Genomic DNA, 114,698 nt, shown 5'->3' with positions numbered 1-114,698 from the left:
CGGCGCGCTGATGGCTCTGCTCTTCGTTCCGGTGTCGTCTGCGGCAGCCGCAGAACACCAGATCACGATTGCCGGGATGAAGTTCATCCCGGCGTCGATGGCGTTGAAAGCGGGTGACGTGGTCATCTGGAAGAATGATGATATGTTTCGGCATACGGCCACCGCACGCAGCGGCAGTTTTGACGTCGACCTGCCGCCGAAGACAGAAAAGCGCGTGACGATAACCACGGCCGGGGCAGTCGATTACTTTTGCCGCTTCCATCCCGCGATGAAGGGAAAGCTGGAGGTCGAACCGTGACGGTTGATTTTCGCAGCAGACGAGCGGAGAGATGTCCATGACCGGGACGTCCGCAAGGATCGAGCAGCGGCGCGCGGACTTCGCCGCTGTTTCCGACACCGATCTTGTAGATCTTGCTAGAGCGGATGAGGAGGCGGCCATCCGCGCCCTCATTCAACGTCACAATCGCCGCTTGTTCCGGGTGGCGCGGGCGATCGTCCACAATGATGCCGAGGCGGAGGATGTCGTCCAGGCGACCTATGTACAGGCATTCACCCATCTGGCCGCCTTTCGCAGAGAGGCGCAGTTTTCGACCTGGTTGACGCGGATCGCGGTCAACGAAGCGCTTGGTCGCGTTCGCCGCCGCAGAACCACCGCGGGGCTTGAGGAACTTGAGATGGAACGCAACGGTTCGGGCGGCGGTGAGGTCTTGCGGTTTCCGACGTCTCCCTGGTCAAGCGATCCGGAGACCGAGCTTTCGCGCAGCCAGGCTCGGTTCCTGCTGGAGCGTGCGGTCGATAACCTGCCTGCCGAGTTTCGGGCAGTCTTTATCTTGCGGGATGTGGAGGGGATGAGCACGCACGAGACGGCGGCGCACCTCAATCTCCGTAGCGTGACGGTCAAGACGCGGCTGCATCGGGCGCGCAAGCTGATGCGCACGTCCATCGAACGGCAGCTTGCGGGATCGCTTTCCGCCCTGTTTCCCTTCGACGGCGCGCGTTGCGCGTCGATGGCGGACCGGGTGGTGGAGGCTCTGAATGCGGAGAGGGCGGGCGCGGAGCATTGAGCCGCGAGCGTCTCTCCGCGGGCTCTGCTCGGTTACAATATTCTCGCCGATCCCGGTTGTGACTCTTCTCGACATCGCGTGAAGGGCAAGGCAAACTCGGCCGTACGGTGCGGGGAGCGCATCGCAGGTAGTGCACGCTGCTCCCTCCCACTAAGTGCCGGTGCAGCCGAGGAGTGTCGCATGCGTCAACGCCCGACGATCCGCTTTGCCCTTGCCAGCCTCGCGGGCCTGCTGGCGGTCTATTTGCTCGTCAGCTATTTCCTCTTGCCAGAGATATGGATCTTCCGCGATTCCCGCCGCATCGGTAGCCTGAGCAGCATGGTTACGACGACCGCCGATGACATTCCCGGCGATCCGATCAATGTCGGCCTCGTTGGCTCCAAGGAGGAGGTGATCCGCGCCTTCGCCGCGGCCGGCTGGGATCCGGCCGACAAGATCACCTTGCGCTCGTCGGTCGACATCGGCTTGAGTGTGGTGCTCGATCGCCCCGACCTTGATGCGCCGGTCAGTCCGCTCTTCTTCGAGGGGCGAAAGCAGGACCTTGCCTTCGAAAAGCCGGTGGGACGCAGTGCCGACGAACGCAACCATGTACGCTTCTGGCTGACCGAGCGCACCGGCACCGATGGTCGACCGCTCTGGCTGGGGTCGGCAAGCTTTGATCGCGGGGTCGGCCTGAGCCACGACACCGGCCAGATCACCCACCACATCGGGCCGGATGTCGACGCGGAGCGCAACCTCGTCATCGACGACTTGCGCGTGGCCGGTCAGATCACCTCGACATACGACATTGCCGGCATCGGCGCGACCAAAAGCGGCCGCAACGGTGGGGGCGATCCCTACTTCACAGATGGAAAGGCACTTGTCGGCGTTTTACTGTCCCCACCCGGTCAATAACGCGTTTTGGTCCGCCAATGCCGAGGGATGGGCTGGAGATGGCGAAGCGTTGCCGACGGAACGTGTTGCCCGTCCCGGGTCCACCGCCGAGCTGATTTCGCTCATCAGTTTCCGCCGCAGGGCCGAAACGTAGTCGTTCGCGGTATCCGGCTCGATCACAAAGGCACCATCGCCGCCGATCACGAAATCGTTGAAATAGTCGGTCAGAGGGTAGGGCACGCCATAGTGGATCTGCGGAAGGACTATCGCGTTGATCGTGTAGCCGCGGGCAAGCGCCCGTGCACGACTTGACCAGAGCGGTGCGCCATCATTGTTCGTTCCGTTTGCCGAAATATCTATGATCCTGGCCAGGGCGGCGCCCTCATACCTGTCCAGCAGGTCGCTTCCGGAGTCGATAGCATCGGATATGGAGGTCGCGCAGTATCCGGAGCAGTCGTCGCCGTCGCTTGCAAACCGGCGTATCGCGCCTGCGACTGCCAGGGCGTCTTCCATGCCGCATACACGCTTCCAGGGCAGCACCGATCTTCCCTGGCCGCGGCTCGCCCACTCCAGGTAGGTGACGGCTATGCAGCCGTTCGGGCCCCGCGAAATGGCCGCAATGACCGCCGGCTCGGCAATCGCCATCGCATGTCCATCGCGTTGCAGCTTTGCAGTGGCACGGTCGACGGAGGCCGAGATGTCGACGGCAAACACAATCGCGGCGTCGACGTCCGCGGCATGGGCCGGAACCCAGAAGATGACCACGAAAAGGAGCCATAGGAACAGCGTGGGCACGGCGTCCCCCATCCGCGTTCGCAAGGCTTCAATATACGCGCTTGCAGGGGGAGGGCCAAGCGTGGAGAACTTGACGCCTGGCCCGACGAATCTCTGCCGGTTGCCGCTCAGCAGCGGGTTTTGGGTGGATTGAGGGCCGGAGGAATTCCGGCCCGCGGCGCTCAGTCGTTGATGACCAACAGATCGGTGGCCGTGAACCGCAGCGTGACGGTTTCGCCGACAGCCGGCGGGACGAGGCCGGGGCTGTTGAACATGTCGAAGGAGATGACACTGGTGCCGACCCGCATGCGGGTGCGCACGACCGAGCCGAGGAAATTGCTGCTGACGACTTCCCCGGTCAGGGCCGTGTCGCCCTTGGCCCCCTCCGCGATCGAGCCGGCTTCGGGGCGCAGTGCCAGCGAGATCGTGTCGCCGGCCTTGACCGGGCCGAGCGGCTCGCGCAGCGTCACGCCCTGATCGCCGATCGCGACGCGGTTGGTGGCCGGATCGATCACCTTTGCCTCGATAAGGTTCAACGTTCCGACGAAGGAGGCGACGAAACGGGTCGTCGGGCGGTTGTAGATTTCCGCCGGCGTGCCGATCTGGTCGGCGCAGCCGGCATTCATCACGACGATGCGGTCGGAGATCGACAGCGCCTCTTCCTGGTCGTGGGTGACGAAAACCGTGGTGATGCCAAGCTGTTGCTGTATCATGCGGATTTCCTCGCGCAGCGACACACGGATCTTGGCGTCGAGGGCCGAAAGCGGCTCGTCAAGCAGCAGTACCTGCGGCTTCGGCGCAAGCGCGCGCGCGAGCGCCACGCGCTGTTGCTGGCCGCCGGAGAGCTGGTAGGGGAAGCGGTCCGCGAGGTGCTCAAGCTTGATGAGGCCGAGCATTTCCTTCACGCGCCCGTCGATCTCGTCCTTGGGACGACCGGCGACCTTGAGGCCGAAGGCGACGTTGTCGGACACGTTCATATTCGGAAAGAGCGCATAGGCCTGGAACACCATGCCGATGTTGCGCTGGTTCGGCTTCAGCCCGGACTGGTTCTTGCCGGCGACGGTAATCGTCCCGCCGCTTGGCGTCTCAAAGCCGGCAATCATGCGCAGAACCGTCGTCTTTCCGCAGCCCGACGGACCGAGGAACGAGACGAACTCGCCCTTTTCGATGTTCATGTTGAAATCGCTGACGACCTGCACCTGTCCGAAGGACTTCTGGATGTGGCTGAGAGAAAGAAACGTCATATGGAGGATGTCCTCAGGCTTTCACGGGCGCGGTTTTCTGGAAACGGGTGACGAGCTGGATCAGCGCAAGGCAGCCCCAGGTAATACCGAATGCAATCACCGAAAGCGCAAACGGCTCATAGGGCTTGTTGGCGCCGATGCGCTGCAGATATGGACCGAATGCGGGCCGGTCGAGGAGGGCGGCCAAAGTGAACTCGCCGATGACGATCGCGAAGGTCAGGAAGGCTCCGGACAGCACGGCAGGAAGCACATTCGGCAGGATGATACGGCCGAGAATGGTCGCCCAGCCTGCGCCGAGGATCTGCGCCGCTTCGGTGAGCGTCGCGACATCGATGGTGCGCAGACCGGTGTCGACGGCGCGATACATGTAGGGCAGGGCGAGAATGGTGTAGCCGAAGGCCAGCAGCACGTTGGTGCCGAACACCGAGCCGGTGAGCGGCAGCCAGCTCGACGTGTTGTAAAGGCGGATATAGCCGAACACGATCACGATTGCCGGGATGACCAGCGGCATCAGCGTCAGGAACTCGACGTAAGGCCGTGCCCAGGGCATTTTCAACCGCACCCAGAATGCGGTCGGCACGACGATCAGGATGCCGATGACGATGGTCACCAGTGCCATGACGACGGAGAAGGAGAACGTCGCCTGGAACTGCGGATCGGCCAGCACGCGGACATAGGCGTCGAAGCTGTAGACCCCGCGTCGAGCCCTCAGCGAGAACTCGAACAGGCCGCTGAGGGGTACGAAAAAGTAGAGCAGGCCGAAGATCAGTGCCGCCCAGCCGGCGATGCGTGCCCAGAGACTCATTTCAGCCACCTCTCAGCGCGCACGCGGAGCCAGATGTAGAGGACATTGGCGACAGCCGTGATGACGATCATGCCGAAGGCCATGGCGTAGCCGAGATTCGGGTTGCCCAGCACGTCGCCGCGAATCTGGGCAAACAGTTGGATCGGCACAATGTTGAGACTGGAGCCGGTGAGCGCGATGGCTGTGGCGACGGCGCCGAAGGCGTTGGCGAACAAAAGCGCGAACGTGCCGAGCAGTGAAGGGAACAGGATCGGCAGCGCGACCATGCGCCAGTATTGCAGGGAACTTGCGCCAAGGATCGAGGCGGCCTCGCGCCATTCGCGGCGAAGCCCCTCCAGCGCCGGCGCGATGATCAGGATCATCAGCGGTATCTGGAAAAACAGGTAGGTGACCGTCAGGCCCCAGAAGCTGAGGATGTTGAAGCCAAGATCCCGCTGCAGCACGATGCCGAAATTCTGGCGCAGGAAGACGGTGACAAGGCCAACCGGACCGAAGGTGGCAAGAAAGGCGAAGGCCAGTGGTACGCCGGCGAAATTCGACGCGACTCCGGAAAAGGTGAGGAGCGGCGATTTGATCCAGCGCGGGACCGCGCCGAAGACGACGGAGGCCGCCATCGCAAAGCCGATCAGGCTGCCGAGCGCGGCCGAAGCCACGGAAATCTTGATGGAGATCCAGTAGCTCGACGGGATGGTCCCGGTGTTCAGGTCGATGATGTTCTGCAGCGTGAAGGAGCCGTCGCGCGTCTGGAATGCGCCGATGACGATATGCATCGTCGGCAGCACCAGGAACATCACAACGAAGATCACGAAGGGCATCAGGCCCAACCATGTAAGCGGAAATCGCTGGCGTAGCGTGTCGAGGGCTCGGTTCATCGTCCTGGATCGTTAGGGAAGCGCCTTCTTCGATATTGACCAAAGTAAGGCAGCGGTTTGGGAAATGGCAAGCCCCGACCCGGTGTTCGGGCCGGGGCTTGCGTCACAGCTTCACCTTACTGGACGTTTGCGCCGACGACGCCGTCCCAACCACCGGTGACGGCAGCCTTGTTGGCGTTCTGCTCGTCGACGGACGGGAAGACGGCCGCCTCATAGCTTGCTGCCGGCGGCAGCGCGTCGATCAGCGCCTGCGGGATCTTGCCGGCCTTGGCCATGGCGTTGAAGCGAGCCGGGTGGCAGTAGCCCTTCAGCCACAGGTTCTGGCCGTCGTCCGAGTAGAGGTGTTCCATCCACAGCTTGGCAGCGTTCGGATGCGGAGCGTAGGCGGAGATGCCCTGGACGTAGACGCCGGCCAACACGCCGGTCTTCGGAACGACGACTTCGACCGGCGGGTTGCCCTTCAGTTCGTCGCGCCAGGCCAGTGCGTTGTAGTCCCAGGCGATCGCAATCGGGGTCGCGCCCTGGGCAATGGTGCCGGCCTTGGCGATGACCGGAACGAAGTTGCCGGCCTTGTTGAGTTCGGCGAAGTAATCGAGGCCAGCCTTGCCGGCTTCCTCGCCGGGCTTGGCGCCCTTGGACAGGCCGGCGGCGAGCACGCCGAGGATGGCCTGGTTCGAGGCGCGCGGGTCGCCGGCGAGGGCGACCTGGCCCGCATATTCCGGCTTGAGAAGGTCAGCCCAGTCGGTCGGCGTGTTCGGGACGAGGTCCTTGTTCACGATGAACGACAGAACGCCGTAGTAGTCGCCGTACCAGTAGCCCTCGGGGTCCTTGATGCTGTCCGGAATTTCGTCCCAGGTGGAGACCTTGTAAGGCTGCAGCAGGCCTTCGGTCTTGGTTTGCGGACCGAAGGAGAGGCCGACGTCGATGACGTCAGGAGCCTGCGGGCCCTTGTTGTCCTTGTTGGCCTTGATGGCTTCGACTTCGTCGGCCGAGCCGGCATCCGGGTTCAGTTCGTTGACCTGAATCTCCGGATACTTCGCCTTGAAGCTGGAGATCACTTCACCGTAGTTGCACCAGCTGGCGGGCAGGGCGATCGTGGTCAGCATGCCTTCCTTCTTGGCGGCTTCGATCAGTTCGGCACTCGGCTCGGCAGCGGCAATGGCCGTGGAGGCCACCAGTATGGCAGTGGAGAGCGAGAGCAGTCTGCGGGTACGTGACATCACGGGTGTTCTCCTTTTGTGTGTCAGTCAGCTTCGGCGAAGCTGATACTGGTGCGGCATGAAGCTTATGTGACAGTTTTTAAATGCTTTTTCCGGCTTCGCCGGCTATTGATTGACTTACGACAGTTTCATCTCGGCTTTCGGAACAACCGACTGGCCTCGAACAGTTCCTCCAAGGATTTTATCCGTTCGCGTGTTTCTCCCCAGTTTGCGCTCTGTGTTGCCTCGATCAGTGCTTCGACCACGAACAGCGTTACCACGGAGGAATCCCACGCGGACGGTGCCTCAATGTGGATACGAAAGACCCGAGCAGCCAGTTTGGCGATGGGCGACGCCCATTGGTCGGTGAACAGGACGATCTCGACGCCGCGGCCGCGGGCGATGCGGGCGAAGGTCTCCATCTCCTGCTCGTAGCGGCGGATGTCGAAGATGACGATGACGTCGCCGGCCTTCATGTTCACAACGTAGTGCGGCCAGGCACTCGGATTGGAGGCCAACTGGGTAACGTTGGGCCGAATCACCTGCAGGTGGGTAAAGAGATAGTCGGCGAGCGCCTTGGTGATGCGTCCCCCGACGACATAGATATTGCGCTTGCGATCGGCGATCAGCGCGGCCGCGCCATCGAATTCCTCGATTTCGATCTGCGACAACGTCTGGCGCAGGTTGTTCATGATCGCGTCGGCAAAACGATTGAGGATATGCGTTCCCGGGGCATTGGCGGCCCAACGGTCGTGCTTGGCGATGGGGCTCGAGAGCGTCGCTTCAAGTTCATGATGCAGGTGTGCCTGGAAGTCCGGGAAGCCACGATAGCCGAGCTTCTGGACCATACGGGCGACGGTGGGCGTCGAAACGCCGGCATTCTCCGCGACAGTCGTGATGCTGCCGAGGCCGGAGACGGGGTAGTTGTCGAGAAGCGATGCCGCCAACTGCTTTTCGGCGCGCGTCAACGCGTCGAAATGGGCGTTGATCACGTCCGACACCGTCATGGATGCCTGATTCAACGTCAATTCATTCCCCTGTCTGCCGCTCTCTGTCGGCTTCGAACAAAATTAAACATCGCTGTCACATTTGAAGTCAAATGATTTTTTGAAGAGGTTTCTTCATTGCCCACTTGACAGAGGGTGTTTGGTGAAGAATTCTCTTCAAACAATAAAGAACGGCCGGTCGAGGGGATCAGCCAAATGGGAATTCTGACTGGAGAGGAGGGCGACCCTGTCGCCCTGGAGAATGCTGCTGCGCGTGGACGGGTCATCCTCGTCTGTGAACACGCGTCGCGCTTGCTCCCCAAAGCGCTCGGCACGCTCGGCCTGTCCGAGGAAGCGCTCGCAAGCCACATCGCCTGGGATCCGGGGGCGCTGGCCGTTGCCCGGCTGATGGCGCAACAGCTCGACGCGACACTGGTGTTCCAGCGCTTTTCGCGCCTTGTCTACGACTGCAATCGTCCGCCGGAATCACCGGCCGCCATGCCGGAGAAGAGCGAGATCTTCGACGTTCCCGGCAATGCCGGCCTCGACCAGGCGGCACGCGACGCTCGCACCGAAGCACTTTACCTGCCGTTCCGCGAGGCGCTTTCGCGTCTGGTGAAAAGCCGGATCGCAGAGGATCGGGCGCCGGTCATCGTGACGGTCCATAGTTTCACGCCGGTATATTTCGGCAAGCCGCGCGCCGTGGAGATCGGCGTCCTGCACGATAGCGACAGCCGGCTGGCCGACGCCATGCTTGCCGCGGCGGGCCGGGCGGGCGGGCGCTACGACATCCGTCGCAACGAGCCCTACGGGCCGGCGGACGGCGTAACGCATACGCTGAAGGAGCACGGTCTCGCCAATGACATCGCCAATGTGATGATCGAGGTGCGAAACGACCTGATCAAGGACGAGGCCGGCGAACGCGCCGTCGCCGACTATCTTGCAGGTCTGCTTGTCGAGGGACTGTCGTCGCCGGAGTTGCGCTGAGCGGATTTCCGGGCGCGACGGCAGAAGGGAAGGGGAGGGATGTCTTTGTTGCGATATGGACGGGGCGGCCTGGCTAGCGATGTGGCTGTCGTGAACGGAGACACGCGCCATGCCTGAGATCATCAAGCATTACGTGCGCATCGTCGATACGGTGAACCGGAGGATCGGTATCTTCGCGATGTACCTGATCTTCCCGATGGGTTTGATCCTGCTCTACTCGACCGTGATGCGCGTCGCCTTCGGCTACCCGATCAATTGGGTCATGGAGATGTCGCAGTTCATGCTGTCGGCCTACTACCTGCTCGGTGGTGCTTACTCCATGCAATTGGACGCGCATGTGCGCATGGATCTCTTCTACGGAATGATGAAGCCGAAAACGCGGGCGATCACCGATTCATTCACAATCCTGTTCGTCATTTTCTACCTGATCGTGCTGTTCTGGGGCGGCGTTTCCTCGACGGAATATTCGATCACCTACAATCAGAAGAACTACACGGCCTGGGCTCCGGTCCTGTGGCCCGTCAAGGTCATCATGACGCTCGGCATCTTCCTGATGCTGCTCCAGACCATTGCCCAGTTCTTCAAAGATGTCGCTGAAGCGCGCGGAAAGCCGATCGCATGAGCTCCGAATTCATCACCATCTTCATGTTCGCCTCCATGCTCGTGCTGATGGGCACGGGACAGCGCGTCTACGGCGTCATCGGCGCGGTGGGGGCCGCCGCGGCGCTGTGGCTTTGGGGAAATGGGTCTTTCGAGCTTCCCTTCAATGCAGCCTTCCAGGTCCTCAACTGGTATCCGCTGATCACCGTGCCGTTCTTCGTCTTCATGGGCTACATGCTCTCGGAGTCCGGCATCGCCAACAATCTCTACCGGATGTTCCACGTCTGGTTCGGGTCGGTCCGCGGCGGGTTGGCGATCGGCACGATGGGGCTGATGATCGTCATCTCGATGGTGAACGGCCTGTCGGTCGCCGGCATGGCGATCGGTGCGACCGTGGCGCTGCCGGAACTGCTGCGGCGCGGCTACGACAAGGTGATGATCACCGGTGTCATCCAGGGCGGGTCGTCGCTCGGCATCATGGGGCCGCCGAGCGTGGTGCTTATCCTCTACGCGATGATCGCGCGCCAGCCGGTGCTGCAGCTGTGGCTGGCCGGTATCGGCCCGTTCATCCTGATGGCGATCATCTTCACCGCCTACATCTACATCCGCTGCCGCCTGCAGCCGGAACTGGGCCCGGCGCTGCCTCCGGAGGAACGCGCCCAGTTCACGTTGCGAGAAAAGCTCGTGCTGCTGCGCGAAGGGCTGCTGCCGTTCGGCCTGTTCGCCGCCATCATGGGACTGTTCCTGACCGGCACGACCAGTCTTGTCGAGACCTCGATGGTCGGCGCGCTTCTGGCCCTGCTGGCCGCGTGGGCAACGGGACGACTGAGCGCAAAGGTGGTCGAAAAGACGACGCGCAACACGCTGGCGGTCTCGGCGATGTTTCTCTGGATCATCCTGGGTGCCCTGTGCTTCAGCGCCGTCTATGACGGGCTCGGCGCCATCAAGGCAATCGAGAACCTGCTCTTGCACACCTGGGATCTCAGCCCCTGGGGCGTCCTGGGGATGATGCTGTTCTCCTTCATCATCCTCGGCATGTTCCTCGACGACACCGCCATGCTGGTCATCGTCGCGCCGCTCTACATCCCGCTGGTGAAGCTGCTCGGGTTCGATCTGATCTGGTTCGGCATCCTCTACACGATCACCTGCCAGATCGCCTACATCGTGCCGCCCTTCGGCTACAACCTGTTCCTGATGCGGGCGATGGCGCCGCCGGAGATCACCATTGTCGACATCTACAAATCCATCATCCCGTTCTTTCTTCTGATGGTGTTGAGCATGATCATCATCATGGTGTTTCCGGACATCGCGATGTGGTTGCCGGAGGTCTATTCCGGGAAGAGGTAAACGTTCACTGCTTGGGGAGGAACCATGGAGCGAGGCGTGCAACGAGTAGGGGACGGGGAGGGCGCTGACCGCGCTCAGCCCGCCGCCGCAACCGAGTTGATTCAATTTACTTCGAGGGGGAATTTGAAATGACCGATACCAAAACCATGAACAAGCGCGAATTCCTGCGGAAGTCCGTCCTGACGGGCGCCGGCGCCGTCGGTGCGACCACGCTTGCCGCGCCCTATGTCAAAGCGCAAAGCCCGATCAAGTGGCGGCTCCAGACTTATGCCGGTCCGGCGTTGGCCGACCACGTCGTCAAGCCGGCGATCGATGCCTTCAACAAGGCCGCAAACGGCGAGATGGTCATCGAACTCTATACCGCCGACCAGCTCGTGCCGCAGGGCGAATTGTTCCGCGCCGTGCAGGCCGGCACGCTCGATGCCGCGCAGAGTGACGACGATTCCATGGCCTCGCCGGTCGATGTGTCGGTGTTTGGCGCCTATTTCCCGTTTGCCTCGCGCTACAGCCTCGACGTGCCGGTTCTGTGGAACTGGTACGGCCTGAAGGAGATCTGGGAGGAGGCCTATAACGAGGTTCCCGGCGTGACCTGGCTCAGTGCCGGCGCATGGGACCCTTGCAACTTCGCCACCACCAAGCCGATCCGCAGCCTTGAGGATCTGAAGGGGCTGCGTGTCTACACGTTCCCGACCGGCGGCCAGTTCATTTCGCGCCTCGGCGTCGTCCCGGTGACGCTGCCGTGGGAAGACATCGAAGTGGCACTGCAGACCGGCGAGATCGACGGCATCGCCTGGTGCGGCGCGACCGAGATCTACAGTGTCGGCTGGGCGGAGGTCACCAAGTACTACCTCACCAACAACATCTCCGGCGCCTGGTCAGGCTCGTTCTTCGCCAACACCGAAAAGTGGAATGCGGTTCCCGATCATCTGAAGGAGATCTTCAGGCTGACGATGGACTCCTCGCACTACTATCGCCAGCACTGGTACTGGTGGGGCGAGGCGCATTACCGCACGACCGGCGGCAAGCTGGAGCTCACCACGATCCCCGAGGCCGAGTGGAAGACCGTCGAGGACATGGCGCTTTCCTTCTGGGACGAGATCGCCGCCAAGAGCCCGCGCAACGCCAAGGTGGTGGAGATCCTGAAGAAGTACCAGGACACCATGCGCGGCGCAGGCGCTCCGTACCGCTACGGCTGAGTCGGGCCGGACCGAAAGCTTAAGGCCGGCCGCTTCGGCGGCCGGCTTCCGAGAAGAACGGACCGGGCGATACCGCCCGGTGCGGCACGAAAGCACAACGCCAGGACCGCCCGATGACCGTGACCTATAGCTTTGATGAGTTGAAGAAGGATGTGGCCGAGGGCCGCATCGATACCGTTCTAGTATGTCTCGTCGACATGCAGGGGCGCCTGATGGGCAAGCGCTTCCACGCCCAGTATTTCGTCGATGGTGGCCATGAGGAAACGCACAGCTGCAACTACCTGCTGGCGACCGACATTGAGATGGAAACCGTTCCCGGCTACCGCTCGACGAGCTGGGAGGCGGGCTACGGCGACTATACGATGAAGCCGGACCTTGCGACGCTGTGCAGGCTGCCCTGGCTCGACGGCACGGCGCTCGTACTCTGCGACGTGCTCGACCACCGCACCCACAACGACGTGCCCCACTCGCCGCGCGCGGTTCTGAAGAGGCAGGTGAAACGGCTCGAGGCGCTGGGCTTCAAGCCCTTCATGGCGAGCGAACTCGAATTCTACCTGTTCGACCAGACCTACGACGATGCCCGCGTGGGCGGCTATCGCGATCTCATCCCGGCCGGGGGCTACAACGAGGACTATCACATCTTCCAGACGACCAAGGAGGAGGATGTCATGCGGGCGCTGCGCAACGGCCTGCAGGGCGCCGGCATTCCGGTCGAGAACTCCAAGGGTGAGGCCTCGCCCGGCCAGGAGGAGATCAACGTCCGTTATGCCGAGGCCCTGACGATGGCCGATCGGCATTCGATCATCAAGAACGCCTGCAAGGAAATCGCCTGGCAGCGCGGCAAGTCCGTGACCTTCCTCGCCAAGTGGAACTACAACGCTGCCGGTTCCTCCTCGCATATCCATCAGTCGCTGTGGAGCGCGGACGGCAAGGAGCCGAAATTCTTCGACAGGGACGCCAAGTACGGCATGTCGGACCTGATGCGAATGTATGTGGCGGGCCAGTTGGCCTATGCGAGCGAGATCACCTATTTCCTTGCGCCCTACATCAACTCCTACAAGCGCTTCGTCGCCGGCACCTTCGCGCCCACCAAGGCGATCTGGAGCAAGGACAACCGCACGGCCGGCTATCGCCTGTGCGGTGAGGGCACCAAGGGCATTCGTATCGAGTGCCGCGTCGGCGGTTCGGACCTCAACCCCTATCTTGCCATGGCAGCGCTGCTTGCGGCCGGCATCGCCGGCATCGAGCAGAAGCTGGAACTGGAAGCGCCCTTCGAGGGAGACGCCTATGGCGGCAAGGGCATCCGCGAGGTTCCGAAGACGCTGCGCGAGGCGACCGAATTCATGACGACATCGAAGATGCTGCGCGAGGCCTTCGGCGAGGACGTCGTCGACCACTATACCCGCACAGCCCGCTGGGAGCAGGAGGAGTACGACCGGCGTGTGACGGATTGGGAGGTGGCGCGCGGCTTCGAGCGGGCCTAACAATTCTGTGGCTGACACTCGCTCTGGCCGTTTCCGCAAGCGCGGAGGTCAGGGCGGCTGTCGTTTGCCGGCGGGCCTGAACGAATGTGGGTTCTCCTTGCACAACGCCAGATGATGGCGAATGGTGGCGTCGCAAGATGCCGAGACTGAATTTTTGATGCAACTGACAGGAAGACGATCATGACCGTGATCAAATGCATTTCACCCGTCGACGGTTCGGTCTATGCCGAGCGCCCGGCGATGCCGCTGGAGGCGGCGAAAGAGGTAGTCGCACGCGCGCGCAAGGCGCAGAAGGCCTGGGCGAAGCGGCCGCTGGAAGACCGCGTCCAACTCGTGCTGAAGGGCGTCGCCCGGCTGAACGAGATGAAGGACGACGTCGTCCCGGAACTGGCCTGGCAGATGGGCCGGCCTGTCCGCTACGGTGGCGAATTCAAGGGCTTCAACGAACGCTCGAACTACGTGGCCGAGATCGCCGGCTCGTCACTCGCGCCGATCGTGATCGAGGAAAGCGCCAGCTTCGAGCGCCGCATCGAGCGCGAGCCGCACGGCGTCGTCTTCGTTATCGCGCCGTGGAACTATCCCTACATGACCGCGATCAACACGATCGCTCCAGCGCTGATGGCGGGCAATACCGTCATCATCAAGCACGCGGCGCAGACGCTGCTCGTCGGTGAGCGGATGGTGCGCGCCTTCGTCGAGGCGGGCGTGCCGGGCGATGTCTTCCAGAACATCTTCCTCGACCACGACACGACTTCGGCATTGCTCGCGGCCAAGAGCTTCGACTTCGTCAACTTCACCGGCTCGGTCCAGGGCGGGCGGGCGATCGAGCAGGCGGCCGCCGGTACCTTCACTCCGCTCGGCCTAGAACTCGGCGGCAAGGATCCCGGCTATGTGATGGAGGACGCCGATCTCGACGCCGCCGTCGATACGCTGATGGACGGCGCCACCTACAATTCCGGCCAGTGCTGCTGCGGCATCGAGCGCATCTATGTGCATGAATCGCTCTACGACGCGTTCGTCGAGAAGTCGGTCGCCTGGGTGTCGAACTACAAGCTCGGCAACCCGCTCGACCCGGAAACGACGCTCGGCCCGATGGCGAACAAGCGCTTTGCCGCTGTCGTTCGCGATCAGGTCGCCGATGCTGTTGCGCGCGGCGCGAAGGCGCTGGTCGATCCGAAGCTGTTCCCGCAGGACGACGGCGGCGCCTATCTCGCCCCGCAGGTGCTCGTCAACGTCGACCACTCGATGCCCTTCATGAAGGAAGAAACCTTCGGCCCGGCCGTCGGCATCATGAAGGTCAGAAACGACGCCGAAGCGCTCGAACTGATGAACGACTGCCAGTACGGCCTCACGGTCTCGCTCTGGACGAAGGACGCCGAGCGCGCCGCCCGCCTCGGCCGCGACCTGGAAACCGGCACGGTGTTCATGAACCGCGCCGACTACCTCGATCCGGCGCTCTGCTGGACCGGTGTGAAGGAGACTGGCCGCGGCGGCTCGCTCTCGGTCATCGGCTTCCACAACCTCACCCGCCCGAAGTCCTACCACCTCAGGAAAGCACTCGCATGACCATCACCGCCAACTGGAGCTACCCGACCGCCATCAAGTTCGGGGCAGGGCGCATCAAGGAACTTGCTGATCACTGCAAGGCGGTCGGCATGAAGAAGCCGCTGCTGGTGACCGACCGCGGCCTTGCGCCGATGGCGATCACCCAGAACGCCCTCGACATCCTGGCGTCCGCCGGGCTCGGGCGGGCGATCTTCGCCGACGTCGATCCGAACCCGAACGACAAGAACCTCGAAGCCGGCGTGAAGGCATTCAAGGACGGCGGTCATGACGGGGTCGTCGCCTTCGGCGGCGGTTCGGGTCTCGACCTCGGCAAGGCGGTCGCCTTCATGGCCGGGCAGACCCGCCCCGTCTGGGACTTCGAGGACATCGGCGACTGGTGGACCCGTGCCAACTCCGACGGGATCGCCCCGATCGTCGCCGTGCCGACGACGGCCGGCACTGGCTCGGAAGTCGGCCGTGCCTCGGTCATCACCAATTCCGAGACGCACACCAAGAAGGTGATCTTCCATCCAAAGTTCCTGCCGTCGGTGACGATCTGCGATCCGGAACTGACGGTCGGCATGCCGAAGGTGATTACCGCCGGTACCGGCATGGATGCCTTCGCCCACTGCCTGGAGGCCTACTGCTCGCCGTTCTACCATCCGATGAGCCAGGGGATCGCGTTGGAAGGCATGCGGCTGGTCAAGGAGTTCCTGCCGCGCGCCTACAAGGATGGAACCGACATCGAGGCCCGCGCCAACATGATGTCGGGCGCCGCTATGGGCGCCGTCGCCTTCCAGAAGGGCCTCGGCGCAATCCACTCGCTGTCGCATCCCGTAGGCGCCCTCTACAACACCCACCATGGCATGACCAATGCGGTGGTGATGCCGCCGGTGCTGCGCTTCAATCGTCCGGCCATCGAAGGCAGGATCGCAGCCGCCGCCGCCTATCTTGGCATCGCCGGCGGTTTCGATGGTTTTTACGAGTACGTGCTTTCGCTTCGCTCCGAACTCGGCGTGCCGGACAAGCTGTCGGCACTCGGCGTCGGGACGGACCGGATTGACGAAATGAGCGAAATGGCGATCGTCGATCCAACCGCGGGCGGCAACCCGGTCGAACTGACGCTCGACGCGGCGAAAAGGCTCTTTGCCGAGTGCATCTGAGCCAGGCGTCTGGATCATGGAGCCCGGCATCGCGATGCCGGGCTTTTTTGTAAGCAAGTGCCCGACCATGTGCACATGCTGAGATCGATCCCGCCGAAACTCGGGTCAGAATTTCGGATCGTCAGGCGCTCGCGGGGGGCGCGATTGCGACGCAACGCGCAACAGCCTGCGGAATTTCGGGCATTCCATGTGGTTTTCCGCCGGGCACTCAGCCGCATGGCGAAGCGCGTTTCTGAGCGTAGCCAGCTTGCGTATCTGAAGATCGAGCTTGTCGGCACGGGCGCGTAGGGCTGTGCGCGGCAGATCGAGAACTCCATCCTTGCCGAACATATTCTTCATCTCGCCGAGGCTGAACCCTGCGGTCTTGCCAAGCGATATCAAGGCAAGCTGGGTCAGCGTCTCGCTCCCGAATTGGCGCCGCAGCCCGTGCCGTGCCTGCGATTCGATCAGTCCGACCTCTTCGTAGTAGCGCAGCGTTGAGGGCGGTACGCCGCTGCGTTCCGACAGCACGCCGATATCGAGAAGTTTCATCCTTGACCTCAAGTCGACTTGAAGTGGCACTGTAGCTGGGACTCGATAAAGCGACAAGAGGACGTCCCATGAATGCCACGATCCGAACCAAGTCAAAACCATCCGTGCTCGCAGCACTTGCAGGGGCGATGCTGCTTGCCTCGCTCGGCGTCAGCATCGCCACGGTGGCGCTTCCAACGCTGACGAGAGAATTCTCCGCGCCGCTCGCGACCGTGCAGTGGATCGTCCTCGCCTATCTCATCGCGGTGACCGTGACGATCGTGCTGGCGGGGCGGCTTGGAGACCTGTTCGGGCAACGCCGCGTGCTGATCGCCGGGCTGGCCCTGTTTGCAGTCGCCTCCGTTCTGTGCGCTGCAGCCCCCACGCTTGGACTGCTGATTGCAGGCCGCGCGATGCAGGGCATTGGCGGTGCCATCCTGATGGCGCTACCGCTTTCGCTCATTCGCGAAACGATCTCAAGGGAACGCACCGGCTCGGCGATGGGGCTGCTTGGCACGATGTCGGCGATCGGAACCGCCCTCGGCCCTTCCCTTGGAGGCGTACTGATCGCCAGCTCCGGCTGGCGAGCGGCCTTCGTTGCGCTGGCCGGCGCCGGCTTTTTGGTGCTCGGCATTGCGTTGCGGGCTATCCCGCCGACACCTGTTCCAGTGCGCCATGTGGATGGACGGATGGACTGGCCCGGCGCCGCCTTGCTCGCAGTAACCTTGATCCTTTATGGGCTCGCCACCGCCGGCGGAACCGCAGCAGTGATCCCAGGCGCCGGTATGCTCTTGCCCGCCGCAATCCTCGGGCTCGCGCTCTTCGTTTTCGTCGAGATCCGCTCGGCTTCACCGCTGGTGCCCGTCTCGGTCCTGCTTGAACGAGCAACCGGGTCGGCGCTTGCGATGAACATTCTGGTCAGCACCGTCATGATGGCGACATTGGTGGTGGGCCCGTTCTTTCTGTCTTTCAGTCTCGGCTTGAATGAGGCCGTAGTCGGCCTCGTCATGGCGATCGGGCCTGTGACGGCAGCGTTGTCTGGTGTTCTGGCGGGACGCGTCACGGATCGGTTCGGCGCACGCTCCGTCCTGGCTGCCGGCCTCGTGGAGATGACCGTCGGCCTCGTCTGCCTGGCTGTCCTGCCGAGGCTCCTGGGTGTCGCGGGATTTGCGGCCGCCCTGATCGTCCTGACCCCAGGCTTTCAGTTGTTCCTGACGGCGAACAACACCGCCGTGATGGTCGCGGTACGGGACGACCAGCGCGGCCTGCTGTCCGGATTGCTGGGTCTGTCGCGAAACCTGGGCTTTATGACGGGGGCCTCGGTGATGGCCACATTGTTCGCGGCCGCGGTCGGGTCAAGCGACATCGTCGCGACGGCTCCGGACGTCATCGCAAACGCGTTCACGACGACGTTCCTGTCCGCCTCCGGCTTGACCTTGCTGGCGCTGATCGTTGCAATCGTCGGTCAGCCGGCGGCCGCGGAGGCCTAAAGCGTGTCGCGATCTTTCAGATTCGCGGCCACGCTTTAGATCCTTGTTTTATTGCGTGTCTTTGTCCCGAAACTGGTTCCCACTTTCGGGACACATACTTTAGCACGCCATTGGCCGGCCGCCCCAACTCACCCCGTCACGCCGCCCGGACATAGCCCTGGGCGGACGCTGCCGCCGCGCGCCCGCTCGTGCGGAAGCTGCTGAGCTGGGCCGCGATCGAGGCGGCTTCCTGCGTCAGCGCCTGGCTTGCGGCATTGGCCTGCTCGACCATGGAGGCGTTCTGCTGCGTGATCTGGTCCATTGCATTGATCGCCTGATTGACGGCCTGCAGGCCGGTCGCCTGCTCGGCCGTGCTCGCCCGGATCGCCGAGAAGACCGAACTCACCTCGACCACCTGGCTGACGATCTGCCGCAGCGTGTCGGCGACCTCGTTGACTGATCGCACGCCGTCTTCGACCTGGCCGTGCGACTTGGCAATGAGCCCCTGGATATCCTTCGCGGCATCGGCGCAACGCTGCGCCAGCGCGCGAACTTCGGAGGCAACGACAGCAAAGCCCCGGCCAGCTTCGCCCGCGCGGGCGGCCTCGATCCCGGCATTCAGCGCCAGCAGGTTGGTCTGGAAGGCGATTTCATCGATGACTTCGATGATGCTGGCGATGCTCGCCGAGGACTGCTGGATTTCCTGCATGGCGGTGATGGCCTGCTCGACCACCTCACCGCTGCGCTCGGCATTGCCGCGGGCGGCGGAAACGAGAGCATTTGCATCGTCCGCGCTCTTTGCGGTCTGGCGCACGGTGGTCGTGACCTCTTCGACTGCGGCCGCAGTCTCTTCGAGGTTGGCAGCCTGGCGCTCCGTGCGCTTTGCAAGATCGTCCGATGCCGCGGCGATCTCCTGGACGCTGATGTGAATCGAACCGGCACCGGCGTTGATGTTGCCGATCGCCTGAGAGAGAGCGACGGCCGCCTGGTTGAAGTCGTCCCGAAGCGTCTCGTAGGCTTCCGGCAACGCGCCTTCGATCCGTGCTGTGAGATCTCCGGCTGCGATGCGCTTCAATGCGGCACCGAAACTGTCGCTGACGATCTTGCGTTCCTCGGCAACAACCTGGGCCTGCACTTCCTTCTGCTTCGCCACATCGGACGCATCCATATAGACGGAGATCGACAGATCCATGTCGAGGAAGACAGCCTTGATCAGGCTGGACAGCTTTGCCGCCGCCGCCTCGGGCGAAACGTCCGAGCGGGAGAAGAAACCGGATTTCGGCCACATCTCCTTCAGCGCCGCGGTCAGCAGATGCTCGACGACCAGTGCGTAGCCGCCGACATACCAGCGGGGTTCCAGGCCGATGCGGGCATGGACCTTGCCGATCGTGAGCACCTTGTTCGCATAGTCCGAATTGAAATCGCCGTTGGCGATGTTACCCCAGTGGCCGAGCTGGGCTCCTTTGGCATGCGCGATGTGGCTATCGCTGGAGAACAGATGGCTGATTTCGGGGCTCTTGCGCACGACAGCGTAGAACCGGTCGAGCGCTGGGCCCAGCTCCTTTTCCAGGAATGGCTTGAGGGTGCGCAGTTCTTTGCGGGCGCTCGCGTCGAGGCCCAGATAGTCCAGACGCCGCTCGAGATCGTGGTTGTTGCTGGAAACGGAGGTAGCTGCGCTCATAGGGTATTTCCATGCCATTCGGTGTTTCGGAACGAAGCCCATTTTCGGAAACACCGCCCGCTCCGGCGGGAGCGATGAGCGGCCTTCGCGCCGTTCATGGCACAGCTCGGAGAAACAATCCCCGGCCTGAAATTGGCTTTCGTCACCACCAGTAAACCGGGTTGGTAAACGCTTGGTTATGGGAAGCGATGCAATCTGTATTTAAGAAAATGCAGTTATGCCGCGCTAAAGTTGCGCTTTGTCATTTCCATCGGCCATCGCGGCAAAACCTCCGCCGGGGTTCTTCCCCGAGCGGAGGCTATAATCCTGCGGACGAAGCTGCGGTCTTGATTTTCAGCAAATACTCACGCGGCGCGCGTGAGGCGGTGGACGAGCCGGGAACTCGTGCGCCGTGCAGGAACGCGACGGAGGACCTCTTCTGCCAGAAGACGCGCATTCTCACGTGCCTTGTCGAGGTTGGAGACCCGCAGCGGATCCATGGTCCGCAGCGTGCCGCCACAGTCGAAGATGTCACGGAAGGCGGCGCGCTCGGCGATGGTCGTGTCGAGAACGGCCACGCCGCGTTCGGTGAGAAGCTGCTTGATCGCCACCATGGCCCGGGTGGTGACGACGGCGCTCATGCGGGTCAGGACGACGGAGTGGTCAATGCGCACCCCGGCCCGCTGGTCCAACTGCTGCAAAAGTTCAAGGATCTGCGCGCCACCATGCGCGTCCATCGCGCACCCCTGAATTGGAATCATGACATGGTCGGACAGACCGATCGCGGTCGCGACCAGCGCGTCGCGCGCGCCGGCGAGGTCGACGATGAAATAGTCCGTGTTGTCGCGGTTCTCGCGGATATGTGTCTGCAGCGACCCCATGGAGACTTCCGAAATCACATTGAGGTTGCGCTGCCTGCCCGACAGTTCGTGCCAACGAGTGATCCAGCGCTGCGGATCGGCGTCGAGAATGGTGACGCGGTGGCCCTGCGCGGCCAGTTCGGTGGCGAGGATGAGCGCTGCGGTGGTCTTTCCTGCTCCACCCTTGGCGTTGGCAAATGTGATTACCGGCATTTCGAATTCCTTATGTCCGTAACACGAGCCCCCATCGCCCTTTCACGGACGCGAAGCGGGATGGCGCCCGGTTAACCAATCCTTTCAGAAGATGGTTAATGAATTGCAAAGATGCGTTCGCAGCTTGGCGGGAGAGATAGACCGAAGACGCAGCTGGCGATCAGAGCGCAAGTCATGGCCTCCACCAGAGGTGGATGTCCGAAACGCGGCGCTTGAACCGCTTGGAGCGGTTTTTCAAGCCATAGCCAACCTTTGAGACGAAGGATTCCACGCGCCCAAAAGTATCGCCGCTTGCGGACATACTTGTTGGCCACGAGCGAGCGAATGCGACAGGCGGTCCTCAGATCGGGGGGGCCGCCATGTCGGTGACGCTTGCGTGGGATTTGAAAAGGAGCCAACCCAAATCGGGCCGGCGTAACTCGGTCCGCCGGCGGGGATCAGTCGACGAATTCGACGGTGACGCCCTGCGAGGTCATCTTCGCCAGTTCGGTTGCATCCCAGTTCGTCAAACGGATGCAACCGTGGCTCTGGGTCTTGCCGATCTTGGAGGGCTCGGGCGTGCCGTGAATGCCGTAGGTCGGCTTGGAGAGTGCAATCCAGATCGTTCCGACGGGGCCGTTCGGACCCGGCTGCAGGGTCAGGACCTTGTTGTTCTCGCCCTGCTGGAAGTTGATCTTCGGATTGTAGGTGTAGTTCGGATTGAAAGCGATGCGTTCCACCGTCACCGTGCCGGACGGGGAGGGGGTGTCGGCCGAGCCGATGCTGGCCGGATAGGCGGCGATCAGCGCGCCCGTCTCATCGTAGGCGAGCAACTGCTTGCGTGCCTTGTCGGCGAGGATCTTCGCGACCTTCGCCTTCTTCGGCTGGCCGACATTGATCACCTTCACGAGCGTGCCGGGTATGGTGAAGTCGACGCCGGGGTTCATTTCCTTCAGATAGGCTTCGTCCATGTGGAAACGCTCTGCGAGCATCTCCACGGTCGAGGTGTAGGACAGCGCCGGTAGCGCAGCCTTGTGGGCGTAGTCCTCCGGGATCGACGCGACGTAGGGGCCGGCCGCATCCGCGGCGGTAATCTCGTAGGTCGTGAACGGCATGCCGCCGTTCAGATGAAGCTGCTCAAGGATCCAGTCCGTATCGTTTGGATCCAATGTCTGGCCAGTCGCCAGCTGCCAGGCTTCGATCGCCTTGGTGACGTTGGAGCCCTTCCTGCCGTCGATGACGCCGGGTGAGAAACCCTCGCGGTCAAGGAATACCTGCAGTGCGGTCACTTCCGCGGAGGTCTTCTTGCCGATCGGCGTGGCAGTCGGGAAGCGCGGGCCCGGGACCATCTCGGAGTTCATCGAACCGTCCGGGAGGGACGCCATGTCTTCGCCGCCCCAGCTGTCCGGCAGTTGTTCGCTGTCGGAATAACCATCGCCCGGCAACGGCGCGGGCAATTCTGCGCGATCGACCGCACCCGGCTCCCGGCTGCGGAAATCCGGAACCGAGCCGGTCGTCAGATCGTCGCCATATTCGTCCGGAGCAGGCGGGAAATAATCGCGTGATGTTTCCGGATAACCCTCCACCGGCCGATAGCGGTCACGGCGATAGTCGCGTGTGCCGTAGCGCGCGAAATAGCGCTCGGCTGGCATGACCGTGGCGATGAGGTTGCCCCAGGAATCGATGTAGACCTGCCGGCCCTGGCGGTCACGCGCCGCGCGCACGCTGCCATCGGCGGGAATGTAGTCCAGGAGATCGCCCTCCGGCGTCACAAGCACTGCCCGTTCGCGCCGCAGGCCATAGACATCCTGCGCGGCGGCGGGCACCGCAACGAGAAGCGTCGCTAGAGTGATCAGGGAAATGCTTGTTTTGAAAACGGAATTCACGGAATCTACCTGTGGTCAAAGCTGTTCCCGGGACGTGGCACCGAATTTCGACGTTAATATGGAAAAGGTGAAACGAGGGTTAATCGACTACTAACAATCGTATCACGTAACCGTGCCGACGTCCGATTCCGGTGAAAAAGGCGTTGGGGGCAGAAATACAACGTCGCCCAGTTATACCGGGTTCCCTGGGAGAGAATGACGTGGCTGCGTGGGCGCTGCTCCCCAAGAGAGAATCAGCGGCAACGTGTTCGCGGACACTGCGGAGCGGTCGGTAATTAGGCGCAGCCGCCGGATAAGCCGTGCAAACGATCCGAACGTCAGGACGTCGCAACCCGCACCTTGTGACGCTCGCCGATCTCGACCAGTTCGGATGGCGCAGGCGCACTATAGACGTCGTGGCCGGTGAACGTGTCCGGATAGAAACGGGAGCCGGCCGGCGGTGACGGCGCGACGTCCTCGAGTGGCATTTCGTCGGCCACTTCCATGAAGGGGTCGGGAATCGCACTGATCAGGCGGCGGGTATAGGGGTGCGTCGGGTTGGTGAAAATCCTGTCCCACAATCCAAGCTCGACGATCTGCCCGAAGAACATCACGCCGACGCGATCGCTCATGTGCTCCACCACGCTGAGATCATGGCTGATCATGATGTAGGAAAGCGACAGCTCTTCCTTCAACTCCAACAGCAGATTGATGATCTGGGCGCGGATCGAGACGTCGAGCGCGGACACGGGCTCATCGAGCACGATGATCTTCGGATTGAGCACAAGCGCGCGGGCAATGCCGATGCGCTGGCGCTGACCGCCGGAAAATTCGTGCGGCAAACGCTTCGCCTGTTCCGGCTTAAGCCCGACGTGGCGCAGGATTTCCTCGATGCGTCCGTCAAGCTCACTCCTGTTTGTCACTCCGTGCAATTTCAGCGGAGCGGCGAGCGACGTGTAGATCGTCTGCCGTGGGTTGAGCGAGGCATAGGGGTCCTGGAACACCATCTGCGCCATGCGGGCGCGCTCCAGCCGCGACGGCGGGTTCCTGCCGGTGATCTCCTGGCCTTCGAAATAGATGGCGCCGGTCGTCGGTTTCTGCAGGCCGACGATGGAGAGGGCAAGCGTCGACTTCCCGCACCCGGATTCACCGACAATCGACAGGCACTCGCCTTTCTTCAGCGTCAGATTGAGGTTGTTCACCGCGTGCAGCACCTGCCGGCCACCGAAAAGACCGTTGCTTGCCGGAAAGTGGACGCTGAGGTTGTCGATGCGCAGAAGCGGTTCGGCGGAACTATTCATGGTGATGGCACCTGACAAAACCGTGGTGATCCAAGGGCGTCTGGTCGGGCTTCTGCGCGACGCAGATTTCGCTGGCGCGACCGCAGCGCGGCTCGAAACGGCAGCCGACCGGGAACGCCGTGATCGGCGGCACGATACCCTCGATCTCTTGGAGGCGCTTGCGTTCGTGCAGTTCGCGGGTGCCGAGGCGGGGCAGGGAGTTGAGCAGGCCCTTGGTGTAGGGGTGGCGCGGTTGCCGGAAGATGTCCGAGACGGGGCGCTCCTCGACGAGGTTGCCGGCATACATGATGCCGACCCGCTGGCACATCTTGGCGATGACACCCAGGTCATGGCTGATCATCAGAACCGCAGTGCCACGGGCAGTGCAAAGCTCCTGGATCAATTTGAGGATTTCCGCCTGGACCGTCACGTCGAGCGCCGTCGTGGGCTCGTCGGCGATCAGAAGGTCTGGATCGCAGGCGAGCGCAATCGCGATCATCACGCGCTGGCGCATGCCGCCGGATAGCTGATGCGGATAGGCCTTCGCACGCTTGTCCGGTGCCGGTACGTGGACGCTGGCAAGAGCCTCCACCGCCTTCTTGTCGGCCTCCGCCCAGGTGGCACCCTGATGCAGCACAAACATTTCGGCGATCTGCCGGCCGACCGGGGACAGCGGGTTCAGCGCCGTCATCGGCTCCTGGAAGATCATCGCGATGCGGCTGCCGCGCAGCCGGCGCATGGCGCGCTTTGGCAAGGTGCGCAGGTCCTGGCCGTCGAACCGGATGACGCCGCTGGAGACGGCCAGTGGCGCCTTCAAAAGGCCTATCATCGACAGCGCGGTGATGCTCTTGCCGCAGCCGCTTTCGCCGACCAGGCCGAAGGTCTCGCCGCGCCCGATCGAAAAGGAGACGTTTTCCACGACGTTCAGCCGCCGTCTTCCGGCCAGCATGTCGATGTTGAGGTCGCTGACCTCAAGAAGCGGGGTACTGGTCATGCGCGACGCGTCCTCATGTGGGGATCAAGGATGTCGCGAAGGCCGTCGCCGAGCAAGTTGAGCCCGAGCACGGTCACGAAGATCGCTATGCCCGGAAAGATCGCCGCCCATGGCGCCAGAACGATCAGATTGCGCGCATCGGTCAGCATGCCGCCCCAGCTCGGCAACGGCGGGCGAATGCCGAGGCCCAGATAGGAGAGCGCTGCTTCCGCGAGGATGGCGTCGCCCATGCCGAGCGTGCCAATGACGAGAATCGGCCCGATCATGTTCGGCACGATCTGCGTCACCATGAGGCGCACGTCGCTGTAGCCGAGCGTCTTGGCCGCCTGCACGTAGCCCTGCTTCTTCAAGGACAGCGCCGAACTGCGGGCGATGCGGCAGGTCCACGACCAGTTGGTCAGGCCGAGTGCGATCAACAGGCTGCCAAGCCCAGGTCCCAGGATGGCCATGATCGCAAGTGCGAAGATCAGCGACGGAATCGCCAACATCAGGTTGGTGAGGCCGGAGACGAAATCGTCCCACCAGCCGCCGAAATAGCCGGCCGAGACGCCGAGTGCCAGGCCGATCGTGGTGTTGATCAGCTGGGAGCCGATGCCGACGGTGAGCGAGACACGGGCGCCATGGAGGACGCGGCTAAAAATGTCGCGGCCCTGCGCGTCCGTTCCGAACCAGAAGGTTGCATCGGGTGGCAGTTCTGCGTTCATCAGATCGGCGTCGGCAATCGGATCGAATTGGGCCAGCCAAGGCGCAAAGATCGCGGCGGTGATGATGATCAGACAGAGCAGTGCCCCTATGGCGAGATTGAAGCGCAATCGCATGTTTCTACTCGTGGCTGATGCGGGGATCGATGATGGCGTAGAGGATGTCGACCGCCGTGTTGATGAAGAGGAACCACAGGACGATCACCAGGATGCACCCCTGGACGACCGGGATGTCGCGCAAGGCGACGCTGTCGATCAGAAGCGACCCCATGCCCGGCCAGGAAAACAGCTTCTCGATCACCACCGCCTGACCCATCATCGAGCCGAACTGCAGGCCGATTGTGGTGATGATCAGCACCAGGGCATTGCGCAAGACATGCCCTTGGACAAGGCGGAAACTGCTCACGCCCTTGGAGCGGGCGGTGCGTACATAGTCGGCGCTCATCACCTCGAGAACGGCAGCGCGGGTGGTGCGGGCGAGAAGCGCCAGCGGGGCGACGCCGAGCGTCAGCGCCGGCAGGATCAGGTTGCGCAGGCCGCCGTCGCCATAGCCGAAACTCGGCAGCCAGCCGAGCGTCAGCGCGAACAGATACATGAAGAGAAGGCCCAGCCAGAACTGCGGCAGCGACAGTCCGGAAATCGCGCTGATCATGGTCAGGCTGTCGAACAGGCTGCCAGGCCTCAGGGCAGCGATGAAACCGAGCGGTACGCCGACGACAACCGCCACCAGCATGGCTGCGAAGGCCAGTTTCAGGGTCGCCCACATGCGTTCGTTAATCATCGTAATGACCGGCTGGCGGGTGCGGAAGGACGTGTCGAGATCGAACTGCGCCAGCTTCCAGATATACTTGCCGAACCGGACATGGACCGGTTGGTCGAGACCGAATTCCTGGTTCATCTTTTCGACCAGCTTGGGGTCGTTGGCGCCGCGGCCATCGGCAATCATGCTGGAGGCGATGCTGCCGGGCACGACACTGAAGATCACAAAGATCAGCAGAGATACCGCGACGATGGTCGGGATCATCTGCAGAAGGCGGCGCAGGGCGAAACGTAGCACCGGGGATTCTCCTCCGCCTGCGATGCAGCAGGGCGGCTGTCCGGCGAGCCGGAAAGCCCTGTCCTTGCATCGGGGGGTTTCATGGACACCGATAGCGGTGCCTGGACCGGTTGCGCTCCGGAGGAATCACGACGGTGCAGGCACCGGATGCCGGAGCGCATTGCACCGGCATCCGATTTATCAGCCTTGCTTACCGGGCCGGTACGGTGTCGTCGACCCAGAGCTGTTCATAAGCCTGGATCGCCATTTCCTGCGAGTTGGGCTGCACGCCATGCAGCCACGGCTGATAGGCCATGACCGCCTTGTTGTAGTTGAAGAACCACACAGGCGCTTCTTCCTGCAGCAGATTGTTGGCCTGGCGCAGCAGGTCGTTCTTTTCGTCTTCAGTCTTGGCGCTGGTCGCCGCTTCGAACAGCTTGTCGAAGTCGGCGTTGTTGAACTTCTCATAGTTGCACGAGGACTGCGGCGTCTTGGAGTAGAAGCAGCGCAGCGCCGTCAGCGAGTCCGGCCCGCTCTCCGACGACCACATGAAGGCCTGGAAATCGCCGCCCGGCACCGCCTCGGAAAGAACCGAACTCTCCACCGGCTTGGCCTTGACCTTGATACCGACCTTTTCGAGCATCGGAATGATCGCCTCGACAATGGTCAGGCCCCAGCTTTCGTTCTGGGTGGCGGTCAGCTCGAACTCGAAGCCATCGGCATAGCCGGCTTCTGCCAGCAGTGCCTTGGCCTTTTCCGGGTCATAGGGGTAAGGCTTGGCGTCCTTGTCATAGGCGGGCGACGATGTCGGCAGCCAGCCGGAGGCGCGATAAGCCTTTTCCTTCGCCAAACGCTTGATGATCAGGTCGGAATCGATCGCATAGTTGATCGCCTGGCGCACGCGCTTGTCCTGGAACGGCTTGAAATCGGCGCTCAAGCCGACATAGCGGGTGTAGACTTCCGCGACTTCCATGATGTTCTTCGACAGTTCCGGATCGGCCTTGTAGGCGACATATTGCGCCGGGCCGAGAACCGAGACGTCGACTTCCTTGCTGCGGAACGCCACGTCGCGGGCAGCCGCATCCTCCATGATCATGATATTGACCTTGTCGGCGTGGGGCTTGCCCTTGTCGTAGTACTTGTCGTTCTTTACCACGGTAAGGCGAGATCCCGGCACGTACTCGGAGAATTTGTAGGGGCCGAGGCCGACCGGCTGGGTGAAGTAACCGTCCTTTTCCGCCGCGCCGACGGGGTAGATCGCGGTGTAGTTGGGCATGAACTGGAAGCCCGGGTTGATCGGTGCGGACAGCGTGATTGCCAGCGTGAAATCGTCGATCTTCTTCAGACCGGAAATTTCCTTGGCCTTGCCTTCATTGTATTCGTCGGCGCCCGCGATGACTCTGATGTACTGCGCCGCTGGATAGGGCTTCGCCGGATCCATGATGCGGGTATAGCTGTAGATGATGTCGTCGGCAGTCATCTGCTTGCCGTCGTGGAAGAATGCGTCCTGACGCAGCTTGTAGGTGTAAGTCAGCTTGTCGTCCGACACCGAAACGTCGGTCGCCAGCGACAGCTCAGGTTTGTTCTCGTTGGCGTTCCACTGGTAAAGCGAGCGGTGTATGGCCTTGGCCCAGAACTCGTCCTGAACCTGCGCCGAGGCATGGATGTCCAGCGACGAGAAGCTGGAGCCATAGGGCGCCACGAAGTTGATCGTCCCGCCCGCACGCGGCTCTTCGGCCGAGGCGATCGAAGCGACACCTGAAAGCAAGGCTGTTGCCAGCGCTGCCACCAATGCAATTCTCTTCATGTTTTAGTTCCCTCTCGTTTTAATTGGAATGGTGTCGGTCTTTTATCGTTATCAGTACCTGTCGTTATTGCTGCGCTTCTCTGGCAAACACCACCTCGCCGCCCCGGATGGTGAGGTTGCACTGGGTGTCGTTCAGAATTTCTTCCGGCGTGGCGGTCAGCATATTGCGGGAGAACACCGCGATATCGGCGACCTGTCCGGGGACCAGCTTGCCCTTGACGTTTTCGAGCTTCTGCGAAAACGCGCCGTATTCCGTGTAGACCTGTAGCGCCTCTTCGATCGTCACCTGCTCGCGGGCATCCATCACAGTACCCTTGCCGGTCTTGCGCGTCAGCATGCTGTAGATGTTCGGGAACGGATTGGGGTGGCAGACCGGCGAATCGCTGCCCGTCGCCGGCTTGAACCCCAGCTCTTTCCAGGTTTTCAACGGATAACTGGGAATCGCCCGTTCCTCGCCGAGCACCTTGATGTAGGCGTCGCCGAAATCATAGATGAACACCTGCTGCGGGCAGGGATAGATCCCAGCCTTGACCATGCGCTGGTGCTGGGCATCGGTAGAGAAGCCGCAATGCTCGATGCGGTGGCGCCGATCGGCATCCGGCATCGCCGCCAGCGCCTTCTCGTAAGCGGTGATCAACTGCTCGATGGCCGCGTCGCCGATCGCATGGCAGGCGAGCTGGTAACCTTTGCCATGGGCATCGAGCACCAGGGCCTCGAGTTCCGCGTCGGAAAGGATCTGCACGCCGGTGGTGTTGTCGTCGCCGAGATAGGGCTTTGTCATCCACGCGGTGCGGCCGCCTGCCGAGCCGTCGAGGAAAAGCTTGACCGCCCCGATGGTCAGCATGTCGTCGCCGACGCCGGAAACAAGACCCGCCTCATGGCATTGCGGCACGATGGAAACACCGGGATCGCCAAGCAGCACCAGCCAGGCCCGCACGGGCAGCTTGCCGCGCAGCTTGGCAAGATTGTAGGCCCGGATCTCGTCGAAGCCCGACAGCATGCCGACGGCCGCGTCCATGACGCTGGTGATGCCGTAGGACAGCAGCATGTTGCCGGCGGCGTCGATCGCGTCGATCATCTCTTCGGTCGTCGCCTTCGGTATCGCCGCGCGCACGAGCCCTTGTGCGGTCTCCGCCACCATGCCGGTCAGCACGCCATTCTTCTGCTCGAGCAACCCGCCTTCCGGCACCGTCGTCGCCTCATCTATGCCAGCGAGATTGAATGCAGCCGTGTTGAAGATCGACACGTGGCCGCAGGCGCGTGTCACCATCACCGGGTGTTCCGGCGCGACTGCGTCCAGTTCGGATTTGTGAGGATGGCGACCAACGTCGAGCTTGGTCTGGTCGTAGCCCCGCGCCCGGATCCAGGTGCCCGGCGGCGTCTGTGCCGCCTGTTCCTTGATCGCCTGCAACAGGCTGTCGAGCGTCGGCGCGGCTGCCGGCGTCGCATCGATCCAGTTGAGTGTCAGGCCTATGGAGATGAGGTGGAGGTGGGCGTCGTTCAGGCCGGGGGTGGCAAACTGGCCCTGCAGGTCGATGAGTTTTGTGCGTTCGCCCTTCAGCGACAGGACCTCGTCGTTCGAGCCAGCGGCGAGAACCTTGTTCCCCCAGATCGCCAACGCCTCGGTCGTGCCGTCGTCGAGGCCACGCCAGATGACACCGTTATACAGAATCGTGTCTGCCTGAATCTGCGAACTCTCTGCCACGCGCTGAACCCCCTCCCAAGAGCACATTATTTCAGCGAGCCTTCCATCAAAAACAGGGGCAATCAAGTGTTTGCCTATGCAATCTTTTCCGTTTCCTATGCAATTTTTTCATAACGCCGGCGGCCTTACGGGTGCGCCGCCAAAATCGATTCCGCTTCCGTCGAGCGTGCGCTAGCATGCGCGCAAACCGAATCCGGGAGACCCCATGACCCTCGCCTTGACCGCAGAAAACGGCGTGCATAGCTTCGATATCGCACTCGACTCCCAGTCCGCACTCGACCTGCGCGAGGCCATCTTTCGCGGCATCAATCTCGCCCCCGGCTCTGCCATTCCGTCGGATGGCGATCCGCGCATCGATCGGGCGCTGCCGGGGTTCATGTTCACGTGCGGTCCCGACCACATACGCCACCCGGAGGCGGTCGAGGGCGCGGCAGACGGCCGGCGCTATCCGCTGCACGGATCGCTGTCCTCCCACCCGGCCAAGGACATCTTTTTTGAGGAAGATGAGAGCGAGGTCGTTTGCTCGGCGCGCGTGCCGGTCGGCCTTGCCAACGGCGAGACGGCGGAACTGCAGCGACGCTGGCGGGCCGATCGCCAGACCGGCCTGATCATCCTCGAGGACGACGTCACCAATACCGGCACCCGCCCGTGGCCGCCGGTGGCGATGTACCATGTCAATTTCAACACCCGCCTGTTCGACGAGACCACGCGCCTGACCGGGGCGATGCTGGAAGGCGGAAGCCTGCCGTGGCGGTTCGACGAGGGGGACATGCGCATCTTCTGCGTCTCTGCCGCCGAAACCGCGGAGGATGGTTGGGCCGATATCGCGATCGGTCCGATTGCCTCGCTCGGCGGCCGCAGCCTGCACCTGCGCTTCCGCGTCAACACGCTGCCGTATCTGCAGGTGTGGCGGAACCAGTCCGCGGGGTGTCATGTGATGGGGCTGGAGCCGGTGTCGCATCGGTTGGCGGGACGGAGCGAACTCATCGCATCCGGCGAGATGACGGACTTCATGCCCGGCGAGACGGTGGCCTACGGCCTGTCGTTCGAGTTGCGATAATCTCTAACGAGATGGCGTACGGCGCCGATTGACGCCCGGTTCGGGCGCGCCTACATCGAAGCCACACATTTTCACGAAGGGCACGCATCATGGATATCCGCGCGATCAATGACGAATACTCGGTTTCCGGCCAGATCACCGTCGAGGATCTGGACGAGATCAAGGCGCTGGGCTTCAAGTCGATCGTCTGTAATAGGCCGGACCATGAGGCGCCCGACCAGCCGGAGTTCGCGACCATCGCGGCACGGGCAAAGGAACTGGGCATCGACATGGCCCATGTGCCGGTGGGGTCGATGGGGGTGACGGCCGACGCCGTGCGCGACATGGTCGACGCGTTGGACGAACTTCCGCGGCCGATGCTCGGCTATTGCCGCTCCGGCGCCCGCTCGACGAACATCTACGCCCAGACGCAGCATATCCGCGGCTGAGATCGGCAAGACGCGAGAGCAAACACCGCGCGTGCCGAGATGGTCACGCGGCGTTCATACTGGCTGACGTCCCCACTTTGCCCTTTTCCTAGGGCAGCGGCCCGTCATGCCGGACTTGATCCGGCATCTAGCGCGCTCAAGTCTTTGACAAATAATGGCTCTTTCGTGCCACAGACGCGCCGCAGCTAGATCCCGGATCAGGTCCGGGGTGACGAAGCGTGGAGCTTCGCGAGTAGCCTGAATGCCGCACGTCCGATCTGAAGGACATGCGGCATTTTCTTTGGGCGCTTACCGACCGTCCCTGATCTGGGAGAGCGTGCGGGCCGGGGTGATCGCTTCCGGATCGAGCTTGACCTCGATGATCGACGGTTTGCCGCTCGCCCGCGCCCGCAGGAAGGCGGCAGCGAACTCCTCGGTCCTGGTGACCGTTTCACCATGGCCGCCAAACGATATGGCGTATGCCGCAAAATCCGGATTGGTCAGGTCGGTGGCGCTGACGCGGCCCGGGTAGTCCCGTTCCTGGTGCATGCGGATCGTGCCGTAGATGCCGTTGTTGACCACCACGGTGATGATCGGAAGACGATAACGCACGGCTGTCGCGAACTCCTGCCCGTGCATGAGGAAGCAGCCGTCACCGGCAAAGCAGATGACCTCCCGCTGCGGGAACAGCTGCTTGGCGGCCACCGCCGCCGGCAGACCGTAGCCCATCGAGCCCGAGGTCGGCGCCGCTTGCGTGGCAAAGCGCCGGAACCGGTGGAACCGGTGCACCCAGGTGGCGTAGTTGCCGGCACCATTGGTGAAGATCGCATCCGCCGGCACGTTCTCTTCGAGCCAGCTCATGATCGGCCCCATCTGCACGTCACCGGGGCCGGAGGCCGGCGGTGTCGACCAGGCGAGATAGGACGCGTGCATGGCCTTCGTCCGCTCCGCCCAGCGCGGCGGGGAGGCGGGGGCGAGATCGGCGAGGCTGGCGACGAAGTCCGAAGCGCTGGCGCAGATCGCAAGCTCCGGCCGGTAGACGCGCCCGAGTTCGGAGGCATCGGGATGGACATGCACCAGCGTCTGCTTCGGGTAGGGGCTGTCGAGCAGCGTGTAGCCCGAGGACGGCATCTCCGAATAGCGGCCACCGAGCATGAGGACGAGATCCGCCTCGCGGATCTCCTTGCCGAGCGCCGGGTTGACGCCGATGCCGGAGTCGCCCGCATAGTTCGGGTGCAGGTGGTCGAACAGCATCTGCCGGCGGAACGAGCAGGCGACCGGCAGCGCCCAGCGCTCGGCAAAGGCGGCGATGCCGGCGACGCTCTCCTCGTTCCAGCGCGTGCCGCCGAGGACGACGACCGGCCGCTCGGCCTTTTCCAGCAGCGACTGCAACTGGGCGATCTGCTTCGGGCCTGGATGGGCCTCGACCGGCGTATAGGGGATTGCAACCGGCGCCTCGACCGTCTCGGTCAGTATATCCTCCGGCAGGGCCAGCACCACGGGCCCCGGCCGTCCCGAGGTCGCGACTGCGAAGGCGCGGGTGACGAACTCAGGGATGCGCTTCGGATCGTCGATCTCGGCCACCCACTTGGCGACCTCGGTGAAGGCGCGGCGGTACTCGATCTCCTGGAAGGCCTCGCGCTCGCGGGCTTCGCGCTGGACCTGGCCGATGAACAGGATCATCGGGATCGAATCCTGCCTGGCGATGTGCAGGCCGGCAGAGGCGTTGGTGGCGCCGGGGCCGCGCGTGACCATGCAGATGCCGGGCTCGCCGGTCAGCCGGCCCCAGCAGTCGGCCATCATGGCCGCGCCGCCTTCCTGGCGGCAGACGAGCACGTCGATGTCGGTGTCATGCAGGGCATCGAGCACCGCGAGGTAGCTTTCGCCGGGCACGCAGGAGATGCGGCGGACGCCATTGGCGACGAGGGCATCGACGATCAGTTGTCCACCGGTTCTCATGGTTTTTCCCTGTGTGCTCATTGCGGTGTTTGTCATGCGGATTTCCTCCCGGCTTCCAGTTTCTGGAGTTCGGCCAAAATCTCGTCGGTGTGTTCGCCGAGCCGCGGGCTCGGGCGTTCATAGGCAAGCGGCGTTTCGGAAAAGACGATCGGCGTGCGCACGCTCGGGATGCGGTTGCCGTCGCGATCCGGCAGGTCCAGTCGCATTCCACGCGCCTTGATCTGCGGGTCGTCGAAGGTTTCCGCGATCGAGTTGATCGGGCCGGCAGGTACGCCGTTCTCTTCGCATGCGGCCAGAAGATCGGACTTCTTCCAGTTGCGGCTGCGCTCAAGGATCAGCGGACGAAGCTCCGCGCGGAACTTGACGCGCGACTTGTTGGTGGCGAAACGCTCGTCGGAGGCGAGATCGGCCATGCCGAGCAACGCGCAGAACCGCTGGAACTGGCCGTCGTTGCCGACTGCGAGGATCATGTGGCCATCCGCGGTTTCGATCACCTCGTAAGGGGTGATGTTCGGATGGGCGTTGCCCAGGCGGGTGGGAGCGGTGCCGGAAACCAGATAGTTCATGTTCTGGTTCGCCATGACGGCCGACTGCACGTCGAGCAGAGCCATGTCGATCTGCTGGCCCTTGCCCGTCTTCATCACATGGATGAGCGCAGCCTGGATGGCCGTTACCGCGTAGATGCCGGTGAAAATATCGGCAATCGCCACGCCCGCCTTCATCGGCTCGCCATCCGGCGCACCGGTCACCGACATGAAGCCCGACATGCCCTGGACGATGTAGTCGTAGCCGGCACGGGCGGCATAGGGGCCGTCCTGGCCGAATCCGGTGATGGAGCAATAGACGAGTTTCGGATTTTCCGGTGCGAGGCTTTTATAGTCGAGGCCGTATTTCTCAAGCCCGCCGACCTTGAAGTTCTCGATCACGACATCGGCCGTGCGCACCAGCCGGTGGACGATCTCCTGGCCTTCTTTCGTCCGAAAGTCGACGGTGATCGAGCGCTTGTTGCGGTTGGTGGAGTGGTAGTAGGCGGCGGACAGGTTCTCGCCGTCCTTGCCGGTCACGAAGGGAGGCCCCCAGGCGCGGGTGTCGTCGCCGCCTTCGGGATTCTCGACCTTGATCACGTCCGCGCCGAGGTCGGCGAGCATCTGTCCGGCCCAGGGACCGGCGAGCACGCGAGCGAGCTCGATGACCCGGATCCCGGCAAGCGGCAAGTTCTTCTTGTCCATCATATCCTCCATGCCGACACCGTTCGTCGTCAACGGCAATCTATCCTCGGCAATGGGTGCTGGATAACAAAAAGGCGCATCGCGAGATAGCATCAACCGGGCATGGGTTGATGCGCGTCCGGACTTAATCGCGTTGCGGTCGGATCAGACGAGCGGCGGCATCGCGGGAATGGTCGGACGCTTTCGCAACTGGTGCTCGCGCCAGATCACATAGAGACCGGAGCCGATGATGATCGAGATGCCACCCCATTTCAGCGGATCGGGCAGGTGGCCGAACACCCACCAGCCGAGAATGGTGGCGGAAACGATCTCCAGATATTGCAGCGGCGCCAGCACCGAGGCCGGGGCGCTGCGATAGGCATAGGCGCCGAAAATGCCGGAGATGGTGGCGGCGATGCCGGCGCAGATGATGAACAGCGTGGAAATGCCGTGCGGCATGACCGGCGTGAACGCGGTCCAGTCAAAATGGTTGCCGACCAGAAGTGCGATCCCGGCAAAGGCCGCGCCCCAGAGGCCGGTATGCAACTGCATCGACCAGGGGTCCTCGCTCTGCGCTGCCAGCCGCGTGATCAGATAGAACACGGCAAGGCCGAACGCGGACACGACCGGCAGCAATGCGAACAGTCCGACCTCCTGCATGCTTGGCTGGATCACGAGCAGGGCGCCGAGGAAGCCCACCGCACAGGCTGTATAACGCCGCCAGCCGATCGTTTCCTTCAGGAAGATCGCCCCGAGGATCGTCAGGATGATCGGCTCGACGAAGAAAATCGCCAGTGCGTCTGCAATCTCCATCACAGCAAGAGCCATGACGAAACTAATCATCACGGTCGCGGCCATCAGGCCGCGAAGCGCATGCAGGGCCGATTTCTTCCAGGTCAGGTCGAGCAGAGTGCCGCGCCAGAGAACGACCGGGAGAAGCGTCAGCGCCTGGAACATAAAGCGGCAAAGGGTGATGACGGCCGCCGGAACCTCCGCCACTGCGAGCTTGGAGAAGAGATCGATGACCGGTGCTATAAGGACCGAAATGACCATCAGGACGAGTCCCAGCCGCACCTCCTGATGGAGCGTGGAGGGAGAAGTCGATGCATGTACGGTCATTTGGATCTACCGGTTCGGCGTTCAGTCTGCGCAATCCTTTGGCACCAGTTGCAAAAATCCGCAATCGGCATTTCTCGCAGGTCCTGCCGTTCCAGCAGCGTTTCATGGCGCAAACCGCGGTGGACGAGGCAGGTCACGTCGGAAAGCCCCGCCGTTGTCAGCCGGTCCCCGAGCCAGGTGACGGCGCGGCCGAAATCGGTCGCCGGGTCTTCGTTGCCACCCACGAGATGGATCGGCAGTCGGCTCGGCAGGCGCGCGATCGCATCCGTCTTCGCGGCCGCAAACGTCATGGCGAATACGTCGAGCCAGAGCGACACGCTGGCGTCGAAACCGCAGAGCGGGTCGGCGATGTACCTGTCGACTTCCGCTGCATCGTGCGAGAGCCAGTCGAAGTCGGTTCGACGTGGTAAAACTTTCTTCGCCCACGCAGCGAAGGTGAGTTTCGGCAAGATCTCGCTCGGCACGTCCGATCCCTTCAGCATCCGCTCGGCCAGCAGAACGGCTTGCGCAGCGCGACCGGCGAAGCCCGGGTTCAGATTGCAATTCCAGACCGCGAGACCGTCGATCCTTTGCGGGTGCGTTTCTGCAAACAGCAGCGCGAAAAGTCCCCCCATCGAATGTCCGAAGAGGATGATCGGCAATCCCGGATGGGCGGCGACGGCCAGCTCGCGTATCGCGGCCATGTCGTCCAGCGCCAAATGTAGTCCGTGTCGATGGGCGAAGCGGCCAATCGGCGCGTCCGGCGCGGTTGTATCACCGTGCCCGCGATGGTCATGGGCATAGACGTGGAAGCCCTCCGCCGCCAGGCGTTCTGCGAAGGCCTGGTAGCGGCGCGAATGCTCGGCAAGCCCATGGCTGATCAGGACCACGCCCTTGTCGTGACCGCGCGATGGTTCGTGGCGATAGGCGAGCCGTGCGCCCGTCGGGCTTTGCAGATGCCGGGATGTGCAGAACATGTCGCTCCGGGACGTCATGGCGAGACTGGTGATGCTGGCATGAAATTGATTTTCCACCGAAATGCAAATTGCGCTTCGTGCGGGTGCAGGGTTGTCAAAATTTTAAGTTGCAATTTTCCCGCAAATGTTGGTTAATGTTTATGGTTTGTTCTTGTTTGCGGAGGTGTCATGACAAGGCCCGGATCCACATGCATGCAAATGACGGCAATGTTCCTCTTTCTGGCGGTGGCGGCACCAGCGGCCGCGGTGACGCTACAGGGCAAGCCCGAGGACGATGGTGGAAAGTCCAAGACCGCTCATGTTCTGGCACTGACCTGGCAGCCGGGTTTCTGCCTGACGAAGCCGAAGGCTGCAGAATGCGCCCTGCCTCCGAAGGGCGCTGAGGAGGCGACACGCCTGTCGCTGCACGGGTTGTGGCGGGTCAAGAAGAGCTACTGCGGTATCGATGCCGACCTGAAAAAGCTCTACCGCTCCAGCAAATGGACGGATCTGCCCAAGTTGGCACTTTCCGAGACTACGGCGATACGGCTTGCCGCTGCCATGCCCGGTGTCGCCTCCGGGCTCGACCGCCATCAGTGGATGATGAACGGCACCTGCCATGCGGCGACGGCGGAGGACTACTATGCGCGATCCTTGGAGTTGCTGGACACCGTCAACGGCTCCGCGGTGGGCGTGTTTTTCCAAACGAAGGCGGGGAAGGCGGTGACGATCGCCGAGCTCGCTGCCGCCTTTGATGCCGCATTCGGCGCCGGAACGGGCGAGCGGGTGCAACTGCGCTGCCGTACGGTCGGCGACGAGAAGATCGTTACCGGGCTGACCATCGGGCTGAATTCGGGCGAGGGGGAACTCGCCGGGCTCATTCGGGGCGCTTCGGCCACCAAGTCCAGATGCGCCGGCGGACTGCTGGTTCGGGCGGGTGGTGACTGATCAGTTGAGCCGGGCGATGAGGGTGCTGCGCCCGGGCGTGTCTGCTTCCTACGCGACAGGGTGACCGTTGCTGCCCGGTCTCTTGGGCTGCAACGAGACAATTCCCGCTGTCTTGGTGTCGCTGCATTGCCGCTGCCGGGGAATTCGCCTACATAGCGGGCAAATTTTTCTTTGAATGCGGAGCAGGCGCGCAATGGCACGACAGTTCATCTATCACATGGCAGGGCTCAACAAGGCCTACGGCAACAAGAAGGTTCTGGAGAACATCCACCTTTCCTTCTACCCGGACGCGAAGATCGGTATTCTCGGCCCGAACGGCGCCGGTAAGTCGACCGTGCTGCGGATCATGGCCGGTCTCGACACGGAATTTACCGGCGAAGCCTGGGTGGCGGAGGGAGCAACCGTCGGCTACCTGCCGCAGGAGCCGCAGCTCGATCCGGCGAAGAACGTGCTGGAGAACGTGATGGAGGGTGTCGCCGGCAAGAAGGCGATCCTCGACCGCTACAACGAGCTGATGATGAACTATTCGGACGAGACGGCCGAAGAGGGCGCCAAGCTCCAGGACATCATCGACAGCCAGAACCTCTGGGACCTCGAAAGCCAGGTCGAGATGGCGATGGACGCGTTGCGCTGCCCGCCGGGCGATGCCGACGTCGCCAATCTGTCCGGCGGTGAGAAGCGCCGCATCGCGCTCTGCAAGCTGCTGCTGTCGCAGCCTGACCTGCTGCTGCTCGACGAGCCGACCAACCATCTCGACGCCGAGACGATCGCGTGGCTGGAAAAGCACCTGCGCGAATATCCCGGTGCCGTGCTGATGATCACCCACGACCGCTACTTCCTCGACAACGTCACCGGCTGGATCCTCGAGCTCGACCGCGGCCGCGGCATCCCCTACGAGGGCAACTACTCGGCCTACCTCCAGGCCAAGGCCAAGCGCATGCAGCAGGAAGGTCGTGAAGAGGCGACGCGCCAGAAGGCGATCTCCCGCGAACAGGAGTGGATCGCTTCCAGCCCCAAGGCCCGACAGGCGAAGTCGAAGGCCCGTATTCGCGCCTACGACGAGCTGGTCAAGGCGGCGGAGGATCGTCGTCCCGGCGACGCGCAGATCGTGATCCCGGTCGGTGAACGTCTCGGCAACGTCGTGATCGAGGCCGAGAACCTGACCAAGTCGTATGGCGACCGCGTGCTGATCGAGAACCTTACCTTCAAGCTGCCGCCCGGCGGGATCGTCGGCGTCATCGGTCCGAACGGTGCCGGCAAGACGACGCTGTTCCGGATGATCACCGGCCAGGAAGCGCCCGATAGCGGCGAGATTCGCGTCGGTGATACGGTAGACCTCGGCTACGTCGACCAGAGCCGTGATGCGCTCGCTGGCGACAAGACCGTCTGGGAAGAAATCTCCGGCGGCAACGACATCATCAAGCTTGGCAAGCACGAGGTGAATTCGCGCGCCTATTGCGGCGCCTTCAACTTCAAGGGCGGCGACCAGCAGCAGAAGGTCGGCACGCTCTCGGGCGGCCAGCGCAACCGCGTCCACCTCGCCAAGATGCTGAAGGCCGGCGGCAACGTCATCCTGCTCGACGAGCCGACCAACGACCTCGACACCGAAACGCTGGCGGCTCTTGAGGACGCACTCGAAAACTTCGCCGGTTGCGCGGTCATCATCAGCCACGACCGCATGTTCCTCGACCGGCTTGCGACGCACATCCTCGCCTTTGAGGGCGACAGCCATGTGGAATGGTTCGAGGGCAACTTCGAGGACTACGAGCAGGACAAGATCCGCCGCCTCGGCCCGGATTCGGTCAACCCGAAGCGCGTCACCTACAAGCGCCTGACCCGCTGAGGAACAAAGGGCAGGCGACGCGGTCCGCCCAGCGGCCGCTTGCTCTGCGGGGATCTCCACCAAGCCGCCACGCTGGACACAGCGTGGCGGCTTGTCATTACGGGCGCGGTTCGATCGGGCCGCCTCGACGCGGTGCACTCCGGCAACTGGCCGACTGATTGTGCGGCACCGACCGGACGTGGCGACGTCGTATTCGGGCGGCCTCCCTTCGGAGATTGCGCGCCCGGCAGGCAAGCAGTCTGTTTGTGTGATCTGGTAGATCTGCGGACGCACACGGCCCGGCTCCCACGTGCCCGGCCGCATCGCCTTACTTCCAGCTTCGAAGCGAGCCCGGAGATTGCGGCTTGCATTTGCGCAACTCATGACATAAACATATCTTTATGTCTTGATTGGATTGAGGGCGGGAATGGTGAAGCTCGGCTTGGACGACACTGTAGAGGTTTTGAAGACGGCGGGCGAGTCGACCCGCCTGCGCCTCCTGGCCCTTCTCTCCCGCGGCGATCTGACGGTCACCGATCTCACCGATATCCTCGGCCAGTCGCAGCCGCGTATCTCGCGGCATCTGAAGCTTCTCGCCGAGGCGGCGCTGATCGAACGATACCAGGAGGGCGCCTGGGCCTATTTCCGGCTCAGGCACGATGGTGCCGCCGTCTCGCTGGCGCGCCTGCTGCTCGACCGGATCGACGGGAGCGACCCGGTCCTGTCCAGGGATGCGGAACGGCTTGCGGTGCTGAAGAAGGCGCGCGCGGAAAAGGCGCAAGCCTATTTCAGCCGGAACGCCGCCGAATGGGACGAACTGCGTCGCCTTCATGTGAGCGATGCGGAGGTCGAGGCAGCGCTCCTCGGACTGATAGGCGAGCAGCCGGTCGATGCGTTTCTCGACCTTGGCACCGGCACCGGCCGTATCCTGCAGTTGTTCGAGGGGCTTTATCGGCGCGGCGTCGGCGTCGATGCCAGCCGCGATATGCTCGCGGTCGCCCGCGCCAATCTGGACCGCGCCGGCATCACCAAGGCCTCGATCCGGCACGGCGACATCTTCAATCTGCCTTTGGAGCGCGACGAGTTCGACGTGGTGACCATTCATCAGGTCCTTCATTTTCTTGACGAGCCCGACGCGGCGATCGCCGAAGCCGCACGCATGCTCCGGCCCGGCGGACGGCTGGTGATCATCGATCTTGCGCCGCACGAAATAGAGCATTTGCGGGACGAGCACGCCCATCTGCGACTGGGGTTTTCCCACCAGATCGTCGAGGACTGGCTAGAGCAGGCGGGCCTGGCACTCGAAAAGACGATCGATCTCACCCCCGCCGAGGGCGGTCCGCAAGCGCTGACGGTCACGATATGGCTGGCGCGCGACCAGCGACCCGCAGAGGGCGCCGATGGCGCCGAACCGCTGATCGCCATTGGCGGGAGGAGTTGACATGACGATTGGCCAAACCGCGCGCCAACGCCACACCCCCACGCTGTCCTTCGAGTTTTTTCCGCCCAGGACCGAAGAGGCCGAACGCCAGATCTGGGAGACGATCGACGCTTTGACCGCTTATGCACCGAGTTTCGTCTCGGTCACCTACGGGGCCGGCGGATCCACGCGCGCGCCGACGCTCGCCACCGTGGCGCGCATCATCAGCGACACGCCGCTTTCGGCGGCGGCGCACCTGACCTGCGTCGGCGCGACGAAGGAGGAGGTGCATTCCGTCATTGACGAGTTCCAGGCGGTTGGCGTCCGCCATTTCGTGGCCTTGCGCGGCGACCCGGCCAGCGGCATCGGTGCCGCCTACCAGCCCCATCCGGGAGGCTATGCCAACGCCGCCGAACTGGCCGCTGGACTGCGCGCGATCGGCGATTTCGAGGTGTCGGTCTCTGCCTATCCGGAAAAACACCCCGAAAGCTTCGACGTGGCGGCTGACATCGATATGCTGAAGCGCAAGGTCGATGCGGGTGCGACCCGGGCACTGACGCAGTTCTTCTTCGACAACATCCACTACGAGCGCTACCTTGAGCGGGTCCGTGCTGCCGGGATTCGCATCCCGATCGTGCCGGGCATCCTGCCCGTCCACAATCTGGCCCAGGTGCAGAAGTTTGCGGGGCTATGCGGCGCAACGGTTCCGCAATGGCTTGCCGATCGTCTCGCTCCGCTGGACGGCCAGCCCGAAGAGCGTGCCAGGGTTGCCGCGGACCTGGCGGCCCGTCAGGTCGAGGGGCTGATCGCGCTCGGCGTCGACGAATTCCATTTCTATACGATGAACCGGTCGACGCTCGTGTCGTCGGTGCTTGACCAGGTCGGGTTCGAACGGCGGGAAAATACGGTGCGAACGTCGGCGGCAGGCGCTGCTGCGTGAGCGGCAGAACGGCGCGGCCGCATTCCGATGCGGCTTCCATGCCCGTGTTGCTCGGCAGGCCACGTAAAAAACGCATGACCTTGCGGGGTCATGCGTTTCGTGAAGTAATCAGGAATAACTTCTCTGCGTTTTTGTCCTTTGGACGACGCTGTCGCTCAGATGAAAATCATGCCGGCGACGAAGAGGAACGCTGCACTGATCATCAGAACATTCAAGGAATGTGTGAGTCCCATGGCTTACCTCCTTGCGTTGCGTGGCCATAATAAGGCGTAAAAATCCCGCTTGAAAAGTTGTTTATGTGTTGCGCTGCGGCATCATAGCGCTCGCCACAATTTCTCCACAGGCCTAAATGGTTGTTCTTTCATCTGAATTTCCGATTACGGAAAGTTCACAAAAGTTTCGCGAACGTTAACGTGCGTGAGGTGTTTTCAGGCCGCTTTGGGCGAATCGTCCGGCACAATGATGCTTTCCATCCAGCGATGCTGCGCGAGAAGGAGCTTATCTTGCGCTCCACGCCATGCGTCACATTCGAGTTTTGGCGATATGCGCTAAACGCGCGAAGGGCGGAGGTGCTTCAAGACCCGGCCGTCGAGGATGACGAGACCCAAAAGCACCAGAACGATGCCGGTCGCGCCCGAGGGCGACAGTTGTTCGCCGAGAAAGAGCATTCCGGCGACGATTGCGCTCGGCGGAACGAGCAGGGTGACGAGCGATGTATTGGTGGCACCGGCGGCCGCCATGATCCTGAAAAAGAGAATGTAGGCATAGGCGGTGGAAACGAGCGCCAGGGCCAGGACACACAGCACGACGTTCATCGGCGGCATCGGCAGGGTCCAGGGGTGATCGACAAGGAGGGCCAACGGCAGGAGAACGGCGGTGGCCGCGGTCAACTGACCGGCCGCAGTCACAGGTGCGGCGACGCCGCGGAACCGCTTGCCGTAGGTTGCGGCGAGGCCATAGGACATCGCGGCCGCCAGCGGCAGCAGCAGCGCCCACAGCGGCGGCCCCGAGGTCTCGCCGGTGAAGGGGGCAATGGCGCGCGGACCGACCAAAATGGCCGTCCCGACAAGCCCGACCAGGCAGCCCATGACCTTGGCGGGCGTCATCTTCTCGTCGGCGGTCAACCGGTTGGCGATGAGAATGGTGAAGATCGGCGTCGTTGCGTTCAGGATCGCCGCAAGCCCCGCGCCGATCTGGGTCTGGCCGGTGAAAATGAAGATGTGCGGGATGACATTGTTGATCAGTCCCATGACGAGGAATTCGCGCCACCGCTGCCGCAGGGCCGGATACAGGCCGAAGCGCCCGGCAAGATAGAGATGGATCGCAAGTGCCGCGATGCCGATCCGCAAGAGCACGAGCGTGATCGGCGGTATGTGCTGGACGGCGACGCGGGCGAAGAAGAACGAGCCACCCCAGATCAGGCCCAGCAGGAACAGCATGGCCCAGGTTTTAGGCGTCATCGTATAGCCCGGATTGAGGCTTGCGTGCTGGTTCATGATGCCGTCACCTTCTGCTGCCGTGCTGTGCCTGTATCAGAGGACACGATGTCGTTTCGCCGTAGGGCGGTTTCGTTCTGATATCCGAGGTAGCCTTCCGGGCGCTGCCCTGCCACCCGATTCCGGCATGGAACGGGGCGGTCGGCGCGATCATGTTTGAAGCCGCCGCACAAAGCCAGCCTTTCGCGGCGCTCCCCATCCCCACAGTAAAAAAAAAGCGCCGCGGAAATGCCGCGGCGCCGTATGCGATGGCGCGTGCCGTAACCGGTCAGGCCGGTCTGTCGCTGGAATCAGAGCGCGCCGAGCAGGGCGGGGGTCGCCCAGCCGTCGGCGGGCATGCCGAGGCGCAGCTGTTCCTTCTGAATCGCCGTGCGCGTGCCGACACCGAGAATACCGTCGATCTTGCCGACGTCGTGGCCGAGTTCGGCAAGGCGCGTCTGCAACGCCTTCATGCTGCCGTCATCCAGGCCTTGCTCCGGCTGGCCCTTCTCATAGGGGGGAGTGCCGGCGAGGCGGGTGGCGAAGTAGGCCGCCGACGTCGTGTAGATGAACGACTGGTTCCATTCGAGGTAAACGTCGAAGTTCGGATAGGTGATGAAGGCTGGGCCCTTGCGTCCCTGCGGCAGCACCAGCGACGAGGCGAGGTTTGCAAAGCGGGTGTCGCCGTCGCGCGGCGTCACACCCAAGGCAAACCAGTCGCCGGCGGTCATGCCGGGCTGCAAGCCGGTTTTCTCCCAAGGGAGGTTTTCCGGGAGCGAGACTTCCTGGATCCACGGCTGGCCCTTGGTGAAGCCGAGATGCTGAATGAACTTCGCCGCCGTCAGGATTGCATCCGGGGCGCTCTGCTTGACGTTGACATGGCCGTCGCCGTCGCCGTCGATACCAAAGGCGATGATGTCCTTGGGCAGCATCTGCACCTGGCCGATTTCTCCTGCCCATGCGCCCGTCGTCGCTGCTGGGTCGAGGTCTCCGTGCTGCACCATCTCGATCGCCGCGATCAACTGCGGACGAAACAGTTCCGGACGGCGGCAATCATGCGCCAGCGTCACCAATGCGTTGCGCGTGTTGAAATCGCCCTGGACGGCGCCGAAATCCGTTTCCATTGCCCAGAAGGCGGCAATGACCGGAGCCGGTACGCCGAATTCATGTTCGGCGCGCTGGAAGACATCCGACAGCTCCTGCAGCTTCTTGCGGCCGATGTCGAGGCGCGACTGGCTTACCGTGCGCTTGGAGAATTCCAAAAACGTTTGCCGGAAGACGCCCTGCGCGCGATCGCGCGAGAGCACCTTCTCGTCCAGGCTCGCGCCCGCGAGCGCACGATCGACCACATCGGCCGGTACGCCCTTTCCGACGGCTTCGGTCTTTACGCCCTGCAGGAAGGCGTTGAAATCGCCGCCACAGGCCACAGGGGCAGGCTCGGCCGGATTGTTGTTCTGTTGCGCAAGAGCAGTGCCGGAAAGAAACAGCGCCAGGAGGGCGCTGATCGGCAGAATTCTCGATTGCATCGCGGGGGTCCTTTCATTGGGTTGCCCCGGCTTCTCAGAATAATGTGACGGAAGCAAGAAGGAAAAGGGCGGCGCCTCGTCGCCGCCTGATCAAATCTTTCGTGAAGCCACGACTGCCCGCGACGGTTGTCGTCTCTACTTTGCGACCTCGGCGACCCATCTGTCCCAATTCTTGGTCGAGCCGGCAAAGACGTTGATGTCGGTATCGCCGCTGATGCCGGGAACGACGCCGGTGCTGGTGTATTGCCAGAAGGTCCACTTGCGGCCGTAGACATTCTCGGGATGGTCCGCGACCGAGCGCAGCCAGAGATGATAGTTGCCGAAATAACCGACCATGTTCTGGCGATGGAAATCGACGGTCGTATAGATAATCGGCCGCTTGCCGTAGTGGGATTCGATCCGGTCGAGGAAGCGTTGCAGATCTGCGCGCACGACCTCGGGCGGCGGGCGCTTGCGGCAGGTCGGCGAGGCCGGGTTCCATTCGGCATCGAGCACCGGTGGCAGCAATGCGGCGCTCTTCGGGACGTTTCTGATGAACCAGTCCGCCTGGTCGTCGGGCGTCGAGCAGAAATAGTAGAAGTGGTATGGTGCGTGCGCGACGCCGGCGGTCTTTGCGCCGCGCCAGTAGTCGTCGAAGCGTTGATCGATCCGGTCCGTGCCTTCGGTCGCCTTGATGAAAGCGAACGAAACACCCGAGTCCTTCACGGTCGGCCAGTCGATGTCGCCGTTCCACTTGGAGATGTCGATGCCGTGAACCTGGTGGGCATGCGGGGTGCGCGAGCCGAAATCCTGGGGATCCTTGTCCTTGAAGCGCGGCTGCGTCGATGTGGCGGAAACGAGATCGTAGTCGGTCACCGAACACGATGCCGTGAGAAGGGCAAGCGGCAGGAGAGCCACAATGAACCGGCGCATGAATGTCCTAGCTATAGAATTTCCGGGATACTGCCTGTCATGCGAGATTCGGTAAAGGGGCCGCGCGCTTGCTGCGCGAGGCCCCTCTCATTCGATTGTGGCAAATTTCCAGTGGCTGGGTGCAGTGGCCGGCACTGAGGTCCGCCGGCCGGCCACCGCAAGGTCAGAACTTCCAGCCGACGCCGAGCATGAGCGAGTTGCTGCTCAGGTCGGTGTTGACGCCCATCAGGTTCTTGTCGCCGTAATCGGTGTAGCGATATTCGGCGCGGCCGATCAGGTTGTCGGTGAAGGCGTGTTCGAGGCCCGCGCCGATCGTCCAGCCGTTGAAGGTCTTCTTATCGCTATCGCCAGTCTCGCGATCGCGCAGTTCGGCGTTAGTGAAGGCATAGCCGCCGGTCCCGTACACCAGGGTGCGATCAAAGGCGTAGCCAACGCGGGCGCGCAGCGATCCGCTCCAGTTCGTCTCGAGCTCCATTGGGATGCCGCCGAGATCGAACTTGTCGCTGTTCCAGTCGTACTTCACGTCGCCTTCAAGGCCCATGACCCACGAACCCATCTGGTAGTTGTAGCCGGTGTAGCCGCCCAGCGCCCAGCCATCCAAGCCCGGGCTGGCGGACACGCCGCCGTCATCCGTATCGGCTTCGGTCCAGTCGTAGCCGGTCATGGCACCGACATAGAAGCCGTTCCAGTCATAGATACCTGAGACTTCGGTGATCACTGGCGCCACCGGAGCCTCGACCGGGGCGAGATCGGCCGCCCGGACCGACGTTGCCGCAGTAGCGAATACGAGCGCGGCAGCACCGATGTAGAGTGATTTCATGGTTGTCTTCCTTCTGCTTCGAACCATGCAAACGCAGCCCCAAGCGTCAGCAAACGAGATACACAACCCCTCTCAGTCGAGGGGTCCCACAGAAAGGAGCGCAAAATCGGGCAGGCAGACAGGTTGGGGCAGAAGGCGGGTCAGGCTGGCATTTTTGCAACACCGATCCAGGCGTAGCCGCCATAAGGCGTCGCCGTCTGCAGCGTTGCGCCTCTTCGCTCCGCTGCACTGCGTATCACCTCGAACAGGTCGGCGCGTGGCTGGACGTGAAAGCGTTCGAGCCAGCCCCGCAAAAGGCGGCGGAAGAGGCGCGGCAGGCGCTCCTGCTGGCCGAAGTCGATGACATGCAGCGACCCGCCGGTATTCAGAGCGGCGAGGGAGCATTCGATGGCGCGTTCCCATGCGGGGATCATCGATAGGGCATAGGAAATGACGATGTGATCGAATCCGGTTTCGCCGAAGTCTCCGGCTGAGAAACTCGCGGCATCGGCGACATGCAGTCGCGGCGCGTTGGCCCCCTTGCGAGCAAATCGCCTGTGCGCCGTTTCCAGCATCTCTTTCGAGATATCGAGACCAAAAAAGCGGGTATGCGGGTACAGGCGCGCCATGTGCTCGATATTGCGTCCGGTGCCGCAGCCGACTTCCAGGATCGACTGTCCCGCCTCTGCCGGGATCTGCTTAAGCAGCCGGTCGCGCCCGAACAGATAGTATTTGCGCGTCAGGTCGTAGAGGTGGCGCTGATAGCGATACTGTCGGTCCATCCGCTCAGCATGGCTGGTATCGGCAGGTAGCGGGTGCAGTTCGAAGTCCGCTGACATCAGGCCCGCTTCCTGTAGATGTGGAAGCCTCCGTAGATGGCCGAACGGTCCCGCATGCCGAGTTCGATCGAGCGTTCGCGCTCATAGGTCCACAGATCGAGAAGGGCGGGGGAGAGCTTGCCGTCGAGGATGCTCCGTTCCGCCGCTGTCCGGAAGATGACGATCGCGCCTTGTGTCGCGGTTCGGGAAATCTCGCTCCAGAGCGCGTTGATCTGGCTTTCGTTCATCCAGTCCTGGGCATCGAGCAGCACGAAGCGATCGACGGAGCCTGCCGGCTTGCCGGCCAGAAGCTCGGTGAAACTTGCGTGGTGGACGCGAACCCGGCCGGCATTGGCGCGAATTGCGGCATAGTGAGCGGCCCGCAGATAGTCCGGCGGCATGCCTTCGTGCTTCTCCGGATAGCGCCGCGCAAATGCCTGCCAGGCGAAATAGTTGTCATTCAGCGGAAAGTGGCAGGTCAGCTTCTCAAGGCGCCGCTTCAGAACCGGCGCAAGTGAGTTGTCATCGCTGAGGCTCGCCAGTTCGTCAAACTGTTGCGGCGGGATGCCGAGCCCGAACAGGGACGCCTTTCGCGACGTCATCCAGCGAATCAGCGGGCGATCGAAGAGGGGAGCGATGCGGGTCTCGAAGAAGTGACGTTGTTCGCGCAGCGAACGAGCCTCGACGAACTCCCGCGGATTGAGACCGTGGAGCCGCGCGACGATGTGGCCAAGCAGTATGAAGCGGCCGAGCAGGCCGGTGCGATAGATGTTGCGGCTGAAGACGTCGACGCGGCGCCGGCCGAAAGCGCCACGCCCATTCCAGTAGTCACGCGTCTGCGCATCGAGCATCGGTTCGATGAACAGGCTGTAGGCTTCGCGGTTGGTTGTGGCGTGGTTTCCGCCGAAAAAGCGGCTAACGTCGGCATGCGACGGCAGGTGCCGGAAGGCTGCCAGCTTCAGCCGGTTCAGGGCGACATGGTGTGGGTTGAGATCGACGACGTCGATCGCTTCCGGGGCGCGGGAAAGATAGGCGAGCATGTTGCAGCCACCCGAACCAATCGTCACGACGCGGTGTCCGGCGGACACCTCCATTGCTTCGATGTCGACGGCCGGATCTTCCCAGATCTGCGGATAGACGAGGCCGGAGAACAGCAATCCGAAAAGGCGTTCGGACAGCCCCTCCAGTGTGCCGGCACGATGTTGAAGCAGCGCCGCCTTCAGCTTCTTGTTGCGCCCGTATCCCGCGTTTCTGGCCAGTTCGCTCATGACACATCCCGTTCGGTGGATCTGCGGCAGCGATATCTGCCGTCGGCTACAGTTTGATGACTGTCGCCAGCGGCATGCGGCAGCAAGCGCTCGCGTTCCACCGCAATATTTCTGTCACGGCATGGGGCTTTTCTTGCGGGCCAATTCCTGATTGTCTGCGAGCGAACGAGGGTAGGCAATGGCACGATATCGGCGGGCTGCGGCGAAGGCACTGTTCGGCGGCTGCGTGTTTCTGGTCGTCACGGGCAGTTGGCTGATCGTGCGGCCGCCGGAACTGCTGCGGGTAGGATCGTCCTATGCGGCCAAGATCGTCTGCTCCAATGTCTTCATTGCGCGGCGCAATGCCGCCGCCGTGCTCGATGAAGACGTGCAGGCGCCCGGCCATCCGCTGCTGCGGCTGATGCGCCAGTCCGTCGACTACTCGGATATGACGGTCACGGCGTCGCTGCTCGGGCTGTTCGCGCCGGGATATGCGGCCTACCGCGAAGGCTTCGGCTGCACGTCGGTTCCGGATGGCGATTTCCTGACGGCTCGGGAGGTGGTGGCCGAGGTGCCTCTTCCGAAAATCGCGGCCGGACCCGCCGATCAGCCATGGCCGGCGGGTGAGCATGGCGGTAGCGATCCCCGCTTCGCAAACATTCTGGACGATCCGGCCCTGCTCGGTCCGGGCGTTCGAGGTGTGGTGGTGATCCATGACGGCCAGCTCGTGGGCGAACGCTATGGCGACGGCTTCTCCGCGGACATGCCGCTGCTCGGCTGGTCGCTGACCAAGACGGTCAATGCGGCGCTCGTCGGCCGTCTGATCCTGCAAGGGCGGCTGTCGCCTGCACAGGCTCTTCTCTTCCCTGAGTGGCAGGCCGACGCGCGCGGAAAGATCACCGTGGCCGACCTGCTGGCCATGCAAAGCGGTCTGGTCTTCGGCGAGGACTATGGCGACGTCACGGATGTGACGAGGATGCTCTTTTTGGAGCCGAACATGGCCCGTTTTGCCGCCTCGTTTCGGCTCGCGGCCAATCCGGGGGAAAAGTTCAGCTATTCCAGCGGTACCGCGGTCCTGCTCTCCCATGTCTTCATGAACGCGGTGGGGGATCGGTGGCGGGCGCTGTCCTTTCCGACCACGGCCCTATTCGCGCCGCTCGGCATGCGCAGCGCCGTGATGGAAACGGACGAGACGGGCATCTTTGCCGGTTCGTCCTACATGTATGCGACGGCGCGCGACTGGGCGCGCTTTGCCCAACTGTTGCTCAATGACGGCCAATGGAATGGGGAGCGGTTGCTGCCGGAGGGATACGTGGCTGCGATGGGAACGCCGACGCCCGCCTCTGACGGGGCTTACAGTCATGCGCAAAGCTGGATCCACGGGCCCGGCGACGTGCCGAATGCGCAGTACGGATTGCCGGAGGACACGTTCTGGATGCTCGGCCATGACGGCCAGTCGATCGCGGTGATCCGGTCCAGAAAACTCGCCGTCGTCCGCCTGGGGCTGACGCCCTCCGCTCTCGGTTATCGTTCGCAGGAACTGGTGGAACGGATCGTCGACGCACTCGACCGTGGGACGTGATCCCGCCTATTTCAGGCCGGTTTCTTCGAGAAGGCCCTTGCGCTTGGCGGTGTAGTAGTAGCCGCTGGCATAGAGGCGAACCGCGCCGTCGTGCTGGTTCTCAGCCACCATCCAGGCGCCGCGGAGATATTTTGCGCCGTACTTGATGTTCGTCTCGGCGTCAAAAAGACCGTCCGGCGCGCCGGTATATCCCATGCCCTTGGCCGTGTTGTAACGGATCTGCATGAGGCCGTAATTGCCCCGGCTGTAAGCCTTGGGATTGTAGCGGCTCTCGCGCTTGATCACGCGATGCAGCAGTCCTTCCGGGATCTCGTAAAGGGCTGCGTACTTGGTGATGAGAGCATCAATCGGCGTTCCGGATTTCTCGAAGGCTTGCGAAGCCTGGGGAACGCCCGGCTTGGCCTGGGTCGCCGCAAAGGCCACCGGCTGCAAAGTCGGCTTCGCCATCGGGATGATCTGGTGCGAAGCGACCAACTGTTCGAGCCCCTCCGGTTCGCCGGTGTCGAAGCCGGGCTCCATCACCGCCGCCTCGAACGAGGCCGGCATGAATTTCTGGGAGGAGGGGGTCGCGCTGGTCGGAACCGGAACTGCCGAAGCGACTGCAGCCGTTTCGGTTGCCGCGTCGGGTGCGGCCGAAGCAATCGCCAGTTCTGCGTTGCTTGCGCGGGTCGCTTCGATGGCTGCCGTCAGTGTCTGCGCGCCATCATTTTCCGTTGCCGGATCTACAATCGGTGCCGGCAGGGCATAGGCGGTCATTTCCGTGCCGGGCTTGGCGATCGGCATCACCGTCTGCGCCGAAGCCATTTCCTCGACAGGGGTCTCGATCACACTGGCGCATCCGCCCAATACCAGCAGGGCCGTGGCGCACCCTGCCGACAAAAAACGTTTTGCAGGGATTGGGAATCTGTCCGCCATCAGTCGCTCTCGTTCTGCCTTGAGGCTCGGAAACGGAGCGTTTCCGGCGTGGATGCAAATCAACGGCGCTTCGACCGTGCTTCGTCAAATAGCCGATCGGGCGGCCTCGGGCAACCCGAGACGCCGCGCCAAGTGTCACGCCGCCGCCCGTCGAAGCCCGGCGGTCAGCAGGCCTGCGCCGATCAGTAGCGATCCGCCGACGCGGTTGACCACCTTCTGGACGCTGGGTTTGCGGATCGTGCCGCGCGCCGCCGACGCCATGAGCGCATAGGCCGTGGCGTTCGCTGTGGCGAGCACGAGGAACGTAATCTCGAAGATCACCATCTGCGGCAGGACCGGCCGCGACAGGTCGAGAAACTGCGGCAGGAAGGCGACGAAGAAGACGATGCTCTTGGGGTTCAGCGCGGTCACGACGTACGCATGCGCAAAGATTCGGTACGGTTGCTCTTCCGTCGCCGTCCCGTTCTCCGTGCCGTCCGTTCCGGCGATCGGCGCACGCCACAGCTTGATGCCGAGCCAGACGAGATAGGCCGCGCCGACCCACTTCAGAACGGTAAAGATCGCAGCCGAGGTTGCCAGCAGGGCGCCGAGACCGAGCATGGAGGCGGTCATCGCGGTGAAATCGCCGAGGGCGACGCCGGCAACGGTCGCCCCGGTGGTCCTGCGGCCGTGTCCCAGTGCATAGGAGATGACGAGCAGGATGGTCGGTCCGGGGATCGCCAGCATGATTGAGGAGGCCGCCGCAAAGGCGAGCCAGTGCTCGAAGGACATGAAAAAAGCTCCCCTGAACGTTGGTAGAGGGGAGCAAGCCATCTGCGCGAGATCGCGTCAAGATGCAATCTTCGGCCCGTGGGGGCTGAGTGTCCTCAGCCGGCCGGCGTCCACTTCTGGCCGATGGCGTCCATCATCTCGCCGAACCATTTTGTGCTGGTATCGAAGTGCTTGCCGCCCTTGATGCGCGGGAACTCGATCGTGCGCAGCTTGCCGTTCTGGCCTTCGTCATGGCCGGTCACGCCCGACACCTTGTTGAGGGCGCTTTCGACGGCGAGGTCGACCATGCTCTGGATCAGGCGCAGGTCGTCGCGGTTGGCGGGGGCGGAGCGGGCATAGTAGCCGGATTTCTGCACCATCGCGCGCTCGGCGCCGAGAAGGGCGGCAAACTGCTTGGAGAACCAGTTGCCGACATTGATCGTGTCGATCTTCACGTGGCCGAACGCATCGCGCTTGACCGTCTCGCCGGCCGCTTCACGCTCCGCGACGATCGCGTCCAGGCAGGCGCCTTCGGACACGAACAGGGTGACGAAACCGTTCTTCTCCATCTCCTTCTTCAGGCGCTCGGCTTCGGCCTGCAGGTCGAAGGCCATTTCCGGCAGGTACAGGCCGTCGATGTTCTTCAATTGCGCATCCATCATGAAGCCCTCGACATATTCATTGCCGGCGGACTTCTGCAGGTAGGCGCGCGCGGTCGCGGCCGTGAGCCAGCCGCAATGGCGGCCCATCACCTCGTGCACGACCAGCGTCTTCGGGGCGGCGCTCTGTTCGTTGGAGACGTTGTCGAAGAAGCCGGCGCCGACTTCGGCTGCCGTCCAGGCGCCGAGCGATTGACGGATCGGCACGACGTCGTTGTCGACCGTTTTCGGGAGGCCGACCACCGTGAGGTTGTAGCCGTTGGCGCCCAGATAGGCCGCCAGATCGGCCGCGGTCGTGTTGGTGTCGTCGCCGCCGATCGTGTGCAGGATGGTCACGCCGTCGCTGGCGAGCCGCTCGGCTGCGACACGCAGGGGGTTTTCGCCTTCCTTGACGAGGCCCCGCTTGACGCAGTCGGCGGTGTTCGTCAGCTTGACGCGGCTGTTGCCGATCGGCGAGCCGCCATAGCGATGAAGCAGGTGGGCCTTTTCGCGCATCTGCGGCGTGATTGCGATGCTGTCGCTCAACAGTACACCCTGATATCCCGACCGATAGGCGATCAGCTCGATTTCCGGTGCGATGTCGGTGTAACGCTCGATGAGCCCGCCCACTGCCGATGAGAGACAGGGCGCCAGGCCCCCTGCGGTGAGCATTGCAACTTTTTGTTTGGCCATGATACCTCCTCGCCGAACGATCAGGTCGGTCGGCGGATGTCTACTCCAGATTCCGCAACAGGGGAATCACCGATCAGTACATAGCCGCTTTCGGTGACGGATTGTACGGCCCGATCAGGCCCGGCCAGTCTCGGGGATCGCTGCCGCCGCCGTTCGGGAGATCTTTGCCTTGCGGCCGAGCCAGACGACGAAGGCGACGGCGAGTGCAAAACCGACGGTCGAGATTCCGACCGCCTCGCCCAGCAGGAGCGCAGAAATCGCAAGCGTGACAAATGTCTGGAACAACTGGACCTGCGCAACCCGCGCTATCCCGCCGAGAGCGAGGCCCACGTTCCAGAAAATGAACCCGCCGAACATCGACAGCAGGCCGAGATAGAGGATCGCGCCGTACTGCGCGGGCCCCGGCACGTAAATGCCGGAGTCGGCAACGAGCAGCGTCCCGGCAAGCGTGAAGGGCGCACAAAGAACGAGCGCCCAGCCGATGACTTCCCAACCCGGCAGTTCACGCGCCAGCTTCCCGGAGAGCACGTAGGATAGCGCGGCCGCGACCGCGGCGAGGAACAGCCAAAAGTCTCCGGGGCCGAGATGAAAGCTGTTTTCACCCAGCGAGAAAATCGCAACGAGGGCCGCGCCGGCGATTCCGCACAGCCAGAACATAGCCCCCGGACGCTCTCCATCGATGATTGCGGCGAAGATCGAGGTCAGGAGCGGAAGAATGCCGAGCACGACACCGCCATGGCTCGCAGGGATCGTCTGCAGAGCGATCGAGGAGAAGATCGGAAAGCCGAAGACAGCGCAGACACCGACACCGGCAAGGGTCGGCAGATGTTTGCGCGGCAGCGGCCGTTTCAGGACAAGGAGGGCCACGCCGGCCGCCGAGGCCGCGATCAAGGCCCGACTGAAAGTGATGAACAGAGGGCTGAAGCCTTCGAGTGCCAGGCGGGTCATCGGCAGCGTGGCGCCGAAGATCGTCACTGCGACAAGACCCAGCAACATGCCTGCGGCTTGATTGGACAGATAGCGCACGTTGCGGTCACCTCACTCGTAATCGAATGCCCTGCTCACACTCGCCGGCGCGATCGTCAAATTCATTGTGCTGATCGTGCGATCAAGAATTGGAATGCATCCACTTGATGAGGGCCATCAAAATTTCGTGAATCAGGTAGCGGCCGCGTGGCCCCGGCTTGCTTTCGCCATCAATGTCTGCTCAAGATCACTGTATGTTCTCACACATGGGCAGTTGCTTGATGTCTTCCATCTGGGACCGACTGGTTGGTATGGTCGCGGAGGCGGCCAGCAATGCGCTTTCGGGCGTTGTCGAGGCGGTGCGTACATTGTTCGAGGGCGACCCCGAGACCCGCAGGGAAGTCGCGTTTTCCGTCGCCATGATCGCGCTTTCGGCCAAGATGGCGAAGGCCGACGGGGTCGTCACGACCGCCGAGGTCGACGCCTTCAGGGACATCTTCAAATTTCCCTCCGACCAGGCGGCCAACGTCGCGCGCCTCTATAATCTCGCCCGCCAGGACGTCGCCGGGTATGAGGCCTATGCCGAAAAGATGGCCGCGCTTTGTGTCTCTTGCGAGCGTAACTGCCCGATCCTTGAGGATATCATCGACGGCCTGTTCCACATTGCCAAGGCGGACGGACTGATCCACGAGCGTGAAATGGCGTTTCTGTCGCGGATCGCCGAAATCTTCGGCATGGCGGACGAGCGATTTGAGCAGATTACCGAGCGGCATCTGCATGTCGGCGGGCGTGATCCCTACAAGGTCCTCGGCGTCTCGCCTCAGGACGACTTCCCGACCATTCGCAAACGCTACCGTGTCCTGGCCTCGGAACATCATCCCGATAGTTTGATGGCGCGGGGCGTTCCCGCCGAGTTCCAGCGGATCGCGAACGACCGAATGGCCGCCCTCAATGCTGCCTATGCGGCGATCGAGAAAGACCGCCAGGCGGCATGACGGCGTTTATTCCCGACTTTCCCGGTGCCACGGTCGTGCCGTCTCCCAATCACGGCGAACGCGCCGACGGACGGCGTCCGGATATGATCGTCCTCCACTATACCGGCATGGACAGTGCGGACGGCGCTCTCGCCTGGCTGTGTTCGGAACAAAGCCAGGTCTCCAGCCATTATTTCGTGCATGAGGACGGGCGGGTGTTGCAGCTTGTCCCCGAGGAGCGCCGCGCCTGGCACGCGGGTAAGAGCCAATGGAAGGGCGAGGCGGACATCAACTCGGCCTCGATCGGCATCGAAATCGTCAATCCGGGGCACCCGGGCGGATTGCCCGATTACCCGGAAGCGCAGGTCGCGGCCGTTGCCGAACTGTGTCGGAACTGTGTCGAAAGGTGGGGGGTGGTCCCCGAAAGGGTCCTGGCGCACAGCGATGTCGCCCCCATCCGCAAGGTCGATCCGGGTGAAAATTTCCCTTGGGCGCGGCTGCATGCGGCAGGCATCGGCCATTGGGTCGAGCCCGCGCCGATCTCCGGAGGCCGCTTCTTCCAGCGCGGTGACCAGGGCCCCCCCGTCGAGGCGTTGCAGGCGATGCTTGCGCTTTACGGTTATGCTACCGGAATCACGGGCGTTTTCGACGCCCCCACCGAGGGCGACGTCGCCGCCTTCCAGCGCCATTTTCGGCCCGAACGGGTCGATGGAATCGCTGATTTCTCGACGATCGACACGCTGCACCGGCTGTTGACGGCCTTGCCGAAACGTCGTGACCAGTCTGCCTGATTCTCACGATATATTTCATTCTGTAACGCAAGTTTAGCTTTTCGCCACATCCTGACCGGATTGGGATTGTCTTTTCCCGCTGCCTTCGATCCGGTCGGTCACAGGTTGCTCCCAACGACCTTCCGACGAGACGGATCGAGGTTCAGGCGTTCGCCGGCGGGAGGTAGGCCTCTTCCGCGACTGTCCTGGGTCCGCTGTTCTGAAGAGCCTTGGACCGCTTCACGATGTTTGGATCACTGCGCGGGGTTTCGGTCGATGGGCCGGTTCCCCAAGGCCTAGCCGTGCGCCCATATGGACGGAGACATTAGAACACATGACGAATTCGTTTATGGCCGCGGGGGCGGCTTGCCTTATTGCCCTTCTGACCCAGACGGTATCGGCCAAGGCCGATGATCTCCCCGGCGTCACTGTCAGCAAGCCCCTAAAGACCGTGACCCGGACCACCGGCTACCCGTTGATGGGGGCGCCGGCCAGCTACTCCACGCTGATCAAGACCTATGCGCGGCAATACGGCGTGCCGGTCGACCTTGCTCATGCCGTTGTCCGCGTGGAAAGCAACTTCAATCCAAGAGCGCGTGGCAGCGCGGGTGAGATTGGCCTGATGCAGATCAAGCCGGCGACGGCCCGCATGATGGGTTACCAGGGCCACGCCACGGGCCTCTACGACCCGGAAACGAACATCAAATTCGGAATGAAGTACCTCGCCGTGGCGCACGATCTCAGCGGTGGCACGACCTGTGGCACAATCCTGAAGTACAATGCCGGCCATGGCGCCAAGCGCATGAACCCAGTGTCGAAGCGCTACTGCGGCAAGGTCCAGAGCCTGCTCGACTAGCACATGCTGGGGGGCATCCGTTGCGGAGTAGCCCCCACGCGATGTTGCTCGACTTGTCCGTGCTGGCGATTTTTCTGGTCATCGCAGTTCCCTTTCGCTAAGGAACGCGAGCCAGTTGGCCGGGCAGCCGCGCCCCGCTACGGCCGAAAGGCTGCGGGGGGAGGAAAGTCCGGGCTCCACGGAAACACGGTGCCGGATAACGTCCGGCGGGGGCGACCCTAGGGAAAGTGCCACAGAAAGCAAACCGCCTTCTCTGGAAGGTAAGGGTGAAAGGGTGGGGTAAGAGCCCACCGCGGCCATGGCAACATGGACGGCACGGTAAACCCCACCGGGAGCAAGACCGAATAGGGATGACGCGGACGGCGCAAGCCTTCCAGCCCGTTTCCGGGCCGGTCATCCGGGTGGGTTGCAAGAGGCCGGGCGCAAGTCCGGTCCCAGATGAATGGCTGCCACGTTCCGGCGTTAGTCGGAGCCATACAGAACCCGGCTTACAGGCCAACTGGCGTATTCTCTCCGCGCATGATCCCATAGCGCGCATTCCGATCTGCACGGCAGCGCCGCCGGCAAACCGGCCGTTCCAGCCCAGCTTACGATCCCGAATTTCTATTGAATCCAGCGCTTTGACAGGGCGGGCCGTAACCATTCGTTAAACTTAACGGCTCATAAACATTTGATGGTCTCACTCCGGGAACCCGCCTGTTCCCATTGACGCCCAAATGGTCCCATGGTATCCCATCAACATACCGCACAGGGGCGAATGATCGCCCGTTCATCGCAAAGTGCAGAGGTGCTCCGGCAGGGGCTGGCGCGGCGTGATGCCGTCGTACCAGGCGCGATTCGTGTGGTTGAGTTCTGTGTGGATTTTCCGGTGCTTGCTGTTTTGGTGCCGGTCAGGGAAGCGGCTGTCAGGCGTCATGAACCGGTTCCTGTCGAATGCGACAAACAGGATCGATGCGAAGGGGAGGGTCTCGGTGCCTTCAGCCTTCCGGGCGGTCCTTGCGCAGCGCGACGTCCGGGAGCTCTATTGCTTCCAGGATTTTGTTTTCCCGGCGATCAGCGTCGGTGGTCCGGATCTGCTCGATCGCTTCGAGCGGCAGATAGCCACCGAGGATCCGTTTTCGCCGGAAGCGAACGAGATGTCGCTCCTGATTCACGGGGGCGGGGTCTTCATGCGGCTCGATTCCGAGGGGCGGTTGATGGTCACGGATTTCATTCGCGACTACACCGGCATCACGACGGATGTCACCTTCGTCGGTCGGGCCGATCATTTTCAGCTTTGGGCGCCGCAAACGTTCGAGGCAATGCAGGCGGCGGCCCGGACGGAGCGCAGATTGCGAGGTCCGGGCTCGAAGTAAGATGGAGAAGCGGGATGTCGACGGAAATTGGCGGAGGCAAGCCTGATGCCGATGGCGGACCGATCCGGCACATCCCGGTTCTTCTGAACGAGGTGATCGAAGCGCTCCAGCCGCAGTCCGGTCAGGTCATCCTTGATGGCACATTCGGTGCCGGTGGCTATACTTCCGCCATCCTGGGCACGGGGGCTTCGGTGATCGCGCTGGACCGCGATCCGAGCGCGATCGAGGCCGGGCAGGCACTCGTCGCTGCATCCGGTGGCCGTCTGTCACTGATCCATTCGCAATTCTCCGAGCTTGCTCGCCATGCGCCTCCCGGCGGGCTCGATGGGGTCGTGCTCGATATCGGCGTATCGTCCATGCAGCTCGACGAAGCCGAGCGGGGGTTTTCGTTCCAGAAAAGCGGTCCGCTCGATATGCGCATGTCTAGCGCCGGTGTTTCCGCCGCCGACGTCGTCAACCGGGCAAAGGTCTCCGACCTCATCCGCATCTTCGGCTTCCTCGGCGAGGAGAAGCAGGCGGGCCGGATTGCACGCGCGATCGAGAAGCGCCGGGCGGAACAGCCTTTCGCCAGCACCCGTGACCTTGCCGGACTGATCGAGGTTGTCACGCCCCGCAAGGCGAAGGACAAGATCCATCCGGCGACGCGCGTCTTCCAGGCACTGCGTATCTTCGTCAACGACGAACTGGGAGAATTGGCACGGGCGCTGTTTGCCGCCGAGCGCGTGCTCAAGCCGGGCGGGCGTCTCGTCGTCGTCAGTTTCCACTCGCTCGAGGACCGGATCGTCAAGAAATTCTTCCAGGATCGTTCCGGCCGCACGACGGGCTCGCGTCATCTGCCGGAGCTAATCAAGAAAGACGTAATCTTCGCGCCAGTTGGCAAGTCCATGATCGCCGCCAGTGAAGAGGAAGCGGCGGCCAATCCGCGTGCCCGTTCCGCGAAGCTGCGGGCCGGCGAACGCACGGTGGCGCCGGCCGGAGCGGATGACCTGTCCATTTTCGAGCTGCCCGAGCTTGCAAGTCTTGAGAAGATTGGAGGCTGATGGATGTTCCGTACCTTTGATGCCATCCTCGTCGTCGTCATGACCGCCGCCGCGACCGTGACCTACACCATCAAGCACAAGGCTGAGAACAAGCTCGAGGAAGTCCGCAAGCTCGACGCCGAGATCCGGCTCGAGGAGCACACGATCGATCTCCTGCGGGCCGATTGGGCGCTTCTCACCCAGCCGGCCCGTCTCAACCGCCTGGTGAAGGTCTACGATCAGGATCTTCAGCTGTTGCCGACGGAATCGACCCAACTCGCACAGCCGGTGGAACTGCCGATGCGCACTGCCGAGCTTCCTGCCATCGAGGAAGAGGACGGGGCAGGCAAGAATGTCGCCAAGGCAAAGGACGGCGTGAAGGGGACTGACAAGATGGCAACTGGTTCGGTGGCGCGCTGATGTCGTTTCTCTCCCGCATTATGGATGTGAAGAGCAAGGCTCACTTCTCGCATGGCGGCGCCGGGCGCCCGGCGGACCGGCCGGATGCCACGGCCTTCCAGGGGCATCGCAAGCGCAGTGGCAAGCAGGCACGCAGCCGAGTCGCCGTTCTCATGGCATGTTTCGGGCTGGCCTATTGCGTGGTTGGCGGACGTCTTGTCCAATATGGCGTGACCATGTCGGAATCGGTTTCCAGCATTGGTCCCGCCGACAATCTGCTCGCTTCACGCCCCGACATCGTCGACCGCAATGGCGAGATCTTGGCAACCGATATCCGCACCGTTTCGCTCTATGCCGAGCCGCACAAGATCGTGGATGCGGACGAGGCGCTCGAAATGCTCCAGACGGTGCTGCCTGACCTGGATCCGAAGGGAACCTACAAGAAACTCACCGCCAACTCGCGCTTCCAGTGGCTGCAGCGGCAGCTGACGCCGAAGCAGCAAAGCCGCATCCTGGCGCTCGGCATACCCGGTGTCGGCTTTCGTCCCGAAAAGCGCCGCTTCTATCCGAGCGGCTCAGCCGCCGCCCACATCGTCGGCTACGTCAACATCGACAACCGCGGCATTGCCGGCATGGAGCGCTACATCGACAACCAGGGCCTTGCGGATCTTGCAGCGATCGGCATGACCAGCGACGCGAAGATGGAGCCGGTGCGGCTTTCGATCGATTTGCGCGTGCAATCGATGCTGCACGATGTGATCGTGGCTTCGATGGCGAAATACCAGGCGGAGGCCGCCGGCGCCGTTGTGCTTGACGTGCACACGGGCGAAATTCTGGCCATGGCGTCGGTCCCGGACTATGACCCGAACAACCCCGCCGAGAGCGCCAAGGACGGCTGGCTCAACCGCATGTCGGACGGCACGTTCGAAATGGGCTCGACCTTCAAGACCTTCACGACGGCAATGGCGCTCGATTCAGGCAAGGTCACGCTGAAGGACAGCTTCGATGCCCGCTTCCCGATCCGGATCGGCGGCTTCACCATCAAGGATTTCCACGGCAAGCACCGCGTCCTGACGGTGCCGGAGATCTTCCAGTATTCGTCGAATATCGGCACGGCCAAGATGGCCGATATCGTCGGCATTCCTGCCCACAAGGAGTTCCTCACCCGACTCGGCCTGTTGTCGAAAATGCAGACCGAGTTGCCGGAGGTGAAGACGCCGAGCCAGCCGCGCGAGTGGAAGAAGATCAATTCGATCACAATTTCCTTTGGCCACGGCGTCTCGACGACACCGCTGCAGACGGCGGTCGCCGGCGCCACGCTGATGAACGGTGGCAAGTATCTGCCGCCCACGTTCCTGCCGCGCAGCCGGGAGGAAGCCGACGCCATGGCCCAGGCGGTGGTCAAGCAGAGCACAAGCGACGATATGCGCTACCTGATGCGCGTGAACGCGATGATCGGCTCGGGCAAGCGGGCGCTGGTGCCGGGTTTCAACGTCGGCGGCAAGACAGGGACGGCGGACAAGGTCGTCAACGGCCGCTACGCCAAGAATGGGCTTAACTTCAACGCCTTCCTTTCCGCCTTTCCCATTGATGATCCGCAATACATGGTGCTGAGCTTCATCGACGCGCCGAAGACAGGTGAGGGCGGCGGCCGGACTGCAGGCCTCAATGCGGCACCGATGGTCGGCGAGATCATCCGCCGAAGCGCCCCACTTCTCGGTGTAAAGCCGAAATTCGGGGAGGACGGCTCTGCCTTGCTCGTGTCTTATTGAGCGCAGAATGAACGGGAAGAGCCGATTCGCGGACGATTCGGTGTAACTCGACAAAAACAGAGCTGCAGATGAAGATCACAGACCTTGCCGGCCCCGAAGTTTCAAACCTGGGTAACGCCTCCGCAATCGAGGTGGGTGGCATTTCGGCGGACAGCCGCACGGTCAAAAAGGGTGATCTTTTCGTCGCCGTAAACGGTTCGAAGAACGACGGCACGGCCTATGTCGCCGATGCGATCGCGCGCGGCGCCGCCGCCGTCGTCGTCGGGCGAGAAGCGCATGTCGAGGCGAGCGTGCCGGTGATCGCCGTGGACGAACCGCGCCGCTTCCTGGCGCTGGCCTCCGCGCGTTTCTTTGCCCGTCAGCCGGAGACCATGGTCGCCGTCACAGGTACGGCCGGCAAGACCTCGGTTGCCTCTTTCACGCGGCAGATCTGGGCACATGCGGGCCACGCGGCAGCCATGATCGGCACGACGGGCGTCACGGCTCCGGGCCGCGAGGACTACGGCTCGCTGACCACGCCCGATCCTGTTTCGCTGCACAAGCTGCTGGCCGAACTGGCCGATGCCGGCGTCACCCATGCGGCGATGGAGGCTTCCAGCCACGGCCTCGACCAGGCGCGCCTCGATGGCGTCCAGCTGTCTGCTGCGGCCTTCACCAATCTCGGCCGCGACCACATGGACTACCACCCGACCGTCGAGCACTACATGGCCGCCAAGATGCGCCTGTTCGACACGCTGCTGCCGAGGGGCGCGCCGGCTGTCATCTTTGCCGACGACGAGTGGTCGGGCGCCGCCATCAAGGCGGCAGAGGATGCGGGCATGGACGTTCGCACGGTCGGTCGCAAGGGAGGCTACCTGACGCTCAAGCGGGTTGAGCATTTCCGTCACAAGCAGATGGCGGAGGTTCACGTCGGCGACGACATCTACGAGGTGCACATCCCGCTTGCGGGCGATTTCCAGATCGCCAACGCGCTGGTTGCCGCAGGCCTTGCAATGTCCACCGGCGTTTCGGCGAAGGACGCGATGGCGGCGCTCGGTCATCTGGTCGGCGCTTCCGGTCGGCTCGAACTCGTCGGCCACGCCAAGAACGGCGCGCTCGCCTATGTGGACTACGCCCACAAGCCCGACGCACTGGAGAACGTCCTGTCCTCAGTTCGCCCCTTTACGTCCGGCCGCGTCATCGTGGTGTTCGGCTGCGGCGGCGATCGCGACAAGGGCAAGCGGGCGATCATGGGCGAGATCGCCACGAGGCTTGCCGACGTGGTCATCGTCACCGACGACAATCCGCGCTCGGAGGTTCCCGAAGTGATCCGGTCCGAGATCATGGCGGCCACCAAGGGGGCGACGGAAATCGGCGACCGGGCCGCGGCAATCCGTGCCGCCGTCGCGATGCTGTCGGCGGGGGATACATTGATCGTCGCCGGCAAGGGGCATGAAGAGGGGCAGACGATCGGTAGTGTCACGCTGCCGTTCTCCGACCACGCGGAAGTCCGCAAAGCCCTGGAGGAACTCGACCTTTGACGATGCTCTGGACAATCGGGGACCTGATCGCGGCAACCAACGGCCGCCCCATCGGGAGCATGCCGGCGGGGATCACCGGCATTTCGATCGACAGTCGCTCGATCAGTCCCGGCGAAGCCTTCTTTGCCATCAAGGGCGACCGGGTGGACGGCCATGATTTCGCGAGCCTCGCCTTTGCCAATGGGGCCGCGCTTCTCGTCGTGAGCGAAGGCAAGCTGCCGGCGCTCGGGCGCCTCACCGCACCGATGCTGGTCGTCCATGACGTGCTGCAGGCCCTCGTCGATCTGGGGTGTGCGGCCCGCGACCGAAGTGCAGCGAAAGTCATCGCGGTGACCGGTTCGGTCGGCAAGACGACGACGAAGGAAATGCTGCGGCACGCGCTTTCGGCCTGCGGCAGCGTGCACGCCTCGGCGGCGTCCTTCAACAATCACTGGGGCGTGCCGCTGACGTTGGCACGGATGCCGGAGAACACGGCCTACGGCGTGTTCGAAATCGGCATGAACCACCCTGACGAAATCCGGCCGCTGGTGAAGATGGTTCGTCCGCATGTGGCGCTCGTCACCACGATCGCCGCCGCTCACCTCGGCAACTTTGCGAGCCTCGACGAGATTGCGATGGCAAAGGCGGAAATCTTCGATGGGCTGGCGCCAGGGGGGCACGCGCTCCTCAACCGCGACAATGAGCAATTCGCCGTGCTGGAGCAAGCGGCCAAGGCCGCCGGCGTCGAGCACATCCATTCCTTCGGCGCCGATGCGAAGGCGGAATTCCGCCTGATCGAATTTGTGCCCGGTCCGCAGGGCAGCGTGTTGTGGGCGTCGGTCGGCGGGCAGACGCTCGAAATTCCCATGGGAGCGCCCGGCCGCCACATCGCGGAGAACGCGGTTGCCGTCCTTGGCGTCGCCCATCTCGTCGGGGCCGACATCGAGAGGGTGATGGACGCGCTCGCCACGATGCAGCCGGAGAAGGGGCGCGGGCGTCGCTATCGGCTGGCAATCGATGGCGGATATTTCACGCTGATCGACGAGAGCTACAACGCCAATCCCGCCTCGATGCGGGCAGCGATCGCGCTGTTGCGCGATACGGTACCGGGCGAGGGCGGCCGCCGCATCGCCGTGCTTGGTGACATGCTTGAAATGGGCGAATTCTCCGCGCAGGTGCACGCAGATCTCACCACACCGCTTGCCGAGGCGGGAATCGAGGACGTGTGGATCGGCGGCCCGGAGATGGTGGCGCTGCGCGATGCGCTGTCCGATGCGGCGGGCGTCGAATACCGGCCTGACGCGGATGGTATGCAGGAATTCGTGCTTCAGGCGGTGCGGCCAGGGGACGTGATCGTAGTGAAATCCTCGAAATCCACGGGTTTCAGTCGAATCGTCACCGCATTGCTTGACAAGTACGAGCCATTCTCCGACACGGAGCGCGCCGAATGAGGCGCCGGCTGCCCATCGGGCACCCGGCACTTTGACGTTTGCATTTGCGCATGATCCCGGATGCGAACCGCATCGGGACACATGTGCGAGGGGCACGCCGGGCATGTTCGCCCGTGCACTCCATTCTTCGAATCTGGTGCGGTCACGCTCCGATAGGGACCATTTCCGTCGGCCAAGACCCCCGCAAAGCCCTTGGGGAAAGGTCTAGAATGCTGCTTTGGCTTGTCGAACTGGCGGAAGAGATCCAGGTCTTCAACCTGTTCCGCTACATCACGTTCCGCACCGGTGCAGCGCTGTTCACCTCCGCCGCCATCGTCTTTCTGTTCGGTCCGGCGATCATCGCGTCGTTGCGCGTACGCCAGGGCAAGGGCCAGCCGATCCGCGCCGACGGGCCGCAGACCCACTTCAAGAAGGCCGGCACGCCGACCATGGGCGGCATCATGATTCTTGCCGGCATCGTCGGCAGCGCGCTGCTCTGGGCCGATCTCTCCAACATCTATGTTGTCGCGACGCTGCTGGTGACACTCGGTTTCGGGGCGATTGGCTTCTACGACGACTACCTGAAGGTGACGAAGCAGACGGACAAGGGATTTTCCGGCAAGGCGCGTCTCGGCCTGGAATTCATCATTGCCGGGATCGCCACCTTCTTCATGATGCGGGCGGCCCTTTCCGTGGGTACTCCCGGCTCGACGCTCGGTTCCTCGGTCGCCTTCCCCTTCGCCAAGGACCTGCTGCTCAATCTCGGCATCTTCTTCGTCCTGTTCGGCGGCTTCGTCATCGTTGCGGCGGGCAACGCCGTCAATCTCACCGATGGCCTTGACGGCCTTGCCACGGTCCCGGTGATGATCTCCGCCGCCTCCTTCGGCATCATCGCCTACCTGGCTGGCAACGCGGTCTTTGCGAACTACCTGCAGATCCACTTCGTTCCCGGCACCGGCGAACTGGCGGTCATCCTCGGCGCCGTTATCGGCGCCGGCCTCGGCTTCCTCTGGTTCAATGCGCCGCCGGCTGCAATCTTCATGGGCGATACCGGCTCGCTGGCCCTAGGCGGCCTGATCGGCTCCGTCGCCGTTGCGACCAAACACGAGATCGTCATGGCGATCATCGGCGGTCTGTTCGTGATGGAAACGCTGTCGGTGATCATCCAGGTGGGCTCGTTCAAGCTCACCGGCAAGCGCGTGTTCCTGATGGCGCCGATCCACCACCATTTCGAGAAGAAGGGCTGGACGGAGAGCCAGGTGGTGATCCGCTTCTGGATCATCGCCGTGATCCTCGCGCTCGTCGGTCTTTCGACCCTGAAGCTGCGGTGACCCGATGATCCCGGTCACGACCTTCAAGGACAGAAACGTCGCGCTCTTCGGGCTCGGGGGCTCGGGGCTGGCGACGGCCGAGGCGCTCGTCGCCGGTGGTGCGAAGGTCATGGCCTGGGACGACAATCCCGACAGCGTTGCCAAAGCCAGCGATGCGGGCATTGCGACCGGCGACCTGCGTCAGATCGACTGGAATTCGATTTCTGCCTTCGTTCTGTCCCCCGGCGTGCCTCTGACCCATCCGAAGCCGCATTGGAGCGTGGATCTGGCGCGTGCGGCCGGCGTCGAGATCATCGGCGACGTCGAGCTGTTCGTGCGCGAGCGTCGCGCCCATGCGCCCGATTGCCCGTTCATCGCCATCACCGGCACCAACGGCAAGTCGACGACGACCGCCCTGATCGCCCATATCCTCAGATCGAGCGGGCGAGATACGCAGCTCGGCGGCAACATCGGCACGGCCGTCCTGACCCTCGATCCGCCGAAGGCCGGCCGGTTCTTCGTGGTCGAATGCTCGTCGTACCAGATCGATCTCGCACCCACGATCAATCCGACGGCGGGCCTTCTCCTTAACCTCACTCCGGATCACCTCGACCGGCACGGCACCATGCAACATTATGCCGACGTCAAGGAGCGATTGGTGGCCGGTAGCGAGACGGCCGTCATTGCCGTCGACGACACCTACACCACGCTGATCGCCGATCGGGTCGAGCGCTCCGGCACAAAGGTGGTCCGTGTTTCGCGCCGCCAACCGCTGGCGGACGGCCTCTACGCGGAAGACGCGCACATCCGGATCGCACAGGGTGGCACTTCACGCGGAATCGCCGACCTTTCCGCAATCCAGACACTGCGCGGCAGCCACAATGCACAGAACGCGGCAGCGGCGATTGCCGCCTGTCTTGCCGTCGGCGTCAGCGAGGACGAAATCCGCGCTGGCCTCGCCTCGTTCCCCGGGCTCAAGCACCGCATGCAGCCGGTCGGCCGCAAGGGCGACGTCGTCTTCGTCAACGATTCCAAGGCAACGAACGCGGAGGCGGCCGCCCCGGCCTTGTCGAGCTACGACCGGATATACTGGATCGCAGGCGGGCTGCCGAAGGAGGGGGGCATCACCGGCCTCTCCGGCTTCTTTCCAAAGATCGCCAAGGCCTATCTGATCGGCGAGGCCGCCGCCGCCTTCGCCGCAACGCTCGGCGACCAGGTCGCCTACGAGATTTCCGGCACGCTGGAGCGCGCCGTGCTGCATGCGGCGGCGGATGCGGCGAGGGACGGAGCGGGGCCGGTCGCGGTCCTGCTGTCACCGGCTTGCGCAAGCTTCGACCAGTACAAGAATTTCGAAGTCAGGGGCGATGCCTTTGTCGGCCATGTCGCGGCGCTTCCCGGCGTGACCATGCTGATCGAGGCAAACGGTTAGGGGGATTGCCATGGTTAGTCGTGCCGAGCGTGGTCCGGTGGCCGATTGGTTCTGGACAATAGACAGGTTGTTTCTCGCCGCCTTCATCCTCTTGATGGGAATCGGCTTCATGCTGTCCTTCGCCGCAAGCCCTGCGGTGGCGGAACGCCTCAACCTCGACAGCTTCCACTTCGTCAAGCGCCATGCCCTGTTCTTGCTTCCGGCAATCGCGACGATGGTGGCCATCTCGTTTCTAACGCCCCGGCAGGTGCGGCGAACCGCGGCGATCCTGCTTGTGGTGTCGTTGGCGATGATGGTGCTGGCACTGTTCATCGGCGTCGAGGTGAAGGGCGCGCGGCGTTGGATCTCGATCGGCAGCCTGTCGATCCAGCCGTCGGAGTTCATGAAGCCCGCCTTCGTCGTGATCTGTGCCTGGCTTTTCTCCGAATACGCGCGCCAGCCGGAAATCCCCGGCAACCTCTTCGCCATTCTGATGTTCGGGATCGTTGCCGCTCTCCTTGTGGCGCAGCCGGACCTTGGTCAGACGGTCCTGACCACGGCGGTCTGGGGCGGCATGTTCTTCATGGCCGGCATGCCGTGGATCTGGATCATTCTGCTCGGCGGCGTTGCGATCGGGGGATTCGTCTCCGCCTACTATCTCTTCGACCACGTCTCCGGCCGTATCGATCGGTTCCTCACCGGCGAAGGCGACACGTTCCAGGTTGATACCGCCCGCGAGGCGATCATCCGTGGTGACTGGTTCGGAAAGGGCCCGGGCGAGGGTATCGTCAAGCGCATCATTCCGGACAGCCATACCGACTTCATCTTCTCGGTCGCAGCAGAAGAGTTCGGCATCGTCTTCTGCATGGTCATCGTCGCGGTCTTCGCCTTCGTCGTGATGCGCGGCTTGAACCATGCGTTCAAAGAGCGCAACGATTTCACCCGTTTCGCCGTCGCCGGGCTGGTGCTCCTGATCGGCATCCAGTCTATGATCAACATCGGCGTGAACCTCGAACTGCTGCCGGCCAAAGGGATGACCCTGCCGCTCATCTCCTATGGCGGCTCGTCGATGGTCGCAATCTGCGTCACGGCGGGCTTCATCCTTGCCTTGACGCGTCACCGGCCGGAAAAGCGTGCCGCCGAGCGAAGCCTCTTCCGCTCCGGCATGCTTTCTCCCGCGGAGTAATATCGAATGAGCAAAGGCATCATCCTGCTCGCCGCCGGGGGCACCGGCGGCCATCTTTTTCCGGCCGAGGCGCTGGCGCATGAATTGAAGGCGAATGGCTGGTCCGTGCATCTCGTCACCGACAGTCGCGCCGAGCGCTTTGCCGGCAAATTCCCGGCCGACGAGATCCACGTCGTGCCGTCGGCGACGATCGGCTCGAAAAATCCGTTGAAGGTCGTCTCGTCGTTGTGGACGCTGTGGACGGGTCTGCGGGCGGCGCGGCGGCTGCTGACGCGGCTCCGACCCAGCGCCGTCGTCGGGTTCGGCGGCTATCCTACCTTGCCGCCATTGCTGGCCGCCACCGGCATGCGCATACCGTCGATGATCCACGAGCAGAACGCTGTGATGGGGCGCGCCAACAAGGCGCTTGCCGCCCGCGTGCAGGCGATTGCCGGCGGGTTCCTGCCGGACGGCGAGGGCGCGTATGCGGCAAAGACGGTCACGACCGGCAATCCGGTCCGCCCGGCCGTGCTCGCGGCGGCCGAAGTGCCCTATCAGCTGGCGAAACCGGACGGCGAATTCCGCCTCATTGTCTTCGGCGGCAGCCAGGGGGCGCAGTTCTTTTCCAAAGCCGTTCCGCAGGCTGTCTGCCGGCTCAGCGAAGCCAAGCGGGCACGCCTGCGCATAACCCAGCAGGCCCGGCCCGAGGATCGTGAAGGTGTCGAGGCCATTTACGAGAGGCTCGCAATCGCCGCAGACGTTTCGCCCTTTTTCACCGACATGGCGGACCGCCTCGCGAACGCGCATCTTGTCGTCAGCCGTTCCGGCGCCTCGACTGTTTCGGAGCTGTCCGTCATTGGCCGGCCGGCCGTGCTGGTGCCCTATCCCTATGCCCTCGATCACGATCAGGCGGCGAATGCTGCAGCACTCGCCGCCAACGGCGGGGCGCAGGTCATCACCCAGTCCGAGCTTTCTCCCGAGAAGCTTGCGCTGATCATCACCGATGCGATGAAGCATCCGGATCGGATGGCCGAGATGGCGGAGAGCGCCCGAAAGACGGGCAAGCCGGATGCTGCACGCTTGCTCGCCGCCATGGTGGAAGCTATTGCGGGCGGCAAGACGATAGCGGAATTCAAAGGAGAACGCGCATGAAGATGCCGAAGAGCATAGGGCTCGTTCATTTCATCGGAATCGGCGGCATCGGCATGAGCGGCATTGCCGAGGTGCTGCACAATCTCGGCCACCGTGTACAGGGCTCCGACCAGTCCGACAGCGCCAATGTCCAGCGGTTGCACGAGAAGGGCATCACGGTCCACGTTGGCCACAAGGCCGAGAACCTTGGTGACGCCGAGGTGGTGGTCGTTTCGACGGCGATCAAGAAGGACAATCCGGAGCTCATCGCGGCGCGGGAAAAGCTGCTTCCGGTCGTCCGCCGGGCCGAGATGCTGGCCGAACTGATGCGATTCCGCAATGCGATCGCGATCGGCGGCACGCATGGCAAGACGACGACCACATCGATGGTCGCGGCGTTGCTTGAGGCTGGCGGGCTGGACCCGACCGTCATCAACGGCGGCATCATCAACGCCTACGGCACTAATGCGCGCATGGGCGAGGGCGAGTGGATGGTGGTGGAAGCCGACGAATCCGACGGCACGTTCCTCAAGCTGCCGGCCGACGTCGCCGTGGTGACGAACATCGATCCGGAGCATCTGGATCACTACGGCAGTTTCGACGCGGTGCGCGAGGCATTTCGCCAGTTCGTCGAGAACGTGCCGTTCTACGGCTTCGGCGTCCTGTGCCTGGATCATCCGGAAGTGCAGGCGATGGTCAGCCGCATCGAGGACCGCAAGGTCATCACCTACGGCGAGAACCCGCAGGCCGACGTGCGCTTCGGCAATGTGCGGATGGACGGAGCGACATCGGTCTTCGACGTCGCGATCCGCCGGCGCCGGACCGGCCAGGTGATCGAACTGAAGGATCTTCGCCTGCCCATGCCCGGCCGCCACAACGTTTCCAATGCCACCGCCGCGGTCGCTGTTGCGCAACGGCTCGGGATCTCGCCGGAAGACATTGCGCGCGGCATCGCCTCGTTCAGTGGCGTCAAGCGACGCTTTACGCTCACGGGGACGTGGAACGGCGTCAGCGTCTACGACGACTATGGCCACCATCCGGTCGAGATCAGGGCGGTCCTGAAGGCCGCGCGCGAGGCCTGCCAGGGCCGAATCATCGCGGTTCATCAGCCCCATCGTTACTCGCGCGTCCACAGTCTGTTCGAGGAGTTCGCTGGCTGCTTTAACGATGCAGACACGATCATGATCGCGCCGATCTATGCGGCGGGTGAGGAACCGATCGAGGGCAGCGACGCAGAAACCCTGGTTTCCCGGATCAAGGCGAGCGGACACCGCGACGCCCGCTATCTGGAGGGGCCGGAGAACCTGGCCTCCACCATTGGCACCATTGCTAAGCCTGGCGACTTTGTGGTTCTCTTGGGAGCAGGTAGCATCACCCATTGGGCTGGAGCGCTGCCAAAGGAACTCGCAGGCATTTCGGGAATGATGGCATGAAACAGGTGAATGGCGAAAAGTTGCTGGCGTCTCTCGGCGACGGCATCAAGGACGTGCGCGGGCGGCTGACGCCGGATGCGCCGATGGACCGCGTCACATGGTTTCGGGCCGGCGGACTGGCCGAACTGATGTTCCAGCCGCACGACACCGAGGACCTCGTCACCTTTCTGAAGCTGTTGCCGGACGACGTGTCGCTGACGGTGGTCGGAGTCGGCTCGAATCTTCTCGTGCGCGACGGAGGGATTCCCGGCGTCGTCATCCGTCTTTCGGCCAAGGGCTTCGGCGATCTCGAACTGGTCGGCGACAACCGGATCAAGGCGGGCGCGATCTGCCCGGACAAGAACATTGCCGCAATGGCGCTCGACAACGGCATCGCCGGCTTCGAGTTCTTCTACGGCATTCCCGGATCGATCGGCGGGGCGCTGCGGATGAACGCCGGCGCCAACGGCGGCGAGACGAAGGATCTCGTCGTCGAAGTGCACGCCGTCGATCGCAAGGGCAACGCATACGTGCTGTCGAATGCCGACATGGGCTACAGCTATCGCCATTCGAAAGCGCCCGACGGCCTGATCTTCACCCATGCGATCTTCCAGGGCCATGCCGGCGACAAGGCGCAGATCCGCGAGAAGATGGATGCCGTGCGCCAGCACCGCGAGACGGTGCAGCCGATCCGTGAAAAGACCGGCGGCTCGACCTTCAAGAACCCCGAAGGCCACTCGGCCTGGAAGCTGATCGACGAGGCCGGTTGCCGCGGGCTGATGATCGGGGGCGCGCAGATGTCGCCGATGCACTGCAACTTCATGATCAACACCGGACAGGCGACCGGATACGAGCTCGAGTATCTGGGCGAAACCGTCCGCAGCCGCGTGCTCGAGCATTCCGGCATCATGCTGCAATGGGAGATCAGGCGCATCGGCAACTTCATGCCGGGCTACGAGATCAAGGAATTCCTCGGCAAGGCGACTGCCTGAGTCGGCAGAGGTTCAAAGAAAAGGGCCGCGTCGGATATCCGAGCGGCCCTTTTTTCGTTCAGATGGCGCGGTCAACTGTTAACCGGAGACCTCGTCTTCCGAAGAAAGCAGCAGGCAGACGAGCGTGATCACTGCGGCCGCCGCCAGATAGTAGCCGACGTAGTTCAGGCTGTAGGTCGTCGCAAGCCAGGTCGCGATGTAGGGTGCGAGCGAAGCGCCGAAGATGCTGGCGAGGTTGAACGTCATCGACGCACCCGTGTAACGCACCGAGGTCGGGAAGGGGGCTGCGAGCGCCGCACCGATCGGGCCGTAGGTCATGCCCATCAGGCCGAGGCCGATGATCGAGCAGGCGAAGGCGCCGGCGAGGCCACCGGCGAGCATCGGCCCCATGAAGATGCCGAAGATGCCGATACCGATCGTCGTCAGCACGAGCATCAATCGACGGCCATAACGGTCGGAGAGGATGCCCGAGACCGGAATCATCAGGCCGAAGAAGACGACGCCGGTCATCTGGATGACAAGGAACTGCTCGCGCGAATAGCCGAGCTTGGCCGTGCCCCAGGAGAGCGCAAAGACGGTCATCAGGTAAAACAGCACGAAGGTGGCGAGCGCGACGAAGGTGCCGAGCATCAGGCTGCGCTTGTGCGACTTCAGGATCTGGGTGATCGGCACCTGCACGCGCTCGTGCTTGTCTATCGCCTTCTGGAACTCCGGCGTCTCGGTGATCTTCAGCCGGACATAGAGGCCGATGACGACGAGCAGCACGCTGAGGATGAACGGCAGGCGCCAGCCCCAGGCGAGGAAGTCCTCGTTGCTGAGCGTCTCTCCGAGAACCAGGAAGGTGCCGGCGGAGAGGATGAAGCCGATCGGCGCGCCGAGCTGCGGGAACATCGCATACCAGGTGCGCTTGCCGGGCGGAGCATTCTCCGTGGCGAGCAGTACGGCACCACCCCACTCGCCGCCGAGGCCCAGTCCCTGGCCGAAGCGGCACAGCGCCAAGAGCAGCGGCGCCCAGACGCCGATCGTCGCATATGTCGGCAGCAGGCCGATCGCGACGGTGGAGACGCCCATCGTCATCAGGGCGGCGACGAGCGTCGCCTTGCGGCCGACCTTGTCGCCGAAGTGCCCGAACACCACGGCGCCGAACGGGCGCGCGAAGAAGGCGATCGAGAAGGTGGCGAAGGATTGCAGCATCGCCGAGGTCGGATCGGCGGACGGGAAGAAAAGGTGCGGGAAGACGATCACCGCGGCGGTTGCGTAGACGTAGAAATCGAAGAATTCGATGGTCGTCCCGACCAGACTTGCAAAGAGGACACGCGCCGGGGAGTTCACGGCGGAGGTAGTCGAATGCGTTGCGGTCGGTGACACCGTCATGGAAGTGTCACTCATTTTTTTCTTATACCTGTTGTTGTTGGATTGTCTTGCCGTCTTGGGAGGCAGCGGGGCTGTCTTACGGTATCGGATCCGGCGTTGGAACAACAAAAATGCTAAATTAGCCGGATTTCGGTATTTTTTGCGACATTTGCAATCTGTCCGCGACATTCTCTGAAAGGTCGCCAACAGGGGAGTGCCGATCCCACCATTTGTTAGCACCCCGCGTCGGCGGCAAAGAGTTCGGCGTGCTCTTGTGCGGGCACTCGCCCGGCGAGGCCGCCCGGTGCGTCGAAGGCTCGCGGCGGCATCGAGCAACGACCCATTTCCTGCGGGCAGGTGAGGATACCGTGACAATCTCGGCGGGTCTTGCCGATAGCCGTGCCGACCGTGCATTCGAAGATCTTTCTTCGCACGCCGACCGGGCGCTCGACACATCGACGAGCGCCCAATCCAATCCACGCCGTCAGTAACAGACAGTATCCTCGGTCTCTGCGCTTCTGATCATTTCATTCAGTGGCAAGGAAAGCTTGCATCGCGGGCAACTCTCTGATTCTAGGGCGATATTCGATGGAGGGCTGTGATTCGTGATGCGGCCGCCACTGTTTGCGGCGCATGTCGGTTAACGAAAGTAAACGCTTCATTAACCATAATGCAGCTTTAGTTACATCGTCTCGAATGTCCGAGTCGGTTCCTTGAAGGATCAGGTCCGCACAAGCGAGTTCGGTCAGTGTGCGAGAGAGTCCGGGGGTACAGATGAGCAAGCATGTAGCCATGCTAATGGGCGGAGTTTCCTCCGAAAGGCCCGTAAGCCTTTCGTCCGGCAACGCCTGTGCGGATGCGCTCGAAGCCGTCGGCTACCGCGTAACCCGTGTTGATGTGGGCTATGATGTCGCGACGGTGCTTTCGGACCTGAAGCCGGATGTGGCTTTCAATGCCCTGCATGGCCCGTTCGGCGAGGATGGTACGATCCAGGGCGTCCTCGAGTTTCTCAGGATTCCCTATACGCATTCCGGCGTGCTTGCTTCTGCGCTGGCAATGGACAAGGCGCAGGCGAAGATCGTCGCCAAGGCGGCCGGCATGCCCGTTGCTGAAGCGAAGGTGATGGATCGCTTTGAATTCACCTCCAGGCACCCGATGAAGCCGCCCTATGTAGTCAAGCCGGTACGCGAGGGCTCCAGCTTCGGCGTCGTCATCGTCAAGGAAGATCAGGCGCATCCGCCGCAGGTCATCACCTCCGATGACTGGCGTTATGGCGACCGGGTCATGGTCGAGCGCTACGTCTACGGTCGGGAATTGACGTGCGGGGTCATGGGCGACGTTGCCCTTGGTGTCACCGAGGTGGTGCCGCAGGGACACGGCTTCTACGATTATGACGCGAAATACGCGCAAGGGGGCTCAAGGCACGTCCTTCCTGCGCAAATTTCACCAAATATTTACCAAAAAATACAAACACTAGCACTCAAGGCGCATCAGGCGATCGGCTGTCGCGGCGTCAGCAGATCGGACTTCCGATATGACGACCGCTTCTCCGAGAACGGCGAGATTGTGTGGCTGGAGGTCAACACCCAGCCCGGCATGACGCCGACGTCGCTGGTGCCCGAGATGGCCGTCCATGCCGGTCATTCCTTTGGTGAATTCTTGAGTTGGATGGTGGAGGACGCGTCGTGCTTGCGTTGATCGGCAGAAAGAGGAGCAAGGCGGCTCGGCAGGGCGCGGCGGGTCTCGTCGATGCTGATTCCGGGCGCGTATTGCCGCGTCCGCTGCGCAGGATCGTGCGGTTCACCGTCAGCCTCGCCGTCGGGCGCGTGCCGATAGCGCGCCATACGGGCACGGTTGCCGCGATCGCTTTCCTGGCGGCGACCGGTTTCTACGGGATGTCGCTTGGCGGCCACACGCAGGATTTCACCCAGGCGACGACGGCGGCGGCGGGCTTTGCCATCGACGACGTGAAGGTTTCCGGTGCGCGCGAAACGTCGGAAATCGAAATTCTCGCGCATCTCGGTCTCGATGGCACCACCTCGCTTGTGGCGGTGGACGTCGAGGACGTGCGCGGCAAGCTTGCGCAGCTTCCGTGGGTGGAGCAGGTCTCCGTCCGAAAGGTCTATCCAGGCACGATCGAGGTCGCGCTCAAGGAACGCGAGGCGTTCGCGATCTGGCAGCACGGCGACGATCTTTCGCTGATCGAGAAGAATGGCAGCGTCATCGCGCCGCTCCGCGACAACAAGTTCTCGGCCTTGCCGCTGTTCGTCGGACGCGATGCCGAGACGGCTGCGGCGAGCTTCGACAAGCAGTTCGACAACTGGCCGGAAATCAAGGCGCGCGTAAAGGCATACGTTCGCGTGGCCGGCCGTCGGTGGGACCTCCGTCTCGACAACGGCATTGTCGTCAAGCTGCCGGAAACCAACATCGCCCGGGCTATGGACGTGTTGTCCAGGTTCGACGCCGAGCATGGGCTCCTGGAGCGCGACATCGCCGCCGTCGACCTGCGGCTCGAGGACCGCACCACGATACAGTTGACCGAAGGGGCCGCCGCCCGCCGCAAGGTGGTGCTGGAGCAGCGCACCAAGGAACTCAAGAAGGTGACCGATCGCTCATGAGTATCTTCGGCTCCTCCCATTTCGGCCTGCCGCGTTTGAAGCCGCTCAATTCCAAGCGGTCGCACGTCGTTTCGGTGCTCGACATCGGCTCGACCAAGGTCGTCTGCATGATCGGCAAGCTGACGCCGCGGCCGGAAAGCGAAATCCTTCCCGGCAGGACGCACTCGATCGAGGTCATCGGCATCGGACACCACCGCTCGCGGGGCGTCAAAAACGGGGTGATCGCGGATCTGGACGCGGCTGAAAGCGTTGTTCGCCTTGCCGTCGATGCCGCCGAGCGCATGGCGGGCCTGACGATCGACAGCCTGATCGTCAACGTCTCCGCGGGTCGGCTGCAAAGCGACATCTATACCGGCACGATCGATCTCGGTGGCCAGGAAGTGGAAGCGGCGGACCTGCGCAAGGTTCTGGCTGCGGCCGGCCAGCGCTCGCTGCGCCAGGACCGCGCCATCCTGCATTCCCTGCCGACCGGTTTCTCCCTCGACGGCGAGCGCGGCATCCGTGATCCGCTCTCGATGTACGGCGATGTGCTGGGCGTCGACATGCATGTGCTGACGGCCGAGCGGACCGCGCTGAAGAACCTCGAACTCTGCGTCAACCGTGCCCACCTCTCGGTCGAGGGCATGGTGGCCACGCCCTACGCGAGCGGCCTGTCGGCACTCGTGGACGACGAGGTCGAACTCGGTTGCGCCTGCATCGACATGGGCGGCGGAACAACGACGATTTCCGTCTTCGCCGAAGGCAAGCTCGTCCATGCGGACGCCGTCGCGCTTGGCGGCCATCACGTAACGACCGACATTGCCCGCGGTCTGTCGACCCGCATCGAGGATGCCGAGCGGCTGAAGGTCGTGCATGGCTCTGCGCTGCCGAATGCCTCTGACGAGCGCGACATCGTGCCAGTGCCTCCGCTTGGCGAAGACGACCGGGACCAGCCGACGCATGTGCCGCGCGCGCTGCTTTCTCGCATTGTCTGTGCCCGGATCGAGGAGACGCTCGAACTGATTCGCGACCGCATCCAGCGCTCCGGCTTCTCGCCGATCGTGGGCAAGCGGATCGTGCTGACGGGCGGCGCAAGCCAGCTGACGGGGTTGCCGGAAGCCGCGCGCCGGATTCTTGCGCGCAACGTTCGCGTCGGGCGTCCGCTTGGCGTGTCTGGCTTGCCGGCCGCCGCCAAGGGGGCAGCGTTCTCCACAGCGGTGGGGCTGATGATCTATCCGCAGGTTGCGGAGCTGGAAACGCATGCGACGCAAGGCGGCATGCTTGCGTCGCTTGCAGGCGGTAACAGCCGCATCGCCCGGATGGGGCAGTGGCTGAAGGAGAGTTTCTGACGGGTTTGCCGCGAGTGCGTGCGTAGCGGGAAAAACGGAATCGAGTTTTTGGGATATTGGCCGGTGTGGCGATGCAGGCCAGAACAGACAAAAGGAACAGGTACAATGACGATCAAGCTGCAGAAGCCCGACATCACTGAGCTGAAGCCCCGCATCACCGTCTTTGGTGTTGGCGGCGGCGGTGGCAATGCGGTCAACAACATGATCACCGCAGGGCTGCAGGGCGTCGATTTCGTCGTCGCCAACACGGACGCCCAGGCATTGACCATGACGAAGGCCGAGCGGATCATCCAGATGGGCGCCCAGGTCACCGAGGGTCTCGGCGCCGGTTCGCAGCCCGAGGTCGGCCGTGCGGCCGCCGAGGAGTGCATCGACGAGATCATCGACCATCTGAACGGCACCCACATGTGCTTCGTGACCGCCGGCATGGGCGGCGGAACGGGCACCGGTGCTGCTCCGATCGTCGCCCAGGCCGCCCGCAATAAGGGCATCCTGACCGTCGGCGTCGTCACCAAGCCGTTCCACTTCGAAGGCGGTCGCCGCATGCGGCTGGCCGAGCAGGGCATCCAGGAACTGCAGAAGTCGGTCGACACGCTGATCGTCATCCCGAACCAGAACCTGTTCCGCATCGCCAACGACAAGACGACGTTTGCCGATGCCTTCGCGATGGCCGACCAGGTCCTCTACTCGGGCGTCGCCTGCATCACCGACCTGATGGTCAAGGAAGGCCTGATCAACCTCGACTTCGCCGACGTCCGCTCGGTCATGCGCGAGATGGGTCGTGCGATGATGGGCACGGGCGAGGCTTCCGGCGAGGGCCGCGCAATGGCGGCCGCCGAAGCTGCGATCGCCAACCCGCTGCTCGACGAAACCTCGATGAAGGGCGCCCAGGGCCTGCTGATCTCGATCACCGGCGGCCGCGACCTGACCCTGTTCGAAGTCGACGAGGCGGCGACCCGCATCCGCGAGGAAGTCGATCCGGACGCCAACATCATTCTCGGCGCGACCTTCGACGAGGAACTGGAGGGGCTGATCCGCGTCTCCGTCGTTGCGACCGGCATCGATCGCGCCGCCGCGGAAATGTCTGGCAAGAACGCCGATTTTCGTGGCGCAAGCAAGCCGCTGATCCGTCCGTCCGCTGCCGTTCCGGTTCAGCCTCAGGTGTCGCAGCCGGTTGCACCGGCTCCGGTGATGAGCCAGCCGGCCGCACCGCAGCCTGTCGCCGCCCAGCCGCTCCGCACTGCCGATCCGATCTCCGAGACGATCCTGGCGGCGGAACTCGGCCTCGAGCGCGAACTGGCTCTGCCGGAGGCAAGGGCGGCTGCAACTCCGCAGGAGGAATTCCGGCCGCAGAGCCGCCTCTTTGCCGCAGCACCGGCCACAGAGGCCCCGGTCGCCGCACGCCCGGCGCCGATCCCGCAGCCGCAGTTCCAGCAGCCGGTCGCCGCAGTGCCGGTCGCCCCGCGCGCAGAGCCGGCCGCACCGGTCATCCGCCAGGAGCCGGTCGCGACTCGCATGCCGCGAATCGAGGACTTCCCACCCGTCGTCCAGGCAGAGGTTGAGCACCGCAGCCAGCCGGCGCAGGTTCAGGCCGAGGAACGCGGACCGATGGGCCTGCTGAGACGCCTTACCTCGTCGCTCTCCCGCCGTGAGGAAGAGGAGCCGCAGGCCGCGGCAGAGGCCGTTCCGGCGCCGCAGCGCCGGACGTTGTCGCCGGAGGCCAGCCTCTATGCGCCGCGTCGCGGCCAGCTCGACGACCACGGCCGCGCCAATCCGCAGCCGCGCGCACTCAGCGAGGATGACCAACTCGAGATCCCGGCGTTCCTGCGCCGGCAGTCTAACTGAAATTGTAACGGAAGATGTCAAAAGACCCGGATCCGTGATCCGGGTCTTTTGCTTTTATCGTTTTTAATCAAACGGTTAAGTTTGGTGGTCAAGGCGTAACATATCGAAAGAAACAGTGATTTGTAAGGGAAGAGGCGCACAACTACATTCCGGCCGAAAACGAGGGCATGGCCTTGATTCAAGGGCGATTTTTACCGCACGGCGGTGGCCTCGGTAGCGCAGCCTCAAACGCGGATCTCAGTGGTTGCAAGGCGCGCTCGACAGATAAAGACGACTGGCGTGGTGCCAGTGCAGAACAAGGCAATAGGAAATGTCCATTAGCTTGCTGGGTTTTCAGACGACGATCTCGAGCCCGGTCACGATTTCGGGAACCGGCGTCCATTCCGGCGCCGTCGTTTCGATCACCTTCCATCCGGCCGAGGCCGATAGTGGCATCGTATTTCAACGCGTGCATGACAACGGCAGCGTCAGCGAATATCGCGCGGTCTCCGGGCAGGTCGGCAATACGGATCTTTGCACCGTTCTCGGCTTTTCGCCGGACAAGTCGATCGCGACCGTCGAGCACGTGATGGCAGCGCTTTATGCGCTTTCGCTGGACAACGTCCTGATCGAGGTTCACGGCGCCGAAATGCCGATCATGGATGGCAGCTCAGCGCCGTTCATCGACGCGATCGACCAGGTGGGATTGCGCCCGCTCGCCGTCAAGCGCCGCTATATCCGCGTCGTCAAGCCTGTTCGCGTCGAAGCCGGTGCGTCCTGGGCGGAGTTCCTGCCGCACGACGGCACGCGCTTTGAAGTGGAAATCGATTTCGATTGCCCGCTGATCGGTCGCCAGGCCTGGAAGGGGGAATTGACGCCCGCAACCTTCCGCAGCGAACTCTCGCGTGCCCGCACGTTCGGCTTCATGCGCGATGTGGAGCGGCTTTGGGCCGCCGGCTACGCGCTCGGGTCGTCACTCGAGAATTCGGTGGTTATTTCCGACGACAACGTGGTGATCAACGTCGAGGGCCTTCGCTACAGGGACGAATTTGCCCGTCACAAGACGCTCGACGCCGTCGGCGATCTGGCGTTGGCCGGGGCGCAGTTCATCGGCTGCTACCGCTCCTATCGCGGTGGCCACAAGATGAATGCGCATGCGCTGAAGGCGTTGCTGAACGATCGCACCGCCTATGAAGTGGTGGAGGCAACTGCACCGCGCCGCGCCGGCAAGCGGGAGCTCACGGCCGTCAACGCACCCGGGTTTGCTCCCTGGTCTGCATAAGGCCGGGGATGTTTCCCACATCTTGGTGTTTTCACACATAGTTTGCCACAAAATTGCGTCAATGCGCCTGCATGGCGTTGCGGTCCGCGCGAGTTTGAGGATAGAACGCAAGGCTATTGACGGCGCTCGGCAAGGGCGCCGCGCTGATTTTGGGATTGTCAGATGAATATTGCAGGGACTGTTGGTGCGAAGCATTGGACGCGAATTGTCTGCGTCGCCTTCCTGTTGACAGCGCCGGTTGCGCTGACGGCTTGCCAGAGTGATCCCGACATCGACATTACCAAGCTGGCCGGCGAGACCGATCCGCCTGAAGTTCTCTACAACCAGGGCCTAGCCAACCTGAACGCGGGCAAAGTCACGGAAGCCTCGCGGAAGTTCGAGGCCATCGACCGTCAGCATCCGTTCTCCGAATATGCCCGCAAGGCACTCGTGATGAACGCTTTCGTCAGCTACCGCCAGGGACAGACCGAGGAGGCGATTGCCGCCGGCAACCGCTACCTGAACCTCTATCCCGAATCGGAGGATGCGGCCTACGCGCAGTACATCGTCGGCCTCGCCTATGCGAAGCAGATCCCGAGCGTTACCCAGGATCAGCGGGCGGCCACCAAGACGATCGAGGCGATGCAGAACGTCGTCACGAAGTACCCGAAGTCGGAGTACGTCGAAGACGCCCAGACCAAGATCCGTTTCGCCCGCGACCAGCTGGCCGGCAAGGAGATGCAGGTCGGCCGCTACTATCTGGAGCGGAAGGAATACCTCGCCGCCATCACGCGCTTCCGCACGGTTGTGGAGCAGTACGGCAACACCAACCAGATCGAAGAAGCGCTCGCGCGTCTCGTCGAATCCTATTATGCAATGGGTCTTGCCAGCGAGGCGCAAACCGCTGCGGCCGTCCTCGGTCATAACTACCCGGACAGCCAGTGGTATGCGGATTCCTACAAGCTGCTCCAGTCCAAGGGGCTGGAGCCGCGTGAAAACGCTGGTTCCTGGATTTCGCGCGCTGGCAAGAAGCTCATCGGCGCCTGAGAAAAGAGATATGGTCCCGGATGCTGGCACAGCTTTCGATCCGCGATATTGTCCTGATCGAACGGCTTGATCTGGGGTTCGATGCCGGCCTGTCCGTGCTGACCGGTGAAACCGGCGCCGGCAAATCCATCCTGCTCGACAGCCTGTCGCTCGCCCTCGGCGGGCGAGGGGACGGCGCGCTCGTACGCCACGGTCTCGACAAGGGCCAGGTGACCGCCGTATTCGATGTACCGTCCAGTCATGCGGCGCGTATGTTGCTGCGCAGCAACGGCATCGATGACGATGGCGATCTCATCTTCCGCCGCGTGCAATCGGCGGATGGGCGCACCAAGGCCTATGTCAACGACCAGCCGATCTCGGTGCAATTGATGCGCCAGGCCGGCCAGCGACTTGTCGAGATCCATGGCCAGCACGACGACCGGGCGCTGATCGACACCGATGCCCACCGGATCCTGCTCGACGCCTTCGGCGGGCTTGGCGAGCCGGCGGGCGAGGTTGCAGTCCTCTACCAGCGCTGGCGGGAGGCCGAACGCGCGCTTCGGCGCCATCGTGAAAGGGTCGAGGCGGCAGCGCGCGAAGCGGACTACCTGCGCTCGTCCGTCGAGGAGCTGGAGAAGCTTTCCCCGCAGGATGGCGAGGAGGAACTGCTCGCCGAGGATCGCGCCCGCATGATGAAGGCGGAGCGCATCGCCGGCGACATCAACGAGGCGAGCGATTTTCTCAACGGCAATGCTTCGCCGGTCCCGGTCATCGCCTCGATGGTCCGCCGGCTGGAGCGCAAGAGCCAGGAGGCTCCGGGCCTGCTGGAGGAAACCGTCGAGCTTCTTGGCCGTGCCGTCGACCAGCTTTCCGATGCGCAGATGGCGGTGGACGCGGCGCTGCGCAAGACCGAATTCGACCCGAAGCTGCTGGAGCGGACGGAAGAGCGCTTGTTCGCGCTGCGCGCCGCTTCGCGCAAATACTCCGTTCCCGTTGCCGGGCTCCCCGCGCTCGCCGCAAAGATGATCGCCGATCTCGCCGATCTCGACGCCGGCGAGGAGAAGCTGGTCCAACTCGAGAAGCACGTGACCGATATGCGGGCGGCTTATGACGTTGCGGCGCGCGCGCTCTCGGATCGCCGCCACCATACGGCCGAGGCTCTTGCCGCGGCCGTGATGGCGGAGCTTCCGGCGCTGAAGCTCGAGCGCGCACGCTTCATGGTCAACATCACCACCGATCCTGACGGCGGCGGCGAGGATGGCATCGACACCGTCGAGTTTCATGTCCAGACCAACCCTGGCACGCGCCCCGGACCGATCATGAAGGTGGCGTCGGGCGGTGAGCTTTCGCGCTTTCTTCTGGCGCTCAAGGTGGCACTTGCGGACCGCGGCTCTGCGCCGACGCTGGTCTTTGACGAAATCGATACCGGCGTTGGCGGCGCGGTCGCCGACGCGATCGGCCAGCGGCTGAAGCGCCTCTCCTCGACGGTGCAGGTGCTTTCCGTCACGCACGCGCCGCAGGTAGCGGCCCGCGCGGCCACCCACCTTCTGATTTCCAAGGGGCCGATCGAAGGCAGCGAGGCGGTCGCCACCCGCGTCGCCCGCATGGACGATGGCGCTCGCACCGAGGAGATTGCCCGCATGCTGGCCGGCGCGTCGGTGACGGAAGAGGCGAGGGCGGCGGCGGCACGATTGCTGTCGGGCGGCGGCTGAGGCCGGGGCCGGCCGTTGCGACCTTCATCTGATTTCCCGCTTTCTCTCTTCTAAGTTTCAGTAGCCCCTCATCCGCCTGCCAGCACCTTCTCCCCGCAGGCAGGGCGAAGGGCATATGCCGTCCCGTCGAATCCGGCCTCGCCAGTGAGGCCGGTGGCGACCTCCGCCGGTGAGACCTGCGGCAAACCCACCGGCGAGACCCGTGGTAAACCCGCCGGCGAAACCCGTGGCAAACCCGTCGGCGAGACCCGCGGCAAACTCGTTCCCTCTCCCCGCTTGCGGGGAGAGGGTTAGGGCGAGGGGCAGCGAAGTGCGCTGAGATGTCTTTTGCCCGCTGTATGTAGACGTGTGCGCCCCGCAATCGTCTTCCCTTTCATCGCAGTTGCTCTAAAACCGATCTCTCGGAATCGCGGAGTGGGCCATGGCAATCGAAAAGATCCCCGTCGAAAACCTGACCGAGGAGGCGGCGGCGGCGGAACTCGCCTATCTGGCGGCGGAGATCGCCCGGCATGACGAGCTTTACCACGGCAAGGACCAGCCGGAGATCTCCGATGCGGACTATGACGCGCTGAAGCGCCGCAATGAGGCGGTCGAGGCGCGCTTTCCGGCATTGGTGCGCGCCGACAGCCCCTCCCGCCGGGTCGGCGCCGCGCCGCTGCCGACCTTTGCGCCGATCGTCCATGCCCGGCCGATGCTGTCCCTCGACAACACCTTCTCCGACGAAGACGTGCGCGACTTCATCGCCTCCGTCTACCGCTTCCTCGGTCGTCTGCCGGATGATTCGATCGCCTTCACTGCAGAGCCGAAGATCGACGGCCTTTCCATGTCGATCCGTTACGAGAACGGCAGGCTCGTCAACGCCGCCACCCGCGGTGACGGCACCACCGGCGAGAACGTGAGCGCCAACATCCTCACCATCAACGAGATCCCCAAACGCCTGCCTGCGGGCGCCCCGGCAATCGCCGAGGTGCGCGGTGAGGTCTATATGGCCAAGAGCGATTTCCAGGCGCTGAACGCGCAGATGGCCGCGGAAGGCAAGCAGACCTACGTCAACCCGCGCAACACCGCCGCCGGGTCGCTGCGCCAGCTCGACGCGGCGGTGACGGCGAGTCGGAAGCTCCGCTTCTTCGCCTACGCCTGGGGCGAGATGTCGGACATGCCGGCCGAAACGCAGCTTGGCATGGTGGAAACGTTCAAGGCCTGGGGCTTCCCGGTCAACCCGCTGATGAAGCGGCTGTTCAAGGTCGAGGACATCATCGCCCACTACCGCGAGATCGGCCTTGCCCGTCCGGACCTCGACTACGACATCGACGGCGTTGTCTACAAGGTCGACCAGCTCGACCTGCAGGCGCGCCTGGGTTTCCGCTCCCGGTCGCCACGCTGGGCGACGGCGCACAAATTTCCTGCCGAGCAGGCGCTGACGACGCTGACGGCGATCGATATCCAGGTCGGCCGCACCGGTGCACTCACCCCGGTCGCGCGGCTTGAACCGGTGACCGTCGGCGGTGTCGTCGTCACCAATGCGACGCTGCACAACGAGGACTATATCCGCGGGGTGGGCAACAGCGGCGAGCCGATCCGCGAGGGGCGGGATATCCGCGTCGGCGACGTCGTGATCGTCCAGCGCGCCGGCGACGTGATCCCGCAGATCGTCGACGTGGTGCTGGAAAAGCGGCCGTCGGACGCGGTGCCGTACGAGTTTCCCAAGACCTGCCCGGTCTGCGGCAGCCATGCCGTGCGCGACATCAATGAGAAATCCGGCAAGGTCGACGCGGTGCGGCGCTGCACCGGCGGCTTTGTCTGCCGCGCCCAGGCGGTGGAGCATCTGAAGCACTTCGTCTCCCGCAACGCCTACGATATCGAGGGGCTCGGCTCCAAGCAGATCGATTTCTTCTTCGAGGCGGAGGATCCGGCGCTGACGATCCGCACAGCGCCGGAGATTTTCACGCTGGAGAAGCGCCAGGCCGATTCCCTGACCAAACTGGAGAACATCGAGGGCTTCGGCCGCGTCAGCGTGCGCAAGCTATACGACGCGATCGACGCCCGTCGCACCATTGCGCTCAACCGCTTCATCTATGCGCTCGGCATTCGCCACGTCGGCGAAACGACCGCGAAACTGCTCGCGCGTGCGTACGGAACCTATCAAGCCTTCGAGACCGGGATGCAGGAGGCCGTCTCTCTCAGCGGCGAGGCCTGGAACGAGCTCAACCGCATCGACGGGATCGGCGAGGTCGTGGCACGTTCCATCGTCGAGTTCTACAAGGAACCGCGCAATCTAGACGTCATCGAGCGCTTGCTTCTGGAGGTGATGCCCGAGGCGGCGGAAGTGCCGGTCGCGAGCGATAGCCCCGTCGCCGGCAAGACCGTCGTCTTCACCGGCTCGCTGGAGAAGATGTCACGCGACGAGGCCAAGGCCATGGCCGAGCGGCTTGGCGCCAAGGTGTCTGGTTCGGTCTCCAAGAAGACGGATCTCGTCGTCGCGGGACCGGGGGCGGGCTCGAAGCTCGACAAGGCGCGCGAATTCGGCGTCGAAGTGATCGATGAGGACCAATGGTTCGAACGGATCAATCCATGAGTTCTGTTCGCTGCTGAAGTTCAACCCGCACGCCGGCGGCGGTCGGGACCTTCCTGGATTACGACAAGCGCACCGATCAATGGCTGGTCCTCTGCATAGCAGGGTGTCAGCCTGCGCCGGATCACCACGACCTTGCCGTCCATTTCCCGTGCATTCGTATGCTCTACCGTCTCTCCTGAAAAACAACGGTCGAGATTGGTCTTGATCCGGCTGTCAAACCGTTCTGCGCCGACGACGTCGCGCACATGGCAGCCGATGAGTTCGTGCGGCTTTCGGTTTAGTCGGGCCGCATCGGTCGTGTTGGCATAGAGGTAGCGATAATCGGTAGTCACGACCGAAACGCGTTCCGGCAAGGTGTCCAACTGGCCCACGTCAAGCACGCCGTTGCGGATCGGCGCTGACAAGGCGGGAAGGCCGCCGGTGTCGGTGGGTGTGCGCACGATGATGTAGCGCCGGAGAAGTGCTTCGATCAGATCCGCGTTGCTGCGGACACTTGCGGCGTCGTCCGCTTCTTCGCGCAGCAGCCGCAGCAGTGCCGTGAACTGGACTTGCTGTCCGGCGGTATCGTTCGTCAGGTGATCGACGAGCGCTGTCAGGGAGGAGGTCAGTTCGCGATCGAGACGGCAGACGAGTGGGGCGTTGTCGGTTGATACGGCGTCCTGCAGGCGGCGATAGTGCTCCCAGAAAGCCTCGGTAAGGCGCTCCGTGACGCAAAGCCCCGTGTGGCCCCTAAGCGTTTCCCTATCTGCCATTCGCCCCACCGACGATGAAATCGCCGTTACCCGACTCGATGACCCTTCCAGTTGCAAGGAAGATAGGCGGGTTCGCCCCATTGGAGAAGTGGGATTCGCTTTAGCCTTTGCTTGTCGCGGCAGGCTGTGGCCGTGGGGGCACGACGAAGCGGGCTTGATCAGATGCGATCGTGCCACCCCGCTTCATATGGAGCGGGGCGACATCTCAAGCACGGCTCGGCTAGCCGTTGGATTTCTTGGCCTTCCTCTTCTTGACGAACGGAGCGTCGCCCTGCGGCCCCTTTGCACGCGGCCCCTTGCCCTTGAAACCGGCGTCCTTGAAGCCCTTGTCTTGGAATTCCTTGCCATGGAATTCCTTGCCCTGAGAGGGCTTCTTGCCGAAACCTGGTTTGTTCCAGGCGGGGGCTTCGTCGGAATTTCCTGCCGTGCGCGGGCTCTTGGACGCGTCCTTGCGGAACGGTCTGTCGCCAGCTTCTGCGGTAGCGGGGCGCTTTTCGAATTTGTCGAACTTGCGCTTCGGCTTGCCCCCGTCACGCTCGTCGCCGTAATCGCGCTCTTTGCGGAAGCGGTCTGGCTTATCGAACGCAGGCCTATCGAAGGCAGGTTTGCCGCGCGGCTTGGCCGTCAGGTCGGGTGTGCCGTCCAGTTCCGTGACGCGAATGCCCTTCTCCAGTAGGCGCTTCGGTCCGATCTTGGCGAGGAATGCGTCGGCGACGTCTGCGGAAAGCTCCACATAGGTCTCGTCCTGCTGCATCTTGATCGCGCCGATCTCGTTCTTGGTGAGGTCGCCGTTCCGGCACAGCATCGGGATCAACCAGCGGGGCTCGGCGTTCTGCTTGCGTCCGACCGAAATGGAGAACCACCGCGCAGGACCGAATTCTTCGCGCGGGCGTCGTGGTGTCGGCTCCGCTCCGTCTGCATGTGTGCGTTCCCGCGGCGCGCGCCGCTGGTCGAGGTTGACCTCTCTCAGGTCTTCCGGCGCCGAACGGCCGGCGCGATAGAGCCGCGCGAAGGCAGCGGCGATCTGCCGGGGCTCGACGGTGGAAAGTAGCGTGTCGACGAAGGTGTTTTCATCCTCGGCGATCGGCTCGCTGAGGACCGGATCGGCCAGCAGCCGCTCGTCATCACGACGCAGGATCTCGTCGGCAGAAGGCGGCGAGGCCCATTCCGCCTTGATCCTGGCACCGGCAAGCAGGCGCTCGGCCTTGCGCATGGCGGGGAGGGGAACGATCAGCGCGCTGACGCCCTTGCGGCCGGCGCGGCCGGTGCGGCCGCTGCGGTGCAGCAGCGTTTCCGGGTTCGTCGGCAGGTCGGCGTGCACGACCAGTTCGAGGTTCGGCAGGTCGATGCCGCGCGCGGCCACGTCGGTGGCGATGCAGACGCGGGCGCGGCCGTCGCGCATCGCCTGCAGCGCATGGGTGCGTTCGTTCTGCGACAGTTCGCCCGAGAGCGCCACGACGGAGAAGCCACGATTGTTGAAGCGGGCGGTCAGGTGGTTGACGGCAGCGCGCGTCGAGCAGAACACGATCGCCGTCTGCGCCTCATAATAGCGCAGCACGTTGATGATGGCGTTCTCGCGGTCGGATGGCGTGACCGCCAGGGCACGGTACTCAATGTCGACGTGCTGGCCACGTTCGGCCGCGGTCGATACGCGGATGGCGTCGCGCTGGTAGCTGCGCGCCAGTTCCTCGATCGCCCGCGGCACCGTCGCAGAGAACATCAGCGTGCGCCGCTCTTCGGGTGCCGCGTCGAGAATGAATTCGAGATCTTCGCGGAAACCGAGGTCGAGCATCTCGTCCGCCTCATCGAGGACGACGGCGCGCAGGCCGGAGAGGTCGAGCGAGCCACGGTCGATGTGGTCGCGCAGCCGCCCAGGCGTGCCGACGACGATCTGTGCGCCGCGATCGAGTGCCCGGCGTTCATTGCGGATGTCCATGCCGCCGACGCAGGAGGCGATTACCGCGCCCGTCTCGCCGTAAAGCCATTCGAGTTCGCGTTTCACCTGCAGTGCCAGTTCCCGCGTCGGAGCGATCGCCAGCGCCAGCGGCGCTGCGGCCGGGCCGAAGCGGTCTTCGCCTTCCAGCAGCGTCGGGGCCAGCGCCAGGCCGAAGGCAACGGTCTTCCCCGAGCCGGTCTGCGCGGAGACCAGGACGTCCGCACCGCTCAGCGTCGGGTCGGAAACGGCCTTCTGCACCGGGGTCAGGGTGGTGTAACCGCGTTTTGCCAACGCGCTTGCCATCGCCGGAGCGAGGCCTTCGTATTCGGTCATCTCAGGTCTTTCGGATAATGTCGTTTCGCAGCACCCTGGTGGATCACGATGGTGCCGGACCGCGCATCGGCCCACGCGTGGCCGACCATTTGGCGGCGTTCCTACTGCGAAGCGGCCGAAAAGTACAGCAACAATATTGCATATGCGAACGTCGCTCCGGGCAGGGTTCGCTACCAGGTTAACGATTGTCTTTTTGCGCTGCACAAGATAGAAAGCGGCGCTGCCGCAAAAAAGCCCAGATGCTACGGCGGCGAGCGCCCAGGGAGAGGGTGTCGATGGATTGGAGGATCCGCCGGATGCAGACCATCACCACGATCGCGGGATTGCGTGAGGCACTTGCACCCCATCGTGCCGCCGGAAAGACGATCGGGCTCGTGCCTACCATGGGCTATCTCCACATCGGCCACATGGAACTCGTGCGCCGCGCCCGCGTCGAAAACGACATTGTCGTCGCCTCGATCTTCGTCAATCCGCTGCAGTTCGGCGAAAACGAGGATCTTGCGCGCTATCCGCGTGACTTGCCGCGCGATCAGGCGATGCTCGAACACGGCGGCGTCGATTTCCTCTTCGCGCCCGGCGTCTCAGACATGTATCCCCGCCCCATGGAGACAGTTGTGGATGTGCCCACACTCGGCTCCAAGCTTGAGGGCGAGGTACGGCCAGGACATTTCGCCGGTGTCTGCACCGTCGTCACCAAGCTGTTCAATATCGTTGGCGCCGACCGTGGCTACTTCGGCGAGAAGGATTACCAGCAACTCGCGATCATCCGCCGCATGGCCGAAGACCTGGCGCAGCCGATCGAGGTGATCGGGGTGCCGACCGTGCGCGAGGCAGATGGGCTCGCCTGTTCCTCGCGCAATGTCTACCTCTCGCCGGAGCAGCGCGCCGCCGCCGTCATCGTCCCGCGCGCGCTCGACGAGGCTGCAAGATCGATTGCAGGCGGCGAGCGGGACGCGAGCAGGGTCGAGGCGGCCGTACGGGCCTTTGTCTCCGCCGAACCGCTGGCGGAACCGGAGGTCGTCGCGCTGCGCGACCCCGAGACGCTTTCGGAACTCGCCGAAATCGGTGAGAAACCCGTTCTATTGTTGCTTTTCATCCGGTTTGGGAGCACGAAGCTGCTCGACAACCGGGTTATCGGCACGAACACGGTCAAGCAGTAAAGGTAGCCTGACGATGAGCGTACATGTAACGAAGCGGCGTCTCGCCCCCGCGGACATCACCGGCCTAAAGGGCCAGCGCCCGATTGTCAGCCTGACGGCCTATACGACACCGATCGCCAAGCTGATGGATCCGCATGTGGATTTCATGCTGGTCGGCGATTCGCTCGGCATGGTGCTCTATGGGCTCGATTCGACCGTCAGCGTGACGCTGGAAATGATGATCGCGCACGGCCAGGCCGTCATGCGCGGCTCCAGCAACGCCTGCGTCGTGGTCGATCTGCCGTTCGGCTCCTATCAGGAATCGAAGGAACTGGCCTTCCGCAGTGCCGCCCGGGTGCTGAAGGAAACCGGCTGCAGCGCCATCAAGCTCGAAGGCGGGGCGGAGATGGCCGAAACGGTTGCGTTCCTGACCCAGCGCGGCATTCCGGTGCTCGGCCATGTCGGCCTGATGCCGCAACTGATCAACACGACCGGTGGTTACCGCTCGCTCGGCCGCAACGACAAGGAAGCGGAGAAGATCCGCCGCGACGCCAAGGCGATCGATGATGCCGGGGCGTTTGCCATTGTCATCGAGGGAACGGTCGAGCCAGTTGCCCGCGAAATCAGCGGCCTGCTGAAGGTTCCGACGATCGGCATCGGCGCATCGCCGGCCTGCGACGGCCAGGTGCTCGTCGTCGACGACGCGCTCGGTGTCTTCACGGATTTCAAGCCGCGCTTCGTCAAGCACTTCGCCAACCTGGCACCGCTGATGAGCGAGGCGTTCGCGGCCTATGCGGAAGAGGTCAAGGCACGGACCTTCCCGGGGCAGGAGCACACATTCCAGGTGAAGAGCAAGAACGCCTGACGGTAGTCAGCGCCGGAAATCCCGCTGTTCCTCCAGGCGATAGAGCGCGTCGGCAAATTCGTCCATCTTGCCCAGTAGTGCGGTGTGCGCGTCGCGCAGGCCGCGGTTGTAGTGATGCGGGCCAATCTGTTTGGTGAAAAACTCCATCAGCAGTTCCGCCGGGAGTGCGCCGATCTGCTGATCGAGTTCCTCTGAAAAATAGACCTGAATGGCGCGGATGATGTCCGCCTTTTCCTGTTTAGAGAGATCGATTTTTTTCATGGGGTCAATCCTGCAACCGGCGGCATGCGTTGGCGGCACCTACGGATACGGTTCAGCAAAATTAATGAATATATCAGTCTAATTCAATTGCCCTGAAAGCTTGGTGCGAATAGACGGAGCCGTTAACGAGAGGCAGCCCCTTGAGCAAGGCAGATTTTAACGAAGGCATGCGCGGCGCGATGCCGTTGTGTATTTCCGCCGCACCGTTCGGTGCCCTGTTCGGCGCCGTCGCGGTCGCCAACGGCCAGACGATCGCCGAAGCGGCGTTGATGAGCCTCACACTGTTCGCCGGTGCGAGCCAGCTCGTCGGCATCGAACTGTTCGGCCAGAGGATCGCGCCGTGGATCATCGTGCTGTCGATCTTTGCGGTGAACTTCCGCCACATTCTCTATTCGGCGGCGATGGCGCCCTATGTGCGGCATTTCACGCCGGTCCAGAAGTTCTTCGGATTCTTCCTGCTGACAGACCCGCAATTCGCAGAGACGGTCAACCGTGGAGAGTCGGGGCGTAGGGTAAGTTTCTCGTGGTACCTCGGCTACGGGCTCATGATCTATGTACCATGGCAGGTGATGACGGTGCTCGGCGGTTTCTTCGGGAAATTGATCGGCGATCCGAAGGTGATCGGTATCGACGTGTTGCTGCCCATCTACTTCATGGCGCTGGTGCTCGGCTTCCGTAAGCGGTCGAACTTTCTTCCGGTCGTTGCCATGAGCGGCGCCGCCTCGGTGATCGCCTATCACACCGTCGGTTCGCCTTGGCACGTCAGCATCGGTGCTGTCGCCGCCATGCTGCTTGCAGCTGCACTTCCGGTGAAGCGCGAGCCGGAACGCCGCGCGGCGCGGAGGGGCTGACATGGAGGCGTTGTTCCACACCGACATGGTGCTCATCATTCTCGCCGGCGCAGTTGCCACTTTCCTGACGCGCATCGGCGGTTACGTGCTGATCACGCGGATGAAGTCGATCCCGCCGCGCCTTGAGGCGGCGCTGAACGCGGTGCCGGCGGCTGTCCTGACGACGCTCGTGGCGCCCGCCTTCTTTACCGGCGGGCCGGACGTGCAGGTTGCCATGGCCGCCGCCCTGATCGCCAGCCTTCGCCTGTCGATGCTGCCCATGCTGTTCGTCGGCTGGTGTGCGGTGATGCTGATGCGGTATGCGTTCGGCGGGTAAGGCCGGCAAGCAGAAGCCGAACGTGACCAGCAGACCCAACAGGATGGGCCTCTGGTCAGGAGGATCTTAGACTGTGCGATCGAAGCGAAGGTGCAATAGCGGATAGTCGCGGCCTTGGCTGTCTTTTTCGGAGCGCCCGATTCGCCTAAACCCCATTCGCTCGTAGAAGCCGACTGCTTGCGCGTTCTGCTCATTCACGTCGGTCGTCATCGTGGTGAGCAGTGACAAGCCATGAAGGACAAGCGCCCGGCCGATACCCACGCCTCTATTCGCCGGATCGACGAATAGAGCTTCCATATGTCCTCCATCCAACAACATGAATCCGAGCGCACGGTCGTCAGCGTCCACGGCCAACCAAAGCGGGGCGGCCGGAAGAAAATCGCGCACTTCATTCTCGATTTCGGCGCGATCTTCCGGGGTCAGAAAGTCATGCGTTGCGTCGACGGCGTCACGCCAAATGTTGACTACGCGCTCACCGTCTCGCGGTGTTGATACTCTGATCGCTATCACACAAATTCCCTAGCAGGCGGTATCCTAGGGCCCGGCTGGAGCCTAGAATTGACTGAATGGGCTTCCTACACCCCGTGGCTGAACGGTGCGGTCGCGGATGTCAGCCAGTCGCGCACCTTGGCGTCCTCGAGCAGCGGCATCAGCGCCGCGCGCGTCTGCGCATGGTACGCGTCGACCCAGTGCAATTCCTCGCGGGTCAGCAGTTCCGTCACGATCAGCCGCTTGTCGATCGGGCAGAAGGTCAGCGTCTCGAAGCCGAGCATGTCGATGTCGCCGCCGTCGACGGGGGCAGCCGGCAGGATATGGATCAGGTTTTCGATACGGATGCCGAAGCTTCCTGGCCGGTAGTAGCCGGGTTCGTTGGAGAGGATCATGCCCGGCAGCAGTTCCTGCGTCGAGAGCCGGGAGATGCGCTGCGGTCCTTCATGCACGGAGAGATAGGAGCCGACACCGTGGCCGGTGCCATGGGCGAAATCCGCGCCGGCCTTCCACAGCGCGATGCGGGCGAGCGGGTCCAGGTCGCAGCCGCGCGTCCCCTTGGGGAAGCGCGCGGTGCTGATGGCGATCATGCCCTTCAGGACGAGCGTGAAGAAGCGCTTCTGTTCCTCCGGTACGTCGCCGATCGCAACCGTGCGGGTGATGTCGGTCGTGCCGTTGATGTACTGCGCCCCTGAATCGATCAAAAACAGCGTCCCGCCTTCGATCTTCGCATCGGTATCGGTCGTCACGCGGTAATGCATGATTGCGGCATGGGCGCCGGCGCCGGAAATCGTATCGAAGGAGGTGTCCTTCAGCGGGTTCTGCATGCGCTCGCCGACGGTGGCGCGGCAGGCCTCCAGCTTCTTCGTCACCTCGATCTCGGTCAGCGTGCCCGGACGGCTGGCGTCGAGCCAGGCGAGGAACTCCACCATCGCCGCGCCATCCTGCAGGTGCGCCTTGGCCGAGCCAGCCAGCTCGATCTCGTTCTTGCAGGCGCGCGGCAGGCGGGCGGGATCGGCCGCTTCGATGACCGTGCCGCCGGCGGAACGAATTGCTTCGGCGAGCGCAAAAGGGGCCTGGTCCGGGTCGATCAGGATCTTCTTGCCGGCGCTGGAAAGAGCCGCGATCCGGCTGCCGAACTCCGACGGCGGCAGGAAGTCGGCAAGCTGGGTGAGGTAGGCCTCTTCCTCGATCCCCGTCTTGCGCTTGTCAATGAAGAGCTCCGCCTTGCCGTCCGCATGCAGGATGGCGCGGGCGAGGGGGTGAGGGGTGTGCGGGACATCGCTGCCGCGAACATTGAACAGCCAGGCGATCGTCGACGGATCGGTCACGGCCAGCGCGTCGGCCCCTGCCTCGCCAACCTTCGCCACCATTTCCGCGATCTTGTCCTTGGCCAGCTTGCCGGCAAATTCCTGCGGCTGGATGCGCACCCGCCCGAGCGGCTCTGCGGGTCGACCGGTCCAGATGCGGTCGAGCGGGTTGTGATCGAGCTGAACCAGCGTGCCGCCGATTTCCTTCAGCGCCTTCTCCAGCTTGCGCACCTCGGCGCCGGTGTGGAGCCAGGGATCGATGCTGAGGCGGAAGCCTTTCGCGACGTGCTTCGGAATCCACACGTGCGGCGGTTCGCCGACCAGGTCGCCCCCTTTGAAGACGCTGCCATCCACCTGTTCGGCGAGCTGCGTCACGTAACGGCCGTCGACGAATACGATCGCTTCGCCGCGCGTGACCAGCGCAACACCCGCCGAGCCGGTGAAGCCGGTCAGCCAAGACAGCCGCTCGGCACTTTTCGGCACATACTCACCTTGAAATTCGTCGGCGCGCGGCACGAGGAAGCCGTCGATGCCAAGCGTGTCGAAGGTGGCGCGCAGTGCGTCGGTCCGTTCGCGGCCGAACTGCGGGGTGGAGGTGACGTCGAAACTCTGAAACATGATTTGGCTTCCGGCTGGAACTGGACTCGCGCGACTCTAGAACAACTGCCGGCGAAGTGAAATCGTGGTCGTGGACAATCCGCTTTCCGGGCGGCCGGCCCGAGTCACAGTTCTGCCGGGAGGCAGAGGGCTTTGCGCGCGTCCATGCGCTGCATGCATAGCTCCCATGTCCAATTAATCCTGTCCTTATTTTTTGCTTCGGTTATAAAGCCCGCAACGAAGCGAACGCGAGTTCTGCTTCAAACGAAAGTAAACGAAAGTTTCGTCGAAAGGCGATGCTGCTAGGTGTTCCGATCAGACGCTTGTCCGGTCACTCCTCCTCCCTCCTCCGGGTAGGCGTTCGGAACACATAGGGTCCGCTTGAGCTCTCCTCCTCCTTAAGGCTCGCGGACAGGCCGGTTTTCCGGTCCTAGGCGGTGCCACTGGCACCGCCTTTTCTCTTTCCAGAACCTCCCGTCCGTATCCCTGCGCGGCCGGGAGGTTTTTTCTTTTCCAAGCAATGTCCCGTAAGTGGAGACCGGTTTCGGACAAAGACATGCGGGGTGGCAAAAGGCCAAGGCGCGCGACCGAATCAAAGAGGCCGCGACGCGGTTTCACTGCCTGTCGAGGTGGATCGTCACCCAGCCGTTGCGCCAGATCGTGCGCACATGCCGCAGGCCTACGCCGTTATAGGCCGACAAGACCTTCCAGCGCTGGTTGGCAAGAATTCCAGACAGGACGACGTGCCCGCCGGCCGCCAGATGCGCCACGAGCTGCGGCGCCATGCGCATCAGCGGACGGGCCAGGATGTTGGCGATGATCAGGTCGAACGGGCCGTGGCGGCGGAAGGCCGTGTGGTGAAATCCCGGCGCCGTCTCAAGCGTGATGCCGCTGGCGATTCCGTTGTGGCGTACGTTTTCGCGGGCCACCTTCGTCGCGATCGGATCGATGTCGGTCGCAAGGACGGGAATGGGGGCGAGCTTGCGGGCGGCGATCGCCAGCACGCCGCTGCCGGTCCCGAGATCGAGCGCGGAGCGGATCTTCGCCGAGCGCATGACCGTCTCGATCACTTCGAGGCAGCCGGCCGTCGTGCCGTGATGGCCGGTGCCGAAAGCCTGGCCGGCATCGATTTCGATGGCGATCTCGCCCGCTCGCACTGCGTCCCGGTCGTGCGAGCCGTGGACGACGAAGCGGCCCGCGCGCACCGGCTGCAGGCCCTCCAGCGACTTGGCGATCCAGTCGACGTCGGGGATGTCCTCGCGCTCGATCATCGCATCGGGAAAATCGTCCTTCAACAGCGCGGCGAAGCGTTCCCGGACCTCGTCTTCCTCGTCGGCCATCAGATAGACGGACGCTTCCCATCTGTCCGCCTTCTCATCAATCTCCATCGTGGCGATGGCGTATCCCTCTTCCTCGAAGACATCGGTCATCAAGTTGAGGATCGCATCGGCATTCCGCTCGGTCGTGGTGATGAAAAGACGGATCTCGCTCACGTGAGGCTGTTCCTGCATAGCTGGGCGGGCCGGGGTCGCCGACCGTTTTTGTTTTCGCGCATGCGCTAAAGCATGTCTCCCGAAAGTGGGCACCGGTTTCGGAACCAAGACATGCGAAAGAACAAGGACCTAAAGCGCGGCAAGCGGATCTGAAAGATCGCGACGCGCTTTAGCATGTCCGGCGCACCGCGCAAAGTCGTTCATTGCGTTCTGGCGATCCAGGGCGGGTGGGGCGTGTCCATGCCGGCGATTCCCGACACGAGCCGGCGCTCGGCAAAGGGAAGATAAGTCATCAGCGGCAGCAGCCGTTCGCGCAGCATGAGGGCTGCCGGGCGCTCCAGGGTGGCAAGCGCCGTCAGCATCCGGGTCTGGCGCAGCACACCGCGTACGGCCGGCAGGCGCAAAGCCGAATATTCTGTTTCTCGCCCCTCGGAAATGAGCCAGGCGAGCCAGCAGGCATCCTCGATGCCGAGATTCATGCCGCGAGCTCCGATCGGCGAATGAATGTGGGCCGCGTCGCCGGCGAGATAGACGCGGCCGATCGACATCGCCTCGACATGCCTGAAGCTTACCTTGAAATCCGATCGCCAGGTCTGCTCGAGCGGATCATGCGGATGGACAATGCGGTCCTCGAAGTCCGGCAGCGTCGAGATGTAGCGCAATACGTTGGCACGGACCGGAATGCAGCCAAGCACGCCGGGATTGATGAAATCCACGCGCGCATAGCTGACGTCGACTGGGACGTCATAGGCATAGTCGGCCAGGAAGAAGTCGTTCTCCAGCGCCTCGCCTGGAAAGGTGAAGCCGCAGGCATTGCGCACGATCGAATGGGCGCCGTCGGCACCCACGAGGATCGTCGGCTTCACCGTTTCGCCGCTGTCGTCCTTGCGTATGAGCGTCACCTCAGGGGTCTCCGCGCCTCCCTCCACGGTGTTCACCGTCGTGTGCCACTCGGGTTCGACCTCGAAGGTACGGAGTTGCTCCAGCAAGAGCCGTTCCGTGGCGCTCTGCGGCAGGATGCTCAAGGCCGGGGCCTGTCCGCGGAACTTGTTCGTGTGAATGGTCAGCAGCGGGGTGCCCCGCGACGTGAGCCGAAGCCCCTCGATCGCTATCGCCTGCTCGCGGATCTGTCCGGCAACGCCGGACGGTTCGAGCAGTTCCAGTGTCCGCGCATTGACGCCGAGCGCCCGGCTTTCGCTCTCCGAGACGGGCCCATCGGTCTGGGTCACGATCCGCGGCTTGATTCCCCGTCTGGCCAGTTCGAGCGCAAGTGTGAGACCAACTGGTCCCGCGCCGGCGATGAGGATCGAAATGTCGGCGCGTGAAACCATGACCGGAGATCCTTATCCTTTGATGAGGTTCTCCAGCTTTTGTACGGCAACATCGGGGTTCTCGCCATAGGAGATGGTGCCTCGGAAGCGCCCATCGCGGTCGAGCAGGAAGACAGAGGCGGTGTGATCCATCGTGTACTCGCCCGTCGGATCCTTCTCATCGACCGGGACTTTCCGCGCATAGACGCGAAACCCCTTCACCATGTCCATGACCTTGTCGGCCGGCCCGGAAATGCCGGTGATACGGCTGGAAACGTTGGAAACATAGGCTCCGAGGATTTCCGGTGTGTCGCGTTCCGGATCGACGGTGACGATATAGGCCTGCATTTTTGTGCCGTCCGGGTCGACCTTGGCGAGCCAACCATCGAGCTCGAAGAGGGTCGTCGGGCAAACTTCCGGGCAGTGGGTGAAGCCGAAGAACAGCGCCGTCGGCTTGCCCGTGAAGGCCTTTTCGGTGATCGGTTGACCATCCTGGGCGACGAGCGCGAAGGGCACGCCGAACGGTCCCTCCGCGAGTTTTTCGCCACTCTTTGACATCTCCAGGGTCAACCAGCCGAGCAGACCCGCCAGAAGGGCTATGGCAATCCAGAGCGCGATGCGTACGGTTTTCATAAAGTTATCCGATATGTAACTGCCGCCCCGGTTGTGGGCGACCTTGCTGGAGTCATAGTTCTTTGGGCGCTTGTCGGCAAATGCGCGTATCGCCGCAACCGCGTGCTCGCGGCAATGTGATCACGACAAACTCAAAAGCACCAGGAGAGACCTGTCTCCGCCATAGTAAGCAGGATCGAAGATCCGTGATCGACCCACCCGGCGAAGGCCAGCGAAAACAGCACGGCGAACAACGCAAACGCCAGCGCGAGCGTTATGCCGGAACGGACGGTGAGGCGGCTTGTAGTCATATGTATAACCTAGCGTACATTGATCCGAACGGGAATGAGGTAGCGCGAACCTTTTGCGCATGTGACGCGACCGTCACATGCGATCGGCACGGCGGCGGGATAGATCGCCGCAAACACCTCGAAATCCGCCTGTGCGGGCAGGCCGGTTAGGGTTTGCTTAATCTCTCTCTGCAAGGCTCCCAGGGCGTATGGGGCCGGAAACGGCCGTTCGGGCATGAGGTCCGCAGGCCATCAGGGCCTCTCGCGCATTTGCGATCCTGCCGCCGAAATCTGGGAAGAGTCCGAGCCATGTCCAACGCCATCAAGCAGTCGGGTGCCTATCTCGAAATTGTTTCGTTTCATCTGGGTGACCAGGAATTCTGCATCGACATCATGGCCATCCGGGAAATCCGCGGCTGGGCGCCGGTGACGCCGATGCCGCATACGCCGCCTTACGTGCTCGGCCTGATCAACCTGCGCGGTGCCGTGATTCCGGTCATCGACATGGCCTGCCGTCTCGGCATGAAGATGACGGAGCCGTCCGAGCGTTCCGCCATCATCGTCACGGACATCGGCGGCAAGCTGGTCGGCCTGCTCGTCGAGCAGGTCTCCGACATGATGACCATAAAGAGCGAAGACCTGCAGCCGGCGCCGGAAATCATTCCCGAAGCCCAGCGCGCCTTCTGCCGCGGCATCGTCGCGCTGGAAAAGACGATGGTCTGCTTCCTCAACCTCGATACGGTCATTGCCGACGAGCTGGCGCAGGCCGCCTGATCAGACCAATCGCGGATCGCATCCAGCACCCCGGCCGGAACACCGCCGGGGTCTTTGCCATTCAGTTTGTTGATTCCCTGCGCTAGGATGCCACATCCTTCCCGGTCGGGCAGGTATCTTCCCGACAGTCGGAGTGCTGACCATGAAATGCCTGTTGCTTGTTGACCTCCAGAACGGCTTCTGCCCTGGCGGCAATCTTGCCGTTGCCGGCGGTCACGAGGTTATTCCCGTGGCGAACCGGCTGATGGCGGACGGCGGCTATGATTTGATCGTGGCGTCGCAGGACTGGCATCCGGCCGATCACGGCAGCTTCGCCTCTAATCACCCCGGCAGCCAAGCCTTCGAGATGGGCGAACTGGCCGGCAAGCCGCAAATGTTGTGGCCGGATCATTGCGTCCAGCACACGGATGACGCCGCGCTGCATCCCGACCTCGACCAGTCGAAAATCGCCCACGTCCAGCGCAAGGGCATGAACCGGCACGTCGACAGCTATTCGGCGTTTCGCGACAATGATCGTACGGCGCACACTGGCCTGGCGGACTTCTTGAAGGGACGCGGCGTCACCGAACTCGATATCGGCGGGCTTGCGACCGACTACTGCGTCCAGGCCTCGGCGATAGACGCCGTGGAGATGCTGCCCGGCGTGCGGGTCCGCTTCGTCGAGGACCTGAGCCGCGGCATCGATCCGGCCACGATCAAGGCTGCCGAGGAGGCGATGGCGGCGGCCGGCGTACAGACGGTGACGTCCGCGGAGATCCTTCTCGAGGCTCGCTGACGCTCAACGCAGTTCGGAACTATCGGGACGAGCAGACATTTCCCTCTTGAATGCGCAAGACGCTGAAGGGAGAGAGTCATGCAATTTCTCGCAACGTGTTCGTCGATCCTGCTGACTGCCGCACTTGCCGGGCCTGCATTTGCGGCAACGACGATCGAAGGCGCGAAAGTGCCAATTCCGACACAACGCCCAGCCCACGTACAGACGGCGCAGGCCACGACCGGCGGTGACGACGCGTCCGGCTCGATGGTCGTGCCGCCGGCGAGCGGGGCAGGGACCGATGCGGTGACGACAGGCGCCATCAACCCCGCCGTTTCGGGCATCGGCGACTTCACGGCGGTGGACATCACCAAGATCGCTGTGATGCGCGTCGACGAGGTTCCTGACGACGACACGCGTGACCAGTACCGCCGACTGCCCGATGGGAAGTCGGCCGAAGTACGCAAGCTGCAGACCGATATCCGGTCGAATCCCGACCTTGCCGCCGCATTGGAGGCGCAACAGGTCGACATCAGCAAAGTCATTTCCGTCCAACAGAATGGGGACGGCAGCGTGACCTTCATCGTCATGTGAGCGGTGGTCGCACGGCGGTCAGCCTTGGCGGGACGTCAGAAAGGCCCGCCGACAACTACTGCGGCTTTCCCTTCGACCACGTGACCTGTTCGCCAAAAAGCGGCACCGTGGAGATTGACATCTTTGCCGATCCGTCCGTCAGTTCCCGCGAATGGGCCAGGTAGATCAGCGTGTCGTTCTGGCGATCGTAGATCCGGGTCACGACGAGCTTCTTCCAAATCAGCGACAGGCCCGCCTTGAAGACCTCCTCGCCACCCTTTGAAAGGCTGATGTCGCCGATCGTGATCGGACCGGTCTGCTGGCAGGAGATTGCATTGTTGGAGGGGTCCTCGAACCAGTTGCCCTTCTGGAGCCGGTCGAGAACGCCCCTGTCGAAATAGGTGATGTGGCAGGTCACGCCGGAGACCTCCGGATCGCTCACCGCATCGATCATGATGTCGTTGCCCATCCAGTCCACGCCGACCTCGCCGACCGTGTCGGCGGAGGCTGCTGTGGCGAAAAGGCAGAGGCTTGCGGCAAGGGCGAGGCGCAGGGCGGTCATCGGTCGGTCTCCATCGGGGCTATCCCTTTCAGGTAGGTGGACGGAGCAACTTTGCAACGCCGCGTCAGGCGCTCTTTGCCGCGGCGATCGTCGCACGCACGGCGTCGCGATCCGTCAGCGTCAGCTCGTACTCGCGGTCTTTCTCCGTGCCGCCCATGCCGACACGCGGGTTGCGGAAGCGCATGCCGCTTGCAACCGTCTTCAGCGCCGCGAAGTGCATCTCCTTCAAACCCGCGCCGTCGCGCACGGCCTTGATGTTTGTGGCATCGAGCGCGCCACAGCCCATGATGGCGATGCGGTCGCCTGCCTGCTCGGTCGTCTTCTTGAGGATCTCCAGTCCCTCGAGCGCCGTGTCGCGCTGGCCGGAGGTCAGGACGCGGTCGATACCGCAGCGGATCAACGCCTCCAGCGCCTCGCCGGCGTCGGCCGTCATGTCGAAGGCGCGGTGGCAGGTGACCGACATCGGCCGCGCTGCCTCGACCAGTGCCTTCGTGCGCTCCTCGTCGATGCGGCCGTCCGGGGTCAGGCAGCCGATGACGACGCCGGCGACACCTTCGGAACGAAGGGCCAGGATGTCGTCGCGCATCGTCTCGAACTCGGTCTGCGAATAGAGGAAATCGCCGCCGCGCGGCCGGATGATCACGTGGACCGGGATGCGGGCCGCCTTGACCGCCGCGCGGATGGTCGCAAGGCTCGGCGTCAGTCCGCCTTCCACCAGGCTTGCGCAGAGCTCGACGCGATCGGCGCCGGCCTCCTGGGCGGCCAGAAATCCATCAATGCCTTCGACGCAGAGTTCGATGAGCGGGATGGTCATGACGATACCCCTGAACTGATTCCGCAGGCACGTTATGGCGGCGCGGTCGCATGGGCAATGGGTCTTGCCCATGCCGCGCGCCTTGCAAAGGGAAACCGTGTATGGGAGCGGAGCTGCCATTTCCTATGGGCGCGCGCTGCGCTATCCATCTGGCAAGACGTGTCAGGGGGAGCGCATCTTGGACAACATCACCGACCTTTGCGCCGTGGAGCTGTCGGCGGCCATTCACGCGGGCAACGTTTCGTGCCGATCCGTCATGGCGGCCTATCTGGCGCGGATCGAGGCGCTCAATCCGAAAATCAACGCGATCGTCAGCCTGCGCGACGAATCCGACTTGATGGCCGAGGCCGAAGCTGCAGACCGCGCGCTTGCAGAGGGATGCTCGCGGGGATGGCTTCATGGCGTTCCTTTTGCCGTCAAGGACCTGTCCGAGGCGAAGGGGCTCCGCTGCACCTACGGGTCGCAGATCTATCAGGATTTTGTGCCCGACTTCGACGACATCCACGTCGAGCGCATCCGTGCCGCCGGTGCCATCATCATCGGCAAGACGAACGCACCGGAGATGGGGCTCGGTTCACACACCTACAACGACGTTTTCGGCGCCACGCACAATCCGTATGATCTCACCAAAAGCGCCGGCGGCTCCTCCGGTGGGGCGGCGGCAGCGCTTGCGGCGCGGCTTGTGCCGGTGGCGGATGGCAGTGACATGATGGGGTCGCTGCGAAACCCGGCTGCGTTCAACAACGTCATCGGCTTCCGGCCGAGCTTCGGCCGCGTGCCGTCGCTCGGCAACGAGCTCTATCTCGGCCAGCACGCGGTAAACGGGCCGATGGGGCGCTGTGTTGCCGACGTGGCGGCGCTGCTTGCGACCCAGGCCGGCTATGATGCGCGCGACCCGCTATCCCTGCCGACCGAGGAAATGTTTCCGGTTGAGCGCACCGACTTTTCCGGAGCGAAGATCGGTTGGCTCGGCGACCATGGCGGCCATCTGGCCTTCGAACCGGGCGTGCTGGAGCTCTGCCGCGAGGCGCTTGGCGTCTTTTCCGCGCTCGGCGCTTCCGTTTCGGACGTGCAGGCGGGTTTCGACATGGACCGCCTCTGGTGGGGCTGGCGGACCTACCGTCATCTTCTCGTCGCCGGCGGGCAGGGGGCTGACTACGCGGACGCTGCCAGGCGAGCAAGGATGAAGCCGGCGATGATCTGGGAGATCGAGAACGGGCAGGATCTTTCGGCCCGCGACGTACTCGCTGCCTCTGCGATCAGGAGCGATTGGTACCGCTACGTCCTTGAACTGTTTCAGACCTTTGATTTCCTGATCCTGCCGTCGGCGCAAGTCTTTCCCTTTGACGTGACGCTCCAATGGCCGAAGGAGATTGCCGGGCGCGCCATGGACACCTACCACCGGTGGATGGAGGTGGTGATCGGCCCGACAATGGCCGGCTTGCCGGTCGCCGCCATGCCGGCAGGGTTCGGCGACAACGGCCTGCCGGCCGGCATCCAGATCATCGGGCGGCCACGGGCAGACAAACTGGTGCTGCAGATGGCTGCAGCCTACGAGGCGCAGGTGGACTGGCTGCGGAGATTGCCGTCAATCGCTTGAGGGAAGGCGACCGTTTGTGATTTGTCGATTTCTTCCGTGCGACGTATCCTTTCGGTAGCCGGCGCGCGGACCATGGTTGTGGCGCGCCGCTGGCGACCATACATTGTCGGGAGGTTTCGATGGGCCGGAAGTACATCGACTGCCGGGAGTTTCCGAGTGACATGAAGTGCACGATCGCGATATCGGCCGACAGCGAAGACGAACTGATCAACGCGGCCGTGCAGCATGCGGTCACCGTTCACGGCGAGCATGATACGCCCGCGTTCCGCGCGGAAATCCGCAAGGCCGTCCATGACGGCATGCCGCCGCTGAAAGTGGCCTGAAGGTCCAGTTGGCGTGAATGCGCCCATCTAGCGCCGGCGTTTCGGCATGTTCGGCGCGGGTTTGACGTTGACCGTTCAGATGGTTAACGCGCGAAAAAATCCATACATCACTAGCGACCGAAACGGCAAATCGACAGATTCCCGCAAAATTTGAATCTCGTCGCATAAGCCCTTGAAAAGACGTGATTTTTTGGCCGAGCGAGTCGCTCTTACACGGGTAGTCCGCGCTTTTTGTCAATCCCCGTAAAGGAATTGCTTACCATAGTTTGACACCATTTCCGTCATTGTTTCGACCGGTCCGCATGGCACGGGGCGCTCAGTTTCCGGGCGTGTCGACGCCAAATACCGGTCCCGACGACAATCCGTTTGATTGGCGCCGGATCGAGTCACCAGTACCTTGGGTAACGAGTATCATGGCGTCTGTCATCGTTGCGAGCAGTGAGTTCCAGCCCCGTCGCGGGTCTTTCCGGTTCCTCAAGAAATCACGTGGCCTTTTATTCGGAGCGGTTGTCGTTTGCTTTGGCGTCGCAACGTCGTCCTGGGTTATCGGTGCTTTGGCTACGGTGCAGGCGGTGACGCCGGCTGCTTCGATCGAAAAGGAGAACCGCCTGCAGGTTTCCCTCGATCTTCCAGCCCTGGAACATGAGGTGCCGGTCCAGCGGAACATCCGGGTCCGGAAGTTCGAACGGCTTTCCAAAACGCCGGCAGAGCAGCTTTGGCCGGCCGGCCTCACCGCCGAAGCGATCAAATCGCATCAACGCAAGAAGAACGCGATGGCGACGATGAGGCTGGCGATGGAAACGGCGCAAAAGCTGAACGAGTTGACCGTCGCTGCCGCCTCGCAGGTCCAGAACGGCGTTGTCGCCGAAGCGCGCGCCCAGATTCAGGGCTCGCTCGTGACGGCCCTCGTCGATCCTGGCTCGACGCGTGACGCGGTGCTGGCAAAGCCCTTCGGTCTCGTGATGAGCGAGGAGGCGCATCCACTCCCGGACACAATCCCGCTGCCCGAAGGGCGTCCGCAGGTGCTTGCGAAGGCCACGGAAGACAAGCCGGACCGGCGCGAGGTCAAGCCATCCGTGAAAGAACTCGCTTATGCCAGCCCGGCGCAGGTCGACACCGACGACGAGGTGCGCGAAAAGGTGCGGCCGAGCTTGTTCGGTTCGCGCAGCCGCGCCCGTGGGCGCACCGCCTATTACGACATTGCAGCCGGTGTCGTTCATCTTCCGAACGGGGAGCGGCTCGAGGCGCATTCCGGAATCGGCCAGATGCGCGACAATCCGAAATACGTGCACATGAAGATGCGCGGATCGACACCTCCAGGCACCTTCAAGCTGACGATGCGCGAGAAGCTCTTTCATGGCGTGCAGGCGTTGCGCATGACGCCGGTCGACGGTGTCCATCCGCATGGACGCACCGGTCTGCTCACGCACTCCTACCTGCTTGGCAGGAATGGCAATTCGCACGGTTGCGTCGCGTTCAAGAACTATCCCCGCTTCCTGGCGGCCTATAAGCGTGGCGAGATCGACACGCTTGTCGTCGTGCCGAGCATGAATGCCGGCAAGAGCCAGTTTGCCTCACTGTTTGGCAGGCAGGGGTGAACAGGAGCACGACCACACAGAAACTCCGCCGGTCAAACTGTGACCGGCGGCTCCAAGTCGTCGGCAGCGCGCACACTTGATCACGCCGCGTTCACACATCCGGCGACGCTGACAACATCCGCGCCCGCAGCCTCAGCGCCGCGCACGAAAACCGCTTTCGCGCTTCGTGCCCGCATGCAATCCTGTGTCCGAAGATCGCTTCCGGTCTCCGAGGCCGGGCGCTAGGCCATGAACAACCGACGCAGCGTGGCGAAGAAGCCGGGCGACTTGGGTGCAAGGACTACCCGAATCTGTGCCGCTGCCGTTGCTGCGCTTACAGCCGATCCATAATGGCAATAGCAGATGACCTCGTGCAACTCGTCGTCCGAGAGGTCGAAGAAACGCCGTGCTTCGCCATAGGTATCGTCTGCCAGCCCGGCTGCACGCAGGACGGGATCGGCGTAGGCGACGGAAATCGGCGAACCATCGCCGCGCATGTTCGCGCGGACACTCGGTGACTGATGCTCGGTCTGGCGCAGGGTCGACAGGTGCCAGTGCGGATTTTTCTCGAGGAGTTCCGCCCAGCGTTCCAGCCGCTCCTTGCGGGTCATTGTCTGAGCCGGATAGGTCTCGACTTCTGCAACAAGCCGCAGTTGTTCCACTGTTTGATGCTTCATCTTGGACTCCCATTCAGAGGATGGATGCTCCGCCCCCCAATGCTCATGCAGCCCCTAGGTGAAGGGTGACTCCACTGCGAACAGATGTCCAATCACGATCGAAGGCGGGCAAAAAAGAATGCTCGCCCTGCGGCGGGGACGCCGTTTACGCCCGCTCCACGAAGCCGTCCAGCACCCTCTTTTGGCCGGCGCGGTCGAAATCGATCGTCAGCTTGTTGCCCTCGACGGCGGCGACGTTGCCGTTGCCGAACTTCAGGTGGAAGACGCGGTCGCCGACCGAGAAGCGCGACGGCTCGGTCGTGGTCGACTTGGCGACGAGTTCGCCTTCGATGGTGCGGGCGCGCGGTCCGCTTTCGCCGTAACCGATGCGCTCGACCGCATGGCCGGAGCGGTTGCCCCAGTTGTCGCGGGTGGCGTCGGTCTTGTTCTGCTGCGCGCGGCGCCAGCCGGGGGTGGAGTAGCTGTTCTGGAACGGCTCCTGCTTGTCGAAGCGCGATTGGCCATAGCCGCCGCCGCGCCCGTAGCCGCCGTAAGACTGGTCGGATTCGGCCACTTCGACATGCGCCTCGGGGAGTTCGTCGAGGAAGCGCGAGGGGATGGTCGACTGCCAAAGGCCATGGATGCGGCGGTTGGAGACGAACCAGATGTGGCAGTTGCGCTTGGCGCGGGTGATGCCGACATAGGCGAGGCGGCGCTCCTCCTCAAGGCCCGCACGGCCGCCTTCGTCGAGGGCGCGCTGGTGCGGAAACAACCCTTCCTCCCAGCCGGGCAGGAAGACCGTTTCGAACTCGAGCCCCTTGGCGGAGTGCAGCGTCATGATCGACACGGCGTCGAGGTCCTCGTTCTGCTCGGCATCCATGACGAGCGCGACGTGTTCGAGGAAGCCGCGCAGGCTCTCGAACTGCTCCATCGAGCGGATCAACTCCTTCAGGTTCTCCAGCCGCCCCGGCGCCTCGGCCGACTTGTCGTTCTGCCACATCGCCGTGTAGCCGCTCTCGTCGAGGATCTGCTCGGCGAGTTCGGTGTGCGGCATGGTCTCCAGCAGCGCCTGCCAGCGCTTGAAATCGGTGACGACGTCGAACAGCGCCTTGCGCGCCTTCGGCTTCAGCTCGTCGGTCTCGATGATGTCGCTTGCCGCCGCCAGCATCGGAATGTCGCGGGCGCGGGCATAGTCGTGCAGGTTGCGGATGGTCGTGTCACCGAGGCCGCGCTTCGGCGTGTTGACGATGCGCTCGAAGGCGAGGTCGTCGGCCGGCTGGCAGACGAGGCGGAAATAAGCCATGGCATCGCGGATTTCCAACCGCTCGTAGAAGCGCGGGCCGCCGATGACGCGGTAGTTCAGGCCAAGCGTGACGAAGCGGTCTTCGAACTCGCGCATCTGGAAGGAGGCGCGCACCAGGATCGCCATGTCGTTGAGGTTGTGGCGCTTGCCGTTGCGGTCCGGGCGCTGCAGCGTCTCGATCGTTTCGCCGACGGCGCGGGCTTCCTCTTCGGAATCCCAGGCGGCATGCACGATGACCTTGCCGTCCTCCGGATCAACGCGGTCGGTGAACAGCGTCTTGCCGAGCCGGCCCTCGTTGTGGGCGATCAGGTGCCCGGCGGCGCCGAGGATATGGGCGGTGGAGCGATAGTTGCGCTCCAGCTTGATGACCTTGGCGCCCGGAAAATCCTTGTCGAAGCGCAGGATGTTGTCGACCTCGGCGCCGCGCCAGCCGTAGATCGACTGGTCGTCGTCGCCGACGCAGCAAATATTTATTTGCTGCTTTTCTTTTGCGCTCGCGCTGTCGCCGCTGCGCGGCTCGCTCCGCGGGGGCGCGCCATCGGGCGCGACGGCCACTTGGCCTTGCCGTCCTTCGGACGGACCCCGTGCCGCGCTTGATGCCGGCGACCGCTGCGCCAAAAGCCGCAGCCACATGTACTGGGCGGTGTTGGTGTCCTGGTACTCGTCGACGAGGATGTAGCGGAACTTCTGGTGATACTCGCGCAGGATATCCGGATTGGCGCGGAAGATGCGGATCGGGTGCAGCAGCAGGTCGCCGAAGTCGCAGGCGTTCAGCGTCTTCAGCCGGGTCTGGTAGGCCGCGTAGAGTTCGCGGCCCTTGCCGTTGGCAAAGGCGCGCGCGTCGCCTTCGGGGATCTGCGCCGGATCGAGGCCCTTGTTCTTCCAGGTGTCGATCATGCCGGCGAACTGCTTGGCCGGCCAGCGCTTGTCGTCCAGGCCCTCCGCCTGGATCAACTGCTTGATCAGCCGCACGACGTCGTCGGTGTCGAGAATGGTGAAATCGGATCGCAGCCCGGCCAGTTCGGCATGGCGGCGCAAGAGCTTGACGCCGATCGAGTGGAAGGTGCCGAGCCAGGGCATGCCCTCGACGGCGCCGCCGACGAGCAGGCCGATGCGCTCCTTCATTTCGCGGGCGGCCTTGTTGGTGAAAGTCACGGCGAGAATCTGCGAGGGAAAGGCGCGGCCGGTGGCGAGGATATGGGCGATGCGGGTCGTCAGCACGCGCGTTTTGCCGGTGCCGGCGCCGGCGAGCACCAGCACCGGGCCGTCCAGCGTCTCGACCGCCTCGCGTTGCTCGGGGTTGAGACCGGCGAGATAGTCGGGCGCACGGTGCGCGTCGCGGGCAGCCATGGCGCGCGCGGCAATGCCGCCGGTCGGCGCGTGACCGGATTTCTGGCCAGGGGCAGGGGCCTTCTTCAGCGCCGGATCCTCGTCGTCGAAGAAGGGAATGTCGTCGTAACCGCTCATCATGCGGCCCAATGTAGTGATTCGGGGGCGAAAGGCCAGTTTTGTGTTCTTCTTTTATTCCGGTCTTTCGATCGCAAGAACGAAGGTGTGGATAGCCATGCACCCGTCAGCCGCTCCACTCCCGGTGCCGGACAACTATAATTGCCGGCACCGGTAAGGCGCATTCAGGCCTGAAGCGGTTCCTGGTGAACGACGATCCGGGCGTGATACGGCACACGCTTGTAAAGGTCGATCACGTCCTGGTTCATCAGACGAACGCAGCCGGCCGAGACGGCCTTGCCGATCGATTTCCATTCCCGGGTTCCATGCAGCCGATAGAGGGTGTCCCGGCCATTCTGGAAGATATAGAGGGCGCGCGCCCCGAGCGGGTTCTTCACGCCGGGCTCCATGCCGCCGTTGGCGATGGAATATTTTTCGAGCTCCGGCTGGCGCGCGATCATTTCGTTCGGCGGCTTCCAGCGGGGCCAGTGCTGACGCCAGTGGATGATGCCTTCGCCCTGCCAGGAAAAGCCATCGCGGCCAATCCCGACGCCGTAGCGCATCGCCGTGCCGCCCGGCTCGACGACGTAGAGGAAGCGCGACGGCGTATCGACGACGACGGTTCCGGCCGGCTCTCCGGTCGGGTTTTCAACGCGTTGCCTGTAGAACTTGGGATCGATCTGCTGGTACGGAACGGCCAGAATCGAGTGACCGCCATCCTCGACCGCGCCGTACATGGCATCCAGTTCAGCGGTCGTCGCCGGTTCGATCGGGCGCCGGAGCGTTTGTGGGATGGGCGCGTCCTTGCCGCTCGGCGTTGTGGTGGTACAGCCCGCCAGCGCCGCGGCAGCGGCAGTCAAAATGAACGTTCTCCGTGACGTGAGAGATGCAGCCGACATTTAGGGGAGTTTCTTTCCGGGGTGGAGGTGTGTGCAGGCCGATGCCTACCCATGTTCCCGACGGCATGACAAGGCTGGAGGGCGATCACATCTTTGTCATGGGAATGATGGGCCAGGGATTGTGTCTGAAATGCCGCGGAGGCGGGCGAAAAGGGCCAGCGGCCAGGGGCAGCGCGGCACGGACAGGGATCGCCCGGGCTGCCTTGGTTGTGGTGCCGCCGAGTCAGCTGCGGTCGGCGTCGAATGCCGGATCGACCGGGACCTGCAGCGCGGTTGCGAGCTGGTTCGTTTTGGCAGCGAGCGCGATGATCCCCATCAACTCGGCGTGTTGCTCGGGGCTCATGCCTTTCGCCTTTGCCGCTGCCGTATGCGAGTGGACGCAGTAATTGCAGCCGTTGGTGGCCGACACGGCGATGTAGAGCATTTCCTTGACGAGTGGATCGAGCGTCGAAGGTGTTGCCATGATTGCCTTGACCTCGCGCCAGGTGTTTTCCAGCAGGGCAGGGTCGAAGGCGAGGTAGAGCCACATATTGTTGATGAAGTCGGATTTGCGCGTGGTGCGGATGTCGTCGAAGACGGCCTTGACGCGCGGATCGGCCTCAAGGTCGGCGGCGGGCTTGATGGTGCTCATGGCGAGGCTCCTTGCACTGCGATCTATAGTGGTTGCAATCGAACCTTCGCGCAAATCTTACAATTCCGTAATGATCGCATTCTTTCATTGCCGGTTCATGGGCAAGACACGATACTTGCCCTATACGGCAACCGCGCCGACGCGGAGCGTCGACCCTTGCCCGGAGAATTCAATGCGCCTTTGGAAACAAGTTCTTGTCAGCCTTGCCGTGGTCGGAGCGGGCCTGCTCATCTGGGGGCGGCTCGCGCCCGGAGCAGGCGACACGCTGAAGGCGGCCGGCCTGCCGGAAAGTCTGGTCGCGCTTGTGGCGCCGAGCAGCGCCGTCAATGGCGACAAGGGGGGCAAAGGCGGGCAGGGCAATGGCCAGCGCGGCGGTTTCGGTGGACCGACCCTGGTGGTGACGAAACCCGTGCAACTAACACTCGTCAACGACCGGCTCAGCGCCATCGGCGACGGCGAAGCGATCCGGACCGTGGTCGTCACCCCCTATTCGAGCGGCAACCTGACGCAGGTCGTCGTGAAGTCCGGCGACCGCGTCACGCAGGGCGCGTTGATCGCCCAACTGGACAACGACGAGCAAAAGATCGCCGCAGACCAGGCCCGCCTGACCCTCGACCGGGCGACGGACAAGCTGAAGCGCTACGAAAACCTCAAGGCGGCCGCAGCCGTCACGGATGTTGCGATCCAGGACGCACGCGATGAGTTGAAGGCAGCGGAACTTGCATTGCAAAGGGCCGAGCTCGACTTGCGCCGCCGCGACATCAACGCGCCCTATGCCGGTATTGTCGGCATCATTTCGGTCAATCCGGGCGACTATGTCACCACCTCGAGCGAAATCGCGCGCATCGATGACCGCTCCGAGATTCTTGTCGACTTCTGGGTGCCCGAGCGTTTCGTGACGAAGATCCGGGTGGGCGGCCCGGTGTCGGCGACGGCGATTGCGCGGCCGGGCGAGATCTTCACCGGTTCCGTCGAGGCTGTCGACAATCGGATCGACCAGGCAAGCCGGACGTTGCGGGTGCGCGCCCGCATCGACAATCCGGAAGACATCCTGCGCGCCGGCATGTCCTTTTCCGTGACGATGCATTTCGAGGGTGATCGCTATCCGAGCATCGATCCGCTGGCGCTGCAGTGGAGTGCCGACGGCTCCTATGTCTGGCGCATCGTCGATGACAAGGCGGAGAAGATCCCGGTCAAGATCATCCAGCGCAACCCGGACAAGGTTCTGGTTGACGCCGAACTGGCTGAGGACGACGCTGTGGCGATCGAGGGCTTGCAGCGGCTGCGTAGCGGCAGCGAGGTCAAGATCCTCAACGTCGGCAAGGAGGCGCAGCAGCCCCCGGTCGCGGAGGGCACGTGATGGCGGAGCGGCAGGCCGTTACCGACATGCGCGGCGGTCAGGCGGGCTTTACCGCGCTGTTCGTGCGCCGCGCCATCTTTGCGCTCGTCATCAATACATTGATCGTCGTTGCGGGGCTTGCCGCCTTCAACGGCGTCGAGATCCGTGAACTGCCCTCGGTCGATCAGCCCGTGATCACCGTCACGACGGTGTTCGAAGGCGCTTCGCCCGAGACGGTGGACCGCGAACTGACCGACGTCGTCGAGGGGGCGGTGTCGCGGGTGCAGGGGATCAAGGACATTTCCTCCACCTCGTCGTTTGGACGCAGCCGCGTGACCCTGCAGTTCAGCGATACGACCGACGTGAGCCAGGCGGCAAACGACGTGCGCGATGCGCTCGGTCGCGTGGCCAACCAGCTTCCCGACAGCGCCGAGGAGCCGCGCGTCGTCAAGGCCGACGCGGACAGCCAGCCGATCATGCGGCTTGCGCTCACCTCCGATCGCCTCTCGATGGAGGACCTGACGCTACTGGCGGAGAACGAGATCACCGACCGGCTGGCGGCCGTGGAGGGTGTGGCCGACATCGACGTTTCAGGCGAGCAGGAGAAGGTGTTCCGCGTCGACATCGATCAGGCGAAGCTCGCAAGCCGCGGATTGACGATCGGCGATCTGAGCACGGCGCTGAAGACCGCTTCGTTCGACGTGCCCGCCGGTTCGCTCACCAGCATGAACCAGGACATCACGGTTCGCGCGACGGCGGACCTTGCGACGACGGCCGACTTCGAGAACCTGATGCTGCAGAACCGCGTCAGGCTCGGCGACCTCGCGACGATCACGCTCGGGCCGGACGATGGCACCACGGCGCTGCGCTCGAACGGGCGCCAGGGCATCGGCCTCGGCGTCATTCGCCAGGCCCAATCAAATACGCTCGACATTTCCGCCGGCATCAAGGCGACGGTCGAACAACTAAAGACGATCCTGCCGGAGGGGACCGAACTGCGCGTCACCAGCGATGACGCGGTCTTCATCGACGGCGCGCTGCACGAGGTGGAGATCGCTCTCCTGGCCGCCGTTCTGATCGTGACGTTCGTGATCTACCTCTTCCTGCGCGATTGGCGGGCGACGCTGATCCCGACGATCAGTATGCCGATCGCCCTGATCGGCACGATCGCGGCGATCTATCTCGCCGGCTTCTCGATCAATATTCTGACTCTTCTGGCGATCGTGCTCGCCACCGGCCTCGTCGTCGACGACGCGATCGTCGTGCTGGAGAACATCGTGCGTCGGCGTGCCGAAGGGCTCGGACCGCGGGCGGCCGCCGTGCTGGGAACGCTGGAGGTTTTCTTCGCCGTCATCGCGACGACGGCCACGCTCTGCGCCGTCTTCGTGCCGCTCTCGTTCCTGCCGGGACAGACCGGCAGGCTCTTTCGTGAATTCGGCTTCGTGCTGGCGTTTGCGCTGTTGCTCTCCGGCTTCGTGGCGCTGACGCTTTGCCCGATGCTTGCCTCGCGCATGCTGACGAAGGAAGCGACGGAGCATGGGCATGGCGGCATTCTGGGTCGTTTTGGCAATCTCTGCGCCGCCTTTTATCGCCGGACGCTGACGGCCTGCCTGAATGCGCCGCTGATTGTCTTCATGGTGGCACTGCTGTTTACCGCTTTCGGCGCTGGATCCTTCTTAACTCTGAAGTCGGAGCTGACACCGAGCGAGGACCGCTCGCTGGTAATGATGCGGATCAGCGCACCGCAGGGTGTCTCTCTCGAATACGCCCAGGAACAGATGCGGCTGATCGAGGAGAAACTTGAGCCGCTCTATGACAGCGGCGAAATCGTCAACATCTATTCCGTGTCCGGAATGGGCGGCTCGAGCAACAGCGGCTTCATGGTGCTGACGCTGGCGCCCTGGGGCGAGCGCGATCGCACACAGCAGCAGATCGTCGCCGACATCAATGCGGCCGCCGCGCAGGTTCCGTCCGTCCGCGCCTTTGCGATCCAGCCGAACAGCCTCGGCATCCGTGGTGCCGGAAACGGGCTGCAGGTGGCCCTCGTCGGCAACAATTACGACAAGCTCGGCAATGCTGCCGCCGAACTGGTGCGCAAGATCGAGGACAGCGGCCGCTTCGAGAACGTGCGCTTGAACTACGAGGCCAACCAGGCGCAGCTTTCGGTGACCATCGATCGCGAACGGGCTTCGGACCTCGGCATCGATATCAACGGGCTTTCCTCCGCCCTGAAGGCCATCATCGATGGCTCTAGCATCGTCGACGTCTATGTGGACGGGCAAGCCTATCCGGTGATCCTGTCCTCGACGACCAATCCGGTCAACGATCCGACCGACCTTGAAAACACCTTCCTGAAAACGGGTGATGGCAAGATCGTGCCGATGTCCTCGATCGCGACGCTCAAGGAGCAGGCCGTGGCTCCGCAACTGTCACGTGAGCGGCAGTTGCGCGCCGTGTCGCTATCGGCCGGTCTCAAGGACGGGCTTGCGCTCGGTGATGCGCTGAAGATGGTCGAGCAGATGGCCGAGCCGCTGCTTCCCGAAGGATCCCGCCTGATCCCGATGGCCGAGGCGGCGACGCTCGGCGAAAACGCGAACGGGCTGTTCATCACCTTCGGCTTCGCTCTCGTGATCATCTTCCTCGTGCTGGCGGCCCAGTTCGAGAGTTTCGTCAGCGCATTGATCATCATGACGACAGTGCCGCTCGGCCTTGCCTGCGCCGTGTTCGCGATGATCCTGACAGGCACGTCGCTCAACATCTACAGCCAGATCGGGCTCGTCCTTCTCGTCGGCATCATGGCCAAGAACGGCATCCTGATCGTCGAGTTCGCCAACCAGCTTCGCGACCGCGGGCAGGACGTGCGCAGCGCCATCGAAAACGCTTCCAACATCCGCCTGCGCCCGGTGATGATGACGATGATCGCAACGATCGTCGGTGCGTTGCCGCTTGTGCTGGCGAGCGGAGCGGGCGCGGAAGCGCGCATCGCGCTCGGCTGGGTCCTCGTCGGCGGGCTCGGACTGGCGGCCGTCGTCACGCTGTACCTGACCCCGGTCGCCTATTTGACCATCGCCCGGTTTACCAAGCCGCAAGCGGACGAAGAGAAGCGGCTGCAGATGGAAATGGACGCGGCCAACCGGCCGAAGCTGCGGCCAGTCGAGGTGGAGGAGCGGGGCGCATTGCCGGGATCGCAGGCAGCGGAATGATCTGCGCAGCCGGATTGCCTGCGAAAACTGGTCGATATCCCTGACGCAACTGGACTCGTCGCGGCTGCCGCGTCGCCGGAGGGTCAGTTCGCGTCAGTTGCCCGTTCCGGTCTGTGAACCCTCCGCCGGTTTTGTTTCCGTCGT

The 114,698-nt window shown here is 63.2% G+C and carries 102 protein-coding genes and 1 other RNA gene (2 of these 103 only partly in view); 55 read left to right on the top strand and 48 right to left on the bottom strand.

The annotated features are described in order from the left end of the window. The 3 genes from J2Y48_RS09815 to J2Y48_RS09805 form a co-directional block, all read left to right on the top strand. Positions 1–298, top strand: the 3' portion of a protein-coding gene (locus tag J2Y48_RS09815; protein WP_310416450.1) for a cupredoxin family copper-binding protein. It extends 32 nt beyond the left edge of the window; 298 of the gene's 330 nt are visible here — the last part of the coding sequence; the start codon falls outside the window, past its left edge; the stop codon is at positions 296–298. 37 nt (positions 299–335) lie between these two features. Then, positions 336–1,064: an RNA polymerase sigma factor gene (locus J2Y48_RS09810; protein WP_310416447.1), complete on the top strand. Its 729-nt coding sequence runs from the start codon at positions 336–338 to the stop codon at positions 1,062–1,064. Positions 1,065–1,244: 180 nt separating this feature from the next. Further along, positions 1,245–1,958 carry an LssY C-terminal domain-containing protein gene (locus J2Y48_RS09805; protein WP_310416445.1) on the top strand — a complete coding sequence of 238 codons (714 nt, stop codon included), beginning with the start codon at positions 1,245–1,247 and terminating at the stop codon, positions 1,956–1,958. On the opposite strand, the gene J2Y48_RS09800 is transcribed toward J2Y48_RS09805, so the two are convergent. The 6 genes from J2Y48_RS09800 to J2Y48_RS09775 all read right to left on the bottom strand — a co-directional run bounded on the left by J2Y48_RS09800 (position 1,935) and on the right by J2Y48_RS09775 (position 7,853). Then, positions 1,935–2,732, bottom strand: coding sequence for a DUF1194 domain-containing protein (locus tag J2Y48_RS09800; RefSeq protein WP_310416442.1), 798 nt, complete (start codon positions 2,730–2,732; stop codon positions 1,935–1,937). The two genes, J2Y48_RS09805 and J2Y48_RS09800, sit on opposite strands and share 24 nt — an antisense overlap. A gap of 161 nt (positions 2,733–2,893) precedes the next feature. Then, the gene (locus J2Y48_RS09795; protein ID WP_310416439.1) at positions 2,894–3,955 is read right to left on the bottom strand and encodes an ABC transporter ATP-binding protein; all 1,062 of its coding nucleotides are present in this window, start codon (positions 3,953–3,955) and stop codon (positions 2,894–2,896) included. Between the two features lie 13 nt (positions 3,956–3,968). After that, a complete protein-coding gene (locus J2Y48_RS09790; RefSeq protein ID WP_310416436.1) occupies positions 3,969–4,760 on the bottom strand; it encodes an ABC transporter permease subunit in 792 nt (263 codons plus the stop codon). Further along, complete coding sequence (locus tag J2Y48_RS09785) at positions 4,757–5,632, bottom strand: ABC transporter permease subunit (protein WP_310416433.1); 876 nt, start codon at positions 5,630–5,632, stop codon at positions 4,757–4,759. Before J2Y48_RS09785 ends, J2Y48_RS09790 begins: the two co-directional genes overlap by 4 nt. Positions 5,633–5,748: 116 nt before the next feature. Continuing rightward, complete coding sequence (locus J2Y48_RS09780) at positions 5,749–6,855, bottom strand: ABC transporter substrate-binding protein (protein ID WP_310416430.1); 1,107 nt, start codon at positions 6,853–6,855, stop codon at positions 5,749–5,751. Between the two features lie 125 nt (positions 6,856–6,980). Further along, entirely contained in the window at positions 6,981–7,853 is an 873-nt protein-coding gene (locus tag J2Y48_RS09775; protein ID WP_310416813.1) for a MurR/RpiR family transcriptional regulator, read from the bottom strand. A gap of 180 nt (positions 7,854–8,033) precedes the next feature. Between J2Y48_RS09775 and J2Y48_RS09770 the strand changes: the two genes are divergently transcribed. From J2Y48_RS09770 to J2Y48_RS09740, 7 genes are all read left to right on the top strand, one after another. Next, on the top strand, positions 8,034–8,804 hold the full coding sequence (locus tag J2Y48_RS09770; RefSeq protein WP_310416428.1) for an N-formylglutamate amidohydrolase: 771 nt from the start codon (positions 8,034–8,036) through the stop codon (positions 8,802–8,804). Between the two features lie 109 nt (positions 8,805–8,913). Next, entirely contained in the window at positions 8,914–9,426 is a 513-nt protein-coding gene (locus tag J2Y48_RS09765) for a TRAP transporter small permease subunit (protein WP_310416425.1), read from the top strand. Then, positions 9,423–10,751, top strand: coding sequence for a TRAP transporter large permease subunit (locus J2Y48_RS09760; protein WP_310416422.1), 1,329 nt, complete (start codon positions 9,423–9,425; stop codon positions 10,749–10,751). The genes J2Y48_RS09765 and J2Y48_RS09760 overlap by 4 nt, the downstream gene beginning before the upstream one ends. Positions 10,752–10,879: 128 nt before the next feature. Then, positions 10,880–11,947: a TRAP transporter substrate-binding protein gene (locus J2Y48_RS09755; protein WP_310416419.1), complete on the top strand. Its 1,068-nt coding sequence runs from the start codon at positions 10,880–10,882 to the stop codon at positions 11,945–11,947. Between the two features lie 119 nt (positions 11,948–12,066). Beyond that, the gene (locus tag J2Y48_RS09750) at positions 12,067–13,431 is read left to right on the top strand and encodes a glutamine synthetase family protein (protein ID WP_405030196.1); all 1,365 of its coding nucleotides are present in this window, start codon (positions 12,067–12,069) and stop codon (positions 13,429–13,431) included. Between the two features lie 180 nt (positions 13,432–13,611). Further along, positions 13,612–14,997, top strand: a complete 1,386-nt coding sequence (locus J2Y48_RS09745; RefSeq protein WP_310416414.1) for an aldehyde dehydrogenase family protein — start codon at positions 13,612–13,614, stop codon at positions 14,995–14,997. Further along, complete coding sequence (locus J2Y48_RS09740; protein WP_310416411.1) at positions 14,994–16,139, top strand: iron-containing alcohol dehydrogenase; 1,146 nt, start codon at positions 14,994–14,996, stop codon at positions 16,137–16,139. The genes J2Y48_RS09745 and J2Y48_RS09740 overlap by 4 nt, the downstream gene beginning before the upstream one ends. A gap of 105 nt (positions 16,140–16,244) precedes the next feature. On the opposite strand, the gene J2Y48_RS09735 is transcribed toward J2Y48_RS09740, so the two are convergent. Further along, positions 16,245–16,670 carry a helix-turn-helix domain-containing protein gene (locus tag J2Y48_RS09735; protein ID WP_310416408.1) on the bottom strand — a complete coding sequence of 142 codons (426 nt, stop codon included), beginning with the start codon at positions 16,668–16,670 and terminating at the stop codon, positions 16,245–16,247. A gap of 68 nt (positions 16,671–16,738) precedes the next feature. Here J2Y48_RS09735 and J2Y48_RS09730 point away from each other — a divergent pair, with 68 nt between their 5' ends. Further along, positions 16,739–18,139 carry an MFS transporter gene (locus J2Y48_RS09730; protein ID WP_310416405.1) on the top strand — a complete coding sequence of 467 codons (1,401 nt, stop codon included), beginning with the start codon at positions 16,739–16,741 and terminating at the stop codon, positions 18,137–18,139. 136 nt (positions 18,140–18,275) lie between these two features. Here the strand turns inward: J2Y48_RS09730 and J2Y48_RS09725 are convergent, their stop codons facing one another. From J2Y48_RS09725 to J2Y48_RS09685, 9 genes are all read right to left on the bottom strand, one after another. Continuing rightward, a complete protein-coding gene (locus J2Y48_RS09725; protein WP_310416402.1) occupies positions 18,276–19,799 on the bottom strand; it encodes a methyl-accepting chemotaxis protein in 1,524 nt (507 codons plus the stop codon). Positions 19,800–20,143: 344 nt separating this feature from the next. Next, positions 20,144–20,851, bottom strand: a complete 708-nt coding sequence (locus J2Y48_RS09720; RefSeq protein ID WP_310416399.1) for a ParA family protein — start codon at positions 20,849–20,851, stop codon at positions 20,144–20,146. A 437-nt stretch (positions 20,852–21,288) separates the two neighbouring features. After that, positions 21,289–22,656 (bottom strand): L,D-transpeptidase family protein, encoded by a 1,368-nt coding sequence (locus J2Y48_RS09715; protein ID WP_405030195.1) that lies wholly within the window; start codon positions 22,654–22,656, stop codon positions 21,289–21,291. 377 nt (positions 22,657–23,033) lie between these two features. Beyond that, positions 23,034–23,996: an ATP-binding cassette domain-containing protein gene (locus J2Y48_RS09710; protein ID WP_310416393.1), complete on the bottom strand. Its 963-nt coding sequence runs from the start codon at positions 23,994–23,996 to the stop codon at positions 23,034–23,036. Next, a complete protein-coding gene (locus J2Y48_RS09705) occupies positions 23,989–24,969 on the bottom strand; it encodes an ABC transporter ATP-binding protein (RefSeq protein ID WP_310416391.1) in 981 nt (326 codons plus the stop codon). The genes J2Y48_RS09710 and J2Y48_RS09705 overlap by 8 nt, the downstream gene beginning before the upstream one ends. After that, the gene (locus J2Y48_RS09700) at positions 24,966–25,787 is read right to left on the bottom strand and encodes an ABC transporter permease (protein ID WP_310416388.1); all 822 of its coding nucleotides are present in this window, start codon (positions 25,785–25,787) and stop codon (positions 24,966–24,968) included. The genes J2Y48_RS09705 and J2Y48_RS09700 overlap by 4 nt, the downstream gene beginning before the upstream one ends. Before the next feature lie 4 nt (positions 25,788–25,791). Next, a complete protein-coding gene (locus J2Y48_RS09695) occupies positions 25,792–26,727 on the bottom strand; it encodes an ABC transporter permease (protein WP_310416385.1) in 936 nt (311 codons plus the stop codon). 190 nt (positions 26,728–26,917) lie between these two features. Continuing rightward, the gene (locus J2Y48_RS09690; RefSeq protein ID WP_310416382.1) at positions 26,918–28,513 is read right to left on the bottom strand and encodes an ABC transporter substrate-binding protein; all 1,596 of its coding nucleotides are present in this window, start codon (positions 28,511–28,513) and stop codon (positions 26,918–26,920) included. Between the two features lie 64 nt (positions 28,514–28,577). Continuing rightward, positions 28,578–30,218 (bottom strand): amidohydrolase, encoded by a 1,641-nt coding sequence (locus tag J2Y48_RS09685; RefSeq protein ID WP_310416378.1) that lies wholly within the window; start codon positions 30,216–30,218, stop codon positions 28,578–28,580. A 205-nt stretch (positions 30,219–30,423) separates the two neighbouring features. Between J2Y48_RS09685 and J2Y48_RS09680 the strand changes: the two genes are divergently transcribed. Both J2Y48_RS09680 and J2Y48_RS09675 read left to right on the top strand, forming a co-directional pair. Further along, positions 30,424–31,278, top strand: coding sequence for a DUF4432 family protein (locus J2Y48_RS09680; RefSeq protein ID WP_310416376.1), 855 nt, complete (start codon positions 30,424–30,426; stop codon positions 31,276–31,278). Between the two features lie 89 nt (positions 31,279–31,367). Further along, a complete protein-coding gene (locus J2Y48_RS09675) occupies positions 31,368–31,706 on the top strand; it encodes a TIGR01244 family sulfur transferase (protein WP_310416373.1) in 339 nt (112 codons plus the stop codon). Between the two features lie 288 nt (positions 31,707–31,994). Here the strand turns inward: J2Y48_RS09675 and J2Y48_RS09670 are convergent, their stop codons facing one another. The 4 genes from J2Y48_RS09670 to J2Y48_RS09655 form a co-directional block, all read right to left on the bottom strand. Further along, a complete protein-coding gene (locus J2Y48_RS09670) occupies positions 31,995–33,644 on the bottom strand; it encodes a thiamine pyrophosphate-binding protein (protein WP_310416810.1) in 1,650 nt (549 codons plus the stop codon). 32 nt (positions 33,645–33,676) lie between these two features. Next, entirely contained in the window at positions 33,677–34,885 is a 1,209-nt protein-coding gene (locus tag J2Y48_RS09665) for a CaiB/BaiF CoA transferase family protein (protein ID WP_405030194.1), read from the bottom strand. Positions 34,886–35,017: 132 nt separating this feature from the next. Beyond that, positions 35,018–35,971, bottom strand: coding sequence for a DMT family transporter (locus tag J2Y48_RS09660; protein WP_310416371.1), 954 nt, complete (start codon positions 35,969–35,971; stop codon positions 35,018–35,020). Next, a complete protein-coding gene (locus J2Y48_RS09655; protein WP_310416369.1) occupies positions 35,968–36,927 on the bottom strand; it encodes an alpha/beta hydrolase in 960 nt (319 codons plus the stop codon). The genes J2Y48_RS09660 and J2Y48_RS09655 overlap by 4 nt, the downstream gene beginning before the upstream one ends. Before the next feature lie 192 nt (positions 36,928–37,119). Here J2Y48_RS09655 and J2Y48_RS09650 point away from each other — a divergent pair, with 192 nt between their 5' ends. The 4 genes from J2Y48_RS09650 (at position 37,120) to metF (ending at position 42,036) form a co-directional block, all read left to right on the top strand. Next, positions 37,120–37,854: a ribonuclease T2 family protein gene (locus tag J2Y48_RS09650; RefSeq protein ID WP_310416366.1), complete on the top strand. Its 735-nt coding sequence runs from the start codon at positions 37,120–37,122 to the stop codon at positions 37,852–37,854. 193 nt (positions 37,855–38,047) lie between these two features. Further along, positions 38,048–39,697, top strand: coding sequence for an energy-dependent translational throttle protein EttA (gene ettA / locus J2Y48_RS09645; protein ID WP_310416363.1), 1,650 nt, complete (start codon positions 38,048–38,050; stop codon positions 39,695–39,697). 406 nt (positions 39,698–40,103) lie between these two features. Further along, positions 40,104–41,117 (top strand): metalloregulator ArsR/SmtB family transcription factor, encoded by a 1,014-nt coding sequence (locus tag J2Y48_RS09640; RefSeq protein ID WP_310416361.1) that lies wholly within the window; start codon positions 40,104–40,106, stop codon positions 41,115–41,117. Between the two features lies 1 nt (position 41,118). Continuing rightward, entirely contained in the window at positions 41,119–42,036 is a 918-nt protein-coding gene (gene metF / locus J2Y48_RS09635) for a methylenetetrahydrofolate reductase [NAD(P)H] (RefSeq protein ID WP_310416358.1), read from the top strand. A gap of 548 nt (positions 42,037–42,584) precedes the next feature. On the opposite strand, the gene J2Y48_RS09630 is transcribed toward metF, so the two are convergent. From J2Y48_RS09630 to J2Y48_RS09605, 6 genes are all read right to left on the bottom strand, one after another. Beyond that, on the bottom strand, positions 42,585–43,532 hold the full coding sequence (locus J2Y48_RS09630; protein ID WP_310416355.1) for a DMT family transporter: 948 nt from the start codon (positions 43,530–43,532) through the stop codon (positions 42,585–42,587). A 290-nt stretch (positions 43,533–43,822) separates the two neighbouring features. Beyond that, positions 43,823–45,037: a lytic murein transglycosylase gene (locus J2Y48_RS09625; RefSeq protein ID WP_310416352.1), complete on the bottom strand. Its 1,215-nt coding sequence runs from the start codon at positions 45,035–45,037 to the stop codon at positions 43,823–43,825. Between the two features lie 135 nt (positions 45,038–45,172). Then, positions 45,173–45,949: a GH25 family lysozyme gene (locus tag J2Y48_RS09620; RefSeq protein ID WP_310416349.1), complete on the bottom strand. Its 777-nt coding sequence runs from the start codon at positions 45,947–45,949 to the stop codon at positions 45,173–45,175. 163 nt (positions 45,950–46,112) lie between these two features. After that, on the bottom strand, positions 46,113–46,769 hold the full coding sequence (locus tag J2Y48_RS09615) for a porin family protein (RefSeq protein ID WP_310416345.1): 657 nt from the start codon (positions 46,767–46,769) through the stop codon (positions 46,113–46,115). A gap of 140 nt (positions 46,770–46,909) precedes the next feature. Beyond that, the gene (locus tag J2Y48_RS09610) at positions 46,910–47,587 is read right to left on the bottom strand and encodes a class I SAM-dependent methyltransferase (RefSeq protein ID WP_310416341.1); all 678 of its coding nucleotides are present in this window, start codon (positions 47,585–47,587) and stop codon (positions 46,910–46,912) included. Then, positions 47,587–48,834, bottom strand: a complete 1,248-nt coding sequence (locus J2Y48_RS09605) for a DUF3419 family protein (RefSeq protein ID WP_310416338.1) — start codon at positions 48,832–48,834, stop codon at positions 47,587–47,589. The genes J2Y48_RS09610 and J2Y48_RS09605 overlap by 1 nt, the downstream gene beginning before the upstream one ends. A 178-nt stretch (positions 48,835–49,012) precedes the next feature. Between J2Y48_RS09605 and J2Y48_RS09600 the strand changes: the two genes are divergently transcribed. Then, positions 49,013–50,395, top strand: coding sequence for a serine hydrolase (locus J2Y48_RS09600; RefSeq protein WP_310416335.1), 1,383 nt, complete (start codon positions 49,013–49,015; stop codon positions 50,393–50,395). 6 nt (positions 50,396–50,401) lie between these two features. Here J2Y48_RS09600 and J2Y48_RS09595 read toward each other — a convergent pair whose 3' ends face one another. The 4 genes from J2Y48_RS09595 to J2Y48_RS09580 all read right to left on the bottom strand — a co-directional run bounded on the left by J2Y48_RS09595 (position 50,402) and on the right by J2Y48_RS09580 (position 54,417). Then, the gene (locus J2Y48_RS09595; protein ID WP_405030189.1) at positions 50,402–51,310 is read right to left on the bottom strand and encodes a lytic transglycosylase domain-containing protein; all 909 of its coding nucleotides are present in this window, start codon (positions 51,308–51,310) and stop codon (positions 50,402–50,404) included. A 135-nt stretch (positions 51,311–51,445) separates the two neighbouring features. Then, a complete protein-coding gene (locus J2Y48_RS09590; RefSeq protein ID WP_310416330.1) occupies positions 51,446–52,081 on the bottom strand; it encodes a LysE family translocator in 636 nt (211 codons plus the stop codon). Positions 52,082–52,176: 95 nt separating this feature from the next. Then, positions 52,177–53,391 carry a pyrophosphate--fructose-6-phosphate 1-phosphotransferase gene (locus tag J2Y48_RS09585; protein WP_310416328.1) on the bottom strand — a complete coding sequence of 405 codons (1,215 nt, stop codon included), beginning with the start codon at positions 53,389–53,391 and terminating at the stop codon, positions 52,177–52,179. Positions 53,392–53,505: 114 nt separating this feature from the next. Further along, positions 53,506–54,417: a DMT family transporter gene (locus J2Y48_RS09580; RefSeq protein ID WP_310416325.1), complete on the bottom strand. Its 912-nt coding sequence runs from the start codon at positions 54,415–54,417 to the stop codon at positions 53,506–53,508. A 221-nt stretch (positions 54,418–54,638) separates the two neighbouring features. Between J2Y48_RS09580 and J2Y48_RS09575 the strand changes: the two genes are divergently transcribed. The 4 genes from J2Y48_RS09575 to rnpB all read left to right on the top strand — a co-directional run bounded on the left by J2Y48_RS09575 (position 54,639) and on the right by rnpB (position 57,464). Continuing rightward, a complete protein-coding gene (locus tag J2Y48_RS09575) occupies positions 54,639–55,352 on the top strand; it encodes a TerB family tellurite resistance protein (RefSeq protein ID WP_405030188.1) in 714 nt (237 codons plus the stop codon). After that, positions 55,349–56,122 carry an N-acetylmuramoyl-L-alanine amidase gene (locus tag J2Y48_RS09570; protein WP_310416322.1) on the top strand — a complete coding sequence of 258 codons (774 nt, stop codon included), beginning with the start codon at positions 55,349–55,351 and terminating at the stop codon, positions 56,120–56,122. Before J2Y48_RS09575 ends, J2Y48_RS09570 begins: the two co-directional genes overlap by 4 nt. Before the next feature lie 313 nt (positions 56,123–56,435). Beyond that, positions 56,436–56,957: a lytic transglycosylase domain-containing protein gene (locus tag J2Y48_RS09565; protein ID WP_310416319.1), complete on the top strand. Its 522-nt coding sequence runs from the start codon at positions 56,436–56,438 to the stop codon at positions 56,955–56,957. A gap of 111 nt (positions 56,958–57,068) precedes the next feature. Continuing rightward, an RNA gene (gene rnpB / locus J2Y48_RS09560) (RNase P RNA component class A) lies at positions 57,069–57,464 on the top strand. Positions 57,465–57,726: 262 nt separating this feature from the next. On the opposite strand, the gene J2Y48_RS09555 is transcribed toward rnpB, so the two are convergent. Further along, on the bottom strand, positions 57,727–57,873 hold the full coding sequence (locus tag J2Y48_RS09555) for a hypothetical protein (RefSeq protein WP_310416317.1): 147 nt from the start codon (positions 57,871–57,873) through the stop codon (positions 57,727–57,729). Here J2Y48_RS09555 and mraZ point away from each other — a divergent pair. From mraZ to murB, 12 genes are all read left to right on the top strand, one after another. Further along, on the top strand, positions 57,872–58,312 hold the full coding sequence (gene mraZ, locus J2Y48_RS09550) for a division/cell wall cluster transcriptional repressor MraZ (RefSeq protein ID WP_310416313.1): 441 nt from the start codon (positions 57,872–57,874) through the stop codon (positions 58,310–58,312). The genes J2Y48_RS09555 and mraZ overlap by 2 nt on opposite strands. A gap of 14 nt (positions 58,313–58,326) precedes the next feature. After that, entirely contained in the window at positions 58,327–59,352 is a 1,026-nt protein-coding gene (rsmH, locus tag J2Y48_RS09545) for a 16S rRNA (cytosine(1402)-N(4))-methyltransferase RsmH (protein ID WP_310416310.1), read from the top strand. Between the two features lie 3 nt (positions 59,353–59,355). After that, positions 59,356–59,751 (top strand): hypothetical protein, encoded by a 396-nt coding sequence (locus tag J2Y48_RS09540; protein ID WP_310416307.1) that lies wholly within the window; start codon positions 59,356–59,358, stop codon positions 59,749–59,751. Further along, positions 59,751–61,502 (top strand): penicillin-binding protein 2, encoded by a 1,752-nt coding sequence (locus J2Y48_RS09535; protein WP_310416304.1) that lies wholly within the window; start codon positions 59,751–59,753, stop codon positions 61,500–61,502. The genes J2Y48_RS09540 and J2Y48_RS09535 overlap by 1 nt, the downstream gene beginning before the upstream one ends. A 68-nt stretch (positions 61,503–61,570) precedes the next feature. Beyond that, complete coding sequence (locus J2Y48_RS09530) at positions 61,571–63,022, top strand: UDP-N-acetylmuramoyl-L-alanyl-D-glutamate--2,6-diaminopimelate ligase (RefSeq protein ID WP_310416301.1); 1,452 nt, start codon at positions 61,571–61,573, stop codon at positions 63,020–63,022. After that, on the top strand, positions 63,019–64,452 hold the full coding sequence (locus J2Y48_RS09525) for a UDP-N-acetylmuramoylalanyl-D-glutamyl-2,6-diaminopimelate--D-alanyl-D-alanine ligase (RefSeq protein ID WP_310416298.1): 1,434 nt from the start codon (positions 63,019–63,021) through the stop codon (positions 64,450–64,452). The genes J2Y48_RS09530 and J2Y48_RS09525 overlap by 4 nt, the downstream gene beginning before the upstream one ends. Positions 64,453–64,661: 209 nt before the next feature. Continuing rightward, positions 64,662–65,762, top strand: a complete 1,101-nt coding sequence (gene mraY, locus J2Y48_RS09520) for a phospho-N-acetylmuramoyl-pentapeptide-transferase (protein ID WP_310416296.1) — start codon at positions 64,662–64,664, stop codon at positions 65,760–65,762. 4 nt (positions 65,763–65,766) lie between these two features. Then, entirely contained in the window at positions 65,767–67,170 is a 1,404-nt protein-coding gene (gene murD / locus J2Y48_RS09515; protein WP_310416294.1) for a UDP-N-acetylmuramoyl-L-alanine--D-glutamate ligase, read from the top strand. 10 nt (positions 67,171–67,180) lie between these two features. Continuing rightward, positions 67,181–68,335, top strand: coding sequence for a putative lipid II flippase FtsW (ftsW, locus tag J2Y48_RS09510; RefSeq protein WP_310416291.1), 1,155 nt, complete (start codon positions 67,181–67,183; stop codon positions 68,333–68,335). A gap of 6 nt (positions 68,336–68,341) precedes the next feature. Then, positions 68,342–69,466 (top strand): undecaprenyldiphospho-muramoylpentapeptide beta-N-acetylglucosaminyltransferase, encoded by a 1,125-nt coding sequence (gene murG / locus J2Y48_RS09505; protein ID WP_310416288.1) that lies wholly within the window; start codon positions 68,342–68,344, stop codon positions 69,464–69,466. Then, positions 69,463–70,878, top strand: coding sequence for a UDP-N-acetylmuramate--L-alanine ligase (murC, locus tag J2Y48_RS09500; RefSeq protein ID WP_310416285.1), 1,416 nt, complete (start codon positions 69,463–69,465; stop codon positions 70,876–70,878). The genes murG and murC overlap by 4 nt, the downstream gene beginning before the upstream one ends. Then, the gene (murB, locus tag J2Y48_RS09495) at positions 70,875–71,849 is read left to right on the top strand and encodes a UDP-N-acetylmuramate dehydrogenase (RefSeq protein ID WP_310416283.1); all 975 of its coding nucleotides are present in this window, start codon (positions 70,875–70,877) and stop codon (positions 71,847–71,849) included. Before murC ends, murB begins: the two co-directional genes overlap by 4 nt. 78 nt (positions 71,850–71,927) lie before the next feature. Here murB and J2Y48_RS09490 read toward each other — a convergent pair whose 3' ends face one another. After that, on the bottom strand, positions 71,928–73,238 hold the full coding sequence (locus J2Y48_RS09490; protein ID WP_310416280.1) for an MFS transporter: 1,311 nt from the start codon (positions 73,236–73,238) through the stop codon (positions 71,928–71,930). A 194-nt stretch (positions 73,239–73,432) separates the two neighbouring features. Between J2Y48_RS09490 and J2Y48_RS25335 the strand changes: the two genes are divergently transcribed. From J2Y48_RS25335 to ligA, 9 genes are all read left to right on the top strand, one after another. Beyond that, on the top strand, positions 73,433–73,693 hold the full coding sequence (locus J2Y48_RS25335; RefSeq protein ID WP_405030187.1) for a diguanylate cyclase domain-containing protein: 261 nt from the start codon (positions 73,433–73,435) through the stop codon (positions 73,691–73,693). Between the two features lie 283 nt (positions 73,694–73,976). After that, complete coding sequence (locus tag J2Y48_RS09485) at positions 73,977–74,900, top strand: D-alanine--D-alanine ligase (RefSeq protein ID WP_310416801.1); 924 nt, start codon at positions 73,977–73,979, stop codon at positions 74,898–74,900. After that, entirely contained in the window at positions 74,888–75,820 is a 933-nt protein-coding gene (locus J2Y48_RS09480; RefSeq protein WP_310416276.1) for a cell division protein FtsQ/DivIB, read from the top strand. The genes J2Y48_RS09485 and J2Y48_RS09480 overlap by 13 nt, the downstream gene beginning before the upstream one ends. After that, entirely contained in the window at positions 75,817–77,148 is a 1,332-nt protein-coding gene (ftsA, locus tag J2Y48_RS09475; RefSeq protein WP_310416273.1) for a cell division protein FtsA, read from the top strand. Before J2Y48_RS09480 ends, ftsA begins: the two co-directional genes overlap by 4 nt. Before the next feature lie 105 nt (positions 77,149–77,253). Then, positions 77,254–78,993 (top strand): cell division protein FtsZ, encoded by a 1,740-nt coding sequence (gene ftsZ / locus J2Y48_RS09470; protein ID WP_310416271.1) that lies wholly within the window; start codon positions 77,254–77,256, stop codon positions 78,991–78,993. Positions 78,994–79,303: 310 nt separating this feature from the next. After that, the gene (gene lpxC, locus J2Y48_RS09465; protein ID WP_310416267.1) at positions 79,304–80,254 is read left to right on the top strand and encodes a UDP-3-O-acyl-N-acetylglucosamine deacetylase; all 951 of its coding nucleotides are present in this window, start codon (positions 79,304–79,306) and stop codon (positions 80,252–80,254) included. 162 nt (positions 80,255–80,416) lie between these two features. Then, positions 80,417–81,280 carry an outer membrane protein assembly factor BamD gene (locus tag J2Y48_RS09460; RefSeq protein WP_310416264.1) on the top strand — a complete coding sequence of 288 codons (864 nt, stop codon included), beginning with the start codon at positions 80,417–80,419 and terminating at the stop codon, positions 81,278–81,280. Between the two features lie 20 nt (positions 81,281–81,300). After that, positions 81,301–82,971: a DNA repair protein RecN gene (gene recN, locus J2Y48_RS09455; protein WP_310416261.1), complete on the top strand. Its 1,671-nt coding sequence runs from the start codon at positions 81,301–81,303 to the stop codon at positions 82,969–82,971. A 421-nt stretch (positions 82,972–83,392) separates the two neighbouring features. Further along, entirely contained in the window at positions 83,393–85,546 is a 2,154-nt protein-coding gene (gene ligA, locus J2Y48_RS09450) for an NAD-dependent DNA ligase LigA (protein WP_310416258.1), read from the top strand. Between the two features lie 20 nt (positions 85,547–85,566). On the opposite strand, the gene J2Y48_RS09445 is transcribed toward ligA, so the two are convergent. Further along, the gene (locus J2Y48_RS09445) at positions 85,567–86,298 is read right to left on the bottom strand and encodes a PAS domain-containing protein (RefSeq protein WP_310416255.1); all 732 of its coding nucleotides are present in this window, start codon (positions 86,296–86,298) and stop codon (positions 85,567–85,569) included. 220 nt (positions 86,299–86,518) lie between these two features. Next, entirely contained in the window at positions 86,519–88,567 is a 2,049-nt protein-coding gene (locus J2Y48_RS09440) for a DEAD/DEAH box helicase (protein WP_310416252.1), read from the bottom strand. Between the two features lie 296 nt (positions 88,568–88,863). Between J2Y48_RS09440 and panC the strand changes: the two genes are divergently transcribed. Together panC and panB are read left to right on the top strand one after the other, a co-directional pair. Next, positions 88,864–89,727: a pantoate--beta-alanine ligase gene (gene panC, locus J2Y48_RS09435; protein WP_310416798.1), complete on the top strand. Its 864-nt coding sequence runs from the start codon at positions 88,864–88,866 to the stop codon at positions 89,725–89,727. Positions 89,728–89,740: 13 nt separating this feature from the next. Then, on the top strand, positions 89,741–90,571 hold the full coding sequence (panB, locus tag J2Y48_RS09430; protein WP_310416250.1) for a 3-methyl-2-oxobutanoate hydroxymethyltransferase: 831 nt from the start codon (positions 89,741–89,743) through the stop codon (positions 90,569–90,571). A 6-nt stretch (positions 90,572–90,577) separates the two neighbouring features. Here panB and J2Y48_RS09425 read toward each other — a convergent pair whose 3' ends face one another. Continuing rightward, positions 90,578–90,832, bottom strand: coding sequence for a DUF2164 domain-containing protein (locus J2Y48_RS09425; RefSeq protein WP_310416247.1), 255 nt, complete (start codon positions 90,830–90,832; stop codon positions 90,578–90,580). A gap of 140 nt (positions 90,833–90,972) precedes the next feature. On the opposite strand from J2Y48_RS09425, the gene J2Y48_RS09420 reads away from it, so the two are divergent. After that, entirely contained in the window at positions 90,973–91,683 is a 711-nt protein-coding gene (locus J2Y48_RS09420) for an AzlC family ABC transporter permease (protein WP_310416244.1), read from the top strand. Position 91,684: 1 nt separating this feature from the next. Beyond that, positions 91,685–91,999 carry an AzlD family protein gene (locus J2Y48_RS09415; protein WP_310416240.1) on the top strand — a complete coding sequence of 105 codons (315 nt, stop codon included), beginning with the start codon at positions 91,685–91,687 and terminating at the stop codon, positions 91,997–91,999. A gap of 66 nt (positions 92,000–92,065) precedes the next feature. Here the strand turns inward: J2Y48_RS09415 and J2Y48_RS09410 are convergent, their stop codons facing one another. The 6 genes from J2Y48_RS09410 to J2Y48_RS09385 form a co-directional block, all read right to left on the bottom strand. After that, positions 92,066–92,509 carry an acetyltransferase gene (locus J2Y48_RS09410; RefSeq protein ID WP_310416237.1) on the bottom strand — a complete coding sequence of 148 codons (444 nt, stop codon included), beginning with the start codon at positions 92,507–92,509 and terminating at the stop codon, positions 92,066–92,068. Positions 92,510–92,574: 65 nt separating this feature from the next. Further along, positions 92,575–94,416 (bottom strand): aminopeptidase P family protein, encoded by a 1,842-nt coding sequence (locus J2Y48_RS09405; protein ID WP_310416233.1) that lies wholly within the window; start codon positions 94,414–94,416, stop codon positions 92,575–92,577. A 593-nt stretch (positions 94,417–95,009) separates the two neighbouring features. Beyond that, positions 95,010–95,888 (bottom strand): 50S ribosomal protein L11 methyltransferase, encoded by an 879-nt coding sequence (locus tag J2Y48_RS09400; protein WP_310416231.1) that lies wholly within the window; start codon positions 95,886–95,888, stop codon positions 95,010–95,012. 200 nt (positions 95,889–96,088) lie between these two features. Then, the gene (locus J2Y48_RS09395) at positions 96,089–97,219 is read right to left on the bottom strand and encodes an NAD(P)/FAD-dependent oxidoreductase (protein WP_310416229.1); all 1,131 of its coding nucleotides are present in this window, start codon (positions 97,217–97,219) and stop codon (positions 96,089–96,091) included. A 12-nt stretch (positions 97,220–97,231) separates the two neighbouring features. Further along, on the bottom strand, positions 97,232–97,831 hold the full coding sequence (locus J2Y48_RS09390) for an SCO family protein (protein WP_310416225.1): 600 nt from the start codon (positions 97,829–97,831) through the stop codon (positions 97,232–97,234). A gap of 131 nt (positions 97,832–97,962) precedes the next feature. Beyond that, on the bottom strand, positions 97,963–98,121 hold the full coding sequence (locus J2Y48_RS09385) for a hypothetical protein (protein ID WP_310416222.1): 159 nt from the start codon (positions 98,119–98,121) through the stop codon (positions 97,963–97,965). A 288-nt stretch (positions 98,122–98,409) separates the two neighbouring features. On the opposite strand from J2Y48_RS09385, the gene J2Y48_RS09380 reads away from it, so the two are divergent. The 3 genes from J2Y48_RS09380 to J2Y48_RS09370 all read left to right on the top strand — a co-directional run bounded on the left by J2Y48_RS09380 (position 98,410) and on the right by J2Y48_RS09370 (position 100,222). Further along, the gene (locus J2Y48_RS09380) at positions 98,410–98,874 is read left to right on the top strand and encodes a chemotaxis protein CheW (protein WP_310416219.1); all 465 of its coding nucleotides are present in this window, start codon (positions 98,410–98,412) and stop codon (positions 98,872–98,874) included. Between the two features lie 142 nt (positions 98,875–99,016). Next, complete coding sequence (gene pncA, locus J2Y48_RS09375; RefSeq protein WP_310416216.1) at positions 99,017–99,649, top strand: bifunctional nicotinamidase/pyrazinamidase; 633 nt, start codon at positions 99,017–99,019, stop codon at positions 99,647–99,649. A gap of 78 nt (positions 99,650–99,727) precedes the next feature. After that, positions 99,728–100,222: a hypothetical protein gene (locus tag J2Y48_RS09370; RefSeq protein ID WP_310416213.1), complete on the top strand. Its 495-nt coding sequence runs from the start codon at positions 99,728–99,730 to the stop codon at positions 100,220–100,222. A 55-nt stretch (positions 100,223–100,277) separates the two neighbouring features. Here the strand turns inward: J2Y48_RS09370 and J2Y48_RS09365 are convergent, their stop codons facing one another. Together J2Y48_RS09365 and J2Y48_RS09360 are read right to left on the bottom strand one after the other, a co-directional pair. Then, positions 100,278–100,763 (bottom strand): CreA family protein, encoded by a 486-nt coding sequence (locus tag J2Y48_RS09365; RefSeq protein WP_310416211.1) that lies wholly within the window; start codon positions 100,761–100,763, stop codon positions 100,278–100,280. A gap of 64 nt (positions 100,764–100,827) precedes the next feature. Next, entirely contained in the window at positions 100,828–101,577 is a 750-nt protein-coding gene (locus tag J2Y48_RS09360) for a copper homeostasis protein CutC (RefSeq protein WP_310416208.1), read from the bottom strand. A gap of 178 nt (positions 101,578–101,755) precedes the next feature. Between J2Y48_RS09360 and J2Y48_RS09355 the strand changes: the two genes are divergently transcribed. The 3 genes from J2Y48_RS09355 (at position 101,756) to J2Y48_RS09345 (ending at position 105,098) form a co-directional block, all read left to right on the top strand. After that, positions 101,756–103,177, top strand: coding sequence for an amidase (locus tag J2Y48_RS09355; protein ID WP_310416206.1), 1,422 nt, complete (start codon positions 101,756–101,758; stop codon positions 103,175–103,177). Positions 103,178–103,296: 119 nt separating this feature from the next. Continuing rightward, a complete protein-coding gene (locus J2Y48_RS09350; RefSeq protein ID WP_310416203.1) occupies positions 103,297–103,500 on the top strand; it encodes a DUF1059 domain-containing protein in 204 nt (67 codons plus the stop codon). A gap of 563 nt (positions 103,501–104,063) precedes the next feature. Next, positions 104,064–105,098 carry a DUF2778 domain-containing protein gene (locus J2Y48_RS09345; RefSeq protein ID WP_310416796.1) on the top strand — a complete coding sequence of 345 codons (1,035 nt, stop codon included), beginning with the start codon at positions 104,064–104,066 and terminating at the stop codon, positions 105,096–105,098. A 221-nt stretch (positions 105,099–105,319) separates the two neighbouring features. Here the strand turns inward: J2Y48_RS09345 and J2Y48_RS09340 are convergent, their stop codons facing one another. The 4 genes from J2Y48_RS09340 to J2Y48_RS09325 all read right to left on the bottom strand — a co-directional run bounded on the left by J2Y48_RS09340 (position 105,320) and on the right by J2Y48_RS09325 (position 110,012). Beyond that, positions 105,320–105,754: a hypothetical protein gene (locus J2Y48_RS09340; protein WP_310416200.1), complete on the bottom strand. Its 435-nt coding sequence runs from the start codon at positions 105,752–105,754 to the stop codon at positions 105,320–105,322. Positions 105,755–105,899: 145 nt separating this feature from the next. After that, positions 105,900–108,506 (bottom strand): UvrD-helicase domain-containing protein, encoded by a 2,607-nt coding sequence (locus J2Y48_RS09335; protein ID WP_310416793.1) that lies wholly within the window; start codon positions 108,504–108,506, stop codon positions 105,900–105,902. Between the two features lie 161 nt (positions 108,507–108,667). Continuing rightward, the gene (locus J2Y48_RS09330) at positions 108,668–109,381 is read right to left on the bottom strand and encodes a L,D-transpeptidase (RefSeq protein WP_310416197.1); all 714 of its coding nucleotides are present in this window, start codon (positions 109,379–109,381) and stop codon (positions 108,668–108,670) included. A gap of 223 nt (positions 109,382–109,604) precedes the next feature. Beyond that, the gene (locus J2Y48_RS09325) at positions 109,605–110,012 is read right to left on the bottom strand and encodes a carboxymuconolactone decarboxylase family protein (RefSeq protein ID WP_310416193.1); all 408 of its coding nucleotides are present in this window, start codon (positions 110,010–110,012) and stop codon (positions 109,605–109,607) included. Positions 110,013–110,184: 172 nt separating this feature from the next. Between J2Y48_RS09325 and J2Y48_RS09320 the strand changes: the two genes are divergently transcribed. Together J2Y48_RS09320 and J2Y48_RS09315 are read left to right on the top strand one after the other, a co-directional pair. After that, complete coding sequence (locus tag J2Y48_RS09320; RefSeq protein ID WP_310416191.1) at positions 110,185–111,372, top strand: efflux RND transporter periplasmic adaptor subunit; 1,188 nt, start codon at positions 110,185–110,187, stop codon at positions 111,370–111,372. Then, positions 111,372–114,554: an efflux RND transporter permease subunit gene (locus J2Y48_RS09315; RefSeq protein ID WP_310416188.1), complete on the top strand. Its 3,183-nt coding sequence runs from the start codon at positions 111,372–111,374 to the stop codon at positions 114,552–114,554. Before J2Y48_RS09320 ends, J2Y48_RS09315 begins: the two co-directional genes overlap by 1 nt. 93 nt (positions 114,555–114,647) lie before the next feature. On the opposite strand, the gene J2Y48_RS09310 is transcribed toward J2Y48_RS09315, so the two are convergent. Next, a protein-coding gene (locus J2Y48_RS09310; RefSeq protein ID WP_310416185.1) for a hypothetical protein crosses the window boundary here: on the bottom strand, positions 114,648–114,698 show its end. It continues 186 nt past the right edge of the window; the window shows 51 of its 237 coding nt (coding positions 187–237); its start codon lies off the right edge, out of view; its stop codon occupies positions 114,648–114,650.

It is taken from the genome of Mycoplana sp. BE70 (assembly GCF_031455855.1).
In the GTDB taxonomy this organism is placed as follows: Bacteria; Pseudomonadota; Alphaproteobacteria; order Rhizobiales; family Rhizobiaceae; genus Mycoplana.
Note: the sequence above shows the minus strand (reverse complement) of the source record. Positions and strands in the feature narration are given on the sequence as shown.

Excerpts from the sequence above, each read along its gene's own strand:
- J2Y48_RS09810 (WP_310416447.1), top strand. The coding sequence starts at position 336 with ATGACCGGGACGTCCGCAAGGATCGAGCAGCGGCGCGCGGACTTCGCC.
- J2Y48_RS09805 (WP_310416445.1), top strand. The coding sequence starts at position 1,245 with ATGCGTCAACGCCCGACGATCCGCTTTGCCCTTGCCAGCCTCGCGGGC.
- J2Y48_RS09795 (WP_310416439.1), bottom strand. The coding sequence starts at position 3,955 with ATGACGTTTCTTTCTCTCAGCCACATCCAGAAGTCCTTCGGACAGGTG.
- J2Y48_RS09790 (WP_310416436.1), bottom strand. The coding sequence starts at position 4,760 with ATGAGTCTCTGGGCACGCATCGCCGGCTGGGCGGCACTGATCTTCGGC.
- J2Y48_RS09785 (WP_310416433.1), bottom strand. The coding sequence starts at position 5,632 with ATGAACCGAGCCCTCGACACGCTACGCCAGCGATTTCCGCTTACATGG.
- J2Y48_RS09770 (WP_310416428.1), top strand. The coding sequence starts at position 8,034 with ATGGGAATTCTGACTGGAGAGGAGGGCGACCCTGTCGCCCTGGAGAAT.
- J2Y48_RS09765 (WP_310416425.1), top strand. The coding sequence starts at position 8,914 with ATGCCTGAGATCATCAAGCATTACGTGCGCATCGTCGATACGGTGAAC.
- J2Y48_RS09760 (WP_310416422.1), top strand. The coding sequence starts at position 9,423 with ATGAGCTCCGAATTCATCACCATCTTCATGTTCGCCTCCATGCTCGTG.
- J2Y48_RS09755 (WP_310416419.1), top strand. The coding sequence starts at position 10,880 with ATGACCGATACCAAAACCATGAACAAGCGCGAATTCCTGCGGAAGTCC.
- J2Y48_RS09745 (WP_310416414.1), top strand. The coding sequence starts at position 13,612 with ATGACCGTGATCAAATGCATTTCACCCGTCGACGGTTCGGTCTATGCC.
- J2Y48_RS09740 (WP_310416411.1), top strand. The coding sequence starts at position 14,994 with ATGACCATCACCGCCAACTGGAGCTACCCGACCGCCATCAAGTTCGGG.
- J2Y48_RS09735 (WP_310416408.1), bottom strand. The coding sequence starts at position 16,670 with ATGAAACTTCTCGATATCGGCGTGCTGTCGGAACGCAGCGGCGTACCG.
- J2Y48_RS09730 (WP_310416405.1), top strand. The coding sequence starts at position 16,739 with ATGAATGCCACGATCCGAACCAAGTCAAAACCATCCGTGCTCGCAGCA.
- J2Y48_RS09725 (WP_310416402.1), bottom strand. The coding sequence starts at position 19,799 with ATGAGCGCAGCTACCTCCGTTTCCAGCAACAACCACGATCTCGAGCGG.
- J2Y48_RS09720 (WP_310416399.1), bottom strand. The coding sequence starts at position 20,851 with ATGCCGGTAATCACATTTGCCAACGCCAAGGGTGGAGCAGGAAAGACC.
- J2Y48_RS09710 (WP_310416393.1), bottom strand. The coding sequence starts at position 23,996 with ATGAATAGTTCCGCCGAACCGCTTCTGCGCATCGACAACCTCAGCGTC.
- J2Y48_RS09705 (WP_310416391.1), bottom strand. The coding sequence starts at position 24,969 with ATGACCAGTACCCCGCTTCTTGAGGTCAGCGACCTCAACATCGACATG.
- J2Y48_RS09700 (WP_310416388.1), bottom strand. The coding sequence starts at position 25,787 with ATGCGATTGCGCTTCAATCTCGCCATAGGGGCACTGCTCTGTCTGATC.
- J2Y48_RS09690 (WP_310416382.1), bottom strand. The coding sequence starts at position 28,513 with ATGAAGAGAATTGCATTGGTGGCAGCGCTGGCAACAGCCTTGCTTTCA.
- J2Y48_RS09680 (WP_310416376.1), top strand. The coding sequence starts at position 30,424 with ATGACCCTCGCCTTGACCGCAGAAAACGGCGTGCATAGCTTCGATATC.
- J2Y48_RS09675 (WP_310416373.1), top strand. The coding sequence starts at position 31,368 with ATGGATATCCGCGCGATCAATGACGAATACTCGGTTTCCGGCCAGATC.
- J2Y48_RS09670 (WP_310416810.1), bottom strand. The coding sequence starts at position 33,644 with ATGAGAACCGGTGGACAACTGATCGTCGATGCCCTCGTCGCCAATGGC.
- J2Y48_RS09665 (WP_405030194.1), bottom strand. The coding sequence starts at position 34,885 with ATGGAGGATATGATGGACAAGAAGAACTTGCCGCTTGCCGGGATCCGG.
- J2Y48_RS09660 (WP_310416371.1), bottom strand. The coding sequence starts at position 35,971 with ATGACCGTACATGCATCGACTTCTCCCTCCACGCTCCATCAGGAGGTG.
- J2Y48_RS09655 (WP_310416369.1), bottom strand. The coding sequence starts at position 36,927 with ATGTTCTGCACATCCCGGCATCTGCAAAGCCCGACGGGCGCACGGCTC.
- J2Y48_RS09650 (WP_310416366.1), top strand. The coding sequence starts at position 37,120 with ATGCAAATGACGGCAATGTTCCTCTTTCTGGCGGTGGCGGCACCAGCG.
- ettA (WP_310416363.1), top strand. The coding sequence starts at position 38,048 with ATGGCACGACAGTTCATCTATCACATGGCAGGGCTCAACAAGGCCTAC.
- J2Y48_RS09640 (WP_310416361.1), top strand. The coding sequence starts at position 40,104 with ATGGTGAAGCTCGGCTTGGACGACACTGTAGAGGTTTTGAAGACGGCG.
- metF (WP_310416358.1), top strand. The coding sequence starts at position 41,119 with ATGACGATTGGCCAAACCGCGCGCCAACGCCACACCCCCACGCTGTCC.
- J2Y48_RS09630 (WP_310416355.1), bottom strand. The coding sequence starts at position 43,532 with ATGAACCAGCACGCAAGCCTCAATCCGGGCTATACGATGACGCCTAAA.
- J2Y48_RS09625 (WP_310416352.1), bottom strand. The coding sequence starts at position 45,037 with ATGCAATCGAGAATTCTGCCGATCAGCGCCCTCCTGGCGCTGTTTCTT.
- J2Y48_RS09620 (WP_310416349.1), bottom strand. The coding sequence starts at position 45,949 with ATGCGCCGGTTCATTGTGGCTCTCCTGCCGCTTGCCCTTCTCACGGCA.
- J2Y48_RS09615 (WP_310416345.1), bottom strand. The coding sequence starts at position 46,769 with ATGAAATCACTCTACATCGGTGCTGCCGCGCTCGTATTCGCTACTGCG.
- J2Y48_RS09610 (WP_310416341.1), bottom strand. The coding sequence starts at position 47,587 with ATGTCAGCGGACTTCGAACTGCACCCGCTACCTGCCGATACCAGCCAT.
- J2Y48_RS09605 (WP_310416338.1), bottom strand. The coding sequence starts at position 48,834 with ATGAGCGAACTGGCCAGAAACGCGGGATACGGGCGCAACAAGAAGCTG.
- J2Y48_RS09600 (WP_310416335.1), top strand. The coding sequence starts at position 49,013 with ATGGCACGATATCGGCGGGCTGCGGCGAAGGCACTGTTCGGCGGCTGC.
- J2Y48_RS09595 (WP_405030189.1), bottom strand. The coding sequence starts at position 51,310 with ATGGCGGACAGATTCCCAATCCCTGCAAAACGTTTTTTGTCGGCAGGG.
- J2Y48_RS09590 (WP_310416330.1), bottom strand. The coding sequence starts at position 52,081 with ATGTCCTTCGAGCACTGGCTCGCCTTTGCGGCGGCCTCCTCAATCATG.
- J2Y48_RS09585 (WP_310416328.1), bottom strand. The coding sequence starts at position 53,391 with ATGGCCAAACAAAAAGTTGCAATGCTCACCGCAGGGGGCCTGGCGCCC.
- J2Y48_RS09575 (WP_405030188.1), top strand. The coding sequence starts at position 54,639 with ATGTCTTCCATCTGGGACCGACTGGTTGGTATGGTCGCGGAGGCGGCC.
- J2Y48_RS09570 (WP_310416322.1), top strand. The coding sequence starts at position 55,349 with ATGACGGCGTTTATTCCCGACTTTCCCGGTGCCACGGTCGTGCCGTCT.
- J2Y48_RS09565 (WP_310416319.1), top strand. The coding sequence starts at position 56,436 with ATGACGAATTCGTTTATGGCCGCGGGGGCGGCTTGCCTTATTGCCCTT.
- mraZ (WP_310416313.1), top strand. The coding sequence starts at position 57,872 with ATGAACCGGTTCCTGTCGAATGCGACAAACAGGATCGATGCGAAGGGG.
- J2Y48_RS09555 (WP_310416317.1), bottom strand. The coding sequence starts at position 57,873 with ATGACGCCTGACAGCCGCTTCCCTGACCGGCACCAAAACAGCAAGCAC.
- rsmH (WP_310416310.1), top strand. The coding sequence starts at position 58,327 with ATGTCGACGGAAATTGGCGGAGGCAAGCCTGATGCCGATGGCGGACCG.
- J2Y48_RS09540 (WP_310416307.1), top strand. The coding sequence starts at position 59,356 with ATGTTCCGTACCTTTGATGCCATCCTCGTCGTCGTCATGACCGCCGCC.
- J2Y48_RS09535 (WP_310416304.1), top strand. The coding sequence starts at position 59,751 with ATGTCGTTTCTCTCCCGCATTATGGATGTGAAGAGCAAGGCTCACTTC.
- J2Y48_RS09530 (WP_310416301.1), top strand. The coding sequence starts at position 61,571 with ATGAAGATCACAGACCTTGCCGGCCCCGAAGTTTCAAACCTGGGTAAC.
- mraY (WP_310416296.1), top strand. The coding sequence starts at position 64,662 with ATGCTGCTTTGGCTTGTCGAACTGGCGGAAGAGATCCAGGTCTTCAAC.
- murD (WP_310416294.1), top strand. The coding sequence starts at position 65,767 with ATGATCCCGGTCACGACCTTCAAGGACAGAAACGTCGCGCTCTTCGGG.
- ftsW (WP_310416291.1), top strand. The coding sequence starts at position 67,181 with ATGGTTAGTCGTGCCGAGCGTGGTCCGGTGGCCGATTGGTTCTGGACA.
- murG (WP_310416288.1), top strand. The coding sequence starts at position 68,342 with ATGAGCAAAGGCATCATCCTGCTCGCCGCCGGGGGCACCGGCGGCCAT.
- murC (WP_310416285.1), top strand. The coding sequence starts at position 69,463 with ATGAAGATGCCGAAGAGCATAGGGCTCGTTCATTTCATCGGAATCGGC.
- murB (WP_310416283.1), top strand. The coding sequence starts at position 70,875 with ATGAAACAGGTGAATGGCGAAAAGTTGCTGGCGTCTCTCGGCGACGGC.
- J2Y48_RS09490 (WP_310416280.1), bottom strand. The coding sequence starts at position 73,238 with ATGAGTGACACTTCCATGACGGTGTCACCGACCGCAACGCATTCGACT.
- J2Y48_RS09485 (WP_310416801.1), top strand. The coding sequence starts at position 73,977 with ATGAGCAAGCATGTAGCCATGCTAATGGGCGGAGTTTCCTCCGAAAGG.
- ftsA (WP_310416273.1), top strand. The coding sequence starts at position 75,817 with ATGAGTATCTTCGGCTCCTCCCATTTCGGCCTGCCGCGTTTGAAGCCG.
- ftsZ (WP_310416271.1), top strand. The coding sequence starts at position 77,254 with ATGACGATCAAGCTGCAGAAGCCCGACATCACTGAGCTGAAGCCCCGC.
- lpxC (WP_310416267.1), top strand. The coding sequence starts at position 79,304 with ATGTCCATTAGCTTGCTGGGTTTTCAGACGACGATCTCGAGCCCGGTC.
- J2Y48_RS09460 (WP_310416264.1), top strand. The coding sequence starts at position 80,417 with ATGAATATTGCAGGGACTGTTGGTGCGAAGCATTGGACGCGAATTGTC.
- recN (WP_310416261.1), top strand. The coding sequence starts at position 81,301 with ATGCTGGCACAGCTTTCGATCCGCGATATTGTCCTGATCGAACGGCTT.
- ligA (WP_310416258.1), top strand. The coding sequence starts at position 83,393 with ATGGCAATCGAAAAGATCCCCGTCGAAAACCTGACCGAGGAGGCGGCG.
- J2Y48_RS09445 (WP_310416255.1), bottom strand. The coding sequence starts at position 86,298 with ATGGCAGATAGGGAAACGCTTAGGGGCCACACGGGGCTTTGCGTCACG.
- J2Y48_RS09440 (WP_310416252.1), bottom strand. The coding sequence starts at position 88,567 with ATGACCGAATACGAAGGCCTCGCTCCGGCGATGGCAAGCGCGTTGGCA.
- panC (WP_310416798.1), top strand. The coding sequence starts at position 88,864 with ATGCAGACCATCACCACGATCGCGGGATTGCGTGAGGCACTTGCACCC.
- panB (WP_310416250.1), top strand. The coding sequence starts at position 89,741 with ATGAGCGTACATGTAACGAAGCGGCGTCTCGCCCCCGCGGACATCACC.
- J2Y48_RS09425 (WP_310416247.1), bottom strand. The coding sequence starts at position 90,832 with ATGAAAAAAATCGATCTCTCTAAACAGGAAAAGGCGGACATCATCCGC.
- J2Y48_RS09415 (WP_310416240.1), top strand. The coding sequence starts at position 91,685 with ATGGAGGCGTTGTTCCACACCGACATGGTGCTCATCATTCTCGCCGGC.
- J2Y48_RS09405 (WP_310416233.1), bottom strand. The coding sequence starts at position 94,416 with ATGTTTCAGAGTTTCGACGTCACCTCCACCCCGCAGTTCGGCCGCGAA.
- J2Y48_RS09395 (WP_310416229.1), bottom strand. The coding sequence starts at position 97,219 with ATGGTTTCACGCGCCGACATTTCGATCCTCATCGCCGGCGCGGGACCA.
- J2Y48_RS09390 (WP_310416225.1), bottom strand. The coding sequence starts at position 97,831 with ATGAAAACCGTACGCATCGCGCTCTGGATTGCCATAGCCCTTCTGGCG.
- J2Y48_RS09385 (WP_310416222.1), bottom strand. The coding sequence starts at position 98,121 with ATGACTACAAGCCGCCTCACCGTCCGTTCCGGCATAACGCTCGCGCTG.
- J2Y48_RS09380 (WP_310416219.1), top strand. The coding sequence starts at position 98,410 with ATGTCCAACGCCATCAAGCAGTCGGGTGCCTATCTCGAAATTGTTTCG.
- pncA (WP_310416216.1), top strand. The coding sequence starts at position 99,017 with ATGAAATGCCTGTTGCTTGTTGACCTCCAGAACGGCTTCTGCCCTGGC.
- J2Y48_RS09370 (WP_310416213.1), top strand. The coding sequence starts at position 99,728 with ATGCAATTTCTCGCAACGTGTTCGTCGATCCTGCTGACTGCCGCACTT.
- J2Y48_RS09365 (WP_310416211.1), bottom strand. The coding sequence starts at position 100,763 with ATGACCGCCCTGCGCCTCGCCCTTGCCGCAAGCCTCTGCCTTTTCGCC.
- J2Y48_RS09360 (WP_310416208.1), bottom strand. The coding sequence starts at position 101,577 with ATGACCATCCCGCTCATCGAACTCTGCGTCGAAGGCATTGATGGATTT.
- J2Y48_RS09350 (WP_310416203.1), top strand. The coding sequence starts at position 103,297 with ATGGGCCGGAAGTACATCGACTGCCGGGAGTTTCCGAGTGACATGAAG.
- J2Y48_RS09340 (WP_310416200.1), bottom strand. The coding sequence starts at position 105,754 with ATGAAGCATCAAACAGTGGAACAACTGCGGCTTGTTGCAGAAGTCGAG.
- J2Y48_RS09335 (WP_310416793.1), bottom strand. The coding sequence starts at position 108,506 with ATGATGAGCGGTTACGACGACATTCCCTTCTTCGACGACGAGGATCCG.
- J2Y48_RS09330 (WP_310416197.1), bottom strand. The coding sequence starts at position 109,381 with ATGTCGGCTGCATCTCTCACGTCACGGAGAACGTTCATTTTGACTGCC.
- J2Y48_RS09325 (WP_310416193.1), bottom strand. The coding sequence starts at position 110,012 with ATGAGCACCATCAAGCCCGCCGCCGACCTTGAGGCCGATCCGCGCGTC.
- J2Y48_RS09320 (WP_310416191.1), top strand. The coding sequence starts at position 110,185 with ATGCGCCTTTGGAAACAAGTTCTTGTCAGCCTTGCCGTGGTCGGAGCG.
- J2Y48_RS09315 (WP_310416188.1), top strand. The coding sequence starts at position 111,372 with ATGGCGGAGCGGCAGGCCGTTACCGACATGCGCGGCGGTCAGGCGGGC.